Source organism: Sphingomonas sp. S-NIH.Pt3_0716 (assembly GCF_003950715.1).
GTDB classification, from domain to species: domain Bacteria; phylum Pseudomonadota; class Alphaproteobacteria; order Sphingomonadales; family Sphingomonadaceae; genus Sphingobium; species Sphingobium yanoikuyae_A.
In genome coordinates this window covers 113,327-215,796 of sequence record NZ_QLJK01000006.1, presented here as the reverse complement: position 1 = coordinate 215,796, position 102,470 = coordinate 113,327, and the positions used below count along the sequence as shown (strand labels likewise).

At 64.5% G+C, this 102,470-nt stretch carries 79 protein-coding genes, 1 tRNA gene and 2 pseudogenes; 34 read left to right on the top strand and 48 right to left on the bottom strand.

Annotated features, from left to right (window positions below):
* Positions 1-116 precede the first annotated feature (116 nt).
* Positions 117-1,220, bottom strand: a pseudogene (locus tag BRX37_RS06940) (IS3 family transposase).
* Between the two features lie 209 nt (positions 1,221-1,429).
* On the opposite strand from BRX37_RS06940, the gene BRX37_RS06935 reads away from it, so the two are divergent.
* The 11 genes from BRX37_RS06935 to BRX37_RS06885 all read left to right on the top strand — a co-directional run bounded on the left by BRX37_RS06935 (position 1,430) and on the right by BRX37_RS06885 (position 12,564).
* Positions 1,430-2,482, top strand: coding sequence for a lytic murein transglycosylase (locus BRX37_RS06935; protein ID WP_125986038.1), 1,053 nt, complete (start codon positions 1,430-1,432; stop codon positions 2,480-2,482).
* On the top strand, positions 2,466-3,458 hold the full coding sequence (locus tag BRX37_RS06930; RefSeq protein ID WP_125986037.1) for a septal ring lytic transglycosylase RlpA family protein: 993 nt from the start codon (positions 2,466-2,468) through the stop codon (positions 3,456-3,458). The genes BRX37_RS06935 and BRX37_RS06930 overlap by 17 nt, the downstream gene beginning before the upstream one ends.
* A gap of 47 nt (positions 3,459-3,505) precedes the next feature.
* Entirely contained in the window at positions 3,506-4,669 is a 1,164-nt protein-coding gene (locus BRX37_RS06925) for a D-alanyl-D-alanine carboxypeptidase family protein (RefSeq protein WP_004207133.1), read from the top strand.
* Complete coding sequence (gene tmk / locus BRX37_RS06920; RefSeq protein WP_125986036.1) at positions 4,666-5,292, top strand: dTMP kinase; 627 nt, start codon at positions 4,666-4,668, stop codon at positions 5,290-5,292. Before BRX37_RS06925 ends, tmk begins: the two co-directional genes overlap by 4 nt.
* Positions 5,289-6,260, top strand: coding sequence for an AAA family ATPase (locus BRX37_RS06915; RefSeq protein ID WP_125986034.1), 972 nt, complete (start codon positions 5,289-5,291; stop codon positions 6,258-6,260). The genes tmk and BRX37_RS06915 overlap by 4 nt, the downstream gene beginning before the upstream one ends.
* Positions 6,261-6,303: 43 nt before the next feature.
* A complete protein-coding gene (metG, locus tag BRX37_RS06910; RefSeq protein ID WP_125986033.1) occupies positions 6,304-7,872 on the top strand; it encodes a methionine--tRNA ligase in 1,569 nt (522 codons plus the stop codon).
* A gap of 3 nt (positions 7,873-7,875) precedes the next feature.
* Positions 7,876-8,664 (top strand): TatD family hydrolase, encoded by a 789-nt coding sequence (locus tag BRX37_RS06905; protein WP_125986032.1) that lies wholly within the window; start codon positions 7,876-7,878, stop codon positions 8,662-8,664.
* Positions 8,661-9,449, top strand: a complete 789-nt coding sequence (locus tag BRX37_RS06900; RefSeq protein WP_125986031.1) for an MBL fold metallo-hydrolase — start codon at positions 8,661-8,663, stop codon at positions 9,447-9,449. The genes BRX37_RS06905 and BRX37_RS06900 overlap by 4 nt, the downstream gene beginning before the upstream one ends.
* Positions 9,449-10,108: a retropepsin-like aspartic protease family protein gene (locus tag BRX37_RS06895; protein WP_125986030.1), complete on the top strand. Its 660-nt coding sequence runs from the start codon at positions 9,449-9,451 to the stop codon at positions 10,106-10,108. The genes BRX37_RS06900 and BRX37_RS06895 overlap by 1 nt, the downstream gene beginning before the upstream one ends.
* Complete coding sequence (locus BRX37_RS06890) at positions 10,105-11,409, top strand: MFS transporter (protein WP_125986029.1); 1,305 nt, start codon at positions 10,105-10,107, stop codon at positions 11,407-11,409. Before BRX37_RS06895 ends, BRX37_RS06890 begins: the two co-directional genes overlap by 4 nt.
* A 153-nt stretch (positions 11,410-11,562) precedes the next feature.
* On the top strand, positions 11,563-12,564 hold the full coding sequence (locus tag BRX37_RS06885; protein WP_125986028.1) for an IS30 family transposase: 1,002 nt from the start codon (positions 11,563-11,565) through the stop codon (positions 12,562-12,564).
* Positions 12,565-12,819: 255 nt separating this feature from the next.
* Here BRX37_RS06885 and BRX37_RS06880 read toward each other — a convergent pair whose 3' ends face one another.
* Both BRX37_RS06880 and secA read right to left on the bottom strand, forming a co-directional pair.
* A complete protein-coding gene (locus tag BRX37_RS06880; RefSeq protein WP_125986027.1) occupies positions 12,820-13,335 on the bottom strand; it encodes a glycine zipper 2TM domain-containing protein in 516 nt (171 codons plus the stop codon).
* 159 nt (positions 13,336-13,494) lie between these two features.
* The gene (gene secA, locus BRX37_RS06875; protein ID WP_125986026.1) at positions 13,495-16,227 is read right to left on the bottom strand and encodes a preprotein translocase subunit SecA; all 2,733 of its coding nucleotides are present in this window, start codon (positions 16,225-16,227) and stop codon (positions 13,495-13,497) included.
* 296 nt (positions 16,228-16,523) lie between these two features.
* Here secA and BRX37_RS06870 point away from each other — a divergent pair, with 296 nt between their 5' ends.
* The 4 genes and pseudogenes from BRX37_RS06870 (at position 16,524) to BRX37_RS06855 (ending at position 20,483) form a co-directional block, all read left to right on the top strand.
* Positions 16,524-17,999 (top strand): glycosyltransferase family 39 protein, encoded by a 1,476-nt coding sequence (locus BRX37_RS06870; RefSeq protein ID WP_318276622.1) that lies wholly within the window; start codon positions 16,524-16,526, stop codon positions 17,997-17,999.
* Between the two features lie 43 nt (positions 18,000-18,042).
* Positions 18,043-19,044 (top strand): annotated as a pseudogene (gene argJ, locus BRX37_RS06865) (bifunctional glutamate N-acetyltransferase/amino-acid acetyltransferase ArgJ); the annotation flags it as partial.
* Positions 19,045-19,056: 12 nt separating this feature from the next.
* On the top strand, positions 19,057-19,854 hold the full coding sequence (locus BRX37_RS06860) for an inositol monophosphatase family protein (protein ID WP_125986025.1): 798 nt from the start codon (positions 19,057-19,059) through the stop codon (positions 19,852-19,854).
* Positions 19,855-19,871: 17 nt separating this feature from the next.
* Positions 19,872-20,483, top strand: a complete 612-nt coding sequence (locus BRX37_RS06855) for a glutathione S-transferase family protein (RefSeq protein WP_125986024.1) — start codon at positions 19,872-19,874, stop codon at positions 20,481-20,483.
* Between the two features lie 51 nt (positions 20,484-20,534).
* Here BRX37_RS06855 and trxA read toward each other — a convergent pair whose 3' ends face one another.
* The 10 genes from trxA to BRX37_RS06805 all read right to left on the bottom strand — a co-directional run bounded on the left by trxA (position 20,535) and on the right by BRX37_RS06805 (position 34,817).
* Positions 20,535-20,882: a thioredoxin TrxA gene (gene trxA, locus BRX37_RS06850; protein WP_257011054.1), complete on the bottom strand. Its 348-nt coding sequence runs from the start codon at positions 20,880-20,882 to the stop codon at positions 20,535-20,537.
* Between the two features lie 32 nt (positions 20,883-20,914).
* Positions 20,915-24,325 carry a double-strand break repair helicase AddA gene (gene addA, locus BRX37_RS06845; protein ID WP_125986023.1) on the bottom strand — a complete coding sequence of 1,137 codons (3,411 nt, stop codon included), beginning with the start codon at positions 24,323-24,325 and terminating at the stop codon, positions 20,915-20,917.
* Positions 24,306-27,284 (bottom strand): double-strand break repair protein AddB, encoded by a 2,979-nt coding sequence (gene addB, locus BRX37_RS06840; protein ID WP_125986022.1) that lies wholly within the window; start codon positions 27,282-27,284, stop codon positions 24,306-24,308. The genes addA and addB overlap by 20 nt, the downstream gene beginning before the upstream one ends.
* Positions 27,277-27,984 (bottom strand): nucleotidyltransferase family protein, encoded by a 708-nt coding sequence (locus BRX37_RS06835; RefSeq protein ID WP_048937085.1) that lies wholly within the window; start codon positions 27,982-27,984, stop codon positions 27,277-27,279. The genes addB and BRX37_RS06835 overlap by 8 nt, the downstream gene beginning before the upstream one ends.
* Positions 27,981-28,967, bottom strand: a complete 987-nt coding sequence (locus BRX37_RS06830; protein WP_125986021.1) for an aminoglycoside phosphotransferase family protein — start codon at positions 28,965-28,967, stop codon at positions 27,981-27,983. Before BRX37_RS06830 ends, BRX37_RS06835 begins: the two co-directional genes overlap by 4 nt.
* Positions 28,964-29,407, bottom strand: coding sequence for a tRNA (adenosine(37)-N6)-threonylcarbamoyltransferase complex ATPase subunit type 1 TsaE (gene tsaE / locus BRX37_RS06825; protein WP_125986053.1), 444 nt, complete (start codon positions 29,405-29,407; stop codon positions 28,964-28,966). The genes BRX37_RS06830 and tsaE overlap by 4 nt, the downstream gene beginning before the upstream one ends.
* Positions 29,408-29,414: 7 nt before the next feature.
* On the bottom strand, positions 29,415-31,763 hold the full coding sequence (locus BRX37_RS06820) for a sensor histidine kinase (RefSeq protein ID WP_004207175.1): 2,349 nt from the start codon (positions 31,761-31,763) through the stop codon (positions 29,415-29,417).
* 179 nt (positions 31,764-31,942) lie between these two features.
* On the bottom strand, positions 31,943-33,361 hold the full coding sequence (gene ahcY / locus BRX37_RS06815) for an adenosylhomocysteinase (RefSeq protein WP_010338767.1): 1,419 nt from the start codon (positions 33,359-33,361) through the stop codon (positions 31,943-31,945).
* A gap of 119 nt (positions 33,362-33,480) precedes the next feature.
* Positions 33,481-34,071 (bottom strand): hypothetical protein, encoded by a 591-nt coding sequence (locus tag BRX37_RS06810; protein ID WP_234415565.1) that lies wholly within the window; start codon positions 34,069-34,071, stop codon positions 33,481-33,483.
* A 185-nt stretch (positions 34,072-34,256) separates the two neighbouring features.
* Positions 34,257-34,817 (bottom strand): YqgE/AlgH family protein, encoded by a 561-nt coding sequence (locus tag BRX37_RS06805; protein WP_048937090.1) that lies wholly within the window; start codon positions 34,815-34,817, stop codon positions 34,257-34,259.
* Positions 34,818-34,961: 144 nt separating this feature from the next.
* Here BRX37_RS06805 and BRX37_RS06800 point away from each other — a divergent pair, with 144 nt between their 5' ends.
* Both BRX37_RS06800 and BRX37_RS06795 read left to right on the top strand, forming a co-directional pair.
* The gene (locus BRX37_RS06800) at positions 34,962-35,444 is read left to right on the top strand and encodes a peroxiredoxin (protein WP_097383320.1); all 483 of its coding nucleotides are present in this window, start codon (positions 34,962-34,964) and stop codon (positions 35,442-35,444) included.
* A gap of 93 nt (positions 35,445-35,537) precedes the next feature.
* Entirely contained in the window at positions 35,538-36,992 is a 1,455-nt protein-coding gene (locus BRX37_RS06795) for an AMP nucleosidase (protein WP_010338771.1), read from the top strand.
* A 36-nt stretch (positions 36,993-37,028) separates the two neighbouring features.
* Here the strand turns inward: BRX37_RS06795 and BRX37_RS06790 are convergent, their stop codons facing one another.
* The 14 genes from BRX37_RS06790 to BRX37_RS06725 all read right to left on the bottom strand — a co-directional run bounded on the left by BRX37_RS06790 (position 37,029) and on the right by BRX37_RS06725 (position 55,345).
* Positions 37,029-38,177, bottom strand: coding sequence for a GGDEF domain-containing protein (locus BRX37_RS06790; RefSeq protein WP_125986020.1), 1,149 nt, complete (start codon positions 38,175-38,177; stop codon positions 37,029-37,031).
* A 31-nt stretch (positions 38,178-38,208) separates the two neighbouring features.
* A complete protein-coding gene (locus tag BRX37_RS06785; RefSeq protein ID WP_125986019.1) occupies positions 38,209-40,032 on the bottom strand; it encodes a M2 family metallopeptidase in 1,824 nt (607 codons plus the stop codon).
* 58 nt (positions 40,033-40,090) lie between these two features.
* Positions 40,091-40,852, bottom strand: coding sequence for an alpha/beta fold hydrolase (locus BRX37_RS06780; RefSeq protein ID WP_010338774.1), 762 nt, complete (start codon positions 40,850-40,852; stop codon positions 40,091-40,093).
* Entirely contained in the window at positions 40,849-41,532 is a 684-nt protein-coding gene (locus BRX37_RS06775) for a DUF2238 domain-containing protein (RefSeq protein WP_125986018.1), read from the bottom strand. The genes BRX37_RS06780 and BRX37_RS06775 overlap by 4 nt, the downstream gene beginning before the upstream one ends.
* 8 nt (positions 41,533-41,540) lie before the next feature.
* Positions 41,541-42,566, bottom strand: coding sequence for an aspartate-semialdehyde dehydrogenase (locus BRX37_RS06770; RefSeq protein WP_125986017.1), 1,026 nt, complete (start codon positions 42,564-42,566; stop codon positions 41,541-41,543).
* Positions 42,567-42,723: 157 nt separating this feature from the next.
* Entirely contained in the window at positions 42,724-44,943 is a 2,220-nt protein-coding gene (locus BRX37_RS06765; RefSeq protein WP_125986016.1) for a S9 family peptidase, read from the bottom strand.
* A gap of 122 nt (positions 44,944-45,065) precedes the next feature.
* Positions 45,066-46,022: an alpha/beta hydrolase gene (locus BRX37_RS06760; RefSeq protein WP_125986015.1), complete on the bottom strand. Its 957-nt coding sequence runs from the start codon at positions 46,020-46,022 to the stop codon at positions 45,066-45,068.
* A gap of 12 nt (positions 46,023-46,034) precedes the next feature.
* The gene (locus tag BRX37_RS06755) at positions 46,035-47,456 is read right to left on the bottom strand and encodes a BNR-4 repeat-containing protein (RefSeq protein ID WP_125986014.1); all 1,422 of its coding nucleotides are present in this window, start codon (positions 47,454-47,456) and stop codon (positions 46,035-46,037) included.
* 19 nt (positions 47,457-47,475) lie between these two features.
* Positions 47,476-48,711, bottom strand: coding sequence for an MFS transporter (locus BRX37_RS06750; protein ID WP_037521939.1), 1,236 nt, complete (start codon positions 48,709-48,711; stop codon positions 47,476-47,478).
* A complete protein-coding gene (locus BRX37_RS06745) occupies positions 48,708-49,658 on the bottom strand; it encodes a 2-dehydro-3-deoxygalactonokinase (RefSeq protein WP_318276621.1) in 951 nt (316 codons plus the stop codon). The genes BRX37_RS06750 and BRX37_RS06745 overlap by 4 nt, the downstream gene beginning before the upstream one ends.
* Before the next feature lie 7 nt (positions 49,659-49,665).
* Positions 49,666-52,311: a TonB-dependent receptor gene (locus tag BRX37_RS06740; RefSeq protein ID WP_318276620.1), complete on the bottom strand. Its 2,646-nt coding sequence runs from the start codon at positions 52,309-52,311 to the stop codon at positions 49,666-49,668.
* A gap of 169 nt (positions 52,312-52,480) precedes the next feature.
* Positions 52,481-53,203, bottom strand: a complete 723-nt coding sequence (locus tag BRX37_RS06735; protein WP_004207194.1) for an IclR family transcriptional regulator — start codon at positions 53,201-53,203, stop codon at positions 52,481-52,483.
* Positions 53,204-53,249: 46 nt separating this feature from the next.
* Positions 53,250-54,425: a mandelate racemase/muconate lactonizing enzyme family protein gene (locus BRX37_RS06730; RefSeq protein WP_125986012.1), complete on the bottom strand. Its 1,176-nt coding sequence runs from the start codon at positions 54,423-54,425 to the stop codon at positions 53,250-53,252.
* A 14-nt stretch (positions 54,426-54,439) separates the two neighbouring features.
* Entirely contained in the window at positions 54,440-55,345 is a 906-nt protein-coding gene (locus BRX37_RS06725) for a dihydrodipicolinate synthase family protein (RefSeq protein WP_125986011.1), read from the bottom strand.
* Positions 55,346-55,481: 136 nt separating this feature from the next.
* Here BRX37_RS06725 and BRX37_RS06720 point away from each other — a divergent pair, with 136 nt between their 5' ends.
* A complete protein-coding gene (locus tag BRX37_RS06720; RefSeq protein ID WP_125986010.1) occupies positions 55,482-56,216 on the top strand; it encodes an SDR family NAD(P)-dependent oxidoreductase in 735 nt (244 codons plus the stop codon).
* A 57-nt stretch (positions 56,217-56,273) separates the two neighbouring features.
* Here the strand turns inward: BRX37_RS06720 and mqo are convergent, their stop codons facing one another.
* From mqo to BRX37_RS06705, 3 genes are all read right to left on the bottom strand, one after another.
* Positions 56,274-57,998, bottom strand: a complete 1,725-nt coding sequence (gene mqo / locus BRX37_RS06715) for a malate dehydrogenase (quinone) (protein WP_125986009.1) — start codon at positions 57,996-57,998, stop codon at positions 56,274-56,276.
* Positions 57,999-58,095: 97 nt separating this feature from the next.
* Positions 58,096-59,577 (bottom strand): alginate export family protein, encoded by a 1,482-nt coding sequence (locus BRX37_RS06710; RefSeq protein WP_125986008.1) that lies wholly within the window; start codon positions 59,575-59,577, stop codon positions 58,096-58,098.
* A 12-nt stretch (positions 59,578-59,589) separates the two neighbouring features.
* The gene (locus tag BRX37_RS06705) at positions 59,590-60,930 is read right to left on the bottom strand and encodes a dicarboxylate/amino acid:cation symporter (protein WP_125986007.1); all 1,341 of its coding nucleotides are present in this window, start codon (positions 60,928-60,930) and stop codon (positions 59,590-59,592) included.
* Positions 60,931-61,186: 256 nt separating this feature from the next.
* Here BRX37_RS06705 and BRX37_RS06700 point away from each other — a divergent pair, with 256 nt between their 5' ends.
* The 3 genes from BRX37_RS06700 (at position 61,187) to BRX37_RS06690 (ending at position 66,531) form a co-directional block, all read left to right on the top strand.
* Positions 61,187-62,944 carry a sensor histidine kinase gene (locus BRX37_RS06700; protein ID WP_125986006.1) on the top strand — a complete coding sequence of 586 codons (1,758 nt, stop codon included), beginning with the start codon at positions 61,187-61,189 and terminating at the stop codon, positions 62,942-62,944.
* Positions 62,941-64,257 carry a sigma-54-dependent transcriptional regulator gene (locus BRX37_RS06695; RefSeq protein ID WP_125986005.1) on the top strand — a complete coding sequence of 439 codons (1,317 nt, stop codon included), beginning with the start codon at positions 62,941-62,943 and terminating at the stop codon, positions 64,255-64,257. The genes BRX37_RS06700 and BRX37_RS06695 overlap by 4 nt, the downstream gene beginning before the upstream one ends.
* A gap of 153 nt (positions 64,258-64,410) precedes the next feature.
* A complete protein-coding gene (locus tag BRX37_RS06690; protein ID WP_125986004.1) occupies positions 64,411-66,531 on the top strand; it encodes a TonB-dependent receptor in 2,121 nt (706 codons plus the stop codon).
* A 43-nt stretch (positions 66,532-66,574) separates the two neighbouring features.
* On the opposite strand, the gene BRX37_RS06685 is transcribed toward BRX37_RS06690, so the two are convergent.
* Both BRX37_RS06685 and BRX37_RS06680 read right to left on the bottom strand, forming a co-directional pair.
* Complete coding sequence (locus BRX37_RS06685; RefSeq protein WP_125986003.1) at positions 66,575-68,395, bottom strand: M14 family metallopeptidase; 1,821 nt, start codon at positions 68,393-68,395, stop codon at positions 66,575-66,577.
* 17 nt (positions 68,396-68,412) lie between these two features.
* On the bottom strand, positions 68,413-70,617 hold the full coding sequence (locus BRX37_RS06680; RefSeq protein WP_125986002.1) for a TonB-dependent siderophore receptor: 2,205 nt from the start codon (positions 70,615-70,617) through the stop codon (positions 68,413-68,415).
* Between the two features lie 153 nt (positions 70,618-70,770).
* Between BRX37_RS06680 and BRX37_RS06675 the strand changes: the two genes are divergently transcribed.
* From BRX37_RS06675 to BRX37_RS06665, 3 genes are read left to right on the top strand one after another with little or no spacing between them, the layout of a single operon-like run.
* Complete coding sequence (locus tag BRX37_RS06675) at positions 70,771-71,508, top strand: ABC transporter ATP-binding protein (protein WP_125986001.1); 738 nt, start codon at positions 70,771-70,773, stop codon at positions 71,506-71,508.
* Positions 71,505-72,947, top strand: coding sequence for an ABC transporter permease (locus BRX37_RS06670; RefSeq protein ID WP_125986000.1), 1,443 nt, complete (start codon positions 71,505-71,507; stop codon positions 72,945-72,947). Before BRX37_RS06675 ends, BRX37_RS06670 begins: the two co-directional genes overlap by 4 nt.
* Positions 72,944-74,197, top strand: a complete 1,254-nt coding sequence (locus BRX37_RS06665; protein WP_125985999.1) for a DUF3526 domain-containing protein — start codon at positions 72,944-72,946, stop codon at positions 74,195-74,197. The genes BRX37_RS06670 and BRX37_RS06665 overlap by 4 nt, the downstream gene beginning before the upstream one ends.
* Positions 74,198-74,370: 173 nt before the next feature.
* Here BRX37_RS06665 and BRX37_RS06660 read toward each other — a convergent pair.
* Positions 74,371-74,445 (bottom strand) — tRNA-Val (locus BRX37_RS06660).
* A gap of 142 nt (positions 74,446-74,587) precedes the next feature.
* Here BRX37_RS06660 and BRX37_RS06655 point away from each other — a divergent pair.
* On the top strand, positions 74,588-74,716 hold the full coding sequence (locus BRX37_RS06655) for an entericidin A/B family lipoprotein (RefSeq protein WP_004207212.1): 129 nt from the start codon (positions 74,588-74,590) through the stop codon (positions 74,714-74,716).
* Positions 74,717-74,765: 49 nt separating this feature from the next.
* Here BRX37_RS06655 and BRX37_RS06650 read toward each other — a convergent pair whose 3' ends face one another.
* Positions 74,766-74,951, bottom strand: coding sequence for a hypothetical protein (locus tag BRX37_RS06650; protein WP_004207213.1), 186 nt, complete (start codon positions 74,949-74,951; stop codon positions 74,766-74,768).
* Positions 74,952-75,134: 183 nt separating this feature from the next.
* On the opposite strand from BRX37_RS06650, the gene hslV reads away from it, so the two are divergent.
* The 3 genes from hslV to BRX37_RS06635 all read left to right on the top strand — a co-directional run bounded on the left by hslV (position 75,135) and on the right by BRX37_RS06635 (position 79,259).
* Complete coding sequence (hslV, locus tag BRX37_RS06645; RefSeq protein WP_125985998.1) at positions 75,135-75,701, top strand: ATP-dependent protease subunit HslV; 567 nt, start codon at positions 75,135-75,137, stop codon at positions 75,699-75,701.
* Positions 75,702-75,718: 17 nt separating this feature from the next.
* A complete protein-coding gene (gene hslU, locus BRX37_RS06640; protein ID WP_037506705.1) occupies positions 75,719-77,020 on the top strand; it encodes an ATP-dependent protease ATPase subunit HslU in 1,302 nt (433 codons plus the stop codon).
* Positions 77,021-77,132: 112 nt separating this feature from the next.
* Positions 77,133-79,259, top strand: a complete 2,127-nt coding sequence (locus tag BRX37_RS06635; protein ID WP_125985997.1) for a S9 family peptidase — start codon at positions 77,133-77,135, stop codon at positions 79,257-79,259.
* A gap of 66 nt (positions 79,260-79,325) precedes the next feature.
* On the opposite strand, the gene proS is transcribed toward BRX37_RS06635, so the two are convergent.
* The 3 genes from proS to phaR all read right to left on the bottom strand — a co-directional run bounded on the left by proS (position 79,326) and on the right by phaR (position 81,871).
* Complete coding sequence (proS, locus tag BRX37_RS06630; RefSeq protein ID WP_125985996.1) at positions 79,326-80,852, bottom strand: proline--tRNA ligase; 1,527 nt, start codon at positions 80,850-80,852, stop codon at positions 79,326-79,328.
* 89 nt (positions 80,853-80,941) lie between these two features.
* Complete coding sequence (locus BRX37_RS06625) at positions 80,942-81,286, bottom strand: hypothetical protein (protein WP_125985995.1); 345 nt, start codon at positions 81,284-81,286, stop codon at positions 80,942-80,944.
* A 6-nt stretch (positions 81,287-81,292) separates the two neighbouring features.
* The gene (gene phaR, locus BRX37_RS06620) at positions 81,293-81,871 is read right to left on the bottom strand and encodes a polyhydroxyalkanoate synthesis repressor PhaR (protein ID WP_017502180.1); all 579 of its coding nucleotides are present in this window, start codon (positions 81,869-81,871) and stop codon (positions 81,293-81,295) included.
* A gap of 124 nt (positions 81,872-81,995) precedes the next feature.
* Here phaR and BRX37_RS06615 point away from each other — a divergent pair, with 124 nt between their 5' ends.
* Positions 81,996-82,970 carry an alpha/beta fold hydrolase gene (locus BRX37_RS06615; protein ID WP_125985994.1) on the top strand — a complete coding sequence of 325 codons (975 nt, stop codon included), beginning with the start codon at positions 81,996-81,998 and terminating at the stop codon, positions 82,968-82,970.
* A 50-nt stretch (positions 82,971-83,020) separates the two neighbouring features.
* Positions 83,021-84,193, top strand: a complete 1,173-nt coding sequence (locus BRX37_RS06610; RefSeq protein ID WP_004207221.1) for an acetyl-CoA C-acetyltransferase — start codon at positions 83,021-83,023, stop codon at positions 84,191-84,193.
* A 167-nt stretch (positions 84,194-84,360) separates the two neighbouring features.
* Here BRX37_RS06610 and alr read toward each other — a convergent pair whose 3' ends face one another.
* From alr to BRX37_RS06565, 10 genes are all read right to left on the bottom strand, one after another.
* Complete coding sequence (alr, locus tag BRX37_RS06605; RefSeq protein WP_125985993.1) at positions 84,361-85,404, bottom strand: alanine racemase; 1,044 nt, start codon at positions 85,402-85,404, stop codon at positions 84,361-84,363.
* Between the two features lie 27 nt (positions 85,405-85,431).
* The gene (locus BRX37_RS06600) at positions 85,432-87,021 is read right to left on the bottom strand and encodes an MFS transporter (RefSeq protein ID WP_125985992.1); all 1,590 of its coding nucleotides are present in this window, start codon (positions 87,019-87,021) and stop codon (positions 85,432-85,434) included.
* Positions 87,022-87,155: 134 nt separating this feature from the next.
* On the bottom strand, positions 87,156-87,527 hold the full coding sequence (locus BRX37_RS06595) for a tRNA-binding protein (protein ID WP_125985991.1): 372 nt from the start codon (positions 87,525-87,527) through the stop codon (positions 87,156-87,158).
* A 143-nt stretch (positions 87,528-87,670) separates the two neighbouring features.
* The gene (locus tag BRX37_RS06590; protein ID WP_125985990.1) at positions 87,671-89,668 is read right to left on the bottom strand and encodes an acetyl-CoA carboxylase biotin carboxylase subunit; all 1,998 of its coding nucleotides are present in this window, start codon (positions 89,666-89,668) and stop codon (positions 87,671-87,673) included.
* Positions 89,669-89,884 (bottom strand): hypothetical protein, encoded by a 216-nt coding sequence (locus tag BRX37_RS06585; RefSeq protein ID WP_125985989.1) that lies wholly within the window; start codon positions 89,882-89,884, stop codon positions 89,669-89,671.
* A complete protein-coding gene (locus BRX37_RS26670) occupies positions 89,881-90,018 on the bottom strand; it encodes a hypothetical protein (protein WP_159366225.1) in 138 nt (45 codons plus the stop codon). Before BRX37_RS26670 ends, BRX37_RS06585 begins: the two co-directional genes overlap by 4 nt.
* Positions 90,015-91,028, bottom strand: coding sequence for a biotin synthase BioB (gene bioB, locus BRX37_RS06580; protein WP_125985988.1), 1,014 nt, complete (start codon positions 91,026-91,028; stop codon positions 90,015-90,017). The genes BRX37_RS26670 and bioB overlap by 4 nt, the downstream gene beginning before the upstream one ends.
* Entirely contained in the window at positions 91,029-93,182 is a 2,154-nt protein-coding gene (gene scpA / locus BRX37_RS06575) for a methylmalonyl-CoA mutase (RefSeq protein WP_125985987.1), read from the bottom strand.
* A gap of 167 nt (positions 93,183-93,349) precedes the next feature.
* A complete protein-coding gene (gene mce / locus BRX37_RS06570) occupies positions 93,350-93,790 on the bottom strand; it encodes a methylmalonyl-CoA epimerase (protein WP_125985986.1) in 441 nt (146 codons plus the stop codon).
* Between the two features lie 114 nt (positions 93,791-93,904).
* On the bottom strand, positions 93,905-95,437 hold the full coding sequence (locus BRX37_RS06565; protein WP_010338814.1) for an acyl-CoA carboxylase subunit beta: 1,533 nt from the start codon (positions 95,435-95,437) through the stop codon (positions 93,905-93,907).
* Between the two features lie 140 nt (positions 95,438-95,577).
* Here BRX37_RS06565 and BRX37_RS06560 point away from each other — a divergent pair, with 140 nt between their 5' ends.
* Positions 95,578-96,993, top strand: coding sequence for a helix-turn-helix domain-containing protein (locus BRX37_RS06560; RefSeq protein WP_010338815.1), 1,416 nt, complete (start codon positions 95,578-95,580; stop codon positions 96,991-96,993).
* 245 nt (positions 96,994-97,238) lie between these two features.
* Positions 97,239-99,695, top strand: coding sequence for a TonB-dependent receptor domain-containing protein (locus BRX37_RS06555; RefSeq protein ID WP_318276619.1), 2,457 nt, complete (start codon positions 97,239-97,241; stop codon positions 99,693-99,695).
* A gap of 36 nt (positions 99,696-99,731) precedes the next feature.
* Here BRX37_RS06555 and BRX37_RS06550 read toward each other — a convergent pair whose 3' ends face one another.
* Positions 99,732-100,628: a LysR family transcriptional regulator gene (locus tag BRX37_RS06550; RefSeq protein ID WP_125985985.1), complete on the bottom strand. Its 897-nt coding sequence runs from the start codon at positions 100,626-100,628 to the stop codon at positions 99,732-99,734.
* Between the two features lie 102 nt (positions 100,629-100,730).
* Here BRX37_RS06550 and BRX37_RS06545 point away from each other — a divergent pair, with 102 nt between their 5' ends.
* Both BRX37_RS06545 and BRX37_RS06540 read left to right on the top strand, forming a co-directional pair.
* On the top strand, positions 100,731-101,516 hold the full coding sequence (locus tag BRX37_RS06545; protein ID WP_125985984.1) for an SDR family NAD(P)-dependent oxidoreductase: 786 nt from the start codon (positions 100,731-100,733) through the stop codon (positions 101,514-101,516).
* Between the two features lie 167 nt (positions 101,517-101,683).
* The gene (locus BRX37_RS06540) at positions 101,684-102,397 is read left to right on the top strand and encodes a 2OG-Fe dioxygenase family protein (protein ID WP_125985983.1); all 714 of its coding nucleotides are present in this window, start codon (positions 101,684-101,686) and stop codon (positions 102,395-102,397) included.
* Positions 102,398-102,470: the final 73 nt, after the last annotated feature.

Here is a 102,470-nt window from a genome sequence, read left to right as displayed (position 1 = left end):
TCGTCGAAAGCCCTGCTCCCTACTCTGCACATCAGCTCCACACCTTTGACTTCGTCATCTAAGGCGGAAAGGACCTCATCATGTCGAAGGCTCTTGAAATCGAACATAAGAGTTTTCTAGACGCCTTCTGCTTTTAAAATCTGCTGCCGTTCGAACTGTGCGGGGGACAGCATCCCGTTCCTGACCTGCTTGCGGACCGGATTGTAGAACATCTCGATGTAATCGAACACGTCCTGCCGGGCTTCATCGCGTGTTTTGCAGGTCCGGCGCTTAATGCGCTCACGCTTGAGCGAGGAAAAGAAACTCTCGGCCACCGCGTTGTCGTGGCAGTTGCCACGCCGGCTCATCGAGTGCTCAAGATTGTGAGCCCGGATGAAGGCCGCCCAGTCCATGCTGGTGAACTGCGAGCCCTGATCCGAATGGATCAGCACCCGCTGCTTCGGCTTGCGCCGCCATACCGCCATGTGCAGCGCTTGCAGCACCGCATCGGTGGTCTGCCTGCTCTGCATCGACCAGCCCACCACGCGGCGGGAATAGAGATCGATCACGACAGCCAGATAGGCAAAGCCCTCCAGAGTGCGGATGTAGGTGATGTCCGTCACCCAAGCCCGATCGGGAGCTGCGACGTCGAACTGACGATCCAGAGTATTGTCGACCGCCAGGGACGGTTTGCCGCCATAGCTGCTGGGCCGGCGCTTGTAGCCGACCTGCGCCCTGATACCCGCCAGCCTGGTCAACCGGGCAACGCGGTTGGGGCAGCAGGTCTCGCCATGATCCAACAGGTCATCGTGTAGCTTGCGATAGCCGTAGACCTTACCGCTGTCGCTCCAGGCCTGCCGCAGCAACTCTGTCTGACGAGCATCGTCCCGAGCCCGCTGGCTCAGCGGGTTCTTCTGCCAAGCATAGAAGCCGCTTGGCTGGATGCACATGCTCGGCAACAAACGCGTATCTCACTTTGCATCCCTGGCGAAATACGCGGTGGCTTTTTTTATGATGTCGCGCTCCTCGGTCACCCGAGCCAGCTCGCGCTTCAACTGGCGGATCTCAGCATCCTTGCTGGCATCGCCAGACACCACCTTTGCCAGTTGCCGCTTCCATGCCTACAGCGAATGCTGACTGACGCCGAGCCGCTCGGAAACCTCCGCTACCGGATACCCGCGCTCGGTGATCTGGGCCACCGCATCACGCTTGAACTCATCGCTGAAATTGGGCTTCCCCATCGTCGTCTCCTGTCCTCAAAATTAGGATAGAAGGCGTCCAGAAATCTAGGAGCTACTCACTCGGCCACACTTCCGTTGCGACGCTTCCTAGCGAAGCCGGCGAACAAGCCAAGGGCAAAAATGACAATATTGAGGCTAATGGTCGTCCATTCGCGACTTCGTATCGGATAGGGGTTTCGCCGGTCGCCCTGGCTGTGCCACAAAAGGTCATGGCAGATTCTCGGTTCAATTCGCTGGCCATTGCGCTGATGATGGGTTTTTCGACGGTTGTGGCAGGATTGGCTGCGCCACAGGTCGCGATCGCGCAGGATGATGGGGACTTTCGCGCCTATCTGGAATCGCTGCGGCCCAAGGCACGCGCCATGGGCATTCGCGACGCGACGCTGGACGCCGTCTTCCCGACCCTGACGATCAACCCGCGCGTGGTGGCGCTTGACCAGAGCCAGCCGGGCGGGGGCGCCTATTCGCCCATTCCCAATTTCGAACCCTATCGGGTCAAGCATGTCGATGCCGCGCGGATCAGCCGCGGGCGGGCAGTCTATGCCGCCAATCGCGCACGACTGGCCCGGATCGAGGCGGAAACCGGCGTGCCCGAGGAAATCATGGTCGCCATTTTCGGCCACGAAACCAACTACGGCTCCTACACCGGCGATTTCGACCTGATCCGGTCGCTGGCGACGCTCGCGCACGAAGGGCGCCGCCGCACCTTGTTCGAGCCGGAATTGCTGGCGACACTCAAGATGCTGAACGATGGCGTGCCGCGCAGCCGGCTGGTCGGCAGCTGGGCCGGGGCGACCGGCTATCCGCAATTCCTGCCCTCGGTCTATCTCAAGCTCGCCAAGGATGGCGACGGCGATGGCCGGGCGGATATCTGGACCAGCCAGGCGGATGCGCTGGCGTCGATCGCCAATTATTTCGTCGCGGCGGGATGGCGGCGGGGCCAGCCCTGGGGCGTGGCTGTCAGCGTGCCGACCAGCTTCAACCGCGCCTCGGTGGCGGCGCGCACGACGGCGCCGCGCTGCCCACGGGTGTTCAATCGCCACAGCCGCTGGCTGACCATGGCCGAATGGCGCAAGCTGGGCCTGTTCCCCGCCAGTGGCATCTGGCCAGCGGACACTGTCATGGCGACCCTGCTGGAGCCTGATGGGCCGGGCAAGACCGCCTATCTGCTGACCAGCAATTATCGCGCGATCCTCGACTATAATTGCTCCAATTTCTACGCTCTTTCCGTGGGGTTGCTGGCCGATGCGGTCAAGCAATAGGAACTGGATCGCACTGGGCGGCGCGGCGTCTCTGCTGGCCTCCTGCGGCAGCGAGCAGGCCGTTGCGCCGCCGGCGCCACGCCCCGCGACACCTGTAACGGCGCCAGCGGTTGCGGACGAACCGGTCAAGATCGGCGAACCCTATAGCGTGGGCGGCAAGACTCACGTCCCGGCCGATCCGGTCAATTATGACGAGGTCGGCTATGCCAGCTGGTATGGCGAGGAGGCGATTGGCAAGCCGACGGCCAATGGCGAGGATTTCGTGCCGTCGGCGATCAGCGGCGCGCACAAGACCTTGCCCCTGCCAAGCTATGTCGAGGTGACGGCATTGGACAGCGGTCGCACTATCCTGGTCCGGCTTAACGATCGCGGCCCGTTCAGCGACGACAAGCTCATCGACCTGTCGCGCGGCGCGGCCGAGCAACTGGGCATTACCGGTGATGGTGCCGCGGCCGTTCGCGTCCGGCGGGTCAATCCACCCGAGCAGGAAAAGGCTTTGCTGCGGGCCCGCCAGCGCGCGCCCGAGCGGATCGACACGCCGCAACCCTTGCTGAAGGTGCTGCGCGGGCGTCTGGCGCAAGTGCCGGCAAGCCAGCCAGCGCAGGTTCAGGCCGCGCGCCCCGTCGTTCAAGCGATCCCGGCTTCGAGCAGTTCCAGCCGTCGTGGCGCATCCTTCGATACGCCCACGCCACCTGCTCCCAAACCGGTCCCCAAGGCCACGACACCGGCACCGGCAAAACCAGTATCGGCAAAACCGGTATCTGGCGGCTATGTCGTTCAGGTTGCTGCGCTTTCTTCCCAAAGCCGGGCCGAGGCGCTCGCCAGGCAGATCGGCGCGCACGCCGTGGCGGCCGGTTCGGTCTGGCGGGTGCGCTATGGTCCCTATCCCTCGCAGGAGGCAGCGCAGGCCGGCGTGAAGGCGGCGGCAGCGAAGGGCTTTGCGAATGTCCGTGTCATGGCTAATGACGCGCGCTAATCATAGCGATGCGTCCAGCGAATCTATCCAGTCGAAGGCTTGAGTTCATGAAGAAAACCGTTGCCGCCACTCTCTTCGTCGGTCTGCTGGCCCAGCCGCTGGTTGCCGCGGCCCCGCCTTATACGAGCGAGGCGCCGATCGCCTATCTCAAGGATCTTTCCTCGGGCGCCGTCCTCTATGACAAGGGCGGCGAAACCCGCATGCCGCCGGCCTCGATGGCCAAGATGATGACGGCGCATGTCGCCTTCCGCCTGATCCAGAAGGGCGAACTCAAGCTCGACACCAAGTTCACGGTTCGTCCGGAAACCTGGCAGCAATGGCACGGCCCCAAGGCCGGTTCGACCATGTTCCTGTCGGTGGGCGAGCAGGTGTCGGTCGAAAATTTGCTGCACGGCATCGTCACCCTGTCGGGCAATGACGCCTGCGTCGTGCTGGCCGAGGGCATTGCCGGCACCGAGCAGGCGTTCGTCGCACTGATGAACGAAGAGGCCAAGCGCATGGGCCTCAAGAACAGCCATTTCGGCACCAGCAATGGCTGGCCTGACGAGGGCGTGACCTATGTCACCGCCGAAGATCTGGCCAAGCTTGCCGAAGCCACGATCGTCGAAACGCCGGACCTCTACAAGAAATTCTACGCCACCCGCTCCTTCACCTGGGGCAAGACCATGGGCGGCTCCGACATTGCGCAGGCCAATCGCAATCCGATCCTGGGCAAGATCGCAGGTGCCGACGGCCTCAAGACCGGCCATACCGAAGAAGCCGGCTTCGGCTTCACCGGATCGGCCGAGCAGGATGGCCGCCGCCTGGTGATGGTGGTCGCCGGCCTGACCAGCTTCAACGGCCGGATCACCGAATCCGTCCGCTTCATGGACTGGGGCTTCCGCGCCTGGAAGGCGCAGCCGCTGTTCAAGAAGGGGCAGACGGTCGAGACCGCCGCGGTTCAGCTCGGTAGCGCATCGACCGTGTCGCTGGTCGCGCCGCAGAATATGGCGGTCACCATGCCGCGCACCGCGTCGGCCAATGTGAAGGTGAAGGTCGTCTATACCGGCCCGATCAAGGCGCCGATCGCCAAGGGCCAACAGATCGCCCAGCTCATCGTCCAAACCCCGGATACACCGCCCCAGGTGTTGCCGCTGGTTGCCGGTGAAGATGTCGCGGAAGCCGGCATTTTCGGTCGTTTGTGGAATGGTCTGAAGTCCTTCTTCGGGTGATAACAGGCCGTTTCATCACGCTCGAAGGCGGCGAGGGCGCCGGCAAGTCGACCCAGCTTCGTGCGCTGGCGGCGGCCTTGCGCGCGCGCGGGCTGGAGGTTGTCGAGACCCGCGAGCCGGGCGGCAGCGAAGGGGCGGAAGCGATCCGTGCCATGCTGCTGACCGGTGGTGCGGACCGCTGGAATGCCCGCGCCGAAGCTTTGTTGTTCGCCGCCGCGCGGGCCGACCATATCGAAAAGACCATCCGCCCGGCGCTGGCCCGTGGCGCCTGGGTTCTGTCCGATCGGTTCCTCGACAGCAGTCGCGCCTATCAGGGGCAGGGCGATCTCAGCGATGCCGACATATTGACGTTGCACCAGATCGGCAGCGCCGGCTTCCTGCCCGATCGCACCTTGTTCCTGACCCTGCCGGAAGCGGAGGCGGAAGCCCGCGCCCATGCCCGCGACGGCGACGTGTCGGACCGGATCGGCGGTCGCGACCGCGCCTTTCATCGGGCCGTGGCCGATGCGTTCGTCCGCTTTGCCGCCGATGAGCCGGCACGGGTCCGCGCGATCGATGCGTCGGGCGCAGCGGACGATGTCACGACCCGACTGCTCGCGGCACTGGACGACCTGCTGTCATGACGTCACTGGTCGGGCATGGCGCCCAGGCGCAGACCCTGCTGGCGGCAGCGAGCAGCGGCCGCATGCATCATGGCTGGATATTGACCGGCCCGCGCGGCATCGGCAAGGCCAGCTTCGCCCGCGCCATGGCGATGCGCCTGCTGGCGGATGCGGCCGGCCCGAAGATCGAGGGCGAGGGTCTCGCCGTTCCCGAAAGCCACCCGATCCGCCGCCTGATCGAGGCGAACGCGCATCCCGATTATGCCGAACTGGCGCCGCTGGAAAAGGATGGTGTTACCGCGCGCAACATCAGCGTCGACCAGGTGCGCGGCCTGCAACGGCTGATCCAGTCGGCGCCCTCGCTCTCTTCGCGGCGCATCGTCGTGATCGACAGTGCCGATGATCTGGAGCGCGGCGCCGCCAACGCCCTGCTCAAGACGTTGGAAGAGCCGCCGGCGGACATGATCTTCCTGCTGGTCAGCCATGCGCCGGGCCGGCTGCTGCCCACCATTCGTTCGCGCTGCCGCACGATGCGCTTCGATCCGCTGTCGGACGGTGCCATGGCGACGGTGCTGCGGCGCGAGGATGAAAGCCTGTCCGGGCCGGAACTCGATGCGCTGCTGCGCGCGGGGGAGGGCTCGCCCGGTCGCGCGCTGCGCTATGCGGGCCTCGACCTTGCGGGGCTCGAAAAATCGCTGCTGGCGATTGCGGCCGACGGCGATCCCGGCAATCGCGAGCGCCTGCGCTTGGCTAAGACGTTGGCGGGCAAGGCCGCCAAGCCGCGTTACGAAGCCTTTCTCGAACGCGCGCCCGCCTTCATAGCCCAGGCTGCCCGGACCCGCCATGGCCCGGCACTGGGTAGCGCGCTCGATCATTGGGAAGCGGCCCGGCATCTGGTGGGCGGCGCGGTCATCCTGTCGCTGGACCCGGCCTCGGTCGTTTTCGAGCTGGGCGGCCATGTCGCGGCACTGGCTGAGGCGGCGACCTGAAAAGCGGCTTTGCGGCGACGCGAACAGCCGCTAGGGAGGCTGCATGTCGCAGCCTTACACCATCACCACCGCCATCTCCTATCCCAACGGCCGTCCGCATATCGGCCATGCCTATGAGGTGATCGCCACCGACGCGATCGCCCGGTTCCAGCGGATGATGGGCCGCGATGTCTTCTTCCAGACCGGAACCGACGAACACGGCCTGAAGATGGCCCAGACGGCGCGCAACCGCGGCATCGAGCCGCGCGAGCTGGCTGATGAGATGTCGTCCTATTTCAAGCAGATGAACGATAGCCTGAATATCAGCTATGATCGTTTCATCCGCACCAGCGAACCGGATCATCACCGCGCCAGCCAGGCGATCTGGCAGGCGATGGAGGCCAATGGCGACCTGTATCTGGGCCGCTATGAGGGCTGGTATTCGGTCCGCGACGAAGCCTTCTATGACGAGAAGGAAATCACCGAGGGCGAGGATGGCGTAAAGCTGTCGCCGCAGGGAACGCCGGTCGAATGGACCGTCGAGGAAAGCTGGTTCTTCCGCCTGTCCCAATATCAGGACAAGCTGCTGGACCTCTATAACAGCCAGCCCGACTTCATCCGCCCGGAAAGCCGCCGCAACGAAATCCTGCGCTTCGTCGAGGGCGGCCTGTCCGATCTCAGCATTTCGCGCACCAGCTTCGACTGGGGTGTCAAGGTGCCCGGCGCCGACGGCCATGTCATGTATGTCTGGGTCGATGCGCTGACCAACTATATCACCGGCTGCGGCTATCCCGACGATGCCGAGCGGATGGCGCGCTATTGGGCTGAGGGTGGTGACATCACCCATATCATCGGCAAGGATATCGTGCGTTTTCATACGGTTTACTGGCCGGCTTTCCTGATGAGCGCGAAGCTGCCGCTGCCCAAGCAGGTGTTCGGCCATGGCTTCCTGCTGAACCGCGGCGAGAAGATGTCGAAGTCGGTCGGCAATGTCGCCGATCCGATGGAATTGGCCGAACGCTTCGGCGTCGATCAGCTGCGCTATTTCCTGCTGTCCGAAGTGACCTTCGGCAATGACGGCAGCTATAGCGCCGAAGCGATTGTCCAGCGCTCGAACAGCGATCTGGGCAACGCGTTCGGCAATCTGGCCCAGCGCACGCTGAGCTTCATCGCCAAAAATCTGGAAGGTCGCCTGCCGGCCGTGAACGGCCATGACGCCGCCGATACGGAGCTGTTCGCGCTGATCGACAAGGTCGTGCGCAGCGATATGCCCGCCGCCATGGCCGATCTGGCGCCTTCGGTGGCGATCGATGCTTGGCTGCGCGCGGCCTTTGCCTGCAATCAATATATCGACGCGCAGGCACCCTGGTCGCTGCGCAAGACCGATCCCGAGCGGATGGAGACAGTACTGGCGACGCTCTATATCGCCATCGCCCAGCTGGCGGTCGCAATCCAGCCGGTGATCCCGGCGAGCGCCACCGCGCTGCTCGACCATATGGGCGTGCCGGCGGACAAGCGCAGCTATGGCGCGATCGGCGATCATTGGTATAGCGATCTGGCCGAAAGCGATTTCGGGCTGGCCGCGCCCAAGCCGCTCTTCCCGCGCCTGGAACTGACCGAAGCGGACGCCTGACGGATGTTGATCGACAGCCATTGTCACCTCAATTACAAGGGGTTGATCGAGGATCAGCATAATGTGCTGGAACGCGCCCGTGCGCGCGGCGTCGACCTGATGCTCAATATCGCCACCCGCGAAAGCGAGTGGGACGATGTGCTGGGTACGGCGGTGCGCGAGGCGGATGTCTGGGCGACCGTCGGCATCCACCCGCATGAGGCGGACGAGCATCCTCACGTCGACACCGCCAAGCTGGTCGAGCGCGCGGCCCATCCGCGCGTCGTTGGCATCGGTGAAACGGGCCTCGATTATTATTACGACCATAGCGATCGCGAGCGGCAGCAGAAGAGCTTCCGCAGCCATATCGCCGCCTGCCGCGAGACCGGCCTGCCGCTGATCGTCCATACCCGCGAAGCGGAAGAGGATACGCTGGCGATCATGCGGGATGAGATGGGGAAGGGGGCCTATAGCGGCGTCATCCACTGTTTCACCGCCAGCGGCGCCTTCGCTGATGCGGCGATGGACCTTGGCTTCTTCATCAGCATTTCGGGCATCGTGACCTTCAAGAGCGCGAAGGATCTGCAGGAAACGGCGGCGCGCCTGCCGCTCGACCGGCTGCTGGTGGAAACGGACTCGCCCTTCCTCGCCCCGGTGCCCCATCGCGGCAAGCCGTGCGAGCCGGCCTTCGTCGCCGACACGGCGCGCTTCCTGGCTGATCTGCGCGGCGAGAACATCGAGAATCTGGCGGCGGCGACCTCGGCCAATTTCCTCCGCCTCTTTGCCAAGATCGAGGGCCGGCCGCAGGCATGAGCCTCAAGCTGACCATCCTTGGCAGCGGCACATCCTCCGGCGTTCCCCGGATCGGTAATGATTGGGGCGCCTGCGATCCCACCGAGCCGCGTAACCGCCGCACCCGCGTCTCGATCCTGGTGGAAAGCGCGACGACCCGGATATTGGTCGACACATCCCCGGACCTACGGGCGCAATTGCTGGCGGCCGACGTGATCGACATCGACGCGATCCTGTGGACCCATGACCATGCCGATCACAGCCATGGCATCGACGATGTGCGCCAGCTGTTCCATCATCGCGGCAGCCCGATCCCCGGCTTTGCCCGCGCCCAGACGATGCGCCTGCTCCAGGCCCGCTTTGCCTATGCCTTTGCGGGGAGGGGGGGCTATCCCCCGATCATCATCCCGCATGATCTGCCCGATGGGCTGCGGATCGGCGATATCGACATTGCCTGCACCGACATGCCTCATGGCAACATTTATTCGACTGGATTTCGCTTCAATCATGATGGTAGCCATGTCGGATATGCTACGGATTTTCATGAAATAACCCCGGATATGCTGGCGCTGTTCGATGATCTCGACATCTGGGTGGTCGATGCGCTGCGCGCCCGGCCGCATCCCACCCATGCCCATCTGGAGATGACATTGGCGGGGATCATGGCAACCCGGCCCAGTCGCGCGATCCTGACCCATATGGACCAGAGCATGGATTATGCCACCCTGTGCGCCACGCTCCCCAAAGGGGTGGAGCCGGGCTATGACGGGCTGGTGATCGACCTTAACGACGGAGCACCCCACTGATGGACGGCACGGATCAGGCGATGTCCAGCATCTGGTATCTGCTCGCCCTGGTCCTGGTCGGTTCCGCCTTGATCGGCCGCCGCATCGCGCTGGGCAGCTTCGTGCGGATGGCCCTGCTATGGGTGCTGATCTTCGGTGCCCTGCTCGGCCTCTTCACCTTCGCCCAGAAGGCGGGACTGATGCCGGCACGGTTCGCTGCGGAGGAGGGGGCCTTGCTCCAGCCACAGAACAGTGCCGAGCCTATATCACAGCCCGCGCCGCCGCCGGCCCCACCGCCGATCCAGTCCGATGGGCAAGTGGTGCGCATTCCGGTCGCGCCGGACGGCCATTATTGGGTGGAGGGCATGGTCAACGGCATGTCCGCGCGCTTCCTGATCGACAGCGGCGCGACCATCACCGCCCTTTCGGAAAATACCGCCCGCGCCACTGGCCTCAATATCGACATGAATGCGCCCCCGATCCCGCTCAACACCGCCAATGGCAAGATCGACGCGCGCCGCGCCAGCATCTCGACGCTGACGGTCGGGCCGCTGCGCGCCAATGATGTCAAGGTCGTCGTCTCGCCGGCGCTGGGCGACGTCAATGTCATCGGCATGAACATGCTGTCCCGTCTCAAAAGCTGGAGCGTTGAAAATGGTGAAATGGTGCTGACGCCATGACGTCACATGAGGGGCAGGGTGCGGCACCCGACAAACGGGCCCGGCTCAAGGCGATCATCGGCGGATCCACCGGCAATCTGGTCGAATGGTATGACTGGTATGCCTATGCTGCTTTCACCCTCTACTTCGCCCCGCATTTCTTCCCGAGCGAGGACCGCACCGCCCAGTTGCTGAGCGCAGCCGGCATCTTCGCCGTGGGCTTCCTGATGCGACCGATCGGTGCCTGGCTGATGGGCGTCTATGCCGACCGTCATGGGCGCAAGAGTGGCCTGACCCTGTCGGTCTCGCTGATGTGTGCCGGATCGCTGCTGATCGCGGTGACGCCGGGCTATGAGGTGATCGGCGTCGGCGCGCCGCTGCTGCTCGTGCTGGCCCGGCTGATGCAGGGGCTGTCGATCGGTGGTGAATATGGTTCCAGCGCGACCTATCTCACCGAAATGGCCGGCAAGGACCGACGCGGTTTCTATTCCAGCTTCCAATATGTGACGCTGATTGCCGGGCAGTTGGTGGCGATCTGCGTGCTGCTGCTGCTCCAGTCGATCCTGACCGAGGCGCAGCTTGACGCCTGGGGCTGGCGCATTCCCTTCGCCATAGGCGGCGCGCTGGCGGTCATCGTCTTCTGGCTGCGGCGCGGTCTTGCCGAAACCCAGAGCTATGAGGTCGCCAAGGCCGAAGGCGCCCCCAAGTCCGGCTTCATCGAACTCATCACCAACCATCCGCGCGAGACACTGACGGTGATGCTGCTGACCGCCGGCGGCACGATCGCCTTCTATGCCTATTCCATCTACATGCAGAAATTCCTCGTCAACACGGCCGGCTTCGGTCGTGAAACAGCGTCGGAAATCAATGGGATAACATTGTTTGTTTTCATGTTGTTGCAGCCTTTGGCTGGCGCCTTGTCCGATCGCATCGGTCGCAAGCCGCTGATGATCGGCTTCGGCATCATGGGCGTGCTCTGCACCTATCCGATCTTCGCCACGCTGGCGGTGACGCGCGATCCGCTGGTCGCTGGGCTGCTGGTGATGGCGGGCTTGGTGATCGTCACCGGCTATACCTCGATCAATGCCGTGGTAAAGGCCGAGCTGTTTCCCGCGCATATCCGTGCGCTCGGCGTCGCGCTGCCTTATGCGCTCGCCAATACCTTGTTCGGCGGCACGGCCGAGTTCGTCGCGCTCTGGTTCAAGCAGTCCGGGATGGAATCCGCTTTCTATATCTATGTCAGCGTCATGATCGCGATTTCGCTGACGGTCTATGTCCGCATGCGCGACACCAAAGCCCATAGCCGCATCCTGGAGGATTGAGATGGACGAGGAGGAATACCTCCCATCGATCCTGTTCATAATTTAACATAATATATATTATCGAACTTAAATCTGCGAAGTGGTGGATTCTAGATCGAAGTGCGAAATCCCAGGATTTATGAGGGTTTGATCCCCTTTCCAGGAAGGCACGATATGAACGGCTATCAGCATCTGGGTTTGGACGAGCGCCGGGATATTTATCAATTGATGGCCACCGGACGGTCTGTTCGGCAGATCGCGGATGCGCTGGGTCGCCATCCGGCGACGATCTATCGCGAGCTCAAACGCAACCGGCACCTGGATGAGCATCCGCTGTTTCGCGGCTATTTTCCCACGGCCGCGCAGACCATGGCCAACGGCCGTCGTGTCCGCGGCGGCAAGATCGCTCGCAGGCCGGAGCTCGCCGCTTACATCGCCAACCGATTGTCGGCAGCCTGGTCGCCAGAGCAGATTGCGGGCTACCTTCGCCGTCATCGGGGTATTCGCGAGACGGTTTGCCACGAAACCATCTATCAATATGTCTATGGACCTGAAGGACGGCACCAGAAGCTGTGGCGCCATCTGCCTGTTGCTCGCCGTTCGCGCCGGCAACGCTATGGCCGAAAGCCACGCGGTCTCCACATTCCTGTGACCAACACGATCGGCGCGCGGCCGCAGGAAATCGCGGACCGCAGCAGCTTTGGCCATTGGGAAGGCGATCTCCTGATCTTCAAGCGAGAATATGGCAAAGCCAATCTCACTTCGCTGGTCGAGCGCCGCAGCCGCTTCACTTTCCTCGCGCGTAATCCGAGCCGGCATTCCGCCGGCGTCATGGCGGGCATTGATCGGCATTTGCATGCTCTGCCCCCTTCCCTTCGACGAAGCATCACCTTCGATCGCGGCACGGAATTTGCCGCCTTTGCGACACTGCGAAACAGGCTCGGCATCACCAGTTATTTCTGCTTGCCGTCAGCACCCTGGCAAAAAGGCGGTGTGGAAAATTGCAATGGCCGGATACGGCGCTTCTTGCCCTCCCACACTGACCTTGCGCTGCTGTCGGAAAAGGAGATCCAGGCCGTCGCCGATCGACTTAACAGCACACCCCGTAAATGCCTGGGCTATCGTACTCCGCATGAGGTTCTGGGAGAGCAGATCGCCCTTCTCAAGGGCGGATAAATTTTGCCGTCCGGGGTGGGGCTCGCCCCACCCCGGATGAAATGCTACGCATCACCTCGGGTGTCGCGCTTCAAATCGAAACCGCCAGTGAGGGATCACTAATCGAAGCGTCTCAAGCCGCTTGAGCCCCATCAGCGGAGCGCCGCGCCGCGCCGACATCACAGGCGTTCAATAAATGGCCTCCCGTCACCGGCCCCGCCCGCGAAAAGTGCCGCCGATCACGCGATCGGCGGCACTCCGCATTCTGGTGATCGATCATTCGCAATAGACGTTGCCGCGATCGATCTCGCGGCCCAGCGCGCCGCCGACGCCTGCGCCCAGGATCGTGCTCAGCACGCCGGAATCGCCGTCACCCAGCGCATTGCCCAGGAGGCCGCCGACGGCCGCACCGACAATCAGGCCGGTCGATCCATCGTTGCGACGGCAATAATATCGCCCGTTACCACCGCGATAGATGCGCGTGTTCCGGTCAATCCGATAGCGATCCCGCGAGGAACCGGGGCGATAATGCTGGTCCGGATAATATTTCCCGCCGTGGGAGGCGGAATGCGATGGCTTGCCCGGTGCCGGCGGGCGTCCATTATTATGGGATGGCTTGCCGTGGGATGCGCCAGGACCCGGCCCGCTATTATGGCCCGGCGGTCGGTTGCCCGGACCGTTGCCATCATTGTGCGAAGGCTTGTTCTGCCCATGGCCGGGCGGATGTTGAGCAGTTGCCGCAATCGGGGCCGCGATCACAGCCAAGGCCAATACCATCGCAAATTTTCTCATGCCCTTCTCCTTCCGCCGGAACATCCGGTCCGCATCGCATAGGCGCAATGCGCAACGGCCTTTGAGCACGAGAGTTCCGCCTTTTCATTGCAGGATCAAAACAAAAAAGGGCGCTGCCATCGGCGACGCCCTTCCCCGTTTCTCGCCTGTGGTCGCGCCTCAGCTCAGCGCGCCATGGCAATGCTTGTATTTCTGACCCGAACCGCAGGGGCACAGCGCATTGCGGCTGATGTCGAGATTGGCGAACTCGCCCGCCGCGACATTGTCCACCGGGGCACGCGGAATGATGGTGGTGATGCCCGCCAGCTGGCTGCCATCGATATCCGCACTATTATCCTCGCCCGAGAAGGGGTCGATATGGGTGGTGATGAAGTCCGGCAGCACCGGCAGGTCGAACTGCGGCTGCGGCGCTTCCATGCGGAACTGCACCCGCGCGATCGAGCTGGTCACGTCCTCGCGGATATTTTCCAGCATGCGCTCGAACAGGGCGAAGGCTTCCTGCTTATATTCGTTGATCGGCGTCTTCTGCGCATAGGCGCGCAGATGCACCACCTGGCGCAGCGCGTCGAGCGTCGAGAGATGCTCCTTCCAGTGATGATCGAGGCTCTGGAGCATGATGCTCTTCTCGATCATGTGCCAGTCGGCCGCTTCGACTTCCTGCGTCTTCTCGGCAATGGCCGCGTCGGCTAGACCGGCAAGCCGTTCCTCGATCATTTCCGGATCGACGGCATCCTCGGCCAGCCAGGCGTCGAAATCAGGCTCCAGACCCAGCACTTCGGCCGTGCGCAGCTTCAGCCGCTCCATATCCCACTGTTCGGGATAGGTGCCCGGCGGGCAGGACGCGCCGACCAGGTCGTTGACCGTCTCATGACGCATGTCGGTGACGACATCATCCACCGTTTCGGCGTCCATGATGTCGCTGCGCTGCTCGTAGATCACCTTGCGCTGGTCGTTCATCACGTCGTCATATTCGACGACCTGCTTGCGGATGTCGTAGTTGCGCGCCTCGACCTTGCGCTGGGCGGTCTCGATCGCCTTGCTCAGCCACTTGGACGGGGGCAGCGCCTCGCCATCCTCCAGGTTGGAGCGGATCATCTTGGCGAACATCGTGTCCGGGCCGAAGATGCGCATCAGGTCATCGTCGAGGCTGAGGTAGAAGCGCGACAGGCCGGGATCGCCCTGACGGCCCGAACGGCCGCGCAGCTGATTGTCGATACGACGGCTTTCGTGCCGCTCGGTCGCCAGCACGAACAGGCCGCCGGCCGCCAGCACTTCCTGCTTCTCCGCCTCGATCTCGACCTCGATGCGGGCGATCGCCGCATCGCGCTCCGGGCCTTCCGGCATATCACGCAGTTCGTCCTCGACCCGCATCTCCAGATTGCCGCCCAGCTTGATGTCGGTGCCGCGGCCAGCCATGTTGGTGGCGATCGTCACCGCGCCCTTGCGGCCTGCCTGGGCGACGATATGGGCTTCACTCTCGTGGAAGCGCGCGTTCAGGACCGCGTGCTTGACGCCTTCCTGATTGAGGAATTCCGACAGCATTTCCGACTTTTCGATCGACACGGTGCCGACCAGCACCGGCTGACCCTTTTCGGCATGTTCCTTGATGGTGCGCGCAATGCCCCGGAACTTGTCTTCCAGATTCTTGTAGAACGTGTCTTCCTCGTCGACGCGCTGCACCGGCCGGTTGGTCGGGATGGTGACGACGTTCATCTTGTAGATTTCGTAGAATTCGGTCGCTTCGGTCGATGCGGTGCCGGTCATGCCCGAAATCTTGGGGTACATGCGGAAATAATTCTGGAAGGTGATCGACGCCAGCGTCTGGTTTTCCGGCTCGATCTGGACGCCTTCCTTGGCTTCCACCGCCTGGTGCAGGCCATCCGACCAGCGACGACCATCCATCATACGGCCAGTGAATTCGTCAATGATGACGACCTTGCCGTCCTTTACGATATAGTCGATGTCGCGGCGGAACATCACCACCGCGCGCAGCGCCTGGTTGACGTGATGGACGACCTGCGTGTTCTCGAAATCGTAGAGATTATTGCCCTGGAGCAGGCCGGCGGCCTCCAGCAGGCGCTCGATCTTCTCGGTGCCGTCTTCGGTCAGCGTGATCGTGCGCTGCTTCTCGTCCTTCTCATAATCCTCCTCGACCAGCTGCTTCACGATCGCGTCGACCGCGACATACAGCTCCGACTTGTCGTCGGTCGGACCGGAAATGATCAGCGGCGTGCGCGCCTCGTCGATCAGGATCGAATCGACTTCGTCGACGATCGCATGGTTGAACGGGCGCTGGACCATCGCACCGCGATCGAACTTCATGTTATCGCGCAGATAATCGAAGCCGAGTTCATTGTTGGTCGCATAGGTGATGTCGGCATTATAGGCCTCGCGGCGCTGGTCTTCCGACAGGTTGGGCACGATCACGCCGGTGGTAAGGCCCAGGAAGCGATAGACCTGCCCCATCCATTCGCAGTCACGGCTGGCCAGATAGTCGTTCACGGTGACGACATGGACGCCCTTGCCCTCAAGCGCGTTCAGATAGGTGGCGAGCGTCGCCACCAGCGTCTTGCCCTCACCGGTGCGCATTTCGGCGATCTCGCCGCGATGCAGGACGATGCCACCGATCATCTGGACGTCGAAGTGACGCATGCCGAGCACGCGGACCGAGGCTTCACGAACGGTCGCAAAGGCTTCGGGCAGCAGGCCGTCCAGCGTCTCGCCATTGGCCAGGCGCTCACGGAAGCGCGCCGTCTGGTTCACCAGTTCATCATCGCTCATCGCCTGGATCGTCGGTTCGAAGGCGGCGATCTGGTCGATGACCTTGCCCAGCGATTTCACATAACGTTCGTTGGACGATCCGAAGATAGACTTGGCGAGTGCGCCGAACATGCAAATTCCTGACAATGAGGGGGCCATGGGTCCAACGGACACATGGGCAGATATGCGCCGCGATTTAGGCACGGCACAGCCGATAGTCAATCAATGCGACGGACTGTCGCACGGCTGTAACGGCTTTGCCCGATGCGGTTTTGCCGCAGCCGCGCCGTCCTGCCGTCGTGCAGGCGCGACGCGCCGCCGAAAATATTTTGCGTTTGGGCGCACGCCGCCGCAAGAGCGCCACGACAACAAGGGTCGCAAACAGGGTGTATCGTTCCATTTCCATGGCGCCGTCGCGCCGATTACGCTTGTCTCTGGCGCCGCTGCTGGTCAGCGCATTGACCGGCTGGTTCCTGATCGCCGCGATTGCGGCGCCCTTCGATCATGACGAAAGCCAATATGTCGCCGGCGCCTATTTCAGCGGGCATGCGGTCATGTTTCGCGACTTTCTCTATCTTCAGCCGCCGATGCACGCCTGGGTGCTGGCACCGCTGAGCCTGATCGCATCGGGCCATATGGTACTGGCGATGCGCCTTGCCACCGCCGTCATGGCGCTCGCGACGCTTGCGCTCATCTGGGCGGCCCAGCGTGCGGCAGGCATATCGCGCTCCAGCGCTACCCTGGCCATGCTGCTGATGGCAGCAACAGCCGCGTTCCAGTTCAGCGGCTCCGTTGTCCGCAACGATATGCTGGCGACCCTGCTGGCCTCCGCCGCAATGCTGCTCACCTTGCTTGGCCTGCGTCATCGCTCGGACCGCCACTGGCTTGGAGCCGGGATCCTCTACGGCCTTGCCATCGCGACAAAGCTCAATTTCGCCCCGCTCGGCGCGACCGTCGGCCTGTTCGTCATCGCCAGCGGCGGCCGGCACGCTATTCGCGCCGCCCTTTGCCTGGCACTCGGTGCGCTGCTGGGCATGGCGCCCATGGCCATCGCCTGGGCATCGGGGCCGGACGGCTTTCTGTACGGCGTCCTGACCTATGGCATGACCGCGCCCCACGCCTGGTATGCCGCCAACGGCGCAGCGCAGGAACTGGCGACGACGGAAAAGCTGCGCGACCTTCTCAAATATCTCTGGAAGGGCCCAGCCCTTGCCGCCTTGCTGATGCTCATCGCCAACTGGATCGCGACCCGTGACCGCACGCGCTCATCGGGGCGTCGGCTGGCGATCTGGATGAGTGCCGGCGCGCTGATCGGCGCCGCGCTGCCGACCCCGACCCAATTGCAATATCTGATGCCGTTGCTGCCGCCGCTCGCCCTTGCCCTCGGCTATCTGCTCGACGATGCCCGTCGCTGGCGGCCACTGCGGCGCAAGGTGGTACTGACGCTGCTCTGCCTGGCAGCGATCCCCGGCCTCATCCCCTCGATCCGGGATCTGGTGACGGCTACCCGTACCGGAATGCCGCTGCTCGCCGCGCAGGCCAATGCCCATTGGCTGGGCAGGACGGTGCGCGCTGCGGGCGGCGCCGATATCCTCACCCTCTCGCCGCATCTCGCGATCGACAGCGGCCTGGCGCTCGATCTGCGCCTGGCAACCGGCCCGTTCGCCTATCGCACCGGCTGGACGCTCCGCCCCGAGCAGGCCCGCCGGCTCCATGCGCTGACGCCTGCCACCCTGCCGGACCTGGGTCGCGCCATGCCGGCAGCGATCCTTACCGGCTATGAAAATGGCACGCGCAAATTGCCGCTGCGCCCTGACGACGGTCTGGACAATTACGCCCGCCACCATGGCTATCGCATGGTCCCGATGCCCGATGGCGTCGGGCGCCTCTATCTGCGGGACTAGCGCCCGATCGGGCCATTGACGCAAGGGGGGATTTCGCTCATGCCGCGCCGTCGTCGTCAATGCGGGCAACGCCAATGCCTTTACCGGCCATCGCGGCCGCGCCGCGGTGGAAGCGATCGCGGCCAAGGTCGCCAATCACCTGTCGTGCCAGCCGTCCGACATCTTCGTCTCCTCGACCGGCGTGATCGGCGTGCCGCTGCCGATCGACAAGGCCGAGGCCGGCCTGGACGCCGCCTTCACCGCCGCGCCCTGCGGCTGGGAGGATGCGGCCAACACCATCGGCACCACCGACACCTATGCAAAGGGCGCCCATGCCTCGGCGATGATCGGCGACACCCGCGTCGATCTGGTCGGCATCATCAAGGGATCGGGCATGATCGCGCCCGACATGGCGACGATGCTCGGCTATATCTTCACCGACGCTGCGATCGATCCGGCGCTGCTGCAGCAGATGCTGTCGGCCGCCAACAAGCGGACCTTTTCCTGCATCACCGTCGACAGCGACACTTCGACCAGCGACACGGTGCTGGCCTTCGCCACCGGCAAGGCCGGCAATGCGCCGCTCGCATCGATGGACGATGCCGGTGCGGATGCCTTTGCTGCGGCGCTGTCCGACCTGTGCCGCCAACTCGCCCATCTGGTCGTGCGCGACGGCGAAGGTGCCAGCAAGTTCATCGAAATCACGGTCGAGGGCGCGGAGAGCGACGCCAGCGCTCATCGCATTGCCCTGTCCATCGCCAATTCGCCGCTGGTGAAGACCGCGATCGCCGGTGAGGATGCCAATTGGGGCCGCGTCGTCATGGCGGTGGGCAAGGCGGGCGAACCGGCCGAGCGCGACAAGCTCGCCATCCGTTTCGGCGCGACCCAGGTGGCGGCCGGCGGCCTGGCGCTCGACGGCTATGACGAGGCGCCGGTGGCCGCCCATCTCAAGGGGCAGGATATCGTCATCGGCGTCGATATCGGCCTGGGCGAAGGCCGCGCCACGGTGTGGACCTGCGACCTGACCCATGGCTATATCTCGATCAACGCGGATTATCGCAGCTAAGGGGACCGGCGCATGATGGTGGAACTGCATGATCCCGTCGTCGCGCTGATGCGGCAGGTGGGGCGCGACATCGTCATGCCCCGCTACCAGAATCTGGCGACGGAAGAGATTAGCGAGAAGGCGGCGAACGACTTCGTCACCATCGCCGACAAGGAAAGCGAGATCCGGCTGGCCGAAGGGCTGACGTCGATCCTGCCCGAAGCCGGGGTCATCGGCGAAGAGGCCTGCGCGGCCGACCCATCAATCCTCGACCGCGCCGGCGATGGCCTCAACTGGATCATCGATCCGATCGACGGCACCGGTAATTTCGCGTCGGGCAAGCCGCCCTTCGGCATCATGATCGCGCTGGCCGACAATGGCGCCACTTTGGCCGGCTGGATCCTCGATCCGCTGACCGGGCGGTTGTGCCATGCCACGCTGGGCGGCGGCAGCCATGTCGATGGCGAACGGATCGTGGCGAAGGAAAGCGACGGCGACCTGCCAATCGCAGCCATCTCCACCATCTTCATGGAAGCCGAGGAACGGGCCGAGATGGAGCGCAAGTCGCAGGCCATTTTCACCATGGTGGACATTCCCCGCTGCGCGGCGGAGCAATATCCTCGGCTGGTGCTGGGCCAGAATGACGTGTCGATCTTCGCGCGCGTGCTGCCCTGGGACCATGCGGCCGGCACCCTGTTCGTCAATGAGGCAGGGGGCTGCTGCCAGCGGCTCGACGGCAGCGCCTATCGGGTCGGTGAACAGCGTCGGGGCCTGATGGGCGCATCCTCGCCGCGCCTGTGGGATCTGGCGGCCAAGACCTATTATGCCTGACCGAAGGAAGACCGAACATGCTGACGATCTGGGGCCGCCTCAATTCGCATAATGTGAAGAAGGTCGCCTGGTTCGCGCAGGAAATCGACCTGCCCTTCGTCCGCCATGATGTCGGCATGGAACATGGCATGTCCGACGCCTATCTGGCGATGAACCCCAATCGCCTGATCCCGACGATCGAGGATGGCGATGTCATACTGTGGGAGTCCAACGCAATCCTGCGCTATCTCGCCCATCGTTATGCGCCGGAGGAGATGTATCGCGCCGACCCCGCGCTGCGGGCGCAGGGCGACAAATGGATGGACTGGCAGTTCAGCTTTGCCGATGCCCAGCGCGACGCCTTCATCCAGTTGGTGCGACGCCAAGATGGACAGCGAGATTTACAGGTGGTCGAGACATCCGCGCAGGCGTCAGGCGCGGCGATGACGATCCTCGACCGGGCGCTGGCCGATCAGCAATGGCTTTCGGGTGTCAATTTCGGTGTCGCGGATGTGCCGATGGGCGTCTACGCCCACACCTATTTCACGCTCGACATGCCGCGGCCCGACCTGCCGCATCTGCGCGCCTGGTATGACCGGCTGCGCGAAAAGCCGGCCTATGCCGAACTGGTAATGATCCCGCTCAGCTAATAAAAAGGGACGGCAGCCGGGCTGCCGTCCCTTTTTTGATTTGTCAGTGGCTTAGAGGACGCTTTCGATCCAGCCCTTGAGCGCGCTCTTGGGCGCGGCGCCGACCTTGGTCGCGGCGACTTCGCCATTCTTGAACAGGATCATCGTCGGGATGCCGCGCACGCCATACTGGCCCGGCGCATCGGGATTTTCGTCGATGTTGATCTTGGCGATCGTGACCTTGTCGGCCAGTTCCTCGCTAATCTCTTCCAGAGCCGGGCCGATCATCTTGCACGGGCCGCACCATTCCGCCCAGAAGTCGACAAGCACGGGCTTGTCGGCGTCGATCACGTCCTGCTTGAAGCTGACATCGGTAACTGCCTTGGTGGCCATAACTGCAAACTCCTTAAGTTGGTCGATATCTAGGATGGCTGCGCCCGCTGCTCAACGGGTCACAGCAGCAAATATTGCTGCGTGGGCGAAAAGCCCGGCTTGTAGGGCGCCAGTTGCGCAGCCGGCAGCGCGATGAGCCGCGCCGCGCTGGTATAGAGCAGGGCCGCTTCCACCGTGCGGCCGGGGAAGATCACTTCCAGCGCCGCGACATAGGCCGCCATCTGCCGGACATGGGCGACCGGCACCTCCTCCGCATCGCGCGGCGTCATCCGTCCGGTCTTGAAATCGACCAGTTGGACCCGGTCCGCCTCGACCCGCAGCCGGTCAACCGTGCCTGCAATCACCGCTTCGCCGACCACCGCCGCGATCGGCGCTTCGGCCAGCGCGCCCTGCGCAAACAGGGCGGCGAAATGCGGATCCTCAATCACCCGCAGCGCATGATCGATCACGTCCTTGTGCAGCGTGGCATCCCCTGCCCCCTGCTGCTCCAGCCAGCGTTCCGCCCCCTCGCGACGCCGCTCGGCGGGCAGGTCGGGCAGGCGCTGGAACAGGGCATGGAGCCAGCGACCGCGCTCGGCTGCCTGGCGCATCGCGGCGGTGGGCGGCGGATTGGGCACGTCATCCTCGACCGGCGCGGAGGGCGCCAGTGGCCGGGGTGGACGTTGTTCCGCCGGCGCCTGCGCGCGCAGCCAGTCCGGCTCGACCACCACAGGCTTGTCTTCGGCGCTTTCCGGCTGCGTGGCCTTGGGCGTCAGGGCTTCCGTCCCGCGCCAGCGACGGCGGGCACCCCAGAGCGGATCGGCCTCCCAGTCGCAACCCATGTCGACCATCGCCGCATCGACCGCGCCATACCAGCTTTGCGGCTTCACCTCGCCCTTGGCCCTTGGCCCGAGCGATCCGGCGACGATCAGTTTCTCCTCGGCGCGGGTCAGTGCGACATAGAGAAGGCGCCAATGCTCCTCCCGTTCGATCGCGGCGGCATCGGCCGCGACGTCGCCGATCGGCCCGATCCGCTCGCCCTTGCGCGGGGCCAGGATCGGCAGGCCGTTCCATTCGAGCGAATCCATGCGGTTGCCGGCATCGGGATCGAGACAGGCATCGGCGAGAATGACGATCGGCGCCTGCAGCCCCTTGGCGCCATGCACGGTCAGCAACCGCAGCGCATCGCCCTGCGCCGCCGCGTCGCGGACGATTTCGACTTCGCCGCGATCGAACCAGTCGATGAAGCGCTGGAGCGAGGGATGGTCGTCCGCCTCGAAGCCGAGCGCGGCGTTCAGCAATTCCTCGATCGGGTCGGCCGCTTCCGCCCCCAGCCGCTCGATCAGCCGGCGACGGCCGTCCATCGGGCCGGACAGGATCGCCTCCAGATAGCGATAGGGGGTGGTGAAGTCCGCCTGCCCCAGCAATTGGCGCAGCGGCAGCAATTGCGCGTCGTCCAGCCGCTGGAGGAGATGGCGCCACAGGCCACCCTTGCGCCCGATGGCCCGCTCCATCAGTTCGTTCTGGGTCCAGCCGATCAGCGGCGACACCAGCAGGGCGGCAAGGTTCAGGTCATCGTCGGGCTGCGTGGCAAAGCGCAGCGCGGCCAGCAGGTCGCGCACCGCCAGCGGCGCATTGAGGCGCAGGCGGTCGATGCCGGCAACCGCCACCTTTTCCTCATAGAGGCGCGCGACGATCAGCCGCGCCAGCTCGCTGCGGCGGCGGACCAGGATCATGATGTCGCCAGGGCGGACCGGGCGCCCCCGCGCTTCCAGCATCATCTTGTCGTCGATCCATTGCCGGATCTGGCGCGCGATCTTACCGGCCAGTTCCCGTTCCTGATCGGCGACCCAATCCTCCTCGCCCTCGACCTCGTCGGCAAGACCCGCGATCGTCGGCTTCCACAGCAGCACCTCGCCCGGATGCCGATTGGCGCTGATATGCCGCACTTCGCCCTCGGTCAGGCCCAGCGATTGCGCTCGCAAGGTCGCGATCGTCCGGTCGACCAGGTCGAGAACCGGCGGCGTCGAGCGGAAGCTGCGATCGAGAGACAGATCGTGGAAAGATTGTTTGGCTTGCTTGGCATAATGGCCAAACACCAACTGCGCATCGGAGAACGCCTTGGGACTGGTGCCCTGAAATCCGAAGATAGCCTGCTTGAAATCGCCGACAGTGAATAGCGTCCGGACCTTTGCCTCCGGTTCCCACTCGTCGGTGAAAAACTCTTCGGTCAAGGCCTGCACGATCCGCCATTGCCGGATGTTCGTGTCCTGCGCTTCATCGACAAGGATATGGTCGATCCGTTGATCCAGCTTGTAGCGGATCCATTCGGCAATCCCGTCCTGTTGCAGCAGCCCAGACGCCCGTTCAATCAGATCATCGAAATCGACCGCGCCGGCAAGCCGCTTGGCCTCATCATAGGCGCGGGCATAGGCGCGGCCGGCATGGAGCGCGCAGGCCAGCAGCGCGGCATATTCGGCCTGCAGCTTGACGCCGATCAGTTCGGCGCAACGGGCATGGAGCCGCGCGGTCGCCTCGCCATAGCCATCGATCGGCGGCACCCAGCCCTTGGCGGAGATGAGGTCGCCATCCGCCTTGGCCCATGCGCTGTGCAGGTCGGTCAGGGTCACGGCACGCGCGACGGGATCGCGGCCGCGCCAAGCGGCGATCCGGTCGCAGCGTTCCAGTGCCCGGCCGGTGCCCCAATCGGCATTGGCCTGTGCCACCCAGGCCAGACTGCGCATGTCGAACATGGCGTCGCTGCACTGGTCCGCCAGCCAGGCGTCGATGTCGCCTTCGGGCAGGCCCAGTTCGCGCGCCAGCCAGGGGCCGATATCGCCGGGTAGCTCTGCCAGCGCGGAAAGGCGCGCGGCGCAGCGCAGCAGGAACGTCTCGGCCGCGCCTTCGCCCAGCCGCAGGCTCAGCGCCTGCAAGGCATCGATCAGGTCGCCATCGCCCAGTTCCTCGGCGCGGATGACCATGTCGGCCAACGTCTGGCGGGCCAGCACACCCTGTTCGCGCGCGTCGAGCGGGCGGAATCCGGGGGCCAGGTCCACCTCCAGCGGGAAGGAGGCGAGCAATTGCTGGCAGAAACCATGGATGGTCTGGATGCGCAGGCCGCCGCCGGTCGATTCCAGCACTTCGGCGAACAGGCGGCGGGCTCGGTCGCGCGCTTCTGGCCCACTTTCCTCGCCCAGCGCCTCCAGATCGTTGAACAGATCGCGTTCCTCGGCCTGCACCCAGGTGGCGAGCCGGTCATGGATACGGTCGGCCATTTCCGCCGCACCTGCCTTGGTAAAGGTCAGGCAGAGGATATTTTCCGGCCGCACGCCCTGGAGCAGCAGGCGGAAGACGCGCGCGGTCAGCACATGGGTCTTGCCGGTGCCAGCGGAGGCCGACAGCCAGACATGGGCGTCGGGCGCAGCGGCCAGCGCCTGTGCGCCGGCCAGCGGTTGCAAAGGGCTGGAGCCTTTAGCCATCGTCGCGCCCATACCATTCCTCCAGCCGCATCAGCTGGTCATAATCGCCATAATTGGCCACTTCCGGATTGACCTGCGCAGCGAAGGGCGCGGCGCCGGTGAGCCAGGTTTCGGCCGCATCGCGAAACTGGTCATAGACGAAGGCGGTGAAATCGGCGGTGACGATTTTGTCGCGCTTGCCCATCGGATCGACCGGGCTCTCGCGATAGCCAAAGGCGTCGCCCTTCTTGGCCAGCGACCAATATTCGAAACTGCCCGCCACCCGCGCGCCGGCAACGCCGGGAAAGGCCCCATCGGCGGATTCCGCGATCAGGCCGAGCAGGCCCAATTGCAACGCATAGCCGCCGCGCACCTGCCGCGCGCTGGGCGGCTTGCCGGTCTTGTAATCGACGATGCCGATGCTGCCGTCAGGCATGCGGTCGATGCGGTCGGCCTTGCCGGTCAGCAGCACGCCGGCAATCTCCGCCTTCCCTTCCGTCTCCACCGCCAGGATATGGCGGCCCGCGGCCTGATCCTTTGCCACTTCGGCTGCGATCCAGCGGATCGCCTCGATCAGGCGCGGCTGCCACAGGGCGCGGAGCAGCGGATGGACATCGGGCCGGGCGAACATGGCGCGTGCCCGCGCCTCCAGATCGGCCGGATCACGGCTGCCGCCCTGCGCCCAATGCTCCAATATCTCGTGCACGACCGTGCCGCGCCAGGCCGGTCCGGCATCGGCATCAACCGGGTCGAGCCGATTGAGCTTCAGGATGCGTCGGGCATAGAAAGCGAAGGGATCGGCCTTCAGCCGGTCAACATCGGTGACCGGAATGCGGGTCGGCCGGGCGGCGAGCGGCGGCACCGGCGCCGGGCGCGCGGACGGTCGGTGACTGGGCGGCAGGTCCAGCGCATCGGCCAGCAGGCGATAGCGATCGGCGGTCTTCCATTGCGGCCCGGCCATCGCCTTCAGCCGCAGCCAGAAGCGCGACGCGATCGCCGGGCCACCGCTGCCGCGCCGGGCACGGGTGATGAGGACATGCGGGGCGCCGAGCGCGCTCGCGAAATCATGCGCGGCAAGCCCGATCCGGGTTTCGAGGCCCGGCAGACCCAGTTCGCGGCGAATGCGCGGCGCCAACCAGGGATCGGGCGAAGGCAGGCCCGGCCAGCTACCTTCGTTGAGGCCGCCCAGGATCATCAGGTCCGCCTGCACCAGCTGCGCCTCGACCAGACCCAATATGGCGATGCGCGGATGGCCGCCCTGTGGCGGGCGCACCGACACGCCGCCCAGCATATGGTCGAGCAAAGCAGGCAGCGATCGGATATCGGCCTGGCGCGGCCCTTCGGTGGCGGCCGCCTCCATCTCGGCGAACAGGTCGGCGGCGGCATGGCCCTGATGCCCCGCCCAGAGCGCGTCATTGGTGAGCGCCCCGGCCTGTTCGCGCACCGCCGCCAACTGCCCGGCCAGATCGGGCGCGAGCACGAAGGCGGCCTCCAGCGGTTCGAGCAGATCGCGCGCCCAGGGCCACCAGGCGCGGACCTGCACACGCAGCTCCTTCTGCCGATCCTCGCCCTCGCGCGCCTCCAGCAACAGGTCGATGCCGCGCAGCCCCGCCTGCGGCCGCGGTCCGCGCAGCAGCAGGTCGAGCTGACGCACCCCTTCCAGCCAGGGTAGACGCATTTCGCCGCGCATTGCCAGCGGATGCTTGAGCAGGGTCAGCAGCGCGACTGGCGCAAAGCGCTCGGCCGCCGCCTCCGCCATGGCGATCAGCAGGGTGCCGGGTGGCAGGCGGGAGAGCGGCTGACCGGCGGAATCGTCGGCCTCAATGCCCCAGCGGCGCAGATGCGCGGAAACGCGCACGGCCAGTTGCCGATCGGGCGTCACCAGCGCGGCGGTGCGCTCGGGCGTCTCCAGCGCTTCGCGCAATGCGATGGCGATGGCCTGCGCTTCCTCGCCCGGCGTCGCCACCTCCAGCGCTTCGACCCCGGCCAGCGAGCGGTCGGCGGTCTTGAGGTCGCGCCAGCGACTGGTCAGCCGCGGCGGCAGCATCGCGTTGGAAATATTGCGGCCGCGCACGGCGCGGGCATCATGTTCACTGCCCCAGCGCCACTGGGCGACATCCTCGCGGCTGGCGCTCATGCGGTCGAGCAGGCGCTTCAGCGCATATTGCGGATGGGTCTCATGCCCCGCAGCGCTGCGGCCGGTGACGGGATCGGGCGGGAACGGACCGATCGCGGCCCAGGCGTCCTCGTCCAAATTCTGGTCGAGGCCGGCGAACACCACCTGTCCATTGGGCAGTTCGGCGATCCGCCGCAGCAGCCCGGCGATCGCCGGCGCAGTTGCGCTGATGCCGGCCGCGACGATGAAGCCCGGCGGTGGAGCCTCCGCCCAGCGCGCAGCAACCCGGTCGAACAGCCGGTTGCGCCGATCCGCAAGGTCGATGAAGCCCAGCCGTGCCAGTTCAGCCGGCCAACGCGCAATCAGGATGGAGAAGAGGTCGAGCGATTTTTCCCAATGGCTCGACAGCCCCTCGATCAGGTCGAGCTTCGACAGCGCATCGAGCGGTACCCGCTCCACCTGCATCTGGTCGAGTACGGCACCGAGCGCCTGCCCCAGTTGCAGCGCCTGGCCGGCATCGGCCGCGCCGCCCGCATCCTGCACCATGCGCGCAAGGATCATCTGCCGTCGCATCGGCGGGATGGCGGCGGGAACGGCATCGCCCTCCCACAGCGGATCCAGCGCGCCGCCGACTTCCTCGCCCAGTTCCGGATCGCCCAACGCGACCAGACGGGGCAGCAGCAGGCCGCCCTCGGCCCGGCGGACAAAGGCGTCGCTGACAGCGCGGACGGCGCGATTGCTGGGGAGCAGAATCATGCCCTGCGCCAGGCGGACGGGATCGCTCCCCTGCTGCGCCAATATGCCGGCGACCAGCGCATCGGCGAAGGCGCGATGCGCCGGGATGGTGTACAGCGCCGGCTTGGCCCGATCACCCATGGGCGATCATCGACTCCACGACGGGAATGGCCTGCGGCGTGCCGACGTCGAACCACAGCCCCTGATGCACCGCGCCATAGAGGCGTCCGGCCGCGATCGCGCGGTTCCAGAAGATATTGGTCGAAAAGACATCCGCCGGCGGATCGACCAGCAGGCGGGGCGACAGGATCTGAACGCCGGTGAAGACGAACGGCGCGACATGGGCGATCTTGCGCCGGGTCAGACGGCCATTGGCATCCATATGGAAATCGCCCGGTCCGCTATGGCAATTGGCCCGCGCCAGCGGCACCAGCAGCAGCAGCGCATCCATCCGTTCGGAATCCCATAGCCGCTGCATCATGCCCAGCGTCTCGGCCGGGCCGTCGATCCAGAGATTGTCGCTATTGGCGCAGATGAACGGCTTGTCGCCGAGCAGTGGCCTGGCGTGGATCAGCCCTCCGCCGGTTTCCAGGAGCTTGGCCCGCTCGTCGGAAATGCGGAAGTCCATGTCCTTGCGCGTTTTGAGATGCGCCTCGACCGTATCGGCGAGATAATGGACGTTGACGACCACGGTCTTGATGCCACCGGCCGCCAGGCGATCGAGCGCATGGTCCATCAGCGCCTTGCCGGCGACCTTCACCAGCGGCTTGGGACGGGTCGCCGTCAGCGGGCGCATCCGCTTGCCGAGTCCTGCTGCCATGAGCATGGCGGTATCGATCATGCCTGGGCGAACTCCACAAGCGCATGATGGCGCTTGTCGGCAGGGATATTGGCGTCGAACCAAGCCTTGACCGGCGCCAGCGCCGGATGGGCCAGATCGCGCTCCAGCAGCCCCCACATGCGCGGCAGGTAGGACAGATAGCGCGGCTTGTGGTCACGCTTCCACAGGCGGGTGAAGATGCCGATGATCTTCGCGTTGCGCTGGGCACCCAGCACCGCATAGGCGGCGTCGAAATCGGCCGGCGGATTGGCGACCGCATGATAATGGGCCAGCATCGCGGCCTCCAGTTCCGGCGACACGTCGCGCCGGGCGTCCTGCAGCAGCGAGACGAGGTCATAGGCCGGGTGGCCAGCCAGCGCGTCCTGGAAATCGAGCAGACCCAGGCCGCGCACTTCGGGCCGGTCAATCAGCATGATATTTTCGGCATGATAGTCGCGCAGCACGGTGACGACAGGGCTTGCCGACTGTTCGGCGATCGGCAGTACCGCGTCCCAGGCTGCATGATAGGCGTCGGCATCGACGTCCAGCCCCAGCGCCGGGCAATACCATTCGGTCAGCAGCCCGACCTCGCGTTGGTAGACCGCGCGGTCGTAGGGCGGGACATCGGCAGCGGGCAGCTTGTGCAGGTCGGCCAGCAGATCGATCGCGCGGCGATAGACCGCCAGTTCGCCCGCCGGATCCTCCTCGACATGCTCCTTCAGGCGCTCGTCGCCAAAGTCCTCGATCAGGACGAGGCCCTGCGTCAGATCCTGCGCCAGGATCGCGGGCGCGGCAAAGCCCTGACCCAGCAGATGCTGCGCAATCGCAATGAACGGGCGCGGATCTTCATGCGGCGGCGGCGCGTCCATCAGCACGGCACGGCGACCGCCGTCGACCACGCGGAAATAGCGACGGAAGGAGGCATCGCCGGCAAGCGGAACGATGGCGGCGCCATCCCAACCCGCCTGCGTGAGGAAAGCGGGGGCGGTTGCGGGGGGGATCATATCTGTGACCATCGATCCGTCCAAGCGTCGGGCACGCGCGCTGTCAAGCGCCGTGCGCCATCCGGCTCGATCATGATGGTCAGAAACAGGGCGTGCGACCAGAGCCCATCGCCCAGCCTGTCGGGCCATTCGATGATCAGCAGGCTGTCATGCAGATATTCGTCCAGCGCGAGCTCGGCCGCTTCCTCCGCATCATCAAGCCGGTAGAGATCGACATGGGCGACCGGCAGGCGAACATCGGGAATGTCATAGGGCTGGACGATCGCGAAGCTGGGGCTGGGCGCCTCCCCTTCCAGGCCAAGCCCCTCCAGCAGGCCGCGCGCTAGCGTCGTCTTTCCGGCACCCAGTCCGCCTTCCAGCGCGATGACGTCACCGATGCGGACATGGCGCGCCAGTCGTCGGCCCAGATCGAGCTGGGCGCCCTCGCCCTCCAGGATCATATCCAGTTCAGCCACGGGGCAGCTCGATCACCACCATCGTTCCCTGGCCAGGTTCCGACACCAGTTCGAACGTGCCGCCATGGGCCTGTGCCAACTGCTTGACCAGCGGCAGGCCGATCGTCGCGCGCGCGCCCTTGCGATTCTGCTCGGCGCGACTGATCGCATCGAAGATCGTGGCTTGCCGGGTGGCATCGATGCCGGGGCCATTGTCCGACACGACCAGACGCGCAAGATCGGGGCCGCCATCGCCATGCAGCAACACCCGTGCGCCGGAGCCGCAATAGCGCACCGCATTTTCCAGAAGATGATCGACCGCCTGACCGATACGGCGCGCATCGCCCTGGATCACCCCCAGCGTATCCTGCAGGGTAACGGCAAGATCGATCCCCTTGGCCTTCGCCTCGGCGTCGATGCGCGCGACGCTGGCGCGCACCAGCGCCGCCAGATCGACCTCGCTGCGCTCGATCGGCAAGGTGCCGGCCTCGCCCTGGGTCAGGTCGAGCACATTGTCGATCAGCATCGACAGGCGCCCGGTGCTCTGCAGGATGCCGTTCACATATTCGACCGCGCTGTCGCTGAGTTCACCGGCATAGCCGGCACTCATCATTTCGGCAAAGCCGGCGATGGTCGTCAGCGGCGTGCGCAATTCATAGCTCATGTTGGTGACGAAGGCGGTCTTGACCTTGTCGGCCTGTTCCAGCGCCTCGTTGCGGTCGCGCAGCATCTGCTCGACCCGCCGGCTGTCGGTGACATCCAGCATGGTGAACAGCGCATTGCCGTCCGGCAGCGGAATGGCGGCAAATTCGAAGATGCGCCCGTCGGCAAAGCCCACATGGCCGACACGCTGCTTGCGCTCGACCGTCGCCGCGCGGACCAGTTCGCGCACCAGATTACTCTGCTGCGGCTTGGCAAGGCGGCTCTGCACGGCCCGCATCAACTCATCGATGCGGGGATGCTTGCCCAGCGCCTCTTCGCTGATGTCCCAGATGGTGCGGAAACGGCTGTTCCACAGATGCAGGCGCCCATCCGACGAGAAGACGCCGATCGCCTCGAACAGATTGTCGAAGGTCGCTGTCCGCACCCGCAGCAGCGTGTCGCGCGCGCTCGACAATTGCACCTGTTCGGTCCGATCCTCGAAAATCAGCAACAGGCCACCATCGGGCAGCGGCTGGGCATAGACGCGCAAATGCGTGCCATCGACCAGCAGCCAGTTTTCCTCCAGCGGATCCGGCGACAGGAACCAGTCGCGCCGCTCCGCGCGCCAGGCCGGAAAGTCGCGATTTTCCGGCAGGCGGCGGGCATCGCGCATCTGATCCAGCACGCGCTCGAACAGCGGAGCATCGGTCAGCGCTTCCTGCTTCAGGCCGAACAGGCTGATGAAGGGCTGGTTCCAGAAGCGCAGCGCCCGGTCGGGACCAAAGCGCGCAACACCAGCCGACAGACGATCGAGCAGATCGCGCTGCGCCGCTTCCAGCCGACGATGCTCGACCCGCGCCTGTTCCAGCTCATGCTGGTCCATCGCGAAACCTGCCACCCCGGCCGCGCCCAGCGGCACGTCGACGACGCGCATCGTCCGCCGTTCGCCATCGATCGTTGCCGGAACGATACGGGCAAGCGAATTGCCTTCGTCGAGCGCCTGTGCCGCGGCGTCCTGCGGGCTGAAGCCGTTCACATTCTCGACCAGTTCGGTGCCGTTCATGATCACGTCATGGGCACCGGCGCCGTCGACGGCGCGGACATAGGCGCTGTTGACCAGGCTCAGCCGCAGGTCGGGCGTGCGGTGCCACATCGGGAAGGGCGCGGCCTCGACCAGTCCGGCGAGCGCCTCCAGCGCCTCGCGCAATTGCCCGACGGTCGCGCTCAGCGCCTGGATTTCCGCCTGGCTGTCGGTCGCGTCGAAGATCCACAGCACGACACCGCCATTGGCGGCCAGCGCCGGCCCGGCGGGCGCACCGCGAACCAGCAGCGTGCGCGACGAACCGCTGCCCCGGATCGGCAGCGAAAAACTCTTGCCCGCTTTCTGTGCGGCGCCGATCTCGCGCCCCAATGCGGCGGCATCGGCCGGCTCAAGCCCACCATCGGGCGCCGTCAGTTCGGACACGAAGGTCGGCACGCGGTCCCGGCCCAGCCATTTGCCCAGCCGGTCGGCGGCCTCCATCCGGCCGTCAGGATGAATGATGACGGGCGCAGCCGGCGCCGACGCCAGCAGCGTCGTCAGCCGATCAAGCTTGCCCTGCGCCTGCATCCCCGCGCGGCGCATGCGCTGCCCCGTGATCAGCGCCCATATCGCAGCCCCCAGCCAGCCGGCCATCACCGTGCCCAGCAACAAAGTGGCAAGCGGGCTCATAGACCCCATTGCGCCATTCCCATCCCGTTCGCGACCAGTTGTTTATCGTTCATACAGACCAATGGCCACGGGCCTAACGCAACTTGGCGCCGGCGGAAAGCGCTCAGATATGATGAATGCCCGGCACAGCATGGTCCGAGCATCGGATAAGGTAAAAGGGGGAGGATGGCCCTCCCCCTTTCCAATTTTTAGTAGCGGTAGTGGTCCGGCTTGAACGGGCCTTCCACCGGCACGCCGATATAGTCGGCCTGACGCTGGCTGAGCTGGGTCAGCTTCACGCCCAGCTTTTCCAGGTGCAGCGCGGCGACCTTCTCGTCCAGATGCTTGGGCAGGACGTAGACGTCGTTGCCGTAGGTCTCGCTCTTGGTCCACAGCTCGATCTGGGCCAGCGTCTGGTTGGTGAAGCTGGCCGACATCACGAAGCTCGGGTGGCCGGTGGCGTTGCCCAGGTTGACCAGACGGCCCTTCGACAGGACGATGATCTTCTTGCCATCGGGGAACTCGACTTCGTCGACCTGCGGCTTGATCTCGGTCCACTTCATGTTGGCGAGGCCGGCGATTTCGATCTCGCTGTCGAAATGACCGATGTTCGACACGATCGCCATATTCTTCATGGCGCGCATATGATCGACGGTCAGCACGCCTTCGTTGCCGGTGGCGGTAACGAAGATGTCGGCGCGCGGGGCGGCTTCTTCCATCGTCACGACTTCATAACCTTCCATCGCGGCCTGCAGGGCGCAGATCGGATCGACCTCGGTCACGAGGACGCGGGCGCCGCCATTGCGCAGCGAGGCAGCAGAACCCTTGCCAACGTCGCCGAAGCCGGCGACGCAGGCGACCTTGCCGGCCAGCATGACGTCGGTGCCGCGACGGATGGCGTCGACCAGCGATTCCTTGCAACCATAGAGGTTGTCGAACTTCGACTTGGTGACGCTGTCGTTGACGTTGATCGCCGGGAAGGGCAGCTTGCCCTTCTTCGACAGTTCATACAGGCGGTGAACGCCGGTGGTGGTTTCTTCCGACACGCCCTTGATCGACTGGACGGTCTTGGTCAGGAAGCCCGGACGCTCGGCCAGAACGCGCTTCAGCACGGCGCAGAAGATTTCCTCTTCCTCGTTCGACGGCGTGAACAGCTCTTCGCCAGCTTCGACGCGGGCGCCCCACAGGGCGAACATGGTGGCGTCGCCGCCATCGTCGAGGATCAGGTTGCAGACGCCGCTGTCGTCATTGTGCCAGTCGAAGATGCGCTCGACATAGTCCCAATATTCCTGAAGGCTTTCACCCTTGACGGCGAAGACCGGCACGCCCGACGCGGCGATCGCGGCGGCGGCATGGTCCTGCGTCGAATAGATGTTGCAGGTCGCCCAGCGGACCTGCGCGCCCAGCGCGGTCAGCGTCTCGATCAGCACGGCGGTCTGGATCGTCATGTGCAGCGAGCCGGTGATGCGCGCGCCCTTGAGCGGCTGCGACGCACCGAATTCGGCGCGCAGAGCCATCAGGCCGGGCATTTCGGTTTCGGCGATCTCGATTTCCTTGCGACCAAAGGCGGCAAGGCCGATATCGGCGATCACATAATCCTGCGCCTTGTCAGCGGGTACGGTGGCCACGAGCCTGTCTCCATCATTAGAAATTGACCGGCCGCCGGCATAAGGAAGGCGGCGGCGATGGTCGGGCTTTACCAATCGCCGCCAAGCATGGCAACTCAATATAAAGTTTTCTTTATGTGTTAATTAGCCGGGCCCCGAACCTGCGCGGACGGCAGGCGTGCAGCCCCTTCGGCCATGGCGATGGATCGGCCCACAGAGCCGCCACTCACGCCTTCGTCGGCCAGCAGATCATTGGCGAGGGCGATCGCCATGTCGCACTGGGGCGCATCGATCCGCGGCGCGATGCCGGCAGATTCCGACAATTTCCAAATCGCAGCCCGATTGGCCGGGACCGCATTGGCCGCCGCCTGGATCGCCTGAAGATCCCGGCATTCAAGGCCGCCAGCACCCGCGCCATAGCTGTTCGCCAGCATGATGACATAATCATCATAGGCGTCGAGGCCGCCCTCCAGCCCTGCAACGTCCGCGAAGTGGCTGCGCAGCGCGTCATTAACCTCGACCAGGGCCGTCCGCTTTTCACGCACGAACTGGTTATAGGCCGGCAGGAAATCATAGGCGCTCGTGTTGCAGCGAAGCGCCGACACCATCAGCATCATCTCGAAATTGCGGACCTGCGCCGCCTCGACATGATCCTTCTTCCAGCAGGTCGCTGCCGACGCCGGCGCGAGCGGCATCGCTGCGGCAAGCGCCGCACAGATAATCTTCTTCATGAAATAACCCCGCATATTCCCCAGAGACAGAGAATGGGCGGGACCGATTGCCGTATTCTATCGCATTATGGTTAAGGCGAATTTACCCTAAACGGTTCAGTTACGATGACAGAACAAGCGGCCAATGGCTGTTGTTGTTCTGTCCCTGAAACGGCCAAAAATCGACAGCGCAACGGATCAAAAAGTCAGGCCGACCCGCCGCCACTCACCAGATGGGCCGAATCGACCCCCGCAGCGGCATAGGCGGCGCGCCATTTGCGGTGCGCAGGCGTGTCGAACAGCAGGGCCGCATCGCCCTCGGCCAGGAACCAGCTTTCGCCCGCCATTTCCCGTTCCAACTGGCCCGCGCCCCAGCCCGCATAGCCCAGTGCGACAAGATAGCGGCTCGGGCCGCGCCCTTCGGCAATGGCCTTCAATATGTCGAGCGAGCCGGAAAGGCCCCAGTCCGGCCCGGACTGCACCATGTCCTGCCCGGCCCAGTCGAGCGAATGCAGCACAAAGCCGCGCCGCGGCTCCACCGGCCCGCCCTTCAGAACAGGCTGGTCAGGAATGGCCGAAGCGTCGATATCGAAACTCTGGAGCAGGTCGCGCAAGCCGACCCCCTCGACCTCCTCGCTCAGAGAAATGCCCAGCGCCCCATCCTCGTCATGCACGCACAGCGCAATCACGGAATGGTCAAAGCGCTCATCTTCCATGCCCGGCAATGCCAGTAGGAAGCGGCCGCCAAAAAAGCGCGGATCGGTCATGCTGCGGAATATAGGCAGAAACGCGCCAATGCCAATCGGCGACCGTCGCGACAAAGGGGCATCGTGCCATATTCCGCGCCCGCACCCTTGACAGCGAAGGCGCGAGCAACGAACTCCGCGACGCCACAGGCCAGGAGACAAGATATGACCATCGCCAAGGGTGATCGCCTTCCCAGCACGACCTTCACGAAGATGACCGAAAACGGCCCCGAACAGGTTGTTTCGGACGAATATTTCGCAGGCCGCACCATTGCCCTTTTCTCGGTGCCCGGTGCCTTCACGCCGACCTGCTCGGCCAAGCACCTGCCCGGCTTCATCGAAAAAGCCGATGCCCTCAAGGGCAAGGGCGTCGACGAGATCGCCTGCACCGCCGTCAACGACGCCTTCGTCATGGGCGCGTGGGGCAAGTCGGCCGGCGCCGATGACAAGGTGACGATGCTGGCAGACGGCAATGGCAGCTTCGCGCAGGCCGTGGGCCTGACCATGGACGGCAGCAAGTTCGGCCTTGGCGAGCGTGGCCAGCGCTTCTCGATGATCGTCAAGGACGGCGTGGTCGAGGAACTGAACGTCGAAGCACCGGGCGACTTCAAGGTCTCCTCGGCCGACTTCATGCTCGAACAGCTCTGAATTTTCGGGTCGCACGCCCGGCCGGATCGGTCGGGCGTGCGATTGTTTCGCTGGCATCTTCCTTCCGTCACACAAGTGCGGTAGCAAGAGGTGATGACACAGAGCATCGGCACAGCGATCGTCGCGCAACTCGACGCCATCTATCAGACATCCATCGAAAATCTGCGGGAGGCCATGCGTGCCTATGCCCGCGACGGAAGCATCCCGCCGCCCGAGGCGCGGGCCGACCGGCGCTTCTGCTATCCCGAACTGCGGGTCACCTATCAGGATGACAGCCAGGCGCCGCCGCCGGGCCGCTCCTTCGCCCGCCTGTCGAAGCCCGGCCGCTATGTGACCACGGTCACCCGGCCCGCCATGTTCGCCGATTATCTCGCCGAACAGATCGACCTTCTGGTTCGCGACTATGGCGTGGAGGTCGAAACGGGCCTGTCGGATCAGCAGATCCCCTTCCCCTACGTCCTAGACGGGCTCGACATCAATGCGCTCGACGGCACACCGCCGACCGAGCTGGCGCGCCACTTCCCGGCAACGGAACTGGCCGAGATCGGCGACGAGATCGCCGACGGACTGTTCACGCCGGATGCCGAAGGCGACCGCCCGCTCGCCCTGTTCGACGGGCTGCGAACCGACTTCTCGCTGGCGCGTCTGAAGCACTATACCGGCACCCCGGCCGAGCATGTGCAGCGCTATATCCTGTTCACCAACTATCATCGTTATGTCGACGAGTTCGTGGACTGGGCGTGCAAGGAACTGCAGCGTCCTGACAGCCGCTTCACCGCGCTGTCCGGTGCCGGCGGCGTCTTCGTGACGCCTGAAACGGCGGACCCGGCCCAGATGATCGCCGACAGCGCCTGGCGCAAGCATCAGATGCCGGCCTATCATCTGATCGCGCCGGATCGCAGCGGCATCACCCTTGTCAACATCGGTGTCGGCCCGTCCAACGCCAAGACCATCTGCGACCATCTGGCCGTGGTCCGCCCGGAAGCCTGGCTGATGATTGGCCATTGCGGCGGCCTGCGCCCCAGCCAGCGGATCGGCGACTATGTGCTGGCCCACGCCTATCTGCGCGACGACCATGTGCTGGACGAAATGCTGCCGCCGGAAATCCCGGTGCCGGCGATCGCCGAGGTTCAGGTCGCGATGGCGAGCGCCGCCGAAGCGATATTGGGCGGCGGCAATCCGGAGGATTTCAAGCGCCGCCTGCGCACCGGCACGGTCGTCACGACCGACGATCGCAACTGGGAATTGCGCTATTCCAGCTCCGCCTTGCGCTTCAGCCTGTCACGCGCGGTCGGCATCGACATGGAATCCGCCACGATCGCGGCGCAGGGTTATCGCTTCCGCGTCCCCTATGGCACCTTGCTCTGCGTCTCGGACAAGCCGATCCATGGCGAACTGAAGCTGCCCGGCCAGGCCAACCGCTTCTATGAGGAAGCCATTGCCGGCCATCTGCGCGTCGGCCTGATGGCCTGCGAACTATTGCGTCAGGAAGGCCCCAAGCTGCACAGCCGCAAGCTGCGCGCCTTCAACGAGCCCCCCTTCCGGTAAGGCCGGAATGTCCGCGCTGTCGCCCGATCCGACGGATCAGGCGGCGGCGCGGGATACCGTGACCCGGTTCTTGCCCTCGCGCTTCGCCGCATAGAGCGCCGCATCGGCCCGCGCGACCAGATCGTCCAGTTCCCGATCATCCGGCCGCAAATCGGTAACTCCAAAGCTCGCCCGCAGCAGCGCTTGCGGCGCCTCGCCAAGGCGCAGGCAGCTGATTTCGGCGCGCACCCGCTCCATCGCATCGGCCGCGACTTCCGCGCCGGTGTCGACCATCAGCAAACCGAACTCGTCACCGCCGAGCCGGCCGACGACGTCACCGCGCCGCACGGCATTGGTCAGCAGATGGGCGAAGCCGCGCAACGCTGCATCGCCCGCCATATGACCATAGCCGTCATTCAGCCCCTTGAAGCCATCCAGGTCACAGATGACCAGCGCAACCGGTCGCCCCTGCCGCCGGGCGTTGGCGATCGCCCGTTCGGCCGCTTCCTCGATACCGCGCCGATTGAGGACGTTGGTCAGCGGATCATGCATCATCTGCTGCCGAAGCTGCTGGGCCAGGTCGCCCGCCACCACCAGCACGGCCGTAACCGCCGTGCCGACATAGACGGTCGGCATGAACAGCCCGAGGATCGCGCGATAGAGTTCCTTGCCGTCCTCCGGGCCGCGGATCAGGGCTGCCGATGTGGCCAGCGCCAGCTGACCCAAAGCAAAGGCGAGCAGCGCGGCGAAGAAGGCCAGCTCGGGCGGCGTGAAGGACCGATTGCGCGGCCAGAGCGACAGCGCACTGACCGCCATGAGCAGACCGACATAGGCGGGAATGATCATCCCCTGCATGATCTGACTGCCCACCGGCCCGATCGCAATCGCCATCGCCAGGCTCACCAGGACAGCCGGGACGGCAAAGGCAAGCAATTGCAAGGGGCGGCCCGACCGCTGACGGATGCCGATCGCCAGTAGCGACGCGCTGACAATGAGGCCGATGCCGGTCAGGATGAACAGCCAGCGGCTGTGCAGGAAATAGCCACCTGCATTGGCGATCCATTGGAGGATGGCGACCGCATAGGATGCGGTCCAGGTCAGCACATGCCGCTGGCGGCCGAAATGCAGCCATGAAACACCCATGGCGATGGTCATCACCAGGGCAGTACCGAAAAGCAGGGAAAGAATAACGGCCGGCGCGCTCATGCGCCGGCCATTTACCAATTTTTACGGCGACTTACCAGCCGCAGGACTTGCCCTTATTCTGCGCCTTCAGCCATGTCTGAAGCGGCGCGAAATAATTGACCAGCGCCTTGCCCGACATCTCACGGCTGCCGGTGAAGGCCTGCAACGCATCGGGCCAGGGCTTGGACGCGCCCATCTTCAACATGGCATCAAGTTTCTCGCCTACCGCCTTGTTTCCATAGAAGGAGCAGCGGTGGAGCGGCCCCTTCCAGCCGGACTGGCGGCAGGCCGCCTCATAGAATTGGAACTGCAGCACGCGCGCCAGGAAATAACGGGTATAGGGCGTATTGCCGGGGATATGGAATTTCGCGCCGGCATCGAACTTCGTCTCGTCACGGGACACCGGCGGGACGATGCCCTGATACTGGCGGCGCAGGTCGGTCCAGGCCGACTCATATTTGGTTTCCGGGATCGACCCGTCGAACACGCCCCAGCGCCATTTGTCGATCAGCAGGCCGAACGGCAGGAAGGCGACCTTGTCCATCGCTTGGCGCAGCAACAGACCCAGATCCTTGTCGGTGCCCGGCACCTTGGCAGGATCGAGCAGGCCGATCTTCACCAGATAGTCGGGCGTGATGGACAGCGCGATGAAATCACCGATTGCCTCGTGGAAGCCATCGTTGGCGCCGTCGAGATAGAGCGGTTTCTGGATATTATAGGCGCGCTGATAATAATTATGGCCCAGCTCATGATGGATGGTGACGAAATCGTCGCCATTCACCTTGGTACACATCTTGATGCGGATATCGTCCTTGTTATCCAGATCCCAGGCGGAGGCATGGCAGATCACTTCGCGGTCGCGCGGCTTGGTAATCTGTGACCGATCCCAGAAGGTCTGCGGCAGCGGCGCAAAGCCCAGCGAGCTGTAGAAGCCCTCCCCCGTCTTCACCATCTTGATCGGGTCGTAATTCTTGGCCGTCAGCAGGTCGGTGATGTCATAGCCGAGGTCACCGGCGCCGGCAGGCGCGACGATATCATAGATATTGCCCCATTCCTGTGCCCACATATTGCCCAGTAGGTCGGCGCGGATCGGCCCGGTCTTGGGCTGGACGGCATCGCCATATTTCTCGTTCAGCTTGGTGCGGGTATAGCAGTGCAACTCGTCATAGAGCGGCTTCACCTCGGCCCAGATCTTGTCGGTCAGCTTGGCGAAGTCATCGGCCGGCATGTCATATTTGGAGCGCCACATCGCGCCGGTGTCGGCAAAGCCCAGTTCCTTGGCGCCCTGGTTGGCGATCGTCACCAGCTTGGCATAGTCGCCGCGCATCGGGGCGCCGACATTATCGTGCCAGCTGACCCACATTTCCTTGAGTTCGTCCGGATTGCGGTCCGTGCCCATCTTCTCTTCAATGTCGCTGCCGTTGATCGGCTGGCCGTTCAGCGTGCCCTTGCCCTTGCCATAGGTGGACTGGAGCTTGGTCGCGAGGTCATTCAGTTCCTGCGAGGCGCCCGGCGTGGTCGGCGCGGGCAAGGTCAGCGCGGTGCGCAGCAGCGTCAGGCGGCGCCTGGTCTCTTCGGTCAGGCCCGACGCGGTCGCGAACTTGGCCGCCTCCAGCGCATAATCGACCCGCATCGTCGTATCAATCGCGCCGAAATAGGAAGCGAGCGCATCGGTGTCGTCGGTGATGTAGGTCGCGTTGATCCAGGCGGCCCGGCTGCTGATCAGCGACTGATCGAACAGCGCCTTCTCCGCCTTGGTCAGGAAGGCTTCGGCTTCGGCAGCGGTCGGCTGCTGCATGGCCGGCGCCTGCTGCGCTAGCACCGGCGATGCAACAAGGGCAGCCGCAAGCGCGGCGATCGAAATGGCGATTTTCATGGAACTTGGCCCCTCAGGTCTTCTTATGGGGCCAAGGTGGATTAGGCGGACGAGACAGTCAAGCGGTCAGGAAATCGACCATCGCCTGACCCAGTTCCTTGCGGGTCACGGCGTTCATATGATTGCCCGGAATTTCGACATAGCGGCCGTTGGGCAGCGCATCGACCAGTTCCTGCGCAATCCCATTATCCTGATCGTCGGCGCCGCAGATCACCTCGGTCGGCTGCTGGAAGCCGGCAATGGTCGCCTCGTCGGTATCGACGAAGGTATTGAGGATATGCAGCATCGCCACCGGGTCGCCCTTGGTGGTCTTGAGGAACGCCTCGGTCATCCATTCCGACGTGCCGCGCTCGAACGTGCCGAGATTGGTCAGCACCTTCTTGTAATAGCCGCCCTTGTCGAGCGTCTTGGTCAGCCCGCGCAGACCCATGCCGGCCAGGATCACCCGGCGCGGGGTCGCGCCACGCGCCAGCATCCGCACGGTCGTGCGCGCGCCCAGCGAATAGCCGCCGAGGTCATAGTCGGTGAGGCCCATCTGCTCGACCAGCGCCAGATTGTCGTCGGTCAGCGCATCGGCCGGATAGGCGGCAGCGTCATGCGGCTTGCCGCTTTCGCCATGACCGCGCAGGTCCGGCATGATCAGGCGGAAACCCGCCTCCACCAACTTGGCGGCATGGCCGTAGCGGATCCAGTTGGTCCAGGCATTGGAGAAATAGCCATGGATGAGCACCAGGTCGCGCCCCTGTCCCACGACATGCACCGCGATCGGCAGGCCGCCCAGACCCTTGATATCATGGCGTTCGATCTGCAGGTCGGTCATTGCGCTGGTCCTTCGGAGCTTGGGGTCTCGCCGATAGGATCTCCGCCGCGCCCGCGCAAGAGCGCGATCAGGGCAAGGGCGCTGCCGACCTGGGCGGCGGCCATGTCCTTCTGCGGATCCCACACATCGCCCTGCTGGCCATTATAATAATCGGCGGTCTCGCCGGCGGCGATCACCGTCAGCAGCCATTCGAATATCTCGTAAAGCGCGCTGCCGAGGCCGATCGCGGCAAAGGCGAAGGCGAGGCTCCAGCCATGGCATAGGCCGCCCTTGCGTCGCGCAATCTCCGCCACCGGTGCGGTCAGCAATGCCCCAAAGGCGAAATGGACGAGCCGGTCATAAGCATTGCGCTGCAGCCCGAGGAGGCTGGAAATATCATGACCGCTGAGCATCCGCGCCCAATCGTCATAGGGCACATAGGAATAGATCCAGCGCGCGCCGCAGGTGTGGAGCAGCAGGAACAGCCAGATGCAGCCGACCGATCCGGTCGAGAGCGGCCAGCGCCACAGCAGCCAGGGCGTGGCAAACGTCAGCAGCAACGTCGGCCCATGCTGCAACGGGGCAAGGTCGGGAAAGGGCTGCGCGACATTGGCCAGCCCGATCGCCACCAGCAAGGCGGCGATCATCCGGCGCTGCGCGACAGGAAGAGCCTTCCAAGTCGCGACAGCGCCGGCGATCATGTGCAGGCTCAGCCCTTTTTGAGGTGGCGACGGCCCAGCAGTTCGGCGATCTGCACCGCGTTCAGCGCCGCGCCCTTGCGCAGATTGTCGCTGACGCACCACAGGTTGATGCCGTTCTCGATGGTCGAATCCTCACGCACGCGGCTGATGAAGGTCGCGAAATCGCCAACGCATTCGATCGGCGTGATGTAGCCACCGTCCTCGCGCTTATCGACCAGCATGATGCCCGGCGCTTCGCGCAGGATGTCCTGCGCTTCCTTGGCCGAGATCTCATTCTCGAACTCGATGTTGATCGCTTCGCTATGGCCGACGAACACCGGCACGCGCACGCAGGTCGCGGTCAGCTTGATCTTGGGATCCAGGATCTTCTTGGTTTCCGCGACCATCTTCCATTCTTCCTTGGTCGAACCATCGTCCAGGAATACGTCGATGTGCGGGATCACGTTGAAGGCGATCTGCTTGGTGAACTTCTTCGGCTCGGCCGGATCGCCGACGAAGATGTTGCGCGACTGCTCGAATAGCTCGTCCATGCCTTCCTTACCCGCGCCCGACACCGACTGGTAGGTGGCGACGACGACGCGCTTGATCTTGGCGGCGTCATGCAAGGGCTTCAGCGCCACGACCATCTGCGCGGTCGAGCAGTTGGGGTTGGCGATGATATTCTTCTTCACATAGCCGTCGATCGCGTCCGGGTTCACTTCGGGCACGATCAGCGGCACGTCCGGGTCCATGCGATAGAGCGACGAATTGTCGATCACGACGCAGCCGGCCGCAGCCGCCTTGGGCGCATATTCGGCGGTCGGGCCGGAGCCGGCTGCGAACAGGGCGATGTCCCAGCCGGTGAAATCGAAATGTTCAATATTTTTGCATTTGAGTGCCTTGCCGGTGTCACCGAAATCAATTTCGGTGCCCTGCGACCGGGGCGATGCAACCGCCGCGATCTCGTCAATCGGGAATTCGCGTTCGGCGAGAATGGTCAGCATCTCGCGGCCCACATTACCGGTGGCACCAACGACGACGACCTTATAACCCATGACTTAACACTCCACTCCATGCAGTATTGCGGGGTGGCGCATAGCGCAGTGGCGCGATTTGTCCAGAAAGAAGGGCTATTGCCAGCGATAGTCACGGGGTGGGAGGTGGCGTCAGCACGATTGACGCCACCCATCCGTTACTCTCTACGCCCGGCCTTCACTTGGCCGGATCGACACCTTGATCGCGCAGGAAATTCTCGATCGTGGTCCAGAGGTGAACGCTGATCTTCGGCCCGCCGACGCGGTGCGTCTGCCCCGGATAGACCATCAGTTCGAACGGCACGGCCGCGCCCTGCATCTTCGCCATCAGCGCGGTCGAATTGTCGAACACGACATTGTCATCCGACATGCCGTGGATCAGCAGCAGCGGATCCTTTATCTTCACTGCCTCATCGACCGCATCGGAGCCCGGATAGGCGCTCGGCTTGTCCTGCGGCTGGCCCAGATAGCGTTCGGTATAATGGGTGTCGTAAAACTCCCACTTCGTCACCGGCGCGCCCGAGACGATCGCGGCGAACGTACCCGGCGCCTTTTCCGCCAGCTTGAGCGACATATAGCCGCCGTAGGACCAGCCATAGGTGGCGATCCGCTCGGGATCGACGAAGGGCTGGGCCTTCAGCCATTCGACGCCCTTCAGCTGATCGTCGACCTCGACGGTGCCCATGGCGCGATGGATCTGGTCCTCGAACGCCTTGCCGCGATCGGGCGTGCCGCGATTGTCGATCGAGAAGACGATCCAGCCCTGGTCGACCAGATATTGGTTCAGCGCGCCACTCCATGTGTTGGTCACCTGGCGCCCGGCACCCGGACCGCCATAATGGATCATGAACACCGGATAGCGCTTGCCCGGCTGCATCGGCGGGGTCAGCATCTTGGTGTAGAGGGTGCTTCCATCGGCCGCCTTGACGGTGCCGAACACGGTCCTGGCGTGGCTCGCCAGATAGGGCGCGTAGGGATGATCGCCCTTCAGCGCATTTTCCGAAATCCATTGCAACTGCTTGCCGCCGCTGTCGGCCAGATAGACCTGCTTGGGCTGGTCGGCATTCTGGCGGGTGACGACGATCCGGCTGGCCGCGCCGTCCATCACCGCGTCGTTCCACCAACCCTTGGCGGTAAGCGCCTTGAGCGGGCCGGTCTTGGCCAGCGATGCGACATAGAGCTGCTGCTCCAGCGGCGTGTCGCGATTGCCGGTGAAATAGACCAGGCCCTTGCCCTCATCCACACCGACAATGTCGCGCACTTCCCACTCGCCGCTGGTCAGCGCGGTCCATTTGCCGTCGCGCACATGGTAGAGATGGCCATGGCCGGTCTTTTCCGACCACCACAGGAAGCTGCCGTCGCGCAGCGGCGTGAAATTATTGCTGAGGTTGATCCAGCTTTTCGACGTTTCGGTGAGGACGATCTTCACCCTGCCGGTCGTCGGATCGACCGCAAGCAGGTCAAGCCGCTGCTGATCCCGGCTTTCGCGCTGGACATAGAGGGTCTTGCCATCCTTCGACCAGTCGACGCGGGCGAGATAGACATTCTTGTCCGCGCCGAGGTCGACCTGGACCTGGCCGGAGCCGTCCGCGTTCATGACGAACAGGTCGACGATGGCGTTGGGCGTGCCGGCTGCGGGATAGCGCTGCTGATAGACCTTGGTCCCCTCGCCGCCGATCGCGGTGCGGGTGACGATGCCGACCGGGCTTTCATCGACCCGCGCCACGGCGATCTGTGCATCGGTAGGCGACCACCAATAGCCGGTGCGTCGGTCCATTTCCTCCTGCGCCACGAACTCCGATACGCCCCAGCTGAGCGTCTCGCTCGCGCCCTGGGTCAGTTGCTTCTCGCGGCCATTCATCGGCTGCACGAACAGGTTGCCGCCCCGCACGAACGACACGAAGCCGCCCTTTGGGCTGACCACGCCATTGAGCTCGCCGTCCGGCGTGTCGGTGAGGCGGGTGACCTTGCCGTCAAGCGCGGCGAGATAGAGATCGCCATCGACCGGCACCAGGATGGTCTTGCCATCGGGCGACCAGTCATAGCTGGTGATGCCGGTGCTGCCGGCGACCGAGCGGTCGCGCTCGCGCTGCATCTTTTCCGCTTCGCTCAGTTCCGCGCCGCTGCCGGTCTTCTTCGAATCAACCAGCATGCGCTCGGCGCCGGTCGCGGTGTCTATCGCCCACAGGTCGAGCCGCTCCTTCTCGTCTGCGCGCGGCTTGAGCAAGGTTACCAGCTTGCCGTCGGGCGAGAGCTTGAGCGCACGCGGCTGCGGGCCGGCAAGGTCGGGGCTTGCGAACACACGCTCCAGCGTCAGCTTTTCCTGCGCTTGCGCGGCGGTGACGGGAAGCAGCAGCAAGGCGCCCAACGCAGCGCCGGCCTTCAGATATGGGGACATGCTCATCCTTTCCGGGCAGCGCCCGATCGGGCGCCACAATATCGGCCGGGCTTAGCGCGATGCGACGGAAAAGATCAATCGGTTGGAAGAATATGTCCTCCTGCCACGCCCCCCCCCAACACTCAGACCAGCCCGCTCCGCACCTGCCATTTGCGCGCGATTGTCGGCCAGTCGGCAAAGGGCTGGGCCGGATCGCCGCGCAGGCCGACGCCATGGCTGCCCTCGTCGAACAGATGCATGTCGATCGCCCCCTGCGCGGCCCGCACCGCCCCGAACAGGGTCAGCGACTGGTCTACCGGCACGGTGCGGTCATGGACCGAATGGAACAGGATCATCGGCGGCGTGGTCGACGCCACGATCTTGTCCAGCGAATAGGCAGCTATTTGCGCTTCAGTCGGATCGTCGCCGATCAGCGACCTTCGGCTCCCGCCATTGGTGGCGCCGGCCATCGTCACTACCGGATAGAGCAGGATTGCCCCGTCCGGCCGGGCCGACAGATGGTCCGCGCTCTCCGCCATCGGATAGATGCGGTCATTGGGCCGCATGCACAGGCTGCCGGCCAGATGGCCGCCGGCCGACCCGCCCAGCACCAGTACACGCTGCGGATCGACGGTCCAGCCACCGCTGCGCCCGGCCCGGATCAGTCGCATCGCCCGCTGCGCATCCTGCAACGCGACATCGGCGCCCGCCGCCCAGCGATCGGCCGGCAGGCGATAGCGCAGGACGAAGGCATGGATACCCATGTCGGCCATCCAGCGCGCGCATTCATAGCCTTCCCGATCGATGCCGACCCGCGAATAGCCGCCACCCGGAATGATCAGCACTGCCGCGCCAGTCGGCTTGGCCGCCGCGAACCAGGACAGGGTCGGCCGCGTCACATGGATGCCGACGCGGTAGCGATAGCCCAGCGTGTCGATCTGGTCGTCCACCACTTCGGTGATGGCCGGTATCTTGCCGCCCGGCACGCCATCGGGCCAGAGCGGGATGATCTGCGTCGGCTCGTCGGTGGCCGCGGAAAAGCGGCCGAACAACGGTGAACTTGCCACCGCCGCCAGAAATTCGCGTCGACTGCCGATCATCCCGTCTCCCTTTCAGTTCGTGACCTGCGTCAGATAGACGCTGCCGGTGGTGCTGTTCACATCGGTCGGCGCGGCGCCATAGATGATGTCGGTGTCGGCCGACAGCGGCACCGTGGCAAGCCGGGTTATCGCCTTGCCGGGCGCGAGGTCGGTAATCGTCCAGCCCGACGCCGTCGATGTCTTCAGCCCCTGGCGCAGCCCTTCGCCGGTGGTGGCGAAATAGACGCGGACCTGCGCCGCCGTGCGCGATATGCCCAGCGCCGCGGGCACATTGTTGCTGGCGGCGTAGATTTTTTCCCGACTGGTCCAGCCAGTGCCGCTCCAGCGCACGCGCCACACATCGAAATTGGCGTCCTCGCTGCCATCGGTCGGGCGATAGCGATAGGCGATGGTCGGCTGGTTATAATCGTCGAGCGCCAGCTTGGCGCTCTGCAGTCCCTTGAGCGTCTGGTCGGTGGTGAAGACCTCGCCCGACTGGAGCGGCAGGAAGAAGAGCTTGGCATTGGCGAGGCCCACCGGCAGCGTTGCCGCCGTGCCATCGGCATAGCTCCAGCCGCCGCCGGTCGGCGAGTAGCGCAGATAGCTGCCATAATGACGCAGCGACCGGGGCAGCGACTTGGCCCATTCCCACAGCAGATGAACGCTGCCGTCGCTGCCGAAATTCATGTCGTCGGGATAGACGACCGCATCATTGGCGGCGGCAAAGGTGCCGACATGGCTCCAAGCGCTGCTGCCGCCCGACATGGCCCAGCGATACAGTTCGCCCTCGCCATCATAGGTCGCCGCGTCGTAGCTGCGGATCATCAGATAGACGTCGCCATTGGGCGTCCGCTTGGCCACCGGATAGGTATAGAGGCCGGTGGCCGGGATATCGGTCTGGCGGGTGAAGCTCATGCCACCGGGCGCATCGGCGCGGAAATAGCGCATGCCATCCGACGGATTATGCATGTCGGCCCAGACATGCAGCACGCCCGCGCCGTCGACCGCGATGGTCGGCTGCTTGTGGCCGATATCGTCCGCCTCGGTCCAGACCGTGCCATCGGGATTGCGCAGCACGGCGAAGGTCCAGATGCCGCTCGTGTCGCGCTTGCCGATCTTGATCTCGTGACTGCCGGCCGCGCCGGAGGCTGGCGGACTGTCGAAGGCGACATAGAGCGTGCCGTCGGGGGCCAGCGCGATCGGCACCCACCAGGCGGCCTGGTTGGAGGAGTCCGCGTCGCGCGGCACCCGCTCGACGCTGATGCTGGCAGCGAGCGCGGCGGCCATGGGCTCTTCCGCCGTCGCCTGGAGCGGGCTACCCAGGCTGACCCAGTTGGCGATAGCGCTGGTCGCCGCCGCACCCGTGCCGGTCGTTGTCGCATCGCTCAGCAACAGCGCGGCCGAGGCCGTTCCGGCAAGGGCCAGTCCCCCTGCCAGTCCATAGAAACGCTGCATCTTCCTCTCCCACTTGTTGTTATGCGTGGACGAGTTGGCCTTCCCCATTGGATCGGCGCGCACTGCGCAGCGCCAGGAAGGCAAGCAGAAAGGCGATCGGATGAAGCAGCGCCATCAGCAGGAAGCTGCGTTCGAACGCGCCGCCCGCGACAAGCTGGCCGACCAATTGGGTCGAGAGCAGCCCGCCAAGCCCGCTGCCCGCCGCGACCACGCCGAACACGGTGGCGACGATGCGGGTGGGATAGAGATCGACGATCAGCGTGCTGATATTGATCTGGAATACCAGATGGGCGAAGGCCACGGCAGAGGCGAGCGCGAACAGGATCGGCAGGGCCGGATGGCTGGCCGCGATCGCGCCGAGCGGCGCCACCAGCGCAGCCGCACCCATCACGATGATGCGGCTGGTTGCCGGCGCCACACCGCGCGCGATCAACCGGCTGGAGAAGAAGCCCCCGCCGATGCTGCCAAGGTCGGCTGCGAGATAGACGATCCACGCCATGGAGGCGACCGCGATCAGGGTCAGGCCATAGATATCGGTCAGATATTTGGGAAACCAGAAGAGGTAGAAATACCAGACCGGATCGGCGACCGCGCGGGCACCGGCGAGCAGCCAGACCGACCGGTCGCGCAGGATACGGCCCCATAGCGCGCCCTCGCTGATCCGCTCCTCCTTCGGCTCCGGCGCGCTGCGCGGATAGACCATCAGCCAGACGACCAGCCAGACGAGGCCCGCCGCGCCAGTGGCGATGAACGCCGCGCGCCAGCCGAAATGCAGCGCGATGCCGGCGATCAGCGGCGGCGCCAGCGTCGCGCCGATCATCGCGCCGGCCGTATAGATGCCAAGCGCAATGCCGCGTTCCTTGGGCGGAAAATGTTCCGATACCGCCTTGGGGCCGGCGGTGTAGTTGCCGGCCTCCCCCAGCCCCAGCGCGAAGCGCGCCGCGCCCAGCTCCCCTGCCGACCGGACGAAGCCGGTCAACAGGTTCGCCAGCGACCACCAGCCCACGAACAGCGCCAAAGACAGGCGCGTGCCCAGCCAGTCGGTCACCCGGCCGGCCATCAGATAGGCGAAGGTATAGGCAATCAGGAAAGCCTGGACGACGCGCGCATAGGCGATGTCATCCATATGCAGGTCTTGCTGCACCGTCGTCGCCAGGATCGAAAGCGCCTGCCGGTCGAGATAGTTGATCACGGTCGAGGCGAACAGCATCGCCAGGATCGCCCATCTGATCTTGCGGGCCTTCCCCTCAATCATGCGGTGGCGGCCTCCATGCGCGCGGCGATCGCCGACAGGCCGGCCAGCGCTGTGCCGTCGCCCGCCGCCTTCTCAGTCGCGATCCCCAGCCGATCGCAGACCCGGCCATAGAGATCGACCAGCAGTTCCGCGCCGACCAGCACGATGGTGTCCACCGCCATGCCCCGCGCGCGATGGGCGGCGACCGCGTCGCGTATTTCCGCACCGATCATCAATCCGGAAAGGAAGGAGGGCGCGGCGTCGCTGGTCAGTTCCCCCATCAGGATACGGCTGCGCAGCGCGAACAGCCCATGTTCGATCGCCAAGGTCGGATCATCGACCACCAGCCCAGCACCGACATCGAAGGCGGCGATGTCGGTCGACGCGGCGGGGTCATAGGGCTTGGCAAGCGACCGGCCGAGCAGGCCATGTGCGAGCAGCAACTCGCGCATTTCCCCCTGCATCGAGGTGACGAAATCCAGCACCGTCCGTCCCTGTGTCCGCACCCATTTGGCATGGGTGCCCGGCAGGCAGATCAGGCGTTCGGTGTCATCATCCGTCACGCCCGAAAGCCAGCCGAACAGCTGCACTTCCTCGCCCCGCATCACGTCGGGCTGGCCGAAGATGTTGCGGCACGACAGGCCCGGCACGATCGCGATCGGGCATCCCGCCGCCTCGAACCGCAGCAGCGCGCCGGCCATCGCCTCCGGTCCGGCCGGGCAAGGCAGATAGGCCGCCTCGCGCCAACCGATGGTCGACCCGATCATGCCCGACAGCAGCACAGGCATCGGACCATGACGATCGATCCAATCCCCTGCCGCCGCGCGGAAGGCGGTTTCATGATCGGCCACATCCTTGGCGCCCTTGCCACGCACCGTCTCGACCGGGATCAGCCGCCCCTCCTCCACCCGGCACAGGTGGAGGCGCATGTTGCTTGATCCCCAATCGCCCGCGATCAGCATAGTCATCCCGTCCTCAGAACTTGAAGTTGGCGCCGATGGCGAAGCGGCGGCCCTGCTCGGCATAGAGGGCGATCGCTTCGGGCGCGCCGGTATAGCGGATCTGCTTCTCGTTGGTCAGGTTGCCGGCCTCGGCATAGATACCGAAGGCGCCGAAATCATAGCGGATCGATGCGTCGATCGTCTCATAGGGCTTGAAGAAGGAGCCTTCGCCACCCGCCGTCACACTGTCGAGATAGCCCGAGCGATAATTATAGGCGACGCGCAGGCCGAACCCGTCCTTTTCATAATAGCCGACCAGATTGGCATTATGCTTGGACAGCCCTTCCAGCGGCAGGGTAGCGCCGGTGCGGGCATTCACGAACGGCGTGCTGCTGTCGATATAGCTGTAGTTCGCCAGAATGCCGAAGCCACTGGCAAAGCCATCCAGGAAGTTGAACGGCAGCTGCAGCATCACTTCCGCGCCCTTGAGCTTGCCGCCCTCGCCATTGACCTTGCGCGTGACCAGGAATTGCTGGGTCTCGCCCGGCACATCCTCGAAGGTCGAGCGGGTGGTCAGGAAGGAGCCGATATCCTTGTAGAAGAGGCCGACCGTCAGCGCCGATCCCTGGCGGAAATACCATTCCAGCGACACGTCATACTGATCCGCGCGGAAGGGTTTGAGGTTCGGATTGCCGCCGGTCCCGGTATAGACGATGCGGTTGAGCAGCAGGCCGGGGCTCAGATCCTGCGAGTCCGGCAGGCCGACGACCTTGGCCGCACCGACACGGGCCACCAGCTTGTCGGTCAGGTCGAATTTCAGCACCGCGCTCGGCAACCAGTCCTCATAGGAGGGCGAGGCGGTGACCGGCTGGAACGTGCCGTCGGCGCGGCGCAGCGCGGACACCGCATCACGGTCGGTGCGGGTGTAACGCAGGCCGATATTGCCGGAGAAGGGAATGCTGCCCAGGTCGCCCTTCAGATTGAGCTTCACATAGCCCGCCTTGGTGACTTCATCGAGCTTGTAGGAGGCGGTGGGGTCCAGCACGCGCGGCGTGCAACTGCCCAATATCGCCTCGCAGGCGAAGTCCGCGCCGGTGCCGAACGGATTGCCGACCAGATAGGATTGGGCGAAGGGCGCCTTGCCACCGAGCAGATCGGGAAAGCTGCCGACCTCATAGAGCGCCGCATCCCGATCGGTCAGGCGGACCGAGGAGGTGAGCTGTGACAGCAGCGAATTGCGCGCGGTCTTGAGCTTGGCGATACGGCCGCCGACCTCGAAGGAGTCCAGCACGCCGCTTTCGATCGCATAGCGCAGATCTACCCGGCCGGCATATTCCTTCGCATTGGATTCAAAGCGGTTATCGAAGAAGTTGGAATAATTGTAGAGCGACGGATCGAGCAGGTCGACGCCCGACGGCAGGGTCAGTTGCGGCACACCGCCGCCGGTGAAATCGAACGAGGTCAGGTAGGATGCCCGCGTCTGGGTGCGGACATAGGTCTGGTTGTAATTGAGCTGGGCGTCCGAATAGCTGCCCTCTGCCTTGATCGTCCACGGCCCCTTCTCATAACGCAGGTTGAGCGCGCTGGAGAGCGAGTCATCCTTGATCGTCAGCCGCTCGTCATTGCCCTGCAGCGGCCGGCGAACCGTGCCCGCGACCAGCACCTCATTGGGCGAGAAGCTGTAGTCGACATAGTCCGCGCCATTGCTGGTCAGCGCGACGGCGAACCAGTTGCGTCGGCGTTTGGCCTTGCCGGCGGCATAGACGGTGTCCAGCGACAGCTCCAGTTCGTCGGTGGGTCGCCATTGCAACACGACATTGGCGCCAAGCCGCTTGCGGCGTTCGCGCAGCCGCTGGTAGCGAAGGTCGGCGATATAGGTGCCGGCCAGACCGTCGCCATTGGGATCATTGTCGGCCACGCCATCGCCATTGGGGTCGAACGCGCCGGTCAGCGGCAGGAAGCCGGCGAAGCTGTTGAAGCTGTCTTCCTGGATCGGCCGGTCGGATGCAGTCACATTCACGAGCACGCCAAACCGATCATCGAAATTGCGCGAATAGAGCAGCGAACCGCTGACACCCTTACGGTCGAGCATGTCGGCATAGCTGCCCTCGATCCGGCCGGCGACCATCGTGTTCGGCGCGTCGAGCGGCTTGCGGGTGATGATGTTGACCGTGCCGCCCAGCGACCCGTCAATCTGGTCGGCCGACAGCAGCTTGGTGACTTCCAGGCGGCTGATCAGTTCGGCGGGATAAAGCGACAGCGGATTGAAATCGGCATCGGCCGGCACGCCGGGGCCGCGACCGAAGGGGCTGGCCAGCGACCGGCCATTCACCTCGGTCCGGTTCTGACGCAGGCCGCGGATCGACACGCTGGTGCCATCGCCCAGCGAGCGGCGGATCTGCACGCCCGACACGCGCTGGAGCGATTCCGCGATATTCTGGTCGGGCAGCTTGCCGACATCCTCGGCCACGATCGAGTCAACGAAGGTGACAGCCTGGCGCTTGGTCTCGATGCCCTTGCTCAGGCTCTGACGAATGCCGGTGACGACGATATCGGCGACCGCGCCGTCCGCCGCCTGGGCTGGCTGCGGCTCTGCGTTTTCCTGGGCGGCTACGATCGTCGGAAACGCGGCCGTGGTGGCCAGTACCAACAGGCTCGCGCATTTTGCTACCTTGCGCATCTTCATCCCCTCCTGTGCGAGCATTGTGCTTCTGAGAGGGAAATTGTTGCACAATTAGCGACGTGTCAATCCCGAAATCTGAAATTTGTTGCTTCTATATCGATGCAATTGGCCATTTTTGCTAAGAAAAATCGATATAGCGGCATATTTGTATCGCATGAAGCAACACTTACTCCCCGATGCGCTGCGCCGCCTCACGCAGGGCCTCGACCAGCGGCGCCGTCGCCCCCTCGGGAATCCAGCCCGACATGGCGATGCCGGCATGGACCGGATCGCCCATCGACACGGACACGATATGATGGTCGCGCTCATCCGCCACATGGACGCGCGCATAGCCCAGCGCACGAACCTCGCTCAGCTTGGCGAGCAGGCTGTCGATGCCGTCGGGGAACATCGGAATGTCGCGCCCTTCATACAGTTCGCGCACATCGGCATCCTCCAGTTCCGCGAGCAGGGCGATGCCGATGCCGCTGGTCGTCGCCGGCAACAGGCCGATACGGCCCAGGCCGCGCGACGCCTCGATCCCCGGCGGGGCGTGGAAGAGATAGGAGACGCTGTCGTTCCACAGCACGCCCATCGCCACCGTATGGCCGTAGCGGCGCAGCTGCTCCAGCTCCGGCAGGGCGCGACGGATCAGGCCCGACGCGAACAGGCTCTGCGCCGCCAGCACATGCATGCCCGGCCCGGCTGTATATTTGCGGTTCGCAGTCTGTCGCGCGATGCCCAGATAGGCCAGCGTCTTGAGCAGGCGGTTGATCTTGGTCGGATCGGAATCCAGCTGTCGCGCCAGTTCGCGGCAGCCGATCGGCTCGGGCGAGGAAGCGAGCGCCTGAAGCGTGGTGATCCCATCGATCAGGCTCTGGTTGGGCTGGGCGTTGATTTTCGTGCGCATGGCCGTTTCTAGCGTCCGACCATGGCGTTTAGCCAGCCCAGATATCTCATTGCCGCCCCCGCGTTACATGGTTCCAGAAGGCCGCGTTCGGCGCCACCCCCAGCCCCGGTCCTTCGGGCAGGGCAAAGGCGCCGGCCGTGCAGGACAGGCGCCCGTCGAGCAATTGCGCCGAACGCGGCAGGATCGAATGCTGATATTCATGATAGGGCAGGTCGCGCACCGCCGCGGCGGCATGCAGGCTGGCCGCCGCGAAGATGCCGACGCCGATGGTCGCATGCGGCATCACCCGGACATGATGGGCCTCCGCCAGCCGGGCGATGCGCATGAACTGGGTGATGCCGGTATGGCCCATTTCGGGCTGCACGATCGATACCGCGCGCGCTTCCAGTCTTGGCCGGGCGTCGAACACGCTGCGCCATTCCTCGCCCGCGGCGATCGGCGTCGCGACACGGGCGGCGACATCGGCCAGCCCCGCCACATCCTCGGGCTTGACCGGTGCCTCGGCGAAATAAAGGTCATGCGGTTCCAGCCGGCGGATGAGCGCCACCGCCTCAGCCGCCGAATACATCCAGTGCAGGTCGACCATCAGTTTGACGTCCGGGCCGATCGCGGCGCGCAACGCCTTCGCCTCCGTCTCGATCCCGTCAAAGCTGACGACACCGGCAAACTTGATCGCGTCGAACCCCTGGTCGACGAAGCGTTTCGCCAGCGCGCAGCGGGCCTCCAATGTCGGTTCGGGCAGTCCGGAGACATAGGCCGGAATGGTCTCGCGCCGCTGCCCGCCCAGCAAGCGACAGAGCGGCAGGCCGACGGCGCGGGCATGGATATCCCACAGCGCGATGTCGACCGCCGCCATCGCATCCAGCCAGAAACCGCCTTGATAGCCGCGAACCCGCATCAGGTCGTAAAGATCCTCCCAGATCACCTCGACATCATGGGCCGATCGACCGACCAGGATCGGCGCGATGACATCATCGACCAGTTCGTGGATCGCCCCCGGCGCGACCAGGCCATAGGTCTCGCCCCAGCCGACCAGCCCTGATCGGGTGGTGGCGCGCACCACGACCGATCGGTCGACCGTCGGATAGATGGTGCCATTGCGGCGCCGGACGATATAGCCGGCCGCGTTGACTTCCTCGCCCGGCCCCAGCGCGCCCAGATAGGGCACGTCGCGGGGTATGGTGACGGTGAAGACGTCCAGCCGCTCGATCACATCGTCCATCGCGCCCATATCCTTCAGCCCTGCACCACGCCGATTCCGGTCCAATCGTCGATCCGCGCGAGGATGCGGTCAAGCTCGCGCTGGTCGCCCTCGTCCAGTTCCGGGCCGGGCGCGCGGGTGAAGGCGTCGGCGATCAGGCCGCGCCGGCGCAAGACTTCCTTGGTCAGGCGCCAGCGGAACACTGCCTGCATCATCAGCAGCGGCAGCATCCGTTCATAATGGGTGCGCACCGCATCGCCGTCGCCGGCCAGATGGGCGGCCATCAGCGCCACATGCGCCTCGGGCAGTTCGGCCGCCGGCATGGTGCCGATCGCGCCGCGCGCCAGTTCGTCGGTGATGTAGCGGCCACCGGCCCCGCCGAACACGCCCAGCAGATGATCGGGCGCGGCGGCGCGGATCGCACTGATCCGCTGGCCGCACGGCATATTCTCTTCCTTGACCCAGTGGATGGCGGGGACGGCGCCGACCACGGCGATGACATCCTCGGCGCTCAGGCCCGCCCCCATCGGTCGGGGCGCATTTTGCAGCATCAACGGCAGGCCAGCCTCGCCAAGTTTGCGATAATGGGCGGCCAGCGCGTCATTGTCGCCGGCCAGCGCGCCCGGCGTCATCACCATCGCGCCGGCGGCACCCGCCGCCTTGCCCGCACGGATCAGCGCCAGGCTTTCGTCGACGTCCGGGCTGGACCCGCCGATGATGAAGCCGATGCGGCCATCGATGCGCGTGGCGATCCGGGTAATGAGGCCGATCCGCTCGTCGAGCGAGAGCATGTCATATTCGCTGGCGAGGCCCGGAAAGACTGCGCCATCGACACCGCAATCGACGACGAAATCGACAATCGCATCCATGCCGCTATCGTCGATAGCGCCCGACGCATCGAACGGCGTGGGCAGAACCGGATATACGCCACTGACCTTCATGGAACCCCTTCCTCTCCTGTTTCCGCTTCAATTATCGCTCATTTAGCAACACGTCAATCTGAAATTGTCAGAATTATGCCATTGCGAGCGCATCACCAGATGATATGTTGCTTTTATAAATACGAATGGAGAAGATATGCCCCGCCTGTCCGGTAAGATCGCCCTCGTCACCGGTGCCGCCGGCGGCATCGGCGCGGCCATTTGCGTCCGCTTCAAGGCAGAGGGCGCCCATGTCGTCGCGATGGACCGGATCACCCCCGATGCGGGAGACGAGGCATGGATGTGCGACCTGGCGGACGACGCCGGCATCGCGCAGGGCGCGGCTGACCTGCTGGCACGGCTTGGGCCGCCGGACATCATCGTCCATGCCGGTGCCGCGACCGAACAGGCGGGCATCTTCGCCTCCTCGCCCCAGGCCTTCAATACGGTCTATGACGTGAATGTCGGTGGCGCAGTCCGCCTGGTGCAGGCCTTCGCTCCCGCCATGCAGGGCGCAGGCCGCGGCAATTTCGTCTTCATTTCCTCGATCAATGCCCGCATGGGCGCGCCCAGCCTGGCCGCCTATGCCGCATCAAAGGGCGGCCTCGAAACCTTCATGAAGGGCTTTGCGCTGGAAGTCGCAGCCGACGGTCTGCGCGCCAATTGCGTCGCCCCGGCCTCGATCGACACGGCAATGCTGCGCGCCTCCTTCGACCAACAGCCCGATCCGGCCGCCGCGCTGGCCGCCAATATCCTGCGCCATCCACTCGGCCGGCTCGGCACGGTCGAGGATGTCGCCAACCTGGTGCTGTTCCTTGCGTCCGATGAAGCCGCCTGGATCACCGGCGGCGTGTTCCCGGTGGATGGCGGCGCCGGCATCACCCGCCGATAGGCTGAGGGACAGGGAACAGGCTGGCGATCGCGCGCCAGCCCCTCCCCTGTCCGGTCGTTACAGCGCCTGCTGTTCCGAATTGAGGTTGCGCTTCGCCGGCAATTTGGCGCCGGCATCGGGCATCGCACCATTCAGGCCCGCCGGCACCTCTATATAGGGCAGGCCCAGCGTCTGGCTGGTCATGCGGCGGATGCGGTTGGTGAGGTCCGGGCTGGCGTTGAGCTTCTGCCCATAGGAGGGCACCATCGCCGCCACCTTGGGCTTCCAGTTGGTCGCCATCTGCTGCGGGAAGGCACGACGCATGACTTCGAGCATGATCGCCGGCGAGGTCGAGGCCCCAGGCGAAGCGCCCAGCAGTGCGGCGATGCTGGCATCCTTATCGGTGACGATTTCGGTCCCGAACTGCAGCACCGTGCCCTTCTTGGTATCATATTTGATCACCTGCACGCGCTGACCCGCGGTAATCAGCTTCCAGTCGCCGCGCTTGGCATTGGGATAATATTTGACCAGTTCGGCCTGGCGCTGGGCATCGGTCAGCGTCGCCTGCTGCGCCAGATAGCGGACCAGATCCAGATTTTCCGCGCCGACCTTCATCATGCCGCCGACATTATTCTTGTAGATGGAAGCGAACAGATCGAGCGACGAGCCATTTTTCAGGAATTTCGTGCTCTGCAGCGCGAAGGGACCGAACAGGGTCACCGACTTGCCATCAAGCTTGCGCGCATCGAGATGCGGCACCGACATGGGCGGCGATCCAGCCTCCGCCTTGCCATAGACCTTCACATTGTGACGGCTGGTCGCGGCCGGGCCCTCGAACGCCAGAAACTGGCCGCCGACCGGGAAGCCGGCATAGTTTTTCGATTCCGGAATGCCCGACATCTGCAACAGTTTGAGCGAGGCCCCGCCCGCGCCGATGAAGACGAACTTCGCCTTCACCACGGCGTCGCTGTTCTTCTTGAGGTCATGGACGGTGACGTTCCACGTCTTGTCCGCATTCTGATGCAGGCCGCGCACCTCATGGCCAAGCTGCAGGTTGAAATTGGGATTGCGGGTCAGCGCATGGGTCAGTTGGGTGGTGATGACACCGAAATTGACGTCGGTGCCGAGCGGCATGAACGTCGCCGCCACCTTCTGCTTCGGGTCGCGCCCTTCCATCACCAGCGGCGCCCAGCGGCGGATCTGTGCGGGATCCTGCGAATATTGCATGCCGTAGAAGAGCGGGTTCTTGACCAGCGCATCGCGGCGCTTGTGCAGATAGGCGATGTTATCGTCGCCCCAGACGAAGCTCATATGCGGCGTCGCGTTGATGAAGTCGGTCGGCTTGGGCAGGCGGCCCTGCTTGACCTCATGCGACCAGAACTGGCGCGAAATCTCGAACTGCTCGGCGATATCGACGGCCTTTTCGGTCGCGATCGATCCGTCATCCTTTTCCGGCGTATAATTCAGCTCGGCAAAGCCCGAATGGCCGGTGCCCGCATTGTTCCAGCCATTGGAGCTTTCCTGCGCGACCTTGTCCATCCGCTCATAGATGTCGATCCGCCAGTCCGGCTCCATCTCCTGGAGATAGGTGGCCAGTGTCACGCCCATGATGCCGCCGCCGATCACCAGCACATCGACCGGCTGGTCATTGCCGGCCGCCTTGCCAGCGGGCGAGGCCATGGGACGGAACAGGAATGCGGTGGCGGCGATCGCCGGCACCAGGAGGAGGATGGCGAGGGTAAGGAGGATCTTCTTGAACAGGGGCCGGCGGCGCGATGCCGCCGGACTGGAGGAGGATATCATGATCGTGGGTTCCAAATCTGCGTGGAAAGGGGCCGGGCGGCCGGATGCGCGTTCGCCAATCTTGTCCGTCAGGTCATGCGCACCACCCCATCCACCTTCAGAAACGGAAGCTCAGCCAGCCGGCCAGATAATCGCTGTTGCCATAGCCGGCGCGGCTGAGCACCGGGCCTGCATCCAGATGCTCGTAGCGCCCGACAAAGGACAGGCGCGGCGTGATCGACCATGTGATCTGTGCGCGGATGGATTCACCGATCTTGTGGCCGGGGACCGATTGGGTGCCGGCGAAGATCGACTTGTTGGCGCGATAGACCGCATCATTTTCATCGGCGCGCCAGGCGAACTGATATTCCATCGTCGCCTTCACCCTCTTGAACGGCGACAGGGTCAGGCTGGGCGCCAGCGTCTTGAGGTTGGTCGGCGTCATGCACAGCTGGTAGCTGTAATAGATATTATTGCCGAAGGGGGCATAGGCGGCCTTCAGCGTGCCACCCTCGAACGTGCCGCCGCCGCTGGCATAATCGGCGTGGAAGCCGATGCGCGGCCCCATCGGCAGGTCGCCCGGCAGCTTGTAGCTCTGATTGAAGAAGAGCTGCCAGGCGCTGATGTCGCGCCCGTCGAAATCGCCGAACTGGTGGTTGACGGTCCAGTCGAGATTGACCGGGCCAACCTCCCCCCACAGACGCGCGCCGGCATAGAAGCGCTCGACCCGGCCGGTCACGCCGCCCCACAGCGCTTCGCTGGTGCGCAACCGCCAGAAGAAGGGATCGAGATAGAGCTCCGACCCGCCCAGCGCCTTTTCGGGAATCCGGATTCCGGCGGTGAAGCCGGAGAAGCGCCGCCCTTGCTCGACCTTGTTATCGTCGATGCCGCCATTGCCCAAAGCCGTCGGCTTGAAATCAAAGGCGTCGATGCGCAGCGATCCCGTCCGTGCCCAGGCCCGCACGCCGTTCAGCGCATAGCGGATTGTGTTGTTGTCGCGCTGCGACGTCAGCAGATTGGGGCCGTCGGTAAATTCCTGACGCCCATAGCGCAGGCCCAGATCCATGCCGGCAACCCGCCCCTTCAGTTCGGCAAAGGACTGGAGCAGCACCAGATCATTGCGCAGCGATCCCGACGGCGTGCCGATATTGTCACCGGACATGCCGCCATGGGCGATTTCGCCATAGAAGCGCAGATGTGGCCCGACATGCAGGTCGGCGCCACCGACCAGCCGGTTGATGTCCTGCCGCTGGCTGCCGGCGTTCCGCAGGTTGAGGTTGGTTGTGTAATTGACCCGCACCCGCGCTTCGCCGCTGAGCGTCAGATAGATGTCGCCATCATCGTCAAGCGGCAGATATTTGAGGCGATCGAACAGGTCATCGCGCTGCTGCGGATCAGCCTTGCTGCGCCAGTCCTCCGCCCAGCGCGACAGGGCATAACCGCCCGATACTGATCCTTCGCCGACGGCATCGGCGGGATAGAGGCTGGCGGGTTCAGCGGGCATGTCGTCGGCCCATGCCGGCGTGGCGAGCAGGGTGGCAAGGGTGAGAGCGGAGACGGCGATGGGGCGGCGCGTGGCCGCGCAGGAGAAACGAACCATGATGGCTGCGCCTCATTCAGCCGGAACGGCGCTGGCGAGCGCCGGAACCGCCGGGGACGGCACCCCGCCCTCGCCCCGCATCGCGGCCTGCAACTGCGCCCGGTCCAGCTTCCCTTCCCAGCGCGAGACCACGACCGTCGCCACCGCATTGCCGATGAAGTTGGTCAGGCTGCGGCATTCGCTCATGAAGCGGTCGACGCCCAGGATCAGAGCCATGCCAGCGACCGGCACGGAGGGGGCGATCGAGAGGGTCGCCGCCAGCGTGATGAAACCCGCGCCGGTCACGCCCGCCGCCCCCTTGGACGAGAGCATGGCCACGCCCAGCAACAGGATCTGGTCGCCGATCGACAGATCAACACCGGTGGCCTGCGCAATGAACAGCGCGGCCAGCGTCATGTAGATATTGGTGCCGTCGAGGTTGAAGCTGTAACCGGTCGGCACGACCAGTCCGACGATCGACTTGGGACAGCCCGCACGCTCCATCTTCTCGATCAGGGCCGGAAGCGCGCTTTCCGACGAGGAGGTGCCCAGCACCAGCAGCAATTCGGTCTTCAGGTAACGGATCAGGCCGAAGATAGAGAAACCGGCGGCACGCGCGATCAGGCCCAGGATCACGACCACGAACAGCGCCGAGGTAAGGTAGAAGGTGCCGACCAGGAAGGCGAGATTGGCGAGCGTGCCGACGCCATATTTGCCGATGGTGAAGGCCATGGCGCCGAAGGCACCGCCGGGCGCGGCCTTCATGACGATCGCGACCAGCTTGAACACGGCGGTCGAGACATCTTCGAGCAGGTCGAGCACGCGCGCGCCGCGATCGCCGATCAGTGCCAGTGCGACCCCGAACAGGATCGCAACGAACAGCACCTGAAGGATATTGCCGCTGACGAAGGCGGACAGGAAACTGTCGGGGATGATGCCTGTCAGAAAGCCGGTCAGCGTGCTGTCATGCGCCTTTTGCGCATATTCGCTGACCTTGCTGGCGTCGAGCGTGGCGGGATCGATGTTGAGGCCAGCGCCCGGCCGCACCACATTGGCGACGATCATGCCGACGACCAGCGCCAGGGTGGAGAAGAAGAGGAAATAGGCGAAGGCCTTGCCCGCGACCCGGCCGACGCTGGCAATGTCGCGCATGCCGGCAATGCCGGTGACGATCGTCAGGAAGATGACCGGGGCGATGACCATCTTCACCGCCTTGATGAAGGCGTCGCCGACCGGCTTCATCGCCTCCCCCAGATGCGGCGCGAAATGGCCGAGCGCCACGCCGGCGACGATCGCCAGCAGCACCTGCGCATAGAGATGAAGATACCAGGGACGCCGGGCGACCGGCATGTCGGAGAAATCGGAAATCTGCATGACAGTTGTCTTTCTGGCCCTCGCCAAAAGCCTTCCCGCCTTCTTGGTTGGGCGGGTCGGGAATTGAGGAGGCCAGTATCGAGCCGTCAGCCACGCGCGACAAATTGTAGGAGGAATGATATTAAGTCGTTATAGTTCAATATGTTGCCAAAATTTCTACGTTAACCGACAGCTTGCCTAGTGCATATATTTGCCCACCAATTTCATGACATGTGCAGAAATTTGCACATAGTCGGCCGACGCGATATGCAGGGCTATGGACGGCGCCCGCTTCCCGAATCGCATCCTGTGGATCGCCCTGTTCCTGGGCGTGGCTAGCGGCCTGCTCTGGCTGTCGGGCGAGGTTGCCGAGCGCAATGCCATTGCCCGGCTGAGCGCGGAGACGCGCGGCGCCGCAATCCTGCGCCAGGCCTATCTCAAGAGCGAGATCGAGCGGTTCCGGCTGCTGCCCATCGCCCTGTCCGACGACAGCGACCTGGTCGCGGGCCTCACCGGATCGCAGACCGCGCTACGGGCGCTGGACCGCAAGCTGCAGGCGCTTGTCCGCACCACCGGCGCGGCGCAAATCTATGTGCTCGACGCATCCGGGCGCACCGTCGCATCGAGCAACTGGGGCAGCGAGCGCAGCTTCGTTGGCCAGGACTATTCCTTCCGCAACTATTTCAAGCTCGCCGCCGCCCATGGATCGGGCGCGCAATTCGCCCTCGGCACGATCAGCGAGCGGCCCGGCATGTATCTGTCGCGGCGATCGCGCGGCGGCGGCTATGTCGTGGTGAAGCTGGAATTTGACGGGATCGAGCAGCAATGGGCGCGGCTCGGTGAGATCACCTTCATCACCAGCCGCGAGGGCATCATCCTCATCACCAGCTGCCCCGACTGGCGCTTCACCACCATCCATCCGCTCTCGGCGCAGGCCAAGCAGCGCTTTCGCGCCGAATTGCAGTCCGGCCGCGGCTCGCTGCTGCCGGTGCCGCTCAGGGGCATGGGCGATGCCGATGGCCGGCAGATCGTCAGCCCCGCCGACGAACCGCGTCGCCGCCTGCTGTGGCAATCGGTCGCGGCCGGCGAGCCGGGCTGGCAGCTCAACATGCTGACGCCGCTGCATGGCGTGGAGAGCTTCGTGCGCACGGTGCGGCTGGCGACCCTGTTGCTGCTGCTGTTGCTCGCCGGTGGCATCTGGATATTGCGCGAGCGCGGCCATCGTCGCGCCGAACGGGCCGCCATGGCCGCCGCCCGCACCAGCGAACTGGAGGCGATGGTCACCGCCCGCACCCGTGAACTGCGTCGCGAGATCGAAGAACGTGCCGCCAGCGAAACGCGCGCCGACACCCTCCGCGAAGGGTTACGCCAGGCCAATCGCCTGGCGTCGCTGGGCCAGATCACCGCCGGCATCGCCCATGAAACCGCCCAGCCAGTCGCCGCGATCCGCAGCTATGCCGCCAATGGCCGGCTGCTGATCGAGCGCGGCGATGCCGAGGCGGCGGCCGAGAATATGGCGGCGATCGAACGGCTGACCGACCGGATCGGCAAGGTCACCGCCGAACTGCGCGGTTTTTCGCGCAAGGCGACCGGCGCGATCGATGCCATTCCGCTTGCCGGGCCGATCGAGGGCAGTGTGCTGATCCTCAAATCGCGGCTGGCGCGGGTCGACCTGCACCTGCCCGACCTGCCGGACGACCTGCGCGTGATGGCCGACACGATCCGGCTGGAACAGGTGCTGGTCAATCTGCTGCAAAATGCGCTGGAAGCGCTGGAGGGCGTGGCCGCGCCAACCATCCGCCTCTCGGTCGCGCTCGATGCGGAGACGGTGCTGCTGTCGGTGATCGACAATGGGCCGGGCATCGATCCGTCGGTGCAGGGCCAGCTTTTCACCCCCTTCGTCACCAGCCGCCCATCGGGTCTCGGGCTCGGCCTCGTCATCGCCAGCGACATCATAGCTGACATGGGCGGGTCGCTGCGCCTGCTGCCCAGCGAGGCCGGCGCCCATTTCCAGCTGAGTTTGAAACGCGCATGACCGACATGCCCCCGCGTCCGATCGCCCTGGTCGACGACGATGATGATTTGCGCGCTGCCATGGCGCAGACGCTGACGCTGGCGGGCCATGAGGTGCGCGCCTTCGCCCGCGCCGCCGACGCGCTGGCGGCGATCGATGCGGATTTTCCCGGCGTCGTGGTCAGCGACGTGCGGATGCCGCACATATCGGGTATCGATCTGTTCCGGGCGCTCCATGCCCGTGATGCGGAACTGCCCGTTATCCTGGTCACCGGCCATGGCGATGTGCCGATGGCGGTGGATGCGCTGAAGGCCGGCGCCTGGGACTTCCTCACCAAGCCGTTCAATCCCGACGCCCTGGTCGCATCGGTCGCGCGGGCGAGCGAGAAGAGGCTGCTGGTGATCGAGAATCGTCGCCTGCGCGCGATGGTCGATACCGCCGTCGCCTCCCCGCTGATCGGCCATTCCCCGGCGATCGAGCGGCTGCGTGACATGGTGGCGACACTGGCCGACACCAATATCGACATTTTGGTCGAGGGCGAGACCGGCACCGGCAAGGAACTGGTCGCCCGCATGATCCATCAGCGCAGCCGCCGCGCCAGCGCCCAGTTCGTCAGCATCGCCTGCGCCGCCGTGCCCGATGCGATTGCGGAGACCAGCCTGCATGGCGAAAGCCTGGCCGGGCGCGCGCCGCTTGAAGGGCGGCTGGCCCGCGCGCATCAGGGCACCTTGTTCCTCGACGATGTCGACCAGGCGGGACCGGCGCTGCAGGCGCATCTGATCCAGTTTCTGGAGGATCGGCTGGTTCGCCCGGTCGGCGCGCGCGAACCCCAGCCGGTGGACCTGCGCGTGATCGGCTGCATGACGCAACAGGGCCAGACGGCGGCGATCCAGCCGGCTTTGCTCTATCGGCTGGCGGCGGTGCGGCTGCATATCCCGCCGCTGCGCGAACGGCGCGAGGATATTCCGCTGATCTTCGCCCATCTGCTCGATGCCGCCGCCCGTCGCTTTCGCCGCGCGGTGCCGCCGGTCAGCCGCGCGGTGCTGGCTCATCTGCTGGACCATGACTGGCCCGGCAATGTCCATGAACTGGGACGGCTGGCCGAACGGCTGGCGCTGGGTCTGGAGCAGGAACCCGCCAGCGACAGCGCGACGCTGCCGCTCGACGTGCGCATGGATGCGTTCGAGCGCATGGCGATCATCGAGGCGATCCAGGCGACCGGCGGCGACATGGGCCAGGCGATCGAGCGCCTCGGCCTGCCGCGCAAGACCTTCTATTATCGGGTCCGACGGCTGGGCATCGACCTGCGGAAACTGCGCGGGCTGGATGGATAGATAGGGCTTCGGCCACATGACAGAAATGTAATGTTTGATATGTTGTAACATCATGGACATGTTTTTACAGAGGCGGGGCAGCCTCCAGCGCGACCGAGCAGGGCGTGGAGGTCAGAATAATGTCGCTCCATCCACCTCGGGGGATCCAAGTCCATGCAATTCCAGTTTCTCGCCGGCTGCGCGCTTGCCGTTCTCGGCATTTCGACGGTCGCCCATGCGCAAACCGCATCGGATGACGCCGCCGACGGCTATCATCAGGCCACCCGTTCCGACATCATCGTCACCGGCATATTGCCGACCCGACGCCAGGACATGCTGTCCAGCGTCGCCGTGGTCGAGGGCAGGGATCTGACCCAGGCTATCCGCCCGTCGATCGGCGAGACGCTGGAACATCAGCCGGGCGTATCCGCCACCTCCTTCGGCCCCAGCGCCTCGCGCCCGGTATTGCGCGGCCTGCAGGGTGAACGCGTCAAGATGCTGACCAACAGCCTATCGACCGTCGACGTGTCCAACACCTCGGTCGATCATGCCGTCGTCGTCAATCCGCTGCTCGCCGAGCGGATCGAGGTGCTGCGCGGTCCGCAGTCGCTGCTCTACGGATCGTCGGCGATCGGCGGCGTCGTCAACGTCATCGACAAGCGTATCCCCACGGCCATCCCGGATGAGCCGGTCCATGTCGATGCGATTGGCACCTATGGTTCGGCCGCGGACGAGCGTTCGGGCGCGGCCTCGGTCGATGTCCCGCTGTCGGGCGGTTGGGTTGCCCATGCCGATGGCAGCTATCTCAAGAGCGACGATGTCCGCATCGGCGGCCATGCGCTGACGCCAGCACTGCGTGCCGAAGCGCTGGCATCGAGCCTGCTCCCCGCCGAACCGGCGGAAGAAGGCGAGGAAGCGATCGACTTTGCCGGCAATGCCGCGGTCAAGGGCAAGCTGCCCAATTCGGCGGCCAAGACCTGGACCGCCGGCGGGGGCATCGCCTATATCGGCGACACCGGCAATATCGGTATTTCCTACGACCATTATGACAGCCTCTATGGCGTGCCGATCCGCTTCGCGACCCAGCCGGGCGACGAGCAGGAAGCCCCGCGCCTCAGCATGAAGCAGGACAGCGTCAACCTGCGCGCCGAAGTGAATGGCGACGGCAATGTGCTGGACAAGGTTTCGCTGCGCCTGGGCTATGCCGACTATACCCATGCCGAACTGGAAGAAGACGGCTCGGTCGGCACCGCCTTCTTCAGCAAGGGCATGGAAGCCAGGCTGGAACTGACCCAGACCAAGCATGGCGCCTGGCGCGGCGCGACCGGCGTGCAACTGTTCAACCGCGACTTCAACGTGATCGGCGAGGAAGCCTTCCTGCCGAAAAACTCGACCACGCAGGTCGGCGTCTTCACCCTGCAGCAGCTCGATTATGGCGCACTCAAATTCGAGCTTGGCGGCCGCTACGAACATACCAGCCTGACCGCCAATCCGCTTGAGGATCAGGAGCAGTTCTTCGCCGGCAAGCGCAGCTTCGACGCCTTCTCCGGCTCGGTCGGCGCCTCCTATGGCCTGACCGACAGCTGGCGCATCGGCCTCAACCTGTCGCACACCGAACGCGCGCCGGCGGCTGAAGAATTGTTCGCCAACGGTCCCCATGCCGGCACCCAGGCCTATGAGGTCGGCAATCCCGACTTCAATCTGGAAAAGGCCAACAGCGTCGAGGCGATCCTGCGCGGCAGCGGCGACAATTACAGCTTCGAGGCGTCGGCCTATCACACCTGGTTCTCGAACTTCATCCATGAGGATCTGACCGGCGAGGAAGAAGATGGCCTGCCCGTCTATGCGTTCAACCAGGCGGACGCCCGCTATTATGGCTTCGAGGTGCAGGGATCGCTGACCCTGGCCAAGCTGGGCGACGGCAAGATCGTCGCTGATGGCCTGGCCGACTATGTCCATGCCAATGTGAAGAGCGTCGGGCCGGCGCCGCGCATTCCCCCGCTCCGTCTGCTCGGTGGCCTGGCCTATCAGGCGACCAAGTTCGACCTGCGCGGCGAAGTCGAGCGTGTCAGCAAGCAGGACCGGGTCGCCGAGTTCGAGACCACGACGCCCGGCTACACCATGGTCAATGCCGAGCTGAATGTTCGTCCCTGGGGCAAGGAGCGTCCGCTCAGCTTCGCCCTGTCGGCCAACAACATCTTCGATGTGGTCGCTCGCCGGGCCTCGTCCTTCCTCAAGGACTATGCCCCGCTCACCGGCCGCGACATCCGCGTGACCGCGCGGGTCAGCTTCTGATTTGGAAGAACCGGGGCGGGTCGACCGCCCCGGTTCATCAGACTCAGTTCTCCCTGAGCACCGGATAGAGATGATGATAGGGGCTGCGATCGGGCAGCCGGGCCGACAGCCAGTCGAGCCGCGCGTCGCCATCGGCCGCAAATGTAGCATCAGCGGCCAGTTTCGCCTCGAACTCTACGCGAAGCTGCGGATCGGCGGCCAGCAGCGCCTCGGCGATCGGCGCCCGGACAAAATCCTCTGCCCCGGAAGGCGTCGCCAATATCTCCGGGAAGAAGCCCCAGGCGAGGAAACTGTCCTGGCTTTCCGGCTCCAGCAGCGCTGCCGCCAAAAGGCCCAGCGGCTGATCGGCAGGCACGCGGATCGTCCCAGCGGGCAGCGTTTCAGTCACGGCTTCGTGCCGGAACTTCGTGTCCAGCGGGATACGCGCGTCGCGCACCGGCATCGATTGCGGGTCGACCAGCCGCGCCCGATCGAGCGTCAACGTGCGCGGCGCGTCCAGCACCTCAAAACGGATGCCATGCAATGTCAGCCGGTCGATCACCTCGGCCTGCCCGGCCGGCACCCACCATGCCTTGGGCAGACGCACCGTCTCGACCGGTTCCTGGCCGATGATCGGCATCCGCCAGTCGACCGGGCGGCCGAGCCATTTCTGTTCCTTGCGCCCGCTCGCCGGCGAGACATAGGTGTCGAAGGCAATGCCCTTGAACCGTTCGACCCAGCCGATCGGCTGCGCAGCGGGTTTCCACCGGGTCAGCATTTCGGCGGGGCGCGATGCCTGGTCGCTGGCCTTCGCCTGCGCAATCGCTCCGGCATCCTGCCCGGCCAGCTTCAGCGCCGCCTCCAGCAGGACATAGGTGCCCAGCACCCGTTGGCGATAGGGCTTCATCATATGGTTTTCGACCAGCACAGTCGGAACGCCGATGAAATCGCCATAACCGGTCGAATAGCGCGGTCCTTCGGGCGCCTGACGGATGCCCTTTGTCGGCTCCCGCGTGTCGATCGGGCTTGGATAGATGGTGGGGATATGGCCAGCCTTTTCCAGTGCTGACGTCACGCTCGGTCCGAAACGGCCCTGCAGCCAGTCGGCGGTGGCGCGATGATAGGCATAGCGGCCCCAGCCGGCATAGGTGAATGTGATGTCATATTGCATGTCGAAGCCGTCGCTGACATGGCAATCGACATAGAGGATCGGGTCGAGCCGACGCAGCAGGCCGATCATCGCCCGGCTTTCGGGCGCGTCCGCTTTTGCATAGTCGCGGTTCAGGTTGATGTTGCGGCTGTTGCCGACATAGCCCTTCTCCGCCGGGCCGCGCAGCGCCGGGAAGTTCCAGCGGCTCATCTTTTCATGCCCGTCGATATTATAGACCGGCACGAACACCAGATCGACCTTGTCGAGCAGGCTGTCCTTGCCGCGCAGCGCGATGTCGCGCAGCAGCATCAGGCCGGCATCCTTGCCATCGATCTCGCCCGCATGGATGCCCGCCTGCACCAGCACGACCGGCTTGCCCGCGCCCGACCCATCTTTGGCCTTGCTCGCGCGGACCAGCAGCATGTCGCGCCCTTCGCCGGTCCGGCCGAAGCTTTCTAGGCTGATCAGCGGAGACGCCGCGTCCAGCCGCTTCAGCCACGCCTCCACCTCGGCATAGCGCGGCGTGGTGGCAAAGCCTGCCTGTTCGGCCGGCGTGATCCAGGGATCATCCTTGCCGACGACCAGTTTTTCGCTTGCCCCCGACCAGGACAGCGTTGGCGGTAGCACCGAAGCGGGCAGCCCCGGCAGTGGCGCCTGGGTCGGCTGCTGCGCAATGGCGGTGCCAGCAACACACAAAGCGGCGGCGCCCAGAAGGCGCGTCATCGTCTTGCTCATGTCTCTATCCTTCCGGCTCAGAAGCGGGCGCGCACGCCGACGGTGGCGGTGCGCGGCGTGCCCGGCTGCACCCAGACGGAGCTGTAGCTGCTGGCATACCATGTCTCGTCAAACAGGTTGCTGATCGTCCCGAACAGCTCGACACCCTCGATCACATCGACGCTGCCGAACAGACGGAACAGGGTGTGCGACGGCAGGGTGAAGTCCGTGCCTGTCTCGCCCAGCCGTTCACCGACATATTGCATGCCCGCGCCCAGTTGCGCCTCGCGCCCGCCGACCTCGAAATGCTTCGCAACCTGGATGTTGAGATTATGGTCGGGAATGTTGATCAGCCTGTCCCCCGGCAGGATCTGGGTGGCGAAATTGGGATCGTTCACCGCCTCTCGCGCCTCGGCATCGGTATAGGCGTAGCTCAGCAGGATATCGATGTCGCCGGGCAGATGGCCGTTCACGTCCAGTTCGATACCGCGGCTGCGCGCCTTGCCGATCGCGACGGAAAAGCCGGGATTATTATTGTCGCTGGCCAGCACATTGTCCTTGGTCAGCTGATAGACGGACAGGGTGCCGGTCAAGGCGCCGCCGAGCGCGGTCAGCTTGACACCAGCCTCGATCGACTCGCTCGTTTCCGGGTCGAAGATATTGTTGAAGAAATCCGCGCCGACATTGGCGCGATAGCCCTGGCCATAAGCGGCATAGAGGGTGATCGGATCGCTGAGGTCATAGACGATTCCGGCCTGCGGACTGAACCGCTCATATTTGCGGCTGTTGTAACGATTGGCCTCCGCAAGTAGGCGGTTATCGACCTTCAGCGTCAGATTGTCATAGCGGCCGCCGATGCGGATCTGCAGTCGATCGGTCAGTTCGATCTGGTCCTGCACATAGAAGCCGAAGCTGCGCTGCGTATCCAGACGATTGGTCAGCACCGACGTCGCAGGCAGCGGATATTGGCCATAGACCGGATTGTCGATGTCGATGACATAGCCCGCTTGATCGCTCGGATTGCTGCTCAGCGCCGGCGGGCGATAGCGGGTGAAATAATTATCATATTCGAACTGGTCGAAATCGCCGCCGATCAGCACGCGATGACGCAGCGATCCGGTCTCGAACTTGCCGGCGACTTCGGCGCGGACCACGCTATGTTCCGCATCATAGCGGCGCGAGCGGCGCTGGCGCGACAGGGAGCGGCCATCGACATAGAGTTTCTGGCGCGATGCTGTCTGCTCCGCGTCGGACGAGAAACCGGTCAGCAGCGTGTCGCGATGGCTGGCCCCGACCAGCAGGCTCCAGTCGTCATTGAACTGATGGTCGAGCCGCAACTGGTGGCCGGTGGCGCGCGCCACCGTGTCGCCATCGTCCGGCTCGCCCAGGAAGCGCGAGCGCGGCACGGTGTCGAAATCATTGTTCAGGACGACGATGCCGCGATCGAACGGCACTTCCACGCGGGTCCATTCGAAATCATAGATCAGGCGCGTCCGATCGCCCAGCGCAACGCCGATCGAGGGCAGGAAGCCCCAGCGTTTCTGCGACACATAGTCGCGGAACGTGTCGCCCTTCTCATAATAGCCGATCAGCCGCGCGGTGATGCCGTCGGTCAGCGCCAGATTGGCGTCGGCGTCAGCGCGAAAGCGATCATAGCTGCCATATTGCAGCGCCCCGGTGCCGAAGGTCCGGCCGATTTCCGCCTGCTTGGTGACGAGGTTGATCGTGCCGCCCGGCTCGCCGCGCCCGATCAGCGCCGCCGCCGGCCCCTTGAGCACCTCGACCCGCTCGATCCCGGCCACGTCGCGCTGGCCGCCAAAGCCGCGCCCCGCATTGAAGCCATTGACCAGATAGCCGCTCGGCAGATTTTCATCGCCGGCAAAGCCGCGAATTGCGAAACTGTCCCACAGCCCGCCCAGCGTATTCTGGCGCGCGACCGAGGCGTTCATGTCCAGCGCGTCGGTCAGGCGCAGGATATTATTCTGCTGCAGCGTCTCCGCGTCGATCTCTGTGATGGCCTGGGGAATTTCCTTCACGGAGAAATCGCCGCGATAGGCCTGGCGCACGCCGTCGACCGTGATCGCGCCCTCGCCCTCCGGCACATGATGAACCGCGTCGCCGGTCTGCGCCTGGGCTGGAAGCCAGGCCAGGACAGCGGCCAGCGGCAGCGCGCGGGCGATGTGATGGAAGCGACGGGAACGGACGGGCGCAGCGCAGGCGCGCGGCAGGAACTGGATCGACATATTTTCCCCTGAATGAAATGAGACGAAATCTCATTCGCCGCTGCCCCTAGGGTAGGCTCGTCGCACTCGTCAATGGAAATGTTATATTATTTCATTGACAGATTGCTGCATCGCCGAAATGGTCCGGCGCAACAGCCAAGGAGCCTTGCCCCCATGTCCCTGACCGCCACCGGCCAGCCCATAATATTGTCCGACGTCCACCTGTCCTATGGCAGCCAGCCTGTGCTGCGCGGCCTGACCCTGCATGTCGATGCCGGCGAAATCTATGCGCTGCTCGGCGGCAATGGCGCCGGCAAGTCGACCACCATGTCGACCCTGCTGGGCTTTGCCCGCCCAGACAGCGGCACGGTGCTGGTGGCCGGCCATGACCCGGCGGCGCAGCCCGACAGGGCGTGCGAGCAGATCGCCTATGTCCCCGAAAATGTCGCCCTTTACGAGCATCTGACAGCGCGGGAAAATGCCGCCTATCTGCTGGCGCTGGCCGGCCGCCACCCGGCCCCGCAGGAGATTGACGGCGCGTTCGACGCGACGGGCCTGCAGGCATCGGCCTGGGACAAGCGGCTCGGCGGCTTTTCCAAGGGGATGCGGCAGAAGGTGGCGATCGCCATCGCCTTGCTGCGCGAAGTGCCGGTGCTGCTGCTCGACGAGCCCTCTTCCGGCCTTGATCCGCGCGCGACCGCCGACTTCAACCGCCTAGTCCATGATGTCGCGCGCAAGGGCGCGGCCGTGCTGATGGTCACCCATGACCTGCTGTCGGCGGCCGACATTGCAGACCGGATTGGCTTCCTCGAATCTGGCCGGATCGTCGACGAGGCATCGGCGCAGGGCACGGACCGCTTCGACGTGCGCGACCTGCATCGCAAGTTCGCGCGGGAGGCCGTTGCCGCATGAGCGCCATCACCCTGATCGCGCGCGACGAATTGCGGCTGATGCGGCGCAACCGCGTCGCCGTCATCGCCTCCGCGCTGCTCGTCCTGCTGACACTCGCCGCCGCGCTCATCAGTTGGTCGCACCAGAACGGCATTGCCGAAACCCGCGCCCGGTTCCAGGCCCAGGCCGCCGAGGCGTTCGAGGCGCAGCCCGACCGCCACCCCCATCGCATGGTCCATTTCGGCAATTTCATCTTCCGCCCGCTGCCACCGCTCGCCGCCTTCGATCCCGGCGTCGATGCGTTCACCGGCAACAGCATCTTCCTGGAAGGGCATCGCCAGAACAGCGCCAATTTCGGCGATGTCCGCCAATCCTCGCTGCTGGTCCGCTTCGGCCAGCTGACCCCGGCCTTCGTGCTGCAGGTGATTGCGCCGCTGCTGCTGATCTTCCTTGGCTATGGCGCGGTCGCGCGCGAACGCGAACGCGGCACGCTGCGCCAGATGCTGGTGCAGGGTGTGTCCGCCCGCGCGCTCGTCATGGGCAAGCTGCTGGCGCTGGCCATGGTCGCCGCGCTGGTCGGCCTGCCCGCGCTCATCGCCTTCCTGCTGATTGCTGGGCAACCGGGCGCGCTGGCCGGGCCGATGGCGGTGATCGCACTTGGCTATGGCGCCTATCTGGCGCTCTGGTCGATCATCGTCATCCTCGTCTCCGCGCTGGTAAGGCGCGGCCGCGACGCACTGCTCGCACTGCTCGCGCTCTGGGCGGTGCTGGTCATCCTGCTGCCGCGCGTGGCGTCCGATATCGCGGCGCAGGCCCATGGCCTGCCCACCCGCCTGGAAACAGACATCGCCATCCAGCAGGATCTGCATCGCCTTGGCGACGCGCATAATCCCGACGATCCCTTCTTCAACGCCTTCAAGCAGAAGATGCTGCGCCGCTATGGCGTCGACAAGGTGGAGGATCTGCCGGTCAATTATAACGGCCTGCTCGCGGTAGAGGGCGAAAAGCTGACATCGCGCCTGTTCGACACCTATGCCGATCGCAGCTTCGCGACCCAGCAGGCGCAGAGCCGGCTGACCGATGGCTTCGGCATCATCAGCCCGGCCATCGCGCTGCGTCGCTTGTCGATGGCCGCGGCGGGCACCGATCTGGCCGGCCATCGCCGCTTCCTCGCCCAGGCCGAATCCTATCGCTACACCATGGTCCAGCATCTGAACCAGTTGCAGGCCGATGCCGTCAGCTATGCCGATGACAAGGCCAAGGATGCCGGCGCCGACCAGCGCAAGCGCATCTCCGCCGACCATTGGCAGGCGATCCCGCAATTCCGCTTCATCGCGCCGACCGCCGGCGACCTGGTGACGGCCAGCCTGCCCGGCCTGGGCCTGCTGCTCGCCTGGCTGGCACTCGCGCTGCTGGCGCTGCTGCCCGTCGCCCGCCATCTTCAGAAAGCCCGTCCATGACCCTCCTCACCCATGAACTGCGCCTGCTGCTGCGATCACGCATGGCGCTGCTGGCGCTGCTACTCGTCGCCCTGCTCGCCATCGCCTCGGTCGCTGCCGGCATGGCCGAAGTCGCCCGACAGCGCGCCGCCATCGCCCGCATCCAGCCGAAACAGGCACAGGATATCGCCGCCGTCGCGCAATGGGCCGGCAAGACGCAGGATCCCGGCAACGCGGCCTATTACAGCTTCCATGCCACCTGGGATGCGCCCGCGCCGCTCGCCTTCGTGGCGCTCGGCCTGCGGGACGTCGCACCTTACATCCTGCGTGTCCGCGCGCTGGGGCTGGAAGCACAGCTATACGATGGCGAGGCGTTCAATCCCGAACTCGCCCTCCCCGGTCGCTTCGATTTCGCCTTCGTGCTGGTCTATCTGACGCCTTTGTTCGTGATTGCGCTGTTCCACGACCTGGTCTCGGGCGAGCGGGAAGCCGGGCGGCTGCGGATGCTTGATGCGCTCGCAGGATCGGGACGGCGTCTCTGGGCGCGGCGCGTGCTGCTGCGTGGTGGCCTGCTGTTCCTCGCGCTCGCCCTGCCTGTCACCATCGGCGCAATCCTCTCGCATGTGCAGCTTCTCCCGCTGCTGGCGGTGCTGGGCCTGGTCGCCCTCTATCTCGCCTTCTGGATTGGCGTCACACTGCTGGTAGGACGGCTGCGCTGGAGTTCGGTCACCAATGCCGCGACGCTCGCCGGCCTGTGGCTGCTGCTCACCCTGCTGCTGCCGACCATCGCCCATGTCGCGATCAACCGTGCCATCCCGGTCGGCCAGGGCGTGGAACTGACGCTCGCCCAGCGCGAGGCGGTCAACCGTGCCTGGGACATTCCGCGCGAACAGACGATGCAGGCCTTCTATGCCGGCCATCCCGAATGGAAGGACAGCCCGCCGCTAGGCCACGCATTCCACTGGAAATGGTATTTCGCCTTCCACCAGGTCGGCGATGAAAGCGTCGCGCCCAAGGCGACTGCCTATCGCCACGGGATCGAGGCGCGCGATGCTGCCGCCCGTTCGGTCGGCTGGCTGCTGCCCTCGGTCGGCGTACAGGCGCTGCTCGCCCGCCTCGCCGACACCGACATGCAGGCGCAACTGGCCTATCAGGACCGCATCCGCGCCTTCCATGCCAGGCTGCGCAATTATTATTATGGCTATCTCTTCACCGACAAGCCGTTCGGGCAGGCCGATTTCGAAGGCGCTCCGCGCTTCGACGATATGTGAGAGGCTGTGATGGCCGGGGATGCAGGCGAAATTGCCCGCTTCGCTTCATCCTCGGCGGCAACCATCGACTTGCCGAGGGCACGCAGAAACGCCGGTGCTGGTCTGTGCCTGCAACGCCCATCTATCGATGTTGGATATCTCCAGCCATGTTTCAACGCAAATCGTTGAAATCATGGTGGGCGCGACAGGGATTGAACCTGTGACCCCACCCGTGTGAAGGGTGTGCTCTACCGCTGAGCTACGCGCCCCCTGTAAGGAGGAGGCGGCCTTTCGCATCCGATGCCTGACCTGTCAAGCGCCGCCTTGCAGCTTTTTGGAAATTATCTCTGTCCAGCGCGTTTGCGCGCATTATACAGGCCCGACCAAAATAAATTAGAAAGTGCATCATCCATGCGTCAGACCGTCGCTCTCGTCCTTGCTTCCATGCTCCTGTCCGCGCTCGCCGCCTGCAACACGGTGCAGGGCGTCGGCCGTGACATCGAATCGGTCGGCACCGCCGGCAAGGAAGTCATTCACTGATAGCGGAGACACTGATAGCCGAGACGGGGCGGCGTCCTGCCGCCCTGCATCATTGCAGGATGCGCGGAAAGGCCGACTTCTTGCGCAGGCGCACACCGTCGCAATCGGGCTCGCCGCATTCGCACGCCTCGATCGCATAGCGCACGCCACACATTACCAGAACATCCTGGTCGAACGAATAGTTGGCAATACCCGCGCGCTCGACCTTTTCTTGTGCTCTGGCCTTGAGAGTCATGAGTAGCTTCCCTCCATTTGGGACGACCGACAATGATTGCTGCGTTGCACAATGTCAATTCATCGACATTGGTTCCTTAACCGATAGTCAGAAATCGTCCCGCAAATCGCACGTTTCGGCGGCGGACTCGTGTTTCTACATAGACGCTTGCAGCGCTTGACTGCCGCTCCCATATGCGCGGTCATGAATGACCATAACCGCTCGTCCATGCCGGTCTGGCATGGCACCACCATCATGTCGGTCCGCAAGAATGGAAAGGTCGTCGTCGCCGGCGATGGCCAGGTTTCCATGGGCCAGACGGTGATGAAGCCCAATGCGCGCAAGGTACGCCGCCTGCATGACGGCAGCGTCATCGGCGGCTTTGCCGGCGCTACCGCCGACGCCTTCACATTGTTCGAACGGCTCGAAGCCAAGCTGGAGCGCCATAACGGCCAATTGATGCGCGCCGCCGTCGAACTCGCCAAGGACTGGCGCACCGACAAATATCTCCGCAACCTGGAAGCGATGATGATCGTCGCGGACAAGGACGTCACCCTGATCCTGACCGGCAATGGCGACGTTCTGGAGCCGCTCGGCGGCGTGGCCGCGATCGGCTCGGGCGGCAATTATGCCCTCGCCGCCGCCCGCGCGCTGGTGGAATATGAGGAAGATGCCGAAACCCTGGCCCGCAAGGCGATGGGTGTCGCGGCGGATATCTGCGTCTACACCAACGACCAGCTCACCATCGAAACGCTCGACAGCGCCAACTGAGACTTCAAGAAAAGATCATGAACGATAATCTGACCCCCAAAGCCATCGTCGCCGCGCTCGACGCGCATATCATCGGCCAGCATGATGCCAAGCGCGCCGTCGCCGTCGCGCTGCGCAACCGCTGGCGCCGCCAGCACCTGCCCGCCGACCTGCGCGACGAGGTGACGCCCAAGAATATCCTGATGATCGGGCCGACGGGCTGCGGCAAGACCGAGATCAGCCGCCGCCTGGCGAAGCTGGCCGACGCCCCCTTCGTCAAGGTCGAGGCGACCAAGTTCACCGAGGTCGGCTATGTCGGCCGCGACGTCGAACAGATCGTCCGTGATCTGGTCGAGGAAGCGGTGCGGCTGGAAAAGGACCGTCGCCGCGAAGCCGTGCGCGAAGCCGCGTCGGAAGCCGCCATGGCCCGCCTGCTCGATGCGCTGACCGGCAAGGATGCGAGCGAAGCCACCCGCCTCTCCTTCCGCCAGAAGATCGAGGGCAACCAGATGAACGATGTCGAGGTCGAGGTGGAAGTCGCCGACGCCCCGTCGATGCCGATGGAAATCCCCGGCATGGGCGGCCAGGTCGGCATGATCAACCTCAGCGACATGATGTCCAAGGCCTTTGGCCAGCAGCAGAAGAAGCGTCGCAAGATGCGCGTCGCCGACGCCTGGGACAAGCTGGTCGAGGAAGAGCAGGACAAGCGCCTCGATCAGGATGATGTCGCCCGCGTCGCCATCACCAGCGCCGAGCAGAATGGCATCGTCTTCCTCGACGAGATCGACAAGATCGCCGTCAGCGACGTGCGTGGCGGTTCGGTCAGCCGTGAAGGCGTGCAGCGCGACCTGCTGCCGCTGATCGAGGGGACGACCGTCTCGACCAAATATGGCCCGCTCAAGACCGACCATATTCTCTTCATCGCTTCGGGCGCCTTCCATGTGGCGAAGCCCAGCGACCTGTTGCCCGAGCTTCAGGGCCGCCTGCCGATCCGCGTGGAGCTGAAGGCGCTGACGGAGGAGGATTTCGTCGCGATCCTGTCCGACACCAAGGCCAGCCTTGTTGCGCAATATCGTGCGCTGCTGGCGACCGAGGAAGTGACGATCGACCTGACGCCCGAAGGCATCCGCGCGGTCGCGAAGATCGCCGCCGAGGTGAACAGCGAGGTCGAGAATATCGGCGCCCGCCGCCTGCAGACCGTCATGGAGAAGCTGCTGGAGGATGTGAGCTTCGAGGCGGAGGACCGCCGCGGCGAGACGCTGGTGATCGATCAGGCCTATGTCGACAAGCAATTGTCGGCGGTTGCCCATGACACCGACCTCAGCAAATATGTGCTGTAACTGAGCGCCTAGCTTCAGTCCGGGCCTGCCGTTTCTTATGGCAGGCCCGGATCATCTTCCCCCCTGCCCGCCATCATGTCAGCCTCCGCGATGCGATTCGCAGGGAGGGAATATGATCCGCACTTCGGCCTGGCTCATGGCGAGCCTCAGCATTGCTGCACTGTCCACAACTGCCGAGGCGCAGACCGCCCCCAAACCACCGGTCGCGGCAAAGAAGCCGCATGAGGTGAAGGCGCCCTTCGGCGCGACGCGGCAGGATCCCTATTATTGGCTGCGCGACGACAGCCGCAAGAACCCCGAGATGCTCGCCTATCTGGCGGCCGAAAATGCCTATGCCGACACACTGCTGGCGCCGACTAAGCCGTTGCAGGACAAGCTCTACGCCGAGATCACCGGCCGCATAAAGCAGGACGACAGCAGCGTCCCCTATCGCAAGAAGGGCTATTATTATTACAGCCGCTTCGAGACCGGCGGCGACTATCCGATCGTCGCCCGGCGCAAGGGCAACATGGACGCGCCCGAGCAGATATTGCTCGACGAACCCAAGATGGGCGCGGGCAAGGGCTATTTCGCGGTCGGCGGCAAGGAAGTCAGCCCCGACGACAGGCTGCTCGCCTATGCCGAGGATCTGGTCGGCCGCCGCCAATATGTGATCCGGGTCAAAACGATCGCGGATGGCAAGCTGCTTGCCGATGAAATCCCCAATGCCGAACCCGATTTCGCCTGGGCCAATGACAGCAAGACGATCTTCTATGTCGAGAAGGATCCGACCACTCTGCTCGGCAAGCGAGTGAAGGCGCATATACTGGGCACGCCCGTCAGCGCCGATCGACTGGTCTATGAGGAGAAGGACGACACCTTCTACATGGGCCTCAAGAAGACGACGTCGGACAAGTTCATCTGCATCGTCCTGCAATCGACCGTCAGCAATGAGGAGCGCTGCGCCCCGTCCGCCAATCCGGCAAGATTCACGCCGCTCGCCCCGCGCGAACGCGATTTTCTCTACAGCAGCGACAATGTCGGCGGACAATGGACGATCCGCACCAACTGGCAGGCGCCCAATTACCGGCTGATGACCATATCGGACGCCGATGCCGCCAAGGGCCGCGCCGCCTGGACGGACATCGTGCCGACCAGCGCCAGCGTCTTCATCGAGAATTTCCAGCCCTTCGATGGCTTCCTCGCGATCGAGGAACGCTCCGAAGGCAATAAGCGCCTGCGCCTGCTGACCAAGGGCGGCAAGAGCAGCTTCGTCAATGCCGACGAGCCCGCCTATGCCATGGCGCTCGACGTCAACGCCGAAAGCGGCACGCCCTGGGTCCGCTACACCTATGACAGCCTGCGCACGCCCGAAACCACCTATGAGGTGAATGTCGATACCGGCGAACGCAAGATACTGAAGGTCCAAGAGGTAAAGGGCTATGATCCCGCCAAATATGTGACCGAACGGGTCTGGGCGACCGCGCGCGACGGCACGAAGGTGCCGGTCTCGCTCATCTACGCCAAGGGCTTCCAGAAGAATGGCTCGGCCCCGCTCTACCAATATGCCTATGGCAGCTATGGCTATTCGACCGATCCGGCCTTCTCGCCCCTGCTCCCCAGCCTGCTCGATCGCGGCGTCGTCTATGCCATCGCCCATATTCGCGGCGGCCAGGAAATGGGCCGCCAATGGTATGATGACGGCCACCTCAAGAACAAGATGAACAGCTTCACCGACTTCATCGACGTGACGCGCGCGCTGGTGGATCAGGGTTATGCGAAGAAGGGCCGCGTTGCTGCGATGGGCGGCAGCGCCGGCGGCCTGCTGATGGGCGCGGTCGCGAACATGGCGCCACAGGATTACAAGGTCATCATCGCGCAGGTGCCGTTCGTCGATGTCGTGACGACCATGCTCGATCCGACCATTCCGCTCACCACCGGCGAATATGACGAATGGGGCAATCCCGAGCAGCAGTCATGGTATGATGTGATGCTCGCCTATTCGCCCTACGACCATGTCGAGGCGAAGGCCTATCCCAGCCTGTTCGTCGGCACCGGCCTATGGGACAGCCAGGTCCAATATTATGAGCCGACCAAATGGGTGGCCAAGCTGCGCGCGACCAAGACCGACAGCAACCCGCTGGTCTTCCGCATCAACATGGAGGCCGGCCATGGCGGCAAATCCGGCCGCTTCCGCCGCTATCGCGACCAGGCCGAATATAGCGCCTTCGCGCTGGAGCAACTGGGGGTCGCGCAATAACAACCCAGGCCGTTCGCTTCGAGCGTAGTCGAGAAGCTTTTCCCGACTACGCTCGAAACCATCATTTTAGTAGCTGCGGCCCACCAGCACCCGCTCCACCGCCGTGCCGCCGGTGAAGATGCAGGCGCCGTCCGCTGCTTCGGCATCGGTCGGCACGTTGCGCAGGGTGAGCTTCTCGCCCTTGAGCCACTGCACAACCTTCTCCAGTGCCTCGCCGGTCGGCTTGGCCCACTGGACCAGCGCCCAGCCGGGGTTCTTGCTGGCCTTGAAATAGGCCTTGAGTGCGTCGAGATCGGTGATCGACCTGTCGATATTGCCATCCAGACGCGCCTTGGCATCGGCAAACAGCGACGCCTGAATGTGTCCGAGCAAGTTGGTCACATTTGCGACAAACGCGGCTTTCAGCATAATCTGGCTGTCGAGCTTGCCATCCTCGCGATAGAGGCGATCGCGGCGGATGACCGAGACATTGCCGCCGGCAACGTCGCGGCCGCCCACTTCGATCACGATCGGCGCGCCCTTCTTGACCCAGCCCCAGCGCTTGGTCGCGGCCTTGGACGGACGCTTGTCGAGCAGCGCGCGGACCGGCTCGCGGAATACGTCCAGACCGTTCAGCTGGTTCACCAGGTCGGTGCAATAATCGACGATCGCGGCGTCTTCCTCGGTATCGCGCAGCATCGGCACGACCACGACCTGATAGGGCGCGACGCGCGGCGGCACGCGCAGGCCGTCATCATCGCCATGCACCATGATCAGGCCGCCGATCATGCGGGTCGACATACCCCAACTGGTGGTCTGGGCCAGTTCCTGCTGCCCTTCGGCATTCTGGAACTTGATATTCTGCGCCTGGCTGAAGGTCGTGCCCAGGAAATGCGAGGTGCCGGCCTGCAGCGCCTTGCCGTCCTGCATCATCGCCTCGATCGAATAGGTCGCGACGGCGCCGGGGAAACGCTCATTCTCCGGCTTCTCGCCCGCGACCACCGGCAGGCCGACACATTCTTCGGCGAAGCTGCGATAGACTTCGAGCATCTTCATCGTCTCTTCCATCGCTTCATCGACGGTCGAGTGCGCAGTATGCCCTTCCTGCCACAGGAATTCGCTGGTGCGCAGGAACATGCGGGTGCGCATTTCCCAGCGGACGACGTTCGCCCACTGGTTGATCAGCACCGGCAGGTCGCGCCAGCTCTGAACCCAGCGGCTGAAGGCGGCCCCGATCACGGTTTCCGACGTCGGGCGCACGACCAGCGGCTCTTCCAACTTCGCTTCGGGATCGGGCACCATCTTGCCGTCCTTCTGGATCAGGCGATGATGGGTGACGACCGCCATTTCCTTGGCGAAGCCGTCGACATGCTCGGCTTCCTTCTCGAAATAGGAAAGCGGGATGAACAGCGGGAAATAGCAATTTTCATGGCCGGTCTGCTTGATGCGCGCATCAAGCAGGGTCTGGATCCGTTCCCAGATGCCATAGCCCCAGGGACGGATCACCATGCAGCCGCGCACGCCGCTTTCCTCGGCCATGTCGGCTTCGGTGATGACGGCCTGATACCAGGCAGCGAAATCCTGTTCGCGGGTAACGTTAAGGGCGTGTTTCACGGGGTCTGTCGCCTGTCTAAAAGTGGATGGCGCGCCATAGGCCAGACCCGCCATCCCTGTCGACCCCCAAGCATCGCGCCGGACGGCGTTCAGTTGGCGTCGGCGCCCAGTCGCTCCAGCCAGGCCTTGGCCTGCTTGGGTTCGCCCACCGCATCAGCCGCCGGCTTGCCCCGCGCCGCCAGAAAGGCGGGATGGAGATCGAACGGTTCCAGCCCCAGCGTGTCGCGCATCGCATCAATCTCTTGCGCCAGTTCGTCCAACTGCGCGAGCACCGGCGCGGTCTTCGCGCGGGCGCTGCGATCCTGTTGATGGTCGAACAGGCCCCAGCGCCCGCCAGCGGTCACGCGCAGCGCCGCAATCAGCGCCGCGCGATATTCCTCTTCCAGCTCCGCCCGGCGGACATCCAGGCGCTCCAGTCTATCCGCCTTGGCCATGGTGGATCAGCTCAGCTTGTCGATCTTCGCATTGAGCGCAGCCAGTTGCGCCTTCAGGACGGCGATCTCGTCATCCTTGCTTTCTTCGGTCGCGGCTGGGGTCGGGCTGGGCGTGGCGCCCGGCATGCCCGGAACCCCATTGCCGAACGCGCTCGCCGCGGCCTCGAACATCTGCATGTTGCGCTTGGCGATCTCGGCCAGCGGGCCGCCACCAAAGGCGCCCTTCATGGCTTCCTGGAACTGCTGCTGGTTCTTGCGGAAGGCGTCCATCGACGCTTCGAGATATTGCGGCACCATCGACTGCATGGAATCGCCATACATGGCGATCAGCTGGCGCAGGAAGTTGACCGGCAGCATGTTCTTGCCGCGCTGTTCTTCTTCCATGATGATCTGGGTCAGGACATTATGGGTGATGTCCTCGCCGGTCTTCGCGTCGACGACGACGAACTCGCGCCCCTCGCGGGTCATCTGCGACAAAAGGTCCAGCGTGATATAACTTGAAGTTTCGGTGTTATAGAGCCGCCTGTTAGCGTACTTCTTGATAACCACCGGTTCGGATTCATTAGCAGCCTTCGATTTGGCCATGCCTGTCTCTCCCTCACCTGCTCATCCCGCATTAGCACAGGGCGATGCCGCGCCGCAACATGGCCCGCGTCCTTTACCCCTTTTTCTCAACATTTTATGGCGCGAAACGGAGCATGATCCTGATTTGCGTCGCCGCGCCTTCATCGGCCTGCGTCGCTATCAGGAGGCGCAGCGTCCGTCGCCACCACCACCATGCCCCATCGCCGCAACGGCGGGCAGTGCCCGGCTGCTGCGGTATCAAGCTGATTTGGCACCGGAAAACGATCGGGCGCCGGTCGTCTTCATCCCCTCCCTGATCAACCCGCCACAGGTGCTGGACCTGTCGGAAAGCCGCTCCATGCTGCGCCATATGGCCGCAGCGGGCCATGATGCCTATCTGGTCGATTGGGGCGCGCCGACGGCCGCCAACCGCAGCCTCGGCTTGGACAAGCATGTCACCGACCGGCTCATACCGATGCTCGCTGCATTGCGGCGCCCACCGATCCTGGTCGGCTATTGCCTGGGCGGCACGATCGCCATTGCAGCCGCAGCATTGCACCGGGTCGCGGCGCTGGCGACCATCGCCTCGCCCTGGAACTTTGCCGGCTTCCCGCCCGCCGACCTTGCCGAGATCGCCGCCCTGTGGCGCGGCGCAAAGCCGGTGTGCGACCGGCTCGGCTATGTGCCGATGGAGGCGCTGCAATCGGGCTTCTGGGCACTCGACCCACAGCGCACCGTGCAGAAATATGCGGCCTTCGCCGACATGGCAGCCGGCTCCGACGAGGAACGCGCCTTCCTCGCGGTCGAGGACTGGGCCAATGAGGGCGCACCGCTCACCTATGCCGCCGGGCAGCAATTGTTCGAGATGCTCTATGCGGCGAATGCGAGCGGGCAAAACGAATGGCACATCGACGGGACCGTCATAGACCCGGCCTCGCTCCCCTGCCCCAGCTTGTCGATCGCTTCCGCAACCGATCGAATCGTGCCCGCAACGGCCGCCCCGTCCCTTACGGAAAGCCGGATATTGAACCTTGGCCATGTCGGCATGATATTGAGCCAGCGGGCACCCGACATGCTGTGGCATCCGCTGTCCCTTTGGCTTTCCCGCCATGGCGGATGATGTTATGTGCGCCTGCGAAAACAACATTACCACAAGTGAGGATCGAGCCTTTGTCAGACATCGTCATTACCGCCGCCAAGCGTACCGCCGTGGGCAGTTTCATGGGCGCCTTCGGCACGACTCCGGCACATGAACTGGGCCGCCAGGCCATCCTCGCCGCGCTGGCACAGGCCGCCGTCGCGCCCGAAGAAGTGGACGAAGTGATCCTGGGCCAGATCCTCACCGCCGGCCAGGGCCAGAACCCTGCCCGTCAGGCGGCCGTCAACGCCGGCATCCCGGTCGAGCGCACCGCCATCGGCCTCAACCAGCTGTGCGGATCGGGCCTGCGCGCCGTCGCGCTCGCGGCACAGGCGATCAAGGCGGGCGACGCCCGCATCATGGTCGCGGGCGGCCAGGAAAGCATGTCGCTCGCCCCCCATGCCCAGATGCTGCGCGGCGGCACCAAGATGGGTCCGGTCAGCTTTGTCGACACGATGATCCATGACGGCCTGACCGACGCGTTCCAGGGCTATCATATGGGCATTACCGCCGAGAACCTGGCCGAGAAATATCAGATCAGCCGCGAGGCGCAGGACGAGTTCGCCGTCGCCAGCCAGAATAAGGCGGAAGCCGCGCGCGCGTCGGGCCGCTTCGCCGATGAAATCCTGCCCGTGACCATCAAGGGCCGCAAGGGCGACACCATCGTCGACCAGGACGAATATATCCGCGCCGGTGCCACGATCGAAGCGCTGCAGGGCCTGCGCCCGGCCTTCAAGAAGGACGGCACCGTGACCGCCGGCAATGCCAGCGGCATTAATGACGGTGCCGCCGCACTGGTGGTGATGAGCGCCGATGAAGCCGCCAAGCGCGGCGCCACCATCCTGGGCCGCATCGCCAGCTTCGCCACCTGCGGCGTCGATCCGTCGATCATGGGCATCGGCCCGGCCCCGGCCAGCCGCAAGGCGCTGGAAAAGGCAGGCTGGTCGGTCGCCGACCTCGACCTCATCGAAGCAAACGAAGCCTTCGCGGCGCAGGCGCTGGCCGTCGGTCAGGAACTGGGTTGGGATCCGGCCAAGGTCAATGTCAATGGCGGCGCGATCGCGATCGGCCATCCGGTCGGCGCGTCGGGCGCGCGCGTGCTGACCACGCTGCTGTATGAAATGGCGAAGCGCGACGCGAAGAAGGGTCTTGCCACCCTGTGCGTCGGCGGCGGCATGGGCGTGTCGATGTGCATCGAGCGCTGAGCGCCATCCATTAGATAGTGAAGGGGCGCCGGTCTTGCGATCGGCGCCCTTTTTGCTGTTAGAGCCCATACTAGCCCGCTCCCCCGCCCAACCACCCGACAGGATGACACTGGATCGGGCGGTTGGGCGGGGGAGCGGGCCGGAACCGGTTTTTCTAAAACAGACTCTCAGGCCCAGATGCGGTCGAACCGTTTGCCCAGGCCCGTTAGCAGCTCATATTGCGACAGTCCCGACGCCTGGGCTGCCTGCGGCAGATCATAGTCGATCGTCAGCCAGTCGCCCTCCGCGACATCCGGGCGCGCGCCGACGTCGACGGCCAGCAGATCCATCGACACCCGGCCCAGCACCGGCAGCCGGATGCCATCGACCAGCGCCGCGCCCCGCCCCGAAAAGCCGCGCAGATAGCCGTCGGCATAGCCGATGTTGAGGATCGCGATCTCCAGATCGCGCTCGGCCCGATGGGTGGCGTTATAGCCGATCGTGTCGCCGGCGATGACCGCGCGACGCTGCAATATCTGGGCCTGTGGCTGGACCACCGAGCGGAGATGCGGCGCCGCATCGGGATGCGGCACGCCGCCATAAAGGGCGATACCCGGCCGGGTCAGGTCGAAGCCATAGTCCGCGCCCATGCAGATGCCTGCACTGTTGGCGAGGCTGTAGCGCAGCGCCGGCACTGCGGCCCGGACATCCCGGAAGCGGGCCAGTTGCGTCGGGTTGAGATCGCTGTCCTCGTCCGCAGACGCGAGATGGCTTAGCAGCGTGACAATCTCCAGCCCATCGACCAGTTCGCCAAGGTCGGCGCGCCAGTCGAGGCCCAGCCGATTCATGCCGGTATCGATCATCAGGTCGCAGGCGCCACCGCCCGCCGCCTTCCAGCGCGCCACCTGTCCGGGCGTACAGAGCACCGGCCGCGCCCGCGAGGTCAGCGCCTGCGCCATATCCTCGTCGCGCACGCCGTGCAGGACGGCGAAGTTCACATCGTCCATCTGCGCTTCGAGCGCCGCCGCTTCGCCCCAGTTGGAGACGAAGAAATCGCGGCAGCCCGCGCTTTTCAGCCGCTGCATGACGCCGGCCGAACCCAGGCCATAGCCATCGGCCTTGATCGCCGCGCCACAGGCCGGGGCGCCGCCCTGCCGCGCCAGCCAGCGCCAGTTGGAAAGCAGCGCATCGCCATCAAGGCGCAGGCGGAGCGGAGCGATATAGCCAGTCATTGCCCGCAGCCGATAGCGCGCCGGGGCTCAGGCGTCGAGGGGGCGTCCTTTCGTTTCCGGCAAGGCGACGAGGCAGGTGACCAGCGCCAGCGCCACCACGACGATCGTGTACCATAGGCCGGCATAGGGATCGCCGGTCCGCGCGACGATATATTGGCTGACCAGCGGCAGGAAACCGCCGAAATAGCCGGTGCCGATATGATAGGGGATGGAGAGCGAACTGTAGCGGATGCGGGCCGGGAAATATTCCGACAGAAGCGCCGCGACCGGGCCATAGGTCGCACCCGACAGGGTCCAGAGCAGCAGCAGCGCGGCGAACAGCATCAGCGCACGCGGCCAGTCGGGGCGGACGACACCGAAATCATAGCCCTGCGCCGTCAGCGCGGCATCGATCCCCTCCCTGCTGAGGTCCACCACGGCCACGCCGCCGATGCTGACCGCGGGGGCGACGCCGCTGCGCTTGTCATAGGGGATGCCGCGCTTGGAAAAATGATCGAGCAGCTTGCCGCAGGCGGTCGGCTGTATCTTGGCAAAGGGATCGAAACGGCAATCGGGGCCGCTCACCACCACCGGCGCCCGTGCTGCCGCCTGCGTCAGCGCCGGGTTCGCGGTCGCGCCCATATACTGGTAGAGCGGCATGACCAGCAGCAGCACCAGCGCATAGCCGATGACGATCGGCTTCTTGCGCCCGACCCGGTCCGACAGCCAGCCGAAGAAGATGAAGCTCGCCATGCCGGCAAAGGCGCTGCCGCCGACCAGCAACTGGGCGATGCCCGGCGCGACATGCAGGCCGCTCTGCAGGAAATAGAGCGCCTGGAACATCACCGTATAGGCGATCACGGTGAAGCCCGCGGCGATGCCGATCATCGCCACCAGCATCCGCTTCCTGTTGCCCGGCGCGGTGAAGGCTTCCTTCAGCGGGTTCTTCGCCTGTTGCCCGGCCTTCTTCATCGCCGTGAAGACCGGGCTTTCGCGCAGCATCAGCCGCATCCACAGCGAGATGGCGAGCAGCGCCAGCGAGAAGATGAAGGGAATGCGCCAGCCCCAGGCATCCCAGACCTCCATGCCGACGATCCATTGCGTGCCGACCACGACGATCAGCGACAGGATGAAGCCGCCAATCACCCCGGCCTGGATGAAGCTGGTATAGAAGCCGCGCTTTCCGGCCGGGGCATGTTCAGCGACATAGATGGCCGCGCCGCCATATTCGCCGCCCAGCGCCAGCCCCTGCGCGATGCGGAGCAGGATCAGGATGACCGGCGCGGCGACGCCGATGCTGGCGGCCGACGGGGTGAGCCCCACGCCCGCCGTCGCCAGCCCCATCAGGACGATGGTGGCAAGGAACGTATATTTGCGCCCCAGCCGATCGCCCAGATAGCCAAACAGCATCGCACCGAGCGGTCGGAAGCCGAAGCCGATCGCGAAGCCGGCGAGCGAATAGAGCAGTTCCACGGTCGGATTGTCGGTCGGAAAGAAGGTACGGCCGATGATCGGCGCCAGCACGCCATAGATGTAGAAATCATACCATTCGAACACCGTGCCGAGTGCCGAAGCGGTGATGACCAACCGGTCCCGCTTCGCATCCATCACATAGTCGCCCCCGACCGCCCGCGTCATCCCGCCCCCTTAACTTCGCATATTTCCCGTATATTTTGACATCTTCATGCGCCAACGGGAAAGGAAACTTCCAATAACGCGCACATAGCCGTCATGCGGACGGGATAGCATGGCGCCGCCCATGTAGGACAGGTTCAGAACAGCCGCGAACCGTTCGGGACGGGCTTGTCGGGTGCGAACAGCATGACGGCGCCGGCCGCGTCGGCGAAGCCCAGGGTCAGCACTTCCGACATGAACTTGCCGATCTGGCGCGGCGGGAAATTGACCACGGCGGCGACCTGACGACCGGGCAGGTCTTCCAGTGCGTGGTTCTCCGTAATCTGGGCGCTGGACTTCTTGTGACCGATCGTCGGGCCGAAATCGATCAGCAGCTTGTAGGCGGGCTTGCGCGCCTCGGGATAGGGCTCGGCCGAGACGATCGTGCCGACGCGGATGTCCACCTTCAGGAAATCGTCGAAGCCGATCGGGTCGGCCGCGGGGGCGCTGGGGTCGTGGGTCAGATGCATGCAGGAACTCCATCTCCTCCCCGCCTGCGGGGAGGTGGCGGCGAAGCCGACGGAGGGGGCGTGCCCCAAATGCGAGGCCGCGTCCAGAAGCATCCCCCCCTCCACCACTTCGTGGTCCCCCTCCCCGTTCCGGGGAGGAATGCTTATTCCAGTTCCAGGATCACCGCGTCGACCGGCAGGCTTTCGCCCTGTGCCGCCGACACGCTCTTGACCGTGCCCGCCTTGCCGGCGCGCAGGATATTTTCCATCTTCATCGCCTCGATCACGGCGAGCGGCTGGCCGATCTCGACCTTGTCGCCCTGCTTGACGTTAAGTGCGACCAGCAGGCCGGGCATCGGGCAGATAAGGAAACGCGACAGATCCGGCGGGATCTTCTCGATCATGTGTGCGGCATAGGGCGCGGCGTGGGCGGGCAGGATGCGCAGCTTGTGGCTGGCGCCATGGGCGGTCAGCACGAAGCCCGACCGCATCGGCGCGATCCGCACCGCCAACTGCTCTTCGCCAAATTCCGCCTCGATCAGGCGATCGCCCGGCGTATATTCCAGCGCCATGTCGATGCTCTCGCCATCGACCGTCACTTCGTCGCCGTCGATCACGACGTCATGGATCGCATCCCCGATCTTCACCTGCCAGCCAGTCGGCGGCGACAGGCGACGGCCAAGTTGCCCGTCGATGCGGCGGGCGCGGTCGGCCTGCGCCATCGCGGCGAAGGCACCGATCGCGGACAGGCGCTGGAGCAATTCCGCCGACGCGGGCGCGCCGGTGAAGCCTTCAGGATATTCCTCGGCGATGAAGCCGGTGGTGATATTGCCCGAGCGGAAGCGCTCATGCTGCATCAGCGCGGACACGAAGTCGATATTATGGCCCGGCCCTTCGATCTCGAACTTGTCGAGCGCCTCGATCTGCTTGTCGATCGCCTCCAGACGGGTCGGCGCCCAGGTGATCAGCTTGGCGATCATCGGGTCGTAGAAGATCGACACCTCGCCGCCTTCCTGCACGCCATCATCCACGCGGATCAGCGCGCCGCTCTCATCCGTGCCGGTTTCGGGCGGATTATAGCGGATCAGGCGGCCGGTGGAGGGCAGGAAGCCGCGATAGGGATCTTCGGCATAGACGCGGTTCTCGATCGACCAGCCGTTGATCTTCACATCCGCCTGACCGAAGGACAGCTTCTCGCCATTGGCGACGCGGATCATCTGTTCGACCAGGTCGACGCCGGTGATTTCCTCGGTGACGGGATGTTCCACCTGCAAGCGGGTGTTCATTTCGAGGAAGTAGAAGCCGTCGCCGGTCTTGTCCTCACCGCTGACGATCAGTTCGACCGTGCCGGCGCTGAAATAGCCGACCGCGCGGGCGAGCGCGACGCACTGCTCGCCCATCTTCTTGCGCATTTCCGGGGACACGAAGGGGGATGGCGCTTCCTCGACCACCTTCTGGTGGCGGCGCTGGATCGAGCATTCGCGTTCGTTGAGATACACGATATTGCCATGCTGGTCGCCCAGTATCTGAATTTCGATATGGCGCGGGCTTTCGATGAACTTCTCGATGAAGACGCGGTCGTCGCCGAAGCTGTTGAGGCCTTCGCGCTTGGTCGCTTCAAAGCCTTCGCGGACATCCTGTTCGCTATAGGCGAGGCGCATACCCTTGCCGCCGCCGCCGGCCGATGCCTTCATCATCACCGGATAGCCGATCTCGTTGGAGATCTTCACCGCATGTTCGGTGTCGTCGATCACGCCGACGAAACCGGGCACGACATTGACGCCCGCTTCCATCGCCAGCTTCTTGGATTCGATCTTGTCGCCCATCGCCGCGATGGCATTGGCGGGCGGGCCGACGAAGATGATGCCCTCGGCGTCCAGCGCCTTGCGGAAGCTCTCGCGCTCGGAGAGGAAGCCATAGCCGGGATGGACGGCGTCGGCGCCGGTCGCCTTGCACGCTTCGATGATCTTGTCGGCCAGCAGATAGGACTGGGCGGCGGGCGGCGGGCCGATATGCACGGCTTCATCGGCCATCAGCACATGCGGCGCGCGGGCGTCGGCATCGGAATAGACCGCGACGGTCTTGATGCCCATCTTCTTGGCCGTGCGCATGACACGGCACGCAATTTCGCCACGGTTCGCGATCAGGATTTTCTTTATCATTCAGGAATTTCCTCGCCCAGATAGGAGGATGCGCAACGCGATGATGTAACCGACGGTGGACAACCCGAAGATAGCAATGCTCAAAGCAAAGTTGTCACCGGGCAGTACGTGCGCATCCGAGAAGAACAAAAAATAGGAAAGGGCAGCGCCCAGTGGCCCCATGGCCAGCCACTGGATCGTCAACCAGATCAACAGGTAGAGCTTGCCGGCGCTCACTCTGCCAACCCAAAAACCTGACCGTCACCCTGAACTTGTTTCAGGGTCCATTCCTCCCCACGCACCACCACGCCCGAAGGCATAATGGATGCTGAAACAAGTTCAGCATGACGTGTGGGGAGGAGCAGCGTCACTCAGCCGCCTCCAGCTCGACCTTCACTTCGGCCTGCATCGGCACGACGCCGAGCTTGGCGAACAGCGCCGCGTCGGCATTGTCGCCGGCGTTGGCAGTGGTCAGCAGCTTGTCACCGGTGAAGATGCTGTTCGCGCCGGCCATGAAGCAGAGCGCCTGGCAGCTATCCGACATGCTCTCGCGGCCCGCGGACAGGCGCACCATGCTCTCCGGCATCACGATCCGCGCAACAGCCACCGTGCGGACGAACTCGATCTCGTCGATCTTCGCCAGCGGCGTGTCGGCCAGCATATTGCCCAGCACCGTGCCCTTGACCGGGACCAGCGCGTTGATCGGCACGCTCTGCGGATGGACCGGCAGCACGGCGAGCGCATGGAGAAAGCCGACGCGGTCCTCGCGCGTTTCGCCCATGCCGACGATGCCGCCGCTGCAGACGTTGATGCCCGAATTACGGACATTCTCCAGCGTCACCAGACGATCGTCGAAGGTCCGGGTGGTGATGACCTTCTCATAATGTTCGGGCGAGGTGTCGATATTATGGTTGTAATAATCGAGGCCCGCCTCCGCGAGCATGTCCGCCTGGCTTTCGCTCAGCATGCCCAACGTCATGCAGGTTTCCATGCCCATCTGGCGCACGCCCTTCACCATCTCGACAATCGCGGGCATGTCGCGATCCTTGGGGTTGCGCCAGGCCGCGCCCATGCAGAAGCGCGAAGACCCTGCGTCCTTCGCCTGCGCCGCTGCCTGCATCACCGCCTGCACGCTCATCAGCTTCTCGGCCTTCAGCCCGCTTTCCGCCGAGGCCGACTGGTTGCAGTAGCCGCAATCCTCCGGGCAGCCGCCGGTCTTGATCGACAACAGGGTCGACAGCTGCACCTCGTTGCGGGGGAAGTTCGCGCGGTGGATCGACTGCGCTTCGAACATCAAGTCGCCAAAGGGCAGGTCGAACAGCGCGGCGATTTCCTCGCGCGTCCAGTCGTTGCGGGCGGTCAGGGTGCAGGGGGTATTCATTTACGCAGCTTCCTCTAGCCCCGCCGGGGGCATGTTGTGGCCGAGCAGGCGCAGCACATCGGCGGCGCACTCCACGACATTGGAACCCGGCCCATAAATGCCCTGAACCCCTGCGTCACGAAGATAGTCATAATCCTGCGGCGGGATGACCCCGCCCGCGATCACCTTGATGTCGCTACGGCCGTGGTCGCGCAGCCGGTTGATGAGTTCCGGGATCAGTGTCTTGTGCCCGGCGGCGAGCGACGAGGCGCCGACCACATCGACGCCGCTGTCGAGTGCCAGCACCACCGTCTCCTCTGGCGTCTGGAACAACGGGCCGGATACGACATCGAAGCCCATGTCGCCAAAGGCCGACGCGATGATGTTGGCGCCCCGGTCGTGCCCGTCCTGCCCCATCTTGGCGACGAGGAGTTTGGGCTTGCGGCCGAGGCGCCGTTCGACGGCCTGCACCCCGTCGAGAACCTGTTTCCAGCGGCTGTCATCCTTGTACGGCGCGCCATAGACGCCCTTCACCGGCGTCGGCTGGGTGCCATAGCGGTTGAAGCTGTCTTCCATGGCGGCCGAGATTTCGCCCAGCGTGGCGCGCGCGCGCGCGCACTCGACGGCATGGGCGAGAAGATTGGTCTCGATCGACTGCGGCGCGGCGGCGGCCTCGCGGAGCGATTGCAGCGCAGCCTGACAGGCATCCTCGTCGCGCTCCGCCTTCACCCGGTTGATGCGGGCGATCTGCGCCTCGCGGACCTTGGTGTTGTCGACTTCCAGCGTTTCGAGCAGGTCTTCGTTGGCAAGGCGATATTTGTTGACGCCAACGATGACATCCTCGCCCCGATCGACGCGGGCCTGACGGGCGGCCGCCGCAGTCTCGATCATCGCCTTGGGCCAGCCCGCACCCACGGCCTTCGCCATGCCGCCTTCGGCTTCCACGCGGTCGATAATCTCCTGCGCGGCGTCGACCAGTTGCTGGGTCAGCGCCTCGATATAATAGCTGCCGCCCAGCGGATCGACCACATTGCACATGCCGGTCTCTTCCTGGATCACGATCTGCGTGTTGCGCGCGATGCGGGCGGAAAAATCGGTCGGCAGCGCGATCGCCTCGTCCAGCGCGTTGGTGTGGAGCGACTGGGTGCCGCCCAGCATCGCCGCCATCGCCTCGATCGTGGTGCGCATGACGTTGTTATAGGGGTCTTGCTCGGTGAGGCTGACGCCCGACGTCTGGCAATGGGTGCGCAGCATCTTCGAGCGTTCATCCTGCGCGCCCAGCTTGGTCATGACGCGATGCCACAGCACGCGGGCGGCGCGCAGCTTGGCGATCTCCATGAAGAAGTTCATGCCGATGGCGAAGAAAAAGCTGAGGCGCCCGGCGAACTTGTCGATGTCGAGGCCGCTCGCCACGCCATAGCGCACATATTCCGCGCCGTCGGCGATGGTGAAGGCCAATTCCTGCACCTGCGTCGCGCCGGCTTCCTGCATATGATAGCCGGAAATGGAGATGCTGTTGAACTTGGGCATCTCGCGCGACGTATAGCCGAAAATATCGCTGATGATCCGCATCGAGGGTTCGGGCGGGTAGATATAGGTGTTGCGGACCATGAACTCCTTGAGGATGTCGTTCTGGATGGTCCCGTCGAGCAATTTGCGCTCGACCCCCTGCTCCTCGCCCGCGACGATGAAGAAGGCCAGGATCGGGATGACCGCGCCGTTCATGGTCATCGACACGCTCATCTTGTCGAGCGGAATGCCGTCGAACAGGATCTTCATATCCTCGATCGTGTCGATCGCGACGCCGGCCTTGCCGACATCGCCGACGACGCGGGGATGGTCGCTGTCATAGCCGCGATGGGTGGCGAGGTCGAAAGCGACGCTGAGCCCCTTCTGCCCGGCGGCCAGGTTGCGGCGATAGAAGGCATTGGATTCCTCGGCGGTCGAGAAGCCCGCATATTGGCGGATGGTCCAGGGCCGACCCGCATACATGGACGCGCGCACGCCACGGGTGAAGGGGGCGAAGCCCGGCAGGCCCGGATCGACGGTCACGTCCTCGGCCGTGTAGAGCGGCTTTACCACGATACCCTCCGGGGTATCCCAGTTCAGATCCTTGCCCTTCACTTCCTTGGCGGCAGCGGCAGCCCACTGGTCCAATGTCGGCTTCTCGGTCATCCTAATCCCTACCTTATTCCTCTCCCGCAGGCGGGAGAGGATACGCAGGCTTGCCAGCTTGCCTGGCTAGCCGAAGTTGGAGTGGGCTGTCCCGTGCCCACCCCGCTGCGACTAGGCGGCAAAGCCGCCAAGTCTCGCTGCCCCTCCCGCAAGCGGGAGGGGTGATATCAATGCGCACCGTCCTTCGGCGTCTCCATGATCTCGGTCAGCACCCCGTTCATATCCTTGGGGTGGACGAAGAAAATCGGCGTGCCATGGGCGCCGATGCGCGGCTCGCCTAGCACCTTCTTGCCCAGCCCCTCGAACCAGGCCTTGGCCGCCATGATGTCAGGCACTTCATAGCACATATGATGCTGCCCGCCGGCCGGGTTCTTGGCGATGAAGCCGTGGATCGGGCTATTCTCGCCCAGCGGCTCGATCAGTTCGATCTGCGTCCCCGCCGTGCCGCCTTCACCCGGTGTGTCGACGAAGCACACCTTTACCCCCTGCGCCGGCAGGTCGAACGGCTCATGCGTGATCGTCGCGCCCATGATGTCGCGATAATAGGCCAGGCTCGCCTCCAGCGAAGGCGTCGCGATGCCGATATGGTTCAAGCGGCCGAGTTTCATCACATCATTCCCAATGTCGTCATTCCCGCGAAAGCGGGAACCCATCTCCCAACCCATCCCCAAGAAGCGATGTCGGGGGATGGATCCCCGCCTTCGCGGGGATGACGTCGTTATTTAGAGCGGAATATTGTCGTGCTTCTTCCAGGGGTTCTCCAGCGCCTTGTTCTTGAGCTTGCGCAGGCCCAGCGCGATCCGCTTGCGGGTCGAGTGGGGCTGGATCACCTCGTCGATGAAGCCCTTGCTCGCCGCCACGAAGGGGTTGGCGAAGCGGTCTTCATATTCCTTGGTCTTCTCGGCAATCTCTTCGGGCGTCTTGCCGCGGAAGATGATCTCGACCGCGCCCTTGGCACCCATCACCGCGATCTCGGCGGTCGGCCAGGCATAGTTGAGGTCGCCGCGCAGATGCTTGGAGCTCATCACGTCATAGGCGCCGCCATAGGCCTTGCGGGTGATGACGGTGATCTTCGGCACGGTCGCCTCGGCATAGGCGAACAGCAGTTTCGCGCCATGCTTGATGATGCCGCTATGCTCCTGCGCGGTGCCCGGCAGGAAGCCCGGCACGTCGACGAAGGTGACGATCGGGATCTCGAACGCATCGCAGAAGCGCACGAAGCGGCCGGCCTTCTTGGACGAATTGATGTCGAGCACGCCGGCCAGCACCATCGGCTGATTGGCGATGATGCCCACCGTCTTGCCCTCGATCCGGCCAAAGCCGCACAGGATATTGCCCGCATGGGCCGGCTGCACCTCGAAGAAGTCGCCCTCGTCCACCACCTTGCGGATCAGTTCGTGCATGTCATAGGGCTGGTTGGCATTGGCCGGGATCAGCGTGTCGAGGCTGTCCTCCAGCCGGTCCCACGGGTCCGCGCTCGGGCGCTCGGGCACCGGTTCCTTGTTGGACGCCGGCAGGAAGTCAACGAAATCGCGCACCGCCAGCAGCGCCTCGATGTCGTTCTCGAACGCCACGTCCGCCACGCCCGACTTGGTCGTGTGGGTGATCGCGCCGCCCAGCTCTTCCTGCGTCACCACCTCGTTGGTGACCGTCTTGACCACGTCAGGCCCGGTCACGAACATGAAGCTGCTGTCCTTCACCATGAAGATGAAGTCGGTCATCGCCGGGGAATAGACCGCGCCGCCCGCGCACGGCCCCATGATGACGCTGATCTGCGGCACCACGCCCGACGCCAGCACATTGCGCTGGAAAATCTCGGCATAGCCGGCGAGCGAGGCGACCCCCTCCTGGATGCGCGCGCCGCCGCTGTCGTTGAGGCCGATCACCGGCGCGCCGACCTTCATCGCGATGTCCATGATCTTGCAGATCTTCATCGCGTGCCGTTCCGACACCGCACCGCCATAGACGGTGAAATCCTGGCTGAAGACATAGACGAGGCGGCCGTTGATCGTGCCCGATCCGGTGACCACGCCGTCGCCCGGAATATGCTGCTCGTCCATGCCGAAATCGATGCAATTATGTTCGACATACATGTCCAGCTCTTCAAAGCTGTCTTCGTCCAGCAGCACTTCGATCCGCTCCCGCGCGGTCAGCTTGCCCTTCCCATGCTGCGCGTCGATGCGGCGCTGGCCGCCGCCCATGCGAGCGCCCTCGCGCTTGGCTTCCAGCTGTTCGATGATGGCGAGCTTCGACATGAAAGGCTTCTCTCCAAATTCGTGGCGTCAATAGCTTGGCCGACGCCGCCTTGCCCTTCCCCTACCCAGCCGCACACAAGGTTCGCAAATGTAAATTTGCCAATTTGCAAATCGCGACTTCGCAAATTAGGGTAAGGATTATGGCACGCGGCAATCGTATATTCGCAGGTCCACGCCTGCGCCAGCTGCGCCTGGACCATCGCATGGACCAGGCGACGATGGCGCAGGCACTGGGCATATCCGTATCCTATCTCAGCCAAATGGAAAATGACGATCGCCCGCTGACCGCCAAGGTCAAGGCCGCGCTCGCCAACGCCTTTCCCACAGACTGGGCCAGTTTCGACAGCCGCGAGGACGAGCAATTGCTGGGCGCCTTCGCCTTTGCGCTGTCCCATCCCGAACTGCCCGGCCCCGCGCTGGAACCGGAACGGATCGAGAAGCTGCACTTGCAATTTCCCGAGTTCGCGGCCCGCTATGTCGATCTCTACAACGCCCATATGCGCGCCAATGAGCGGATCAACATGATCGAGGAGGCGATCGCCAACGATCATGAGGTGCAGGCCCGCCTGCCCTGGGAAGCGGCGCGCGACTGGTTTCATGAGGCAGGCAATTATGTCCATAGCCTCGACTGCCTGGCCGAGGAGATGGCCGAAAGCTTTGCCCAGGGCCAGGTGCTGGACGAAGGGATGCTGGTCGAGGCGCTCGCCCGCCGCCACGGCATCGAGACGCTGATCGCAGAGACGCCCGATAGCGCGCTGCGCGCCTATCGCGCCGCCGACCGGCAATTATTCATCAACGCCGCCCTGCCGACCGAAAGCCGCAAGTTCATGCTGGCGCACCAGTTGATGATGCTGGAGGGACAGGCAGTGATCGCCGATGTGGTGCGCAAGGCCGGCCTGCCGGTCACCGGCGCCGACCGGCTGCTCGCCATCGGCCTTGGCAATTATGCCGCCGGCGCGCTGCTGATGCCCTACGCCCCCTTCCGCGAGGCGGCGCGGACGATGCGCCATGATATCGACCGGCTGGCTCGTACCTTCGGCGTCAGCTTCGAACAGGCCTGCCACCGCCTGTCTACGCTGCAGCGGCCGGGCCTGCGCGGTATCCCCTTCTTCTTCTGCCGCGTCGACATGGCCGGCAACATCACCAAGCGCCACAGCGCTACCCGGCTGCAATTCGCGCGCTTCGGCGGCGCCTGCCCGCTGTGGAACGTGCATGAGGCCGTGGCCGTGCCCGACCGCATCAATGTGCAGCTTGGCGAGACCCCCGACGGCGTGCGCTATGTCTCGATGGCCAAGGGACTGGTGAAGCCGTCCGGCAGCTACAAGCGCACCCCGCGCCGCTTTGCCGTGGTGCTGGGCTGCGAAGTCGCCCATGCGGCCAATTTCGTCTATGCCGACGGCCTGCATCTTCAGGAGGAAGGCGCCGCGACGCCGATCGGCATCACCTGCCGCCTCTGTTCGCGCCAGAGCTGCGACCAGCGCGCCTTCCCGCCCGCCGACCGTCCGATCCATGTCGACCCCGACAATCGCCAGATCGTACCCTACTGGATCGGCTGACACGAATTAATAATGGCAAGAAAATACGAAATAAAATTCTACGTTACTTTTACATTTCAATACTCATCTTCAACAATGAAGATCATGCAGCATATTGAAATATAATTCACTTATATGTCGTGTCACTTTTAACAAAATTGTCATAGCGAAATCCCAGTTGCAGGGCGGGACTGTCACGGACAGCTCGGTGCCAGAACAGATAATCGGCACCCTTGTCGCACATGGTAAAAAGGGATTTCGGGTCAATGAAACAGCTATTGATGTGCAGCGCCGCGCTGGTCGTGGCGGCTGCGCCGACGATCGCGCTCGCGCAATCGACCGGCTCGCAGGATTTCGAGGACAGCATCATCGTCACCGGTGCGCAGGGCGACCAGAGCGTCGGCGGCGTCAAGATCCCCGAAACGCCCAAGGCCAAGGTCACGCTCGACCAGGAGATCATCGCCCGCCAGCGCCCCGGCCAGGCGATCAACGAAACGCTGAACCTGGTGCCCGGCGTCAGCTTCTCCAACCAGGATCCCTGGGGATCGCTGGGCGGCAGCTTCACCGTGCGGGGCTTCAGTTCCGACCGCGTGTCGCAGACGATCGACGGCATTCCGCTCAATGACTCGGGCAATTACGCGCTCTACACCAACCAGCAACTCGACCCGGAAATCATCGAGGCGGCGACCGTCAGCCTGGGCTCCACAGACGTCGACAGCCCGACCGCCTCGGCCGCCGGCGGCACGATCAACATCCGCTCGCTGATGCCATCAGACGAGATGGGCGCGATGATCAGCGCCAGCTATGGCAATATCGTCGCCCGCGGCAATGACGATGATCGGGCCTATCACCGCATCTTCGGCATGTTCCAGACCGGCGTCTTCACGCCCTTCGGCACCAAGGCCTGGTTCTCCGCCTCGCGCGCGACCAACAAATCGACCTACACCAATTATGGCGGCGTCGATAAGCAGCAATATAATGGCAAGATCTACCAGCCGATCGGCAGCAATGGCGACTTCATCGCGCTGGCGGGCCATTACAACCAGAACCGCAACACCTTCAACGGTTCGACCTATACCACCGCGACCTTCCCCGGCACGACCGACGGCCGCTTCTACGACACCGCGGCCTGCACCGTGGACACGCCGCAGACCGGCGTCACGGACTATGCCAATAGCTGCGGTTCGGCGTTCGAGCGGCGCTACAACCCGTCCAACACCGGCAATGTCCGGCTCAACTCGCGCTTCACCTTGGCCAGCGGCCTCACGCTGACGGTCGATCCCAGCTTCCAATATACCAAGGCCAATGGCGGCGGCACATCCTATGCCTATGAAGGCGCCAGCGCCGACGGCGATACGGGCGGCTATTATCTCAAGGACAGCCGCAACACCGCCACCAGCAGCTCGACCCAATATTATTATGTCGGCGGCGTGGACCTGAATGGCGATGGCGACACGCAGGATTTCGTCCGCGTCCTCTCACCCAGCCAGACCGTGACCAAGCGCTATGGCGTGATCGCGAACCTGTCCTACGATATCGACCCCGACAACCGCCTGCGCCTGTCCTACACCTATGACCGCGCACGCCATCGCCAGACTGGCGAGGCCGGTTATCTGGAGGCCAATGGCGATCCGGTCGATGTCTTCCCGGTCAACAATCCGATCCTCGATGCCGACGATAATGTCGTGCAGAAGCGCAACCGGCTATCCTATGCCACGCTGAACCAGATTTCGGGCGAGTATCGCGGTTCCTATCTCGACGATCAGGTCATCCTGCTGCTGGGCGCGCGCATGCCCTTCTTTAGCCGCGACCTCAATCAATATTGCGTCACCACCGACGCATCGGGCAACGTCAACTGCCCGGCGACCCAGGCCGGCATCGATGCCCAGCTTGCCGCCAACAGCGCCTATGCCGCGCCGCAGTCGCGCAAATTCGACTATGACAAGCTGCTGCCCAACCTGGGCGTCACCTACAAGTTCACCAGCAAGGCCAGCGTCTTCACCAGCTATGCCAAGAACCTGTCCGTGCCCGGCACCGACGCCCTCTATGGCGCGCTCTATTTCGACGAAGGCTCCAGTTCGGGCAATCCCAAGCCGGAAACCTCCGACGCGTTCGACCTTGGCGTGCGCTATCAGTCGGGCATCGTCCAGGCGCAGCTGTCGGGCTGGTACACCCGCTACAACAATCGCCTGGCAACCGCCTATGACGCCGATTGCGATTGCAGCGTGACCCGCAACCTCGGCCGCGTCGACAAATATGGCGTCGACGGCAGCGTCGCGGTGCGCCCGGTCAAGGATTTGATGCTCTACGTCTTCGGCTCCTACCTCAAGTCGGAGATCAAGGACGATGTCCAGACCGGCGCCAGCACCTATGCCGCAACCGCCGGCAAGCGCGAGGCCGGCGCGCCGGTCTATACGCTGGGCAGCCGCATCCAGGGCACGCTCGGCCCGGTCGACCTCGGCCTCCAGATCAAGCGAACCGGCGAACGTTATGTCAACGACATCAACACGGTGAAGCTGCCCGGTTACACGCTGGTCGATCTCGACGCCCGCTTCTCGCTGGAGCAATGGGGCCTCAAGAAGACCTTCTTCCAGCTCAACGTCACCAACCTGTTCGACAAGGTCTATATCGGCTATTCGGGCACCGGCCTCACCAGCACCGCCACCACCGCCTATCTCGGCTCGCCCCGCGCGATCAGCGGGTCGATGGTCGTCGCCTTCTGACCGGACGAAGGGGCGCCGGCATCGGCGGGCGCCCCTTCAACCCACCACGGGCATCGCCCCGTCCAGATAGTCGAGAAACGCACGCACCCGCGCCGCCGTGCGATCTTCCGCCGCATAGAGCGCGTGGATATCCTCGCCATCGCCGGGATTATAGTCGGCCAGCACCTCGACCAGTCGCCCCGCCCTGATGTCGCTGGCGACATGGAAATGGCCGTGCCGGGCGATGCCGCCGCCGGCGACCGCCATCTGGCGCACCACTTCGCCTGAATTGCCGTAGAAGCTCCCCTGCACCGGCCGCTGCACCAGCTTTCCGCCGATGCGGAACGGCCAGCCGTCGATCGAGCGGCGGAAGCTGAAGCGCAGGCAGTCATGATCGTCCAGATCGTCCGGCGCCTGTGGCGTGCCGCGCCGGGCGAGATAGGCCGGGCTCGCCACCAGCACCATCGCGCTATGGCCCAGCTTCTTCGCCCGCAGGCTGGTGTCGCGCAGCGGGCCGATGCGAATGGCGATATCGGCCCGCTCCTCGACCAGATCGACGATCGTGTCGGACAGGGTCAGGTCCACCGTCACCGCCGGATAGAGGTCACGGAAGCCGGGCAGGATCGGGATCAGGCATTCGATGCCGAAGGAGGGCGAAGCGTTGATCCGCAACAGTCCGCGCGGCGCGGTCCGATCCTCGCCCAGCCCCGCCTCCAGCGCCATCATGTCGCCCAGCAGCACCGCCATCCGGTCGCGATAGGCGACGCCCTCCGGCGTCAGCGCCAGTGCCCGCGTCGTCCGCCGCAGCAGGGTGACCCCCAGCCGCTGCTCCAGCCGCGCGATCGACCGGCTGACCGCCGATGGTGTCAGACGCAGCGCCTTGGCGGCCGTCGCCAGACTGCCCTCGCCCGCCACCATCAGAAAGGTTTCGATGTCCCCGAACCGATTATCCATGATTTCAAATCACTTCTGAAATGCGAAAGTGCAATCTAATCACCAATGATAAATAGTCTATCTTGGTGTCAACGTCGCTGTCACTTTTCAGAGGAATGCACCATGGATCTTCAGCTTTCGGGCAAGACCGCCCTCGTCACCGGATCGACCGCCGGCATCGGCTTCGCCATCGCCAAGCGCCTGGCTGAGGAAGGGGTCGAGGTCGTCATCACCGGCCGCAACCAGGCCAAGCTGGACGCTGCCGCCGCCGAGCTTTCGCAGGCCGGCACCATCCGCCCGGTGCTGGCCGATCCCGCCACCGCAGCGGGCGCCGACGCGCTGATCGCGGCCGTCCCGGACATCGACATTCTCGTCAATAATCTCGGCATCTATGAGGCCAAGGACTTCACCGACATCACGGATGCGGACTGGCATCATCTGTTCGAGGTCAATGTCGTGAGCGGCGCCCGCCTCGCTCGCCATTATTTCCCGAAGATGCTGGCCAAGAACTGGGGTCGCGTCCTGTTCATCGCCAGCGAAAGCGGTCTGCTGCCACCGGCCGAGATGATCCATTATGGCATGACCAAGTCGGCGCAACTCGCCATTTCGCGGGGCCTTGCCGAACATACGCGCGGCACCGGCGTCACCGTCAATTCGGTGCTGCCCGGCCCGACCCGTTCGGAAGGCATTGTCGAATTCATCCGCTCCGTGGTCGAGAACAAGGACGCGTCCGAAGCCGAGCGCGAAGCCGAATTCTTCACCAAGCTGCGCCCGCTCTCGCTGATCAAGCGGCTGATCGAAGCCGATGAGGTCGGCGCGATGACCGCCTATCTCGCCAGCCCGCTGGCCGCCGCCACCAATGGCGCGGCGGTCAAGGTCGAGGGGGGCATGGTGCCCACCATCTACTGACCGTCAAGCACCTGGCCCCGTTCGCTTCGAGCCCAGTCGAGAAGCGTAGAGCATGACGTTTCTCGACACGCTCGAAACGAACGGAGGTTTGTGGCCGGCGTCATCACAATCCTGCTTGTGGCAACTGGCCCTGTCGCTCGTTTCCTCCTCTGCCTATGAGGATGGAAATGAGCGATACGGACTGCCTGCCCACCATCGACCAGGCGCTGGAACAGGATGGCTATGCCCGCCTGGCCGGCGCCGACCTGTTGCGCCAGCTGGATATCGGCGCGGCCGACTGGGCACCCTTTGCCCGCAGCTGGGACGATCTTGGCCCCGATCTCTTCATGGCCGATGGCGGCCGTTATCGCCGCCGCCGCCACGCCACCTTCCACTGCGCCGCCGGACAGTTCAGCCGCCAGCCGCACCAGCCTCATTATCAGAGCCGCGACTATAATCCGCTGAACGGCGACGTGCAGCGCTGGTTTGATCCGGTCGAGGATGCGACGATCGCGCTGCCGGTGACGCAGGCGCTGCTCGCCTTCTGCGCCAGCCATTTCGATCCGGCGTCATCGGGCGACTGGCATGTCGAAATGCACCAGTTCCGGATCGAGGCGAAGCCGGGCGAGCTTGGCCGTCCCACACCCGAGGGCATGCATCGCGACGGCGTCGACCGGGTCTTCGTGATGCTGGTCGAGCGGCGCAATGTGCGCGAGGGCGTCACCCGCATCGGCGCCGCTGACGGCACGCCGATGGGCGAATTCACTCTGGCGCAGCCGGGCGACGCGATGCTGATCGACGATCATCGCATCTTCCACGGCGTAACCGAAATCCACGCCGTCGATCCCGCCCAGCCTGCCTGGCGCGACGCGCTGGTGATTACCTTTGTAGCCAACAACTAAGCCCGTTCGTTTCGAGCGAAGTCGAGAAACGGCAAGCGCAGCGCTCTGCGCTTCTCGACACGCTCGAAGCGAA

Coding starts and splice junctions, on each gene's coding strand:
- BRX37_RS06905 (WP_125986032.1), top strand. CDS start 7,876: ATGTTGATCGACAGCCATTGTCACCTCAATTACAAGGGGTTGATCGAG.
- BRX37_RS06745 (WP_318276621.1), bottom strand. CDS start 49,658: ATGACTATGCTGATCGCGGGCGATTGGGGATCAAGCAACATGCGCCTC.
- BRX37_RS06635 (WP_125985997.1), top strand. CDS start 77,133: ATGATCCGCACTTCGGCCTGGCTCATGGCGAGCCTCAGCATTGCTGCA.
- BRX37_RS06565 (WP_010338814.1), bottom strand. CDS start 95,437: ATGTCGAAGCTCGCCATCATCGAACAGCTGGAAGCCAAGCGCGAGGGC.
- BRX37_RS06680 (WP_125986002.1), bottom strand. CDS start 70,617: ATGTCGATCCAGTTCCTGCCGCGCGCCTGCGCTGCGCCCGTCCGTTCC.
- BRX37_RS06710 (WP_125986008.1), bottom strand. CDS start 59,577: ATGGTTCGTTTCTCCTGCGCGGCCACGCGCCGCCCCATCGCCGTCTCC.
- bioB (WP_125985988.1), bottom strand. CDS start 91,028: ATGAATACCCCCTGCACCCTGACCGCCCGCAACGACTGGACGCGCGAG.
- BRX37_RS06785 (WP_125986019.1), bottom strand. CDS start 40,032: ATGAAAATCGCCATTTCGATCGCCGCGCTTGCGGCTGCCCTTGTTGCA.
- BRX37_RS06650 (WP_004207213.1), bottom strand. CDS start 74,951: ATGACTCTCAAGGCCAGAGCACAAGAAAAGGTCGAGCGCGCGGGTATT.
- BRX37_RS06925 (WP_004207133.1), top strand. CDS start 3,506: ATGAAGAAAACCGTTGCCGCCACTCTCTTCGTCGGTCTGCTGGCCCAG.
- BRX37_RS06545 (WP_125985984.1), top strand. CDS start 100,731: ATGGATCTTCAGCTTTCGGGCAAGACCGCCCTCGTCACCGGATCGACC.
- BRX37_RS06695 (WP_125986005.1), top strand. CDS start 62,941: ATGACCGACATGCCCCCGCGTCCGATCGCCCTGGTCGACGACGATGAT.
- BRX37_RS06560 (WP_010338815.1), top strand. CDS start 95,578: ATGGCACGCGGCAATCGTATATTCGCAGGTCCACGCCTGCGCCAGCTG.
- BRX37_RS06830 (WP_125986021.1), bottom strand. CDS start 28,967: ATGATCCCCCCCGCAACCGCCCCCGCTTTCCTCACGCAGGCGGGTTGG.
- metG (WP_125986033.1), top strand. CDS start 6,304: ATGTCGCAGCCTTACACCATCACCACCGCCATCTCCTATCCCAACGGC.
- BRX37_RS06540 (WP_125985983.1), top strand. CDS start 101,684: ATGAGCGATACGGACTGCCTGCCCACCATCGACCAGGCGCTGGAACAG.
- BRX37_RS06890 (WP_125986029.1), top strand. CDS start 10,105: ATGACGTCACATGAGGGGCAGGGTGCGGCACCCGACAAACGGGCCCGG.
- BRX37_RS06930 (WP_125986037.1), top strand. CDS start 2,466: ATGCGGTCAAGCAATAGGAACTGGATCGCACTGGGCGGCGCGGCGTCT.
- BRX37_RS06675 (WP_125986001.1), top strand. CDS start 70,771: ATGTCCCTGACCGCCACCGGCCAGCCCATAATATTGTCCGACGTCCAC.
- BRX37_RS06795 (WP_010338771.1), top strand. CDS start 35,538: ATGACACAGAGCATCGGCACAGCGATCGTCGCGCAACTCGACGCCATC.
- BRX37_RS06625 (WP_125985995.1), bottom strand. CDS start 81,286: ATGGCCAAGGCGGATAGACTGGAGCGCCTGGATGTCCGCCGGGCGGAG.
- BRX37_RS06600 (WP_125985992.1), bottom strand. CDS start 87,021: ATGACGCGGGCGGTCGGGGGCGACTATGTGATGGATGCGAAGCGGGAC.
- BRX37_RS06760 (WP_125986015.1), bottom strand. CDS start 46,022: ATGATCGGCAGTCGACGCGAATTTCTGGCGGCGGTGGCAAGTTCACCG.
- BRX37_RS06750 (WP_037521939.1), bottom strand. CDS start 48,711: ATGATTGAGGGGAAGGCCCGCAAGATCAGATGGGCGATCCTGGCGATG.
- BRX37_RS06800 (WP_097383320.1), top strand. CDS start 34,962: ATGACCATCGCCAAGGGTGATCGCCTTCCCAGCACGACCTTCACGAAG.
- BRX37_RS06655 (WP_004207212.1), top strand. CDS start 74,588: ATGCGTCAGACCGTCGCTCTCGTCCTTGCTTCCATGCTCCTGTCCGCG.
- BRX37_RS06725 (WP_125986011.1), bottom strand. CDS start 55,345: ATGAAGGTCAGTGGCGTATATCCGGTTCTGCCCACGCCGTTCGATGCG.
- BRX37_RS06790 (WP_125986020.1), bottom strand. CDS start 38,177: ATGAGCGCGCCGGCCGTTATTCTTTCCCTGCTTTTCGGTACTGCCCTG.
- BRX37_RS06805 (WP_048937090.1), bottom strand. CDS start 34,817: ATGACCGATCCGCGCTTTTTTGGCGGCCGCTTCCTACTGGCATTGCCG.
- BRX37_RS06775 (WP_125986018.1), bottom strand. CDS start 41,532: ATGATCGCCGGCGCTGTCGCGACTTGGAAGGCTCTTCCTGTCGCGCAG.
- BRX37_RS06885 (WP_125986028.1), top strand. CDS start 11,563: ATGAACGGCTATCAGCATCTGGGTTTGGACGAGCGCCGGGATATTTAT.
- BRX37_RS06665 (WP_125985999.1), top strand. CDS start 72,944: ATGACCCTCCTCACCCATGAACTGCGCCTGCTGCTGCGATCACGCATG.
- secA (WP_125986026.1), bottom strand. CDS start 16,227: ATGTTCGGCGCACTCGCCAAGTCTATCTTCGGATCGTCCAACGAACGT.
- BRX37_RS06690 (WP_125986004.1), top strand. CDS start 64,411: ATGCAATTCCAGTTTCTCGCCGGCTGCGCGCTTGCCGTTCTCGGCATT.
- BRX37_RS06735 (WP_004207194.1), bottom strand. CDS start 53,203: ATGCGCACGAAAATCAACGCCCAGCCCAACCAGAGCCTGATCGATGGG.
- tsaE (WP_125986053.1), bottom strand. CDS start 29,407: ATGATCCTGGAGGGCGAGGGCGCCCAGCTCGATCTGGGCCGACGACTG.
- hslV (WP_125985998.1), top strand. CDS start 75,135: ATGAATGACCATAACCGCTCGTCCATGCCGGTCTGGCATGGCACCACC.
- BRX37_RS06720 (WP_125986010.1), top strand. CDS start 55,482: ATGCCCCGCCTGTCCGGTAAGATCGCCCTCGTCACCGGTGCCGCCGGC.
- scpA (WP_125985987.1), bottom strand. CDS start 93,182: ATGACCGAGAAGCCGACATTGGACCAGTGGGCTGCCGCTGCCGCCAAG.
- BRX37_RS06550 (WP_125985985.1), bottom strand. CDS start 100,628: ATGGATAATCGGTTCGGGGACATCGAAACCTTTCTGATGGTGGCGGGC.
- BRX37_RS06685 (WP_125986003.1), bottom strand. CDS start 68,395: ATGAGCAAGACGATGACGCGCCTTCTGGGCGCCGCCGCTTTGTGTGTT.
- BRX37_RS06590 (WP_125985990.1), bottom strand. CDS start 89,668: ATGATAAAGAAAATCCTGATCGCGAACCGTGGCGAAATTGCGTGCCGT.
- BRX37_RS06900 (WP_125986031.1), top strand. CDS start 8,661: ATGAGCCTCAAGCTGACCATCCTTGGCAGCGGCACATCCTCCGGCGTT.
- alr (WP_125985993.1), bottom strand. CDS start 85,404: ATGACTGGCTATATCGCTCCGCTCCGCCTGCGCCTTGATGGCGATGCG.
- BRX37_RS06880 (WP_125986027.1), bottom strand. CDS start 13,335: ATGAGAAAATTTGCGATGGTATTGGCCTTGGCTGTGATCGCGGCCCCG.
- addB (WP_125986022.1), bottom strand. CDS start 27,284: ATGGGTGATCGGGCCAAGCCGGCGCTGTACACCATCCCGGCGCATCGC.
- BRX37_RS06555 (WP_318276619.1), top strand. CDS start 97,239: ATGAAACAGCTATTGATGTGCAGCGCCGCGCTGGTCGTGGCGGCTGCG.
- BRX37_RS06820 (WP_004207175.1), bottom strand. CDS start 31,763: ATGGGGTCTATGAGCCCGCTTGCCACTTTGTTGCTGGGCACGGTGATG.
- BRX37_RS06835 (WP_048937085.1), bottom strand. CDS start 27,984: ATGATCGATACCGCCATGCTCATGGCAGCAGGACTCGGCAAGCGGATG.
- mce (WP_125985986.1), bottom strand. CDS start 93,790: ATGAAACTCGGCCGCTTGAACCATATCGGCATCGCGACGCCTTCGCTG.
- addA (WP_125986023.1), bottom strand. CDS start 24,325: ATGGGCGCGACGATGGCTAAAGGCTCCAGCCCTTTGCAACCGCTGGCC.
- BRX37_RS06860 (WP_125986025.1), top strand. CDS start 19,057: ATGATGGTGGAACTGCATGATCCCGTCGTCGCGCTGATGCGGCAGGTG.
- BRX37_RS06700 (WP_125986006.1), top strand. CDS start 61,187: ATGGACGGCGCCCGCTTCCCGAATCGCATCCTGTGGATCGCCCTGTTC.
- BRX37_RS06770 (WP_125986017.1), bottom strand. CDS start 42,566: ATGGGTTATAAGGTCGTCGTCGTTGGTGCCACCGGTAATGTGGGCCGC.
- BRX37_RS06935 (WP_125986038.1), top strand. CDS start 1,430: ATGGCAGATTCTCGGTTCAATTCGCTGGCCATTGCGCTGATGATGGGT.
- BRX37_RS06895 (WP_125986030.1), top strand. CDS start 9,449: ATGGACGGCACGGATCAGGCGATGTCCAGCATCTGGTATCTGCTCGCC.
- BRX37_RS06670 (WP_125986000.1), top strand. CDS start 71,505: ATGAGCGCCATCACCCTGATCGCGCGCGACGAATTGCGGCTGATGCGG.
- mqo (WP_125986009.1), bottom strand. CDS start 57,998: ATGATATCCTCCTCCAGTCCGGCGGCATCGCGCCGCCGGCCCCTGTTC.
- BRX37_RS06755 (WP_125986014.1), bottom strand. CDS start 47,456: ATGCAGCGTTTCTATGGACTGGCAGGGGGACTGGCCCTTGCCGGAACG.
- BRX37_RS06595 (WP_125985991.1), bottom strand. CDS start 87,527: ATGCATCTGACCCACGACCCCAGCGCCCCCGCGGCCGACCCGATCGGC.
- BRX37_RS06810 (WP_234415565.1), bottom strand. CDS start 34,071: ATGAAGAAGATTATCTGTGCGGCGCTTGCCGCAGCGATGCCGCTCGCG.
- BRX37_RS06730 (WP_125986012.1), bottom strand. CDS start 54,425: ATGGACGATGTGATCGAGCGGCTGGACGTCTTCACCGTCACCATACCC.
- BRX37_RS06765 (WP_125986016.1), bottom strand. CDS start 44,943: ATGTCCCCATATCTGAAGGCCGGCGCTGCGTTGGGCGCCTTGCTGCTG.
- BRX37_RS06915 (WP_125986034.1), top strand. CDS start 5,289: ATGACGTCACTGGTCGGGCATGGCGCCCAGGCGCAGACCCTGCTGGCG.
- BRX37_RS06855 (WP_125986024.1), top strand. CDS start 19,872: ATGCTGACGATCTGGGGCCGCCTCAATTCGCATAATGTGAAGAAGGTC.
- BRX37_RS06740 (WP_318276620.1), bottom strand. CDS start 52,311: ATGCGCAAGGTAGCAAAATGCGCGAGCCTGTTGGTACTGGCCACCACG.
- BRX37_RS06780 (WP_010338774.1), bottom strand. CDS start 40,852: ATGACCGACCTGCAGATCGAACGCCATGATATCAAGGGTCTGGGCGGC.
- hslU (WP_037506705.1), top strand. CDS start 75,719: ATGAACGATAATCTGACCCCCAAAGCCATCGTCGCCGCGCTCGACGCG.
- BRX37_RS06705 (WP_125986007.1), bottom strand. CDS start 60,930: ATGCAGATTTCCGATTTCTCCGACATGCCGGTCGCCCGGCGTCCCTGG.
- phaR (WP_017502180.1), bottom strand. CDS start 81,871: ATGGCCAAATCGAAGGCTGCTAATGAATCCGAACCGGTGGTTATCAAG.